The 109,416-nt window shown below is 62.2% G+C and carries 115 protein-coding genes, 1 tRNA gene, 1 other RNA gene and 3 pseudogenes (1 of these 120 only partly in view); 56 read left to right on the top strand and 64 right to left on the bottom strand.

Features of this window, described 5'->3' with window-relative positions:
• Window positions 1-84: the final stretch of a YbaN family protein gene (locus MUU54_RS12555; RefSeq protein ID WP_247244361.1), read on the top strand. Its footprint begins 279 nt before the window's first position; only the last 84 of its 363 coding nucleotides appear in the window; the start codon falls outside the window, past its left edge; the stop codon is at window positions 82-84.
• Here the strand turns inward: MUU54_RS12555 and MUU54_RS12550 are convergent, their stop codons facing one another.
• Genes MUU54_RS12550 through MUU54_RS12540 form a run of 3 tightly spaced genes read right to left on the bottom strand, consistent with a single transcriptional unit; the run spans window position 85 to window position 2,833 of the window.
• Window positions 85-867 (bottom strand): heme ABC transporter ATP-binding protein, encoded by a 783-nt coding sequence (locus tag MUU54_RS12550; protein WP_247244360.1) that lies wholly within the window; start codon window positions 865-867, stop codon window positions 85-87.
• The gene (locus MUU54_RS12545; RefSeq protein WP_247244359.1) at window positions 864-1,949 is read right to left on the bottom strand and encodes a FecCD family ABC transporter permease; all 1,086 of its coding nucleotides are present in this window, start codon (window positions 1,947-1,949) and stop codon (window positions 864-866) included. The genes MUU54_RS12550 and MUU54_RS12545 overlap by 4 nt, the downstream gene beginning before the upstream one ends.
• The gene (locus MUU54_RS12540; RefSeq protein WP_247244358.1) at window positions 1,946-2,833 is read right to left on the bottom strand and encodes a heme/hemin ABC transporter substrate-binding protein; all 888 of its coding nucleotides are present in this window, start codon (window positions 2,831-2,833) and stop codon (window positions 1,946-1,948) included. The genes MUU54_RS12545 and MUU54_RS12540 overlap by 4 nt, the downstream gene beginning before the upstream one ends.
• A gap of 130 nt (window positions 2,834-2,963) precedes the next feature.
• Here MUU54_RS12540 and hmuQ point away from each other — a divergent pair, with 130 nt between their 5' ends.
• A complete protein-coding gene (hmuQ, locus tag MUU54_RS12535) occupies window positions 2,964-3,311 on the top strand; it encodes a heme-degrading protein HmuQ (RefSeq protein WP_247244357.1) in 348 nt (115 codons plus the stop codon).
• A gap of 10 nt (window positions 3,312-3,321) precedes the next feature.
• Window positions 3,322-3,840: a heme utilization cystosolic carrier protein HutX gene (hutX, locus tag MUU54_RS12530; protein WP_247244356.1), complete on the top strand. Its 519-nt coding sequence runs from the start codon at window positions 3,322-3,324 to the stop codon at window positions 3,838-3,840.
• 52 nt (window positions 3,841-3,892) lie between these two features.
• Here hutX and MUU54_RS12525 read toward each other — a convergent pair whose 3' ends face one another.
• A complete protein-coding gene (locus MUU54_RS12525) occupies window positions 3,893-4,123 on the bottom strand; it encodes a hypothetical protein (RefSeq protein WP_247244355.1) in 231 nt (76 codons plus the stop codon).
• Window positions 4,124-4,295: 172 nt separating this feature from the next.
• Window positions 4,296-4,481 carry a DUF3008 family protein gene (locus tag MUU54_RS12520; RefSeq protein ID WP_247244354.1) on the bottom strand — a complete coding sequence of 62 codons (186 nt, stop codon included), beginning with the start codon at window positions 4,479-4,481 and terminating at the stop codon, window positions 4,296-4,298.
• A 125-nt stretch (window positions 4,482-4,606) separates the two neighbouring features.
• Here MUU54_RS12520 and MUU54_RS12515 point away from each other — a divergent pair, with 125 nt between their 5' ends.
• The 9 genes from MUU54_RS12515 (at window position 4,607) to MUU54_RS12475 (ending at window position 14,632) form a co-directional block, all read left to right on the top strand.
• Window positions 4,607-4,867, top strand: coding sequence for a hypothetical protein (locus tag MUU54_RS12515; protein ID WP_247244353.1), 261 nt, complete (start codon window positions 4,607-4,609; stop codon window positions 4,865-4,867).
• Between the two features lie 177 nt (window positions 4,868-5,044).
• Window positions 5,045-5,851, top strand: coding sequence for a nucleotidyltransferase family protein (locus MUU54_RS12510; protein WP_247244486.1), 807 nt, complete (start codon window positions 5,045-5,047; stop codon window positions 5,849-5,851).
• A 56-nt stretch (window positions 5,852-5,907) separates the two neighbouring features.
• A complete protein-coding gene (locus MUU54_RS12505; RefSeq protein WP_247244485.1) occupies window positions 5,908-6,594 on the top strand; it encodes a metallophosphoesterase family protein in 687 nt (228 codons plus the stop codon).
• A 54-nt stretch (window positions 6,595-6,648) separates the two neighbouring features.
• Entirely contained in the window at window positions 6,649-6,792 is a 144-nt protein-coding gene (locus MUU54_RS12500; RefSeq protein ID WP_247244352.1) for a hypothetical protein, read from the top strand.
• A gap of 198 nt (window positions 6,793-6,990) precedes the next feature.
• Window positions 6,991-8,817 (top strand): malto-oligosyltrehalose trehalohydrolase, encoded by a 1,827-nt coding sequence (treZ, locus tag MUU54_RS12495; protein ID WP_247244351.1) that lies wholly within the window; start codon window positions 6,991-6,993, stop codon window positions 8,815-8,817.
• Entirely contained in the window at window positions 8,814-11,348 is a 2,535-nt protein-coding gene (gene treY, locus MUU54_RS12490; protein ID WP_247244350.1) for a malto-oligosyltrehalose synthase, read from the top strand. Before treZ ends, treY begins: the two co-directional genes overlap by 4 nt.
• A gap of 402 nt (window positions 11,349-11,750) precedes the next feature.
• On the top strand, window positions 11,751-13,073 hold the full coding sequence (locus tag MUU54_RS12485; protein ID WP_247244349.1) for an NAD(P)/FAD-dependent oxidoreductase: 1,323 nt from the start codon (window positions 11,751-11,753) through the stop codon (window positions 13,071-13,073).
• Window positions 13,070-13,354, top strand: a complete 285-nt coding sequence (locus MUU54_RS12480) for a hypothetical protein (protein ID WP_247244348.1) — start codon at window positions 13,070-13,072, stop codon at window positions 13,352-13,354. Before MUU54_RS12485 ends, MUU54_RS12480 begins: the two co-directional genes overlap by 4 nt.
• Before the next feature lie 9 nt (window positions 13,355-13,363).
• Complete coding sequence (locus MUU54_RS12475) at window positions 13,364-14,632, top strand: cytochrome P450 (RefSeq protein WP_247244347.1); 1,269 nt, start codon at window positions 13,364-13,366, stop codon at window positions 14,630-14,632.
• A 20-nt stretch (window positions 14,633-14,652) separates the two neighbouring features.
• On the opposite strand, the gene MUU54_RS12470 is transcribed toward MUU54_RS12475, so the two are convergent.
• On the bottom strand, window positions 14,653-15,510 hold the full coding sequence (locus MUU54_RS12470; RefSeq protein WP_247244346.1) for an SDR family oxidoreductase: 858 nt from the start codon (window positions 15,508-15,510) through the stop codon (window positions 14,653-14,655).
• A gap of 222 nt (window positions 15,511-15,732) precedes the next feature.
• Here MUU54_RS12470 and MUU54_RS12465 point away from each other — a divergent pair, with 222 nt between their 5' ends.
• Window positions 15,733-17,112: a UDP-glucose dehydrogenase family protein gene (locus tag MUU54_RS12465; RefSeq protein ID WP_247244345.1), complete on the top strand. Its 1,380-nt coding sequence runs from the start codon at window positions 15,733-15,735 to the stop codon at window positions 17,110-17,112.
• A gap of 70 nt (window positions 17,113-17,182) precedes the next feature.
• Here the strand turns inward: MUU54_RS12465 and MUU54_RS12460 are convergent, their stop codons facing one another.
• Both MUU54_RS12460 and MUU54_RS12455 read right to left on the bottom strand, forming a co-directional pair.
• Complete coding sequence (locus tag MUU54_RS12460; protein WP_247244344.1) at window positions 17,183-17,434, bottom strand: hypothetical protein; 252 nt, start codon at window positions 17,432-17,434, stop codon at window positions 17,183-17,185.
• Between the two features lie 54 nt (window positions 17,435-17,488).
• A complete protein-coding gene (locus MUU54_RS12455) occupies window positions 17,489-17,923 on the bottom strand; it encodes a DUF983 domain-containing protein (RefSeq protein WP_247244343.1) in 435 nt (144 codons plus the stop codon).
• A gap of 191 nt (window positions 17,924-18,114) precedes the next feature.
• Here MUU54_RS12455 and MUU54_RS12450 point away from each other — a divergent pair, with 191 nt between their 5' ends.
• Window positions 18,115-18,918, top strand: a complete 804-nt coding sequence (locus MUU54_RS12450) for an SDR family NAD(P)-dependent oxidoreductase (RefSeq protein WP_247244342.1) — start codon at window positions 18,115-18,117, stop codon at window positions 18,916-18,918.
• Between the two features lie 46 nt (window positions 18,919-18,964).
• Here MUU54_RS12450 and MUU54_RS12445 read toward each other — a convergent pair whose 3' ends face one another.
• The 4 genes from MUU54_RS12445 to MUU54_RS12430 all read right to left on the bottom strand — a co-directional run bounded on the left by MUU54_RS12445 (window position 18,965) and on the right by MUU54_RS12430 (window position 21,191).
• Entirely contained in the window at window positions 18,965-19,249 is a 285-nt protein-coding gene (locus MUU54_RS12445) for a hypothetical protein (protein WP_247244341.1), read from the bottom strand.
• Window positions 19,250-19,312: 63 nt separating this feature from the next.
• A complete protein-coding gene (locus tag MUU54_RS12440; RefSeq protein WP_247244340.1) occupies window positions 19,313-20,254 on the bottom strand; it encodes an NAD(P)/FAD-dependent oxidoreductase in 942 nt (313 codons plus the stop codon).
• Between the two features lie 107 nt (window positions 20,255-20,361).
• Entirely contained in the window at window positions 20,362-20,781 is a 420-nt protein-coding gene (locus MUU54_RS12435) for a universal stress protein (protein ID WP_247244339.1), read from the bottom strand.
• Between the two features lie 44 nt (window positions 20,782-20,825).
• Window positions 20,826-21,191 (bottom strand): universal stress protein, encoded by a 366-nt coding sequence (locus MUU54_RS12430; protein WP_247244338.1) that lies wholly within the window; start codon window positions 21,189-21,191, stop codon window positions 20,826-20,828.
• Window positions 21,192-21,372: 181 nt separating this feature from the next.
• Between MUU54_RS12430 and MUU54_RS12425 the strand changes: the two genes are divergently transcribed.
• The 4 genes from MUU54_RS12425 to MUU54_RS12410 all read left to right on the top strand — a co-directional run bounded on the left by MUU54_RS12425 (window position 21,373) and on the right by MUU54_RS12410 (window position 24,200).
• On the top strand, window positions 21,373-21,846 hold the full coding sequence (locus MUU54_RS12425; protein WP_247244337.1) for an NUDIX hydrolase: 474 nt from the start codon (window positions 21,373-21,375) through the stop codon (window positions 21,844-21,846).
• Window positions 21,847-21,966: 120 nt separating this feature from the next.
• Window positions 21,967-23,142 (top strand): HPP family protein, encoded by a 1,176-nt coding sequence (locus tag MUU54_RS12420; protein WP_247244336.1) that lies wholly within the window; start codon window positions 21,967-21,969, stop codon window positions 23,140-23,142.
• Window positions 23,143-23,279: 137 nt separating this feature from the next.
• Complete coding sequence (locus MUU54_RS12415; protein ID WP_247244335.1) at window positions 23,280-23,489, top strand: hypothetical protein; 210 nt, start codon at window positions 23,280-23,282, stop codon at window positions 23,487-23,489.
• A gap of 225 nt (window positions 23,490-23,714) precedes the next feature.
• Window positions 23,715-24,200 carry a DUF421 domain-containing protein gene (locus MUU54_RS12410; protein ID WP_281433315.1) on the top strand — a complete coding sequence of 162 codons (486 nt, stop codon included), beginning with the start codon at window positions 23,715-23,717 and terminating at the stop codon, window positions 24,198-24,200.
• Window positions 24,201-24,242: 42 nt separating this feature from the next.
• Here MUU54_RS12410 and MUU54_RS12405 read toward each other — a convergent pair.
• The 3 genes from MUU54_RS12405 to MUU54_RS12395 all read right to left on the bottom strand — a co-directional run bounded on the left by MUU54_RS12405 (window position 24,243) and on the right by MUU54_RS12395 (window position 26,911).
• Window positions 24,243-24,319, bottom strand: a tRNA-Met gene (locus MUU54_RS12405).
• Between the two features lie 136 nt (window positions 24,320-24,455).
• Complete coding sequence (gene mnmA / locus MUU54_RS12400) at window positions 24,456-25,652, bottom strand: tRNA 2-thiouridine(34) synthase MnmA (protein WP_247244334.1); 1,197 nt, start codon at window positions 25,650-25,652, stop codon at window positions 24,456-24,458.
• Between the two features lie 131 nt (window positions 25,653-25,783).
• Window positions 25,784-26,911 (bottom strand): mechanosensitive ion channel family protein, encoded by a 1,128-nt coding sequence (locus MUU54_RS12395; RefSeq protein ID WP_247244333.1) that lies wholly within the window; start codon window positions 26,909-26,911, stop codon window positions 25,784-25,786.
• A 103-nt stretch (window positions 26,912-27,014) separates the two neighbouring features.
• Between MUU54_RS12395 and MUU54_RS12390 the strand changes: the two genes are divergently transcribed.
• Complete coding sequence (locus MUU54_RS12390; protein WP_247244332.1) at window positions 27,015-27,446, top strand: DUF1810 domain-containing protein; 432 nt, start codon at window positions 27,015-27,017, stop codon at window positions 27,444-27,446.
• Here MUU54_RS12390 and MUU54_RS12385 read toward each other — a convergent pair.
• The 14 genes from MUU54_RS12385 to ybgC form a co-directional block, all read right to left on the bottom strand.
• A complete protein-coding gene (locus tag MUU54_RS12385) occupies window positions 27,443-28,441 on the bottom strand; it encodes a TIM44-like domain-containing protein (protein ID WP_247244331.1) in 999 nt (332 codons plus the stop codon). The two genes, MUU54_RS12390 and MUU54_RS12385, sit on opposite strands and share 4 nt — an antisense overlap.
• 206 nt (window positions 28,442-28,647) lie before the next feature.
• Window positions 28,648-30,243: a phosphoglycerate dehydrogenase gene (gene serA, locus MUU54_RS12380; protein ID WP_247244330.1), complete on the bottom strand. Its 1,596-nt coding sequence runs from the start codon at window positions 30,241-30,243 to the stop codon at window positions 28,648-28,650.
• Window positions 30,244-30,330: 87 nt separating this feature from the next.
• Window positions 30,331-31,509, bottom strand: coding sequence for a phosphoserine transaminase (locus tag MUU54_RS12375; protein ID WP_247244329.1), 1,179 nt, complete (start codon window positions 31,507-31,509; stop codon window positions 30,331-30,333).
• Window positions 31,510-31,688: 179 nt separating this feature from the next.
• On the bottom strand, window positions 31,689-32,528 hold the full coding sequence (locus MUU54_RS12370; RefSeq protein ID WP_247244328.1) for an outer membrane protein: 840 nt from the start codon (window positions 32,526-32,528) through the stop codon (window positions 31,689-31,691).
• A 170-nt stretch (window positions 32,529-32,698) separates the two neighbouring features.
• Window positions 32,699-34,051, bottom strand: coding sequence for a phosphoglucosamine mutase (glmM, locus tag MUU54_RS12365; protein ID WP_247244327.1), 1,353 nt, complete (start codon window positions 34,049-34,051; stop codon window positions 32,699-32,701).
• Window positions 34,052-34,260: 209 nt separating this feature from the next.
• Window positions 34,261-36,192: an ATP-dependent zinc metalloprotease FtsH gene (gene ftsH, locus MUU54_RS12360; protein ID WP_247244326.1), complete on the bottom strand. Its 1,932-nt coding sequence runs from the start codon at window positions 36,190-36,192 to the stop codon at window positions 34,261-34,263.
• Between the two features lie 98 nt (window positions 36,193-36,290).
• The gene (tilS, locus tag MUU54_RS12355; protein ID WP_247244325.1) at window positions 36,291-37,613 is read right to left on the bottom strand and encodes a tRNA lysidine(34) synthetase TilS; all 1,323 of its coding nucleotides are present in this window, start codon (window positions 37,611-37,613) and stop codon (window positions 36,291-36,293) included.
• A gap of 13 nt (window positions 37,614-37,626) precedes the next feature.
• Complete coding sequence (gene ybgF / locus MUU54_RS12350; RefSeq protein ID WP_247244324.1) at window positions 37,627-38,619, bottom strand: tol-pal system protein YbgF; 993 nt, start codon at window positions 38,617-38,619, stop codon at window positions 37,627-37,629.
• Between the two features lie 175 nt (window positions 38,620-38,794).
• Entirely contained in the window at window positions 38,795-39,334 is a 540-nt protein-coding gene (pal, locus tag MUU54_RS12345) for a peptidoglycan-associated lipoprotein Pal (protein ID WP_247244323.1), read from the bottom strand.
• A gap of 175 nt (window positions 39,335-39,509) precedes the next feature.
• Window positions 39,510-40,814: a Tol-Pal system beta propeller repeat protein TolB gene (gene tolB / locus MUU54_RS12340; RefSeq protein WP_247244322.1), complete on the bottom strand. Its 1,305-nt coding sequence runs from the start codon at window positions 40,812-40,814 to the stop codon at window positions 39,510-39,512.
• 20 nt (window positions 40,815-40,834) lie between these two features.
• Complete coding sequence (tolA, locus tag MUU54_RS12335; protein WP_247244321.1) at window positions 40,835-41,956, bottom strand: cell envelope integrity protein TolA; 1,122 nt, start codon at window positions 41,954-41,956, stop codon at window positions 40,835-40,837.
• A 10-nt stretch (window positions 41,957-41,966) separates the two neighbouring features.
• Window positions 41,967-42,416 (bottom strand): protein TolR, encoded by a 450-nt coding sequence (tolR, locus tag MUU54_RS12330; RefSeq protein WP_247244320.1) that lies wholly within the window; start codon window positions 42,414-42,416, stop codon window positions 41,967-41,969.
• A 24-nt stretch (window positions 42,417-42,440) separates the two neighbouring features.
• Window positions 42,441-43,160 (bottom strand): protein TolQ, encoded by a 720-nt coding sequence (gene tolQ, locus MUU54_RS12325; protein WP_247244319.1) that lies wholly within the window; start codon window positions 43,158-43,160, stop codon window positions 42,441-42,443.
• 660 nt (window positions 43,161-43,820) lie between these two features.
• Complete coding sequence (ybgC, locus tag MUU54_RS12320; protein WP_247244318.1) at window positions 43,821-44,279, bottom strand: tol-pal system-associated acyl-CoA thioesterase; 459 nt, start codon at window positions 44,277-44,279, stop codon at window positions 43,821-43,823.
• Window positions 44,280-44,401: 122 nt separating this feature from the next.
• Here ybgC and MUU54_RS12315 point away from each other — a divergent pair, with 122 nt between their 5' ends.
• From MUU54_RS12315 to MUU54_RS12305, 3 genes are read left to right on the top strand one after another with little or no spacing between them, the layout of a single operon-like run.
• A complete protein-coding gene (locus tag MUU54_RS12315; protein ID WP_247244317.1) occupies window positions 44,402-45,622 on the top strand; it encodes an NAD-dependent epimerase/dehydratase family protein in 1,221 nt (406 codons plus the stop codon).
• Window positions 45,622-46,476: a glycosyltransferase gene (locus MUU54_RS12310; protein WP_247244316.1), complete on the top strand. Its 855-nt coding sequence runs from the start codon at window positions 45,622-45,624 to the stop codon at window positions 46,474-46,476. Before MUU54_RS12315 ends, MUU54_RS12310 begins: the two co-directional genes overlap by 1 nt.
• 3 nt (window positions 46,477-46,479) lie before the next feature.
• Complete coding sequence (locus tag MUU54_RS12305; RefSeq protein ID WP_247244315.1) at window positions 46,480-47,364, top strand: NAD-dependent epimerase/dehydratase family protein; 885 nt, start codon at window positions 46,480-46,482, stop codon at window positions 47,362-47,364.
• Window positions 47,365-47,381: 17 nt separating this feature from the next.
• Here the strand turns inward: MUU54_RS12305 and MUU54_RS12300 are convergent, their stop codons facing one another.
• The 8 genes and pseudogenes from MUU54_RS12300 to ruvC all read right to left on the bottom strand — a co-directional run bounded on the left by MUU54_RS12300 (window position 47,382) and on the right by ruvC (window position 50,882).
• Complete coding sequence (locus tag MUU54_RS12300) at window positions 47,382-47,690, bottom strand: hypothetical protein (RefSeq protein WP_247244314.1); 309 nt, start codon at window positions 47,688-47,690, stop codon at window positions 47,382-47,384.
• Complete coding sequence (locus MUU54_RS25000; RefSeq protein ID WP_376742091.1) at window positions 47,680-47,748, bottom strand: hypothetical protein; 69 nt, start codon at window positions 47,746-47,748, stop codon at window positions 47,680-47,682. The genes MUU54_RS12300 and MUU54_RS25000 overlap by 11 nt, the downstream gene beginning before the upstream one ends.
• Before the next feature lie 82 nt (window positions 47,749-47,830).
• A pseudogene (locus MUU54_RS24995) lies at window positions 47,831-47,950 on the bottom strand (hypothetical protein); the annotation flags it as partial.
• Window positions 47,907-48,947, bottom strand: a complete 1,041-nt coding sequence (gene ruvB / locus MUU54_RS12295) for a Holliday junction branch migration DNA helicase RuvB (RefSeq protein WP_247244313.1) — start codon at window positions 48,945-48,947, stop codon at window positions 47,907-47,909. The pseudogene MUU54_RS24995 and the gene ruvB, both read right to left, overlap by 44 nt.
• 72 nt (window positions 48,948-49,019) lie before the next feature.
• Complete coding sequence (gene ruvA, locus MUU54_RS12290; RefSeq protein WP_247244312.1) at window positions 49,020-49,637, bottom strand: Holliday junction branch migration protein RuvA; 618 nt, start codon at window positions 49,635-49,637, stop codon at window positions 49,020-49,022.
• Window positions 49,634-50,062, bottom strand: a complete 429-nt coding sequence (locus MUU54_RS12285; protein ID WP_247244311.1) for a type II toxin-antitoxin system VapC family toxin — start codon at window positions 50,060-50,062, stop codon at window positions 49,634-49,636. The genes ruvA and MUU54_RS12285 overlap by 4 nt, the downstream gene beginning before the upstream one ends.
• A gap of 1 nt (window position 50,063) precedes the next feature.
• Window positions 50,064-50,315, bottom strand: a complete 252-nt coding sequence (locus MUU54_RS12280) for an AbrB/MazE/SpoVT family DNA-binding domain-containing protein (RefSeq protein ID WP_247244310.1) — start codon at window positions 50,313-50,315, stop codon at window positions 50,064-50,066.
• 54 nt (window positions 50,316-50,369) lie between these two features.
• Window positions 50,370-50,882 carry a crossover junction endodeoxyribonuclease RuvC gene (ruvC, locus tag MUU54_RS12275; protein ID WP_247244309.1) on the bottom strand — a complete coding sequence of 171 codons (513 nt, stop codon included), beginning with the start codon at window positions 50,880-50,882 and terminating at the stop codon, window positions 50,370-50,372.
• 201 nt (window positions 50,883-51,083) lie between these two features.
• Between ruvC and MUU54_RS12270 the strand changes: the two genes are divergently transcribed.
• Window positions 51,084-52,103, top strand: coding sequence for a methyl-accepting chemotaxis protein (locus MUU54_RS12270; protein ID WP_247244308.1), 1,020 nt, complete (start codon window positions 51,084-51,086; stop codon window positions 52,101-52,103).
• 107 nt (window positions 52,104-52,210) lie between these two features.
• A complete protein-coding gene (locus MUU54_RS12265) occupies window positions 52,211-53,209 on the top strand; it encodes an LLM class flavin-dependent oxidoreductase (RefSeq protein ID WP_247244483.1) in 999 nt (332 codons plus the stop codon).
• 20 nt (window positions 53,210-53,229) lie between these two features.
• On the opposite strand, the gene MUU54_RS12260 is transcribed toward MUU54_RS12265, so the two are convergent.
• The 11 genes from MUU54_RS12260 to MUU54_RS12210 all read right to left on the bottom strand — a co-directional run bounded on the left by MUU54_RS12260 (window position 53,230) and on the right by MUU54_RS12210 (window position 62,256).
• Window positions 53,230-53,976 carry a YebC/PmpR family DNA-binding transcriptional regulator gene (locus tag MUU54_RS12260; RefSeq protein ID WP_247244307.1) on the bottom strand — a complete coding sequence of 249 codons (747 nt, stop codon included), beginning with the start codon at window positions 53,974-53,976 and terminating at the stop codon, window positions 53,230-53,232.
• A gap of 114 nt (window positions 53,977-54,090) precedes the next feature.
• On the bottom strand, window positions 54,091-54,942 hold the full coding sequence (locus MUU54_RS12255; RefSeq protein WP_247244306.1) for an MBL fold metallo-hydrolase: 852 nt from the start codon (window positions 54,940-54,942) through the stop codon (window positions 54,091-54,093).
• A 106-nt stretch (window positions 54,943-55,048) separates the two neighbouring features.
• The gene (locus tag MUU54_RS12250) at window positions 55,049-55,873 is read right to left on the bottom strand and encodes a TIGR00282 family metallophosphoesterase (protein WP_247244305.1); all 825 of its coding nucleotides are present in this window, start codon (window positions 55,871-55,873) and stop codon (window positions 55,049-55,051) included.
• Window positions 55,851-56,465: a 5-formyltetrahydrofolate cyclo-ligase gene (locus MUU54_RS12245; RefSeq protein ID WP_247244304.1), complete on the bottom strand. Its 615-nt coding sequence runs from the start codon at window positions 56,463-56,465 to the stop codon at window positions 55,851-55,853. The genes MUU54_RS12250 and MUU54_RS12245 overlap by 23 nt, the downstream gene beginning before the upstream one ends.
• Window positions 56,465-57,754, bottom strand: coding sequence for a hemolysin family protein (locus MUU54_RS12240; RefSeq protein ID WP_247244303.1), 1,290 nt, complete (start codon window positions 57,752-57,754; stop codon window positions 56,465-56,467). Before MUU54_RS12240 ends, MUU54_RS12245 begins: the two co-directional genes overlap by 1 nt.
• A 200-nt stretch (window positions 57,755-57,954) precedes the next feature.
• Window positions 57,955-58,989 carry a sensor histidine kinase gene (locus MUU54_RS12235; protein ID WP_247244302.1) on the bottom strand — a complete coding sequence of 345 codons (1,035 nt, stop codon included), beginning with the start codon at window positions 58,987-58,989 and terminating at the stop codon, window positions 57,955-57,957.
• A gap of 9 nt (window positions 58,990-58,998) precedes the next feature.
• The gene (locus MUU54_RS12230; RefSeq protein ID WP_239996784.1) at window positions 58,999-59,442 is read right to left on the bottom strand and encodes a response regulator; all 444 of its coding nucleotides are present in this window, start codon (window positions 59,440-59,442) and stop codon (window positions 58,999-59,001) included.
• Window positions 59,439-60,938 carry a sensor histidine kinase gene (locus MUU54_RS12225; protein WP_247244301.1) on the bottom strand — a complete coding sequence of 500 codons (1,500 nt, stop codon included), beginning with the start codon at window positions 60,936-60,938 and terminating at the stop codon, window positions 59,439-59,441. Before MUU54_RS12225 ends, MUU54_RS12230 begins: the two co-directional genes overlap by 4 nt.
• A gap of 440 nt (window positions 60,939-61,378) precedes the next feature.
• A non-coding RNA gene (gene ssrS / locus MUU54_RS12220) (6S RNA) lies at window positions 61,379-61,536 on the bottom strand.
• 54 nt (window positions 61,537-61,590) lie between these two features.
• The gene (locus MUU54_RS12215) at window positions 61,591-61,965 is read right to left on the bottom strand and encodes a cell division protein ZapA (RefSeq protein WP_247244300.1); all 375 of its coding nucleotides are present in this window, start codon (window positions 61,963-61,965) and stop codon (window positions 61,591-61,593) included.
• 18 nt (window positions 61,966-61,983) lie between these two features.
• Window positions 61,984-62,256 carry a DUF4164 domain-containing protein gene (locus MUU54_RS12210; protein ID WP_247244299.1) on the bottom strand — a complete coding sequence of 91 codons (273 nt, stop codon included), beginning with the start codon at window positions 62,254-62,256 and terminating at the stop codon, window positions 61,984-61,986.
• 304 nt (window positions 62,257-62,560) lie between these two features.
• On the opposite strand from MUU54_RS12210, the gene tkt reads away from it, so the two are divergent.
• The 5 genes from tkt (at window position 62,561) to MUU54_RS12185 (ending at window position 70,090) form a co-directional block, all read left to right on the top strand.
• Window positions 62,561-64,543 (top strand): transketolase, encoded by a 1,983-nt coding sequence (gene tkt / locus MUU54_RS12205; RefSeq protein ID WP_247244298.1) that lies wholly within the window; start codon window positions 62,561-62,563, stop codon window positions 64,541-64,543.
• Window positions 64,544-64,606: 63 nt separating this feature from the next.
• Complete coding sequence (gap, locus tag MUU54_RS12200) at window positions 64,607-65,608, top strand: type I glyceraldehyde-3-phosphate dehydrogenase (RefSeq protein WP_247244297.1); 1,002 nt, start codon at window positions 64,607-64,609, stop codon at window positions 65,606-65,608.
• Between the two features lie 236 nt (window positions 65,609-65,844).
• Window positions 65,845-67,686, top strand: a complete 1,842-nt coding sequence (locus MUU54_RS12195; protein WP_247244482.1) for a potassium/proton antiporter — start codon at window positions 65,845-65,847, stop codon at window positions 67,684-67,686.
• Between the two features lie 93 nt (window positions 67,687-67,779).
• On the top strand, window positions 67,780-68,976 hold the full coding sequence (locus tag MUU54_RS12190; protein WP_247244296.1) for a phosphoglycerate kinase: 1,197 nt from the start codon (window positions 67,780-67,782) through the stop codon (window positions 68,974-68,976).
• Between the two features lie 217 nt (window positions 68,977-69,193).
• On the top strand, window positions 69,194-70,090 hold the full coding sequence (locus MUU54_RS12185; RefSeq protein ID WP_247244295.1) for a fructose bisphosphate aldolase: 897 nt from the start codon (window positions 69,194-69,196) through the stop codon (window positions 70,088-70,090).
• 80 nt (window positions 70,091-70,170) lie between these two features.
• On the opposite strand, the gene MUU54_RS12180 is transcribed toward MUU54_RS12185, so the two are convergent.
• Window positions 70,171-70,332, bottom strand: coding sequence for a hypothetical protein (locus MUU54_RS12180; RefSeq protein WP_247244294.1), 162 nt, complete (start codon window positions 70,330-70,332; stop codon window positions 70,171-70,173).
• Between the two features lie 191 nt (window positions 70,333-70,523).
• Here MUU54_RS12180 and MUU54_RS12175 point away from each other — a divergent pair, with 191 nt between their 5' ends.
• The 3 genes from MUU54_RS12175 to rcdA all read left to right on the top strand — a co-directional run bounded on the left by MUU54_RS12175 (window position 70,524) and on the right by rcdA (window position 72,835).
• Window positions 70,524-71,798 carry an MFS transporter gene (locus MUU54_RS12175; protein WP_247244293.1) on the top strand — a complete coding sequence of 425 codons (1,275 nt, stop codon included), beginning with the start codon at window positions 70,524-70,526 and terminating at the stop codon, window positions 71,796-71,798.
• Window positions 71,795-71,986, top strand: a complete 192-nt coding sequence (locus MUU54_RS12170) for a DUF1192 domain-containing protein (RefSeq protein ID WP_247244292.1) — start codon at window positions 71,795-71,797, stop codon at window positions 71,984-71,986. The genes MUU54_RS12175 and MUU54_RS12170 overlap by 4 nt, the downstream gene beginning before the upstream one ends.
• Before the next feature lie 336 nt (window positions 71,987-72,322).
• The gene (rcdA, locus tag MUU54_RS12165; protein ID WP_247244291.1) at window positions 72,323-72,835 is read left to right on the top strand and encodes a protease adaptor protein RcdA; all 513 of its coding nucleotides are present in this window, start codon (window positions 72,323-72,325) and stop codon (window positions 72,833-72,835) included.
• A gap of 132 nt (window positions 72,836-72,967) precedes the next feature.
• Here the strand turns inward: rcdA and rpmE are convergent, their stop codons facing one another.
• Entirely contained in the window at window positions 72,968-73,189 is a 222-nt protein-coding gene (rpmE, locus tag MUU54_RS12160) for a 50S ribosomal protein L31 (protein ID WP_247244290.1), read from the bottom strand.
• Between the two features lie 182 nt (window positions 73,190-73,371).
• Here rpmE and MUU54_RS12155 point away from each other — a divergent pair, with 182 nt between their 5' ends.
• Window positions 73,372-75,168: an ABC transporter transmembrane domain-containing protein gene (locus MUU54_RS12155; RefSeq protein WP_247244289.1), complete on the top strand. Its 1,797-nt coding sequence runs from the start codon at window positions 73,372-73,374 to the stop codon at window positions 75,166-75,168.
• On the opposite strand, the gene MUU54_RS12150 is transcribed toward MUU54_RS12155, so the two are convergent.
• The 3 genes from MUU54_RS12150 to MUU54_RS12140 all read right to left on the bottom strand — a co-directional run bounded on the left by MUU54_RS12150 (window position 75,155) and on the right by MUU54_RS12140 (window position 78,148).
• The gene (locus MUU54_RS12150) at window positions 75,155-76,186 is read right to left on the bottom strand and encodes a peptidoglycan -binding protein (protein WP_247244288.1); all 1,032 of its coding nucleotides are present in this window, start codon (window positions 76,184-76,186) and stop codon (window positions 75,155-75,157) included. The genes MUU54_RS12155 and MUU54_RS12150 overlap by 14 nt on opposite strands.
• Before the next feature lie 3 nt (window positions 76,187-76,189).
• Window positions 76,190-77,239: a flagellar motor protein MotA gene (locus tag MUU54_RS12145; RefSeq protein WP_247244287.1), complete on the bottom strand. Its 1,050-nt coding sequence runs from the start codon at window positions 77,237-77,239 to the stop codon at window positions 76,190-76,192.
• A 108-nt stretch (window positions 77,240-77,347) separates the two neighbouring features.
• A complete protein-coding gene (locus MUU54_RS12140) occupies window positions 77,348-78,148 on the bottom strand; it encodes an inositol monophosphatase family protein (protein ID WP_247244286.1) in 801 nt (266 codons plus the stop codon).
• A gap of 26 nt (window positions 78,149-78,174) precedes the next feature.
• On the opposite strand from MUU54_RS12140, the gene MUU54_RS12135 reads away from it, so the two are divergent.
• Window positions 78,175-78,678, top strand: coding sequence for a DUF1648 domain-containing protein (locus MUU54_RS12135; protein ID WP_247244285.1), 504 nt, complete (start codon window positions 78,175-78,177; stop codon window positions 78,676-78,678).
• On the opposite strand, the gene MUU54_RS12130 is transcribed toward MUU54_RS12135, so the two are convergent.
• Window positions 78,679-79,800, bottom strand: a complete 1,122-nt coding sequence (locus MUU54_RS12130; RefSeq protein ID WP_247244284.1) for a tetratricopeptide repeat protein — start codon at window positions 79,798-79,800, stop codon at window positions 78,679-78,681.
• Window positions 79,800-80,453, bottom strand: a complete 654-nt coding sequence (locus tag MUU54_RS12125; RefSeq protein WP_247244283.1) for a thiamine phosphate synthase — start codon at window positions 80,451-80,453, stop codon at window positions 79,800-79,802. The genes MUU54_RS12130 and MUU54_RS12125 overlap by 1 nt, the downstream gene beginning before the upstream one ends.
• A 93-nt stretch (window positions 80,454-80,546) precedes the next feature.
• On the opposite strand from MUU54_RS12125, the gene MUU54_RS12120 reads away from it, so the two are divergent.
• On the top strand, window positions 80,547-81,308 hold the full coding sequence (locus tag MUU54_RS12120; RefSeq protein ID WP_247244481.1) for a sulfite exporter TauE/SafE family protein: 762 nt from the start codon (window positions 80,547-80,549) through the stop codon (window positions 81,306-81,308).
• Between the two features lie 77 nt (window positions 81,309-81,385).
• Window positions 81,386-81,646 (top strand): ArsR/SmtB family transcription factor, encoded by a 261-nt coding sequence (locus MUU54_RS12115; protein WP_247244282.1) that lies wholly within the window; start codon window positions 81,386-81,388, stop codon window positions 81,644-81,646.
• Between the two features lie 98 nt (window positions 81,647-81,744).
• On the opposite strand, the gene MUU54_RS12110 is transcribed toward MUU54_RS12115, so the two are convergent.
• A complete protein-coding gene (locus tag MUU54_RS12110; RefSeq protein WP_247244281.1) occupies window positions 81,745-81,921 on the bottom strand; it encodes a YdcH family protein in 177 nt (58 codons plus the stop codon).
• A 230-nt stretch (window positions 81,922-82,151) separates the two neighbouring features.
• Here MUU54_RS12110 and MUU54_RS12105 point away from each other — a divergent pair, with 230 nt between their 5' ends.
• From MUU54_RS12105 to MUU54_RS12080, 6 genes are all read left to right on the top strand, one after another.
• A complete protein-coding gene (locus MUU54_RS12105; RefSeq protein ID WP_247244280.1) occupies window positions 82,152-82,355 on the top strand; it encodes a YdcH family protein in 204 nt (67 codons plus the stop codon).
• A gap of 10 nt (window positions 82,356-82,365) precedes the next feature.
• On the top strand, window positions 82,366-82,869 hold the full coding sequence (gene purE, locus MUU54_RS12100) for a 5-(carboxyamino)imidazole ribonucleotide mutase (RefSeq protein ID WP_247244279.1): 504 nt from the start codon (window positions 82,366-82,368) through the stop codon (window positions 82,867-82,869).
• Window positions 82,866-83,939: a 5-(carboxyamino)imidazole ribonucleotide synthase gene (locus MUU54_RS12095; RefSeq protein WP_247244278.1), complete on the top strand. Its 1,074-nt coding sequence runs from the start codon at window positions 82,866-82,868 to the stop codon at window positions 83,937-83,939. Before purE ends, MUU54_RS12095 begins: the two co-directional genes overlap by 4 nt.
• Window positions 83,940-84,075: 136 nt before the next feature.
• Entirely contained in the window at window positions 84,076-84,201 is a 126-nt protein-coding gene (ykgO, locus tag MUU54_RS12090; RefSeq protein ID WP_003497670.1) for a type B 50S ribosomal protein L36, read from the top strand.
• Between the two features lie 92 nt (window positions 84,202-84,293).
• The gene (locus MUU54_RS12085) at window positions 84,294-84,896 is read left to right on the top strand and encodes a tetratricopeptide repeat protein (protein WP_376742090.1); all 603 of its coding nucleotides are present in this window, start codon (window positions 84,294-84,296) and stop codon (window positions 84,894-84,896) included.
• A 2-nt stretch (window positions 84,897-84,898) separates the two neighbouring features.
• Window positions 84,899-85,948: an alpha/beta fold hydrolase gene (locus MUU54_RS12080; protein ID WP_247244276.1), complete on the top strand. Its 1,050-nt coding sequence runs from the start codon at window positions 84,899-84,901 to the stop codon at window positions 85,946-85,948.
• Here the strand turns inward: MUU54_RS12080 and pyk are convergent.
• A complete protein-coding gene (gene pyk, locus MUU54_RS12075; protein ID WP_247244275.1) occupies window positions 85,945-87,384 on the bottom strand; it encodes a pyruvate kinase in 1,440 nt (479 codons plus the stop codon). The two genes, MUU54_RS12080 and pyk, sit on opposite strands and share 4 nt — an antisense overlap.
• Window positions 87,384-87,767, bottom strand: a pseudogene (locus MUU54_RS12070) (DUF1036 domain-containing protein); the annotation flags it as partial. The pseudogene MUU54_RS12070 and the gene pyk, both read right to left, overlap by 1 nt.
• A gap of 278 nt (window positions 87,768-88,045) precedes the next feature.
• Here MUU54_RS12070 and MUU54_RS12065 point away from each other — a divergent pair.
• The 3 genes from MUU54_RS12065 (at window position 88,046) to MUU54_RS12055 (ending at window position 89,528) form a co-directional block, all read left to right on the top strand.
• Window positions 88,046-88,837 carry an N-formylglutamate amidohydrolase gene (locus MUU54_RS12065; protein ID WP_247244274.1) on the top strand — a complete coding sequence of 264 codons (792 nt, stop codon included), beginning with the start codon at window positions 88,046-88,048 and terminating at the stop codon, window positions 88,835-88,837.
• Window positions 88,838-88,858: 21 nt separating this feature from the next.
• The gene (locus MUU54_RS12060; RefSeq protein WP_247244273.1) at window positions 88,859-89,167 is read left to right on the top strand and encodes a DUF1244 domain-containing protein; all 309 of its coding nucleotides are present in this window, start codon (window positions 88,859-88,861) and stop codon (window positions 89,165-89,167) included.
• 88 nt (window positions 89,168-89,255) lie between these two features.
• On the top strand, window positions 89,256-89,528 hold the full coding sequence (locus MUU54_RS12055; RefSeq protein WP_247244272.1) for a DUF2312 domain-containing protein: 273 nt from the start codon (window positions 89,256-89,258) through the stop codon (window positions 89,526-89,528).
• Window positions 89,529-89,748: 220 nt separating this feature from the next.
• Here the strand turns inward: MUU54_RS12055 and mepK are convergent, their stop codons facing one another.
• Window positions 89,749-91,572: a peptidoglycan L,D-endopeptidase MepK gene (gene mepK / locus MUU54_RS12050; RefSeq protein WP_247244271.1), complete on the bottom strand. Its 1,824-nt coding sequence runs from the start codon at window positions 91,570-91,572 to the stop codon at window positions 89,749-89,751.
• Window positions 91,573-91,760: 188 nt separating this feature from the next.
• Window positions 91,761-93,326, bottom strand: a complete 1,566-nt coding sequence (locus MUU54_RS12045) for a sigma-54-dependent transcriptional regulator (protein ID WP_247244270.1) — start codon at window positions 93,324-93,326, stop codon at window positions 91,761-91,763.
• Window positions 93,327-93,492: 166 nt separating this feature from the next.
• Here MUU54_RS12045 and MUU54_RS12040 point away from each other — a divergent pair, with 166 nt between their 5' ends.
• The 3 genes from MUU54_RS12040 (at window position 93,493) to MUU54_RS12030 (ending at window position 97,230) form a co-directional block, all read left to right on the top strand.
• Window positions 93,493-95,346, top strand: a complete 1,854-nt coding sequence (locus tag MUU54_RS12040; RefSeq protein ID WP_247244269.1) for a M3 family oligoendopeptidase — start codon at window positions 93,493-93,495, stop codon at window positions 95,344-95,346.
• 112 nt (window positions 95,347-95,458) lie between these two features.
• The gene (locus tag MUU54_RS12035; protein WP_247244268.1) at window positions 95,459-96,619 is read left to right on the top strand and encodes an aminodeoxychorismate synthase component I; all 1,161 of its coding nucleotides are present in this window, start codon (window positions 95,459-95,461) and stop codon (window positions 96,617-96,619) included.
• Window positions 96,568-97,230 carry an aminotransferase class IV family protein gene (locus tag MUU54_RS12030; RefSeq protein ID WP_247244267.1) on the top strand — a complete coding sequence of 221 codons (663 nt, stop codon included), beginning with the start codon at window positions 96,568-96,570 and terminating at the stop codon, window positions 97,228-97,230. Before MUU54_RS12035 ends, MUU54_RS12030 begins: the two co-directional genes overlap by 52 nt.
• Here MUU54_RS12030 and MUU54_RS12025 read toward each other — a convergent pair.
• Together MUU54_RS12025 and MUU54_RS12020 are read right to left on the bottom strand one after the other, a co-directional pair.
• Window positions 97,227-97,565, bottom strand: a complete 339-nt coding sequence (locus tag MUU54_RS12025) for an Atu4866 domain-containing protein (RefSeq protein ID WP_247244266.1) — start codon at window positions 97,563-97,565, stop codon at window positions 97,227-97,229. The genes MUU54_RS12030 and MUU54_RS12025 overlap by 4 nt on opposite strands.
• Before the next feature lie 10 nt (window positions 97,566-97,575).
• Window positions 97,576-98,298, bottom strand: coding sequence for an SDR family oxidoreductase (locus MUU54_RS12020; RefSeq protein ID WP_247244265.1), 723 nt, complete (start codon window positions 98,296-98,298; stop codon window positions 97,576-97,578).
• A gap of 108 nt (window positions 98,299-98,406) precedes the next feature.
• Between MUU54_RS12020 and MUU54_RS12015 the strand changes: the two genes are divergently transcribed.
• The 7 genes from MUU54_RS12015 to MUU54_RS11985 all read left to right on the top strand — a co-directional run bounded on the left by MUU54_RS12015 (window position 98,407) and on the right by MUU54_RS11985 (window position 106,538).
• A complete protein-coding gene (locus tag MUU54_RS12015) occupies window positions 98,407-99,303 on the top strand; it encodes a LysR family transcriptional regulator (RefSeq protein ID WP_247244264.1) in 897 nt (298 codons plus the stop codon).
• 237 nt (window positions 99,304-99,540) lie between these two features.
• Window positions 99,541-100,989, top strand: a complete 1,449-nt coding sequence (locus MUU54_RS12010) for a homospermidine synthase (protein WP_247244263.1) — start codon at window positions 99,541-99,543, stop codon at window positions 100,987-100,989.
• A gap of 151 nt (window positions 100,990-101,140) precedes the next feature.
• Window positions 101,141-101,506 carry an outer membrane lipoprotein Omp10 gene (omp10, locus tag MUU54_RS12005; RefSeq protein ID WP_247244262.1) on the top strand — a complete coding sequence of 122 codons (366 nt, stop codon included), beginning with the start codon at window positions 101,141-101,143 and terminating at the stop codon, window positions 101,504-101,506.
• Window positions 101,507-101,715: 209 nt separating this feature from the next.
• Entirely contained in the window at window positions 101,716-103,800 is a 2,085-nt protein-coding gene (locus MUU54_RS12000) for a 5'-nucleotidase C-terminal domain-containing protein (RefSeq protein WP_247244261.1), read from the top strand.
• A 121-nt stretch (window positions 103,801-103,921) separates the two neighbouring features.
• Window positions 103,922-104,956: a ferrochelatase gene (gene hemH, locus MUU54_RS11995; RefSeq protein ID WP_247244260.1), complete on the top strand. Its 1,035-nt coding sequence runs from the start codon at window positions 103,922-103,924 to the stop codon at window positions 104,954-104,956.
• Between the two features lie 69 nt (window positions 104,957-105,025).
• The gene (locus tag MUU54_RS11990; protein WP_247244259.1) at window positions 105,026-106,078 is read left to right on the top strand and encodes an SPFH domain-containing protein; all 1,053 of its coding nucleotides are present in this window, start codon (window positions 105,026-105,028) and stop codon (window positions 106,076-106,078) included.
• A 4-nt stretch (window positions 106,079-106,082) separates the two neighbouring features.
• Window positions 106,083-106,538 carry an NfeD family protein gene (locus MUU54_RS11985; protein ID WP_247244258.1) on the top strand — a complete coding sequence of 152 codons (456 nt, stop codon included), beginning with the start codon at window positions 106,083-106,085 and terminating at the stop codon, window positions 106,536-106,538.
• Here MUU54_RS11985 and MUU54_RS11980 read toward each other — a convergent pair whose 3' ends face one another.
• Window positions 106,539-107,534, bottom strand: coding sequence for a KpsF/GutQ family sugar-phosphate isomerase (locus tag MUU54_RS11980; protein WP_247244479.1), 996 nt, complete (start codon window positions 107,532-107,534; stop codon window positions 106,539-106,541). It abuts the gene before it with no gap.
• Window positions 107,535-107,665: 131 nt separating this feature from the next.
• Between MUU54_RS11980 and MUU54_RS11975 the strand changes: the two genes are divergently transcribed.
• A complete protein-coding gene (locus MUU54_RS11975) occupies window positions 107,666-109,255 on the top strand; it encodes an outer membrane beta-barrel protein (protein WP_247244257.1) in 1,590 nt (529 codons plus the stop codon).
• Window positions 109,256-109,305: 50 nt separating this feature from the next.
• Here the strand turns inward: MUU54_RS11975 and MUU54_RS11970 are convergent.
• Window positions 109,306-109,416, bottom strand: a pseudogene (locus MUU54_RS11970) (UTP--glucose-1-phosphate uridylyltransferase); the annotation flags it as partial.

Below are 109,416 nucleotides of genomic sequence, written 5' to 3'. Positions count from 1 at the left end.
CCGTTCTGGCGCGCGGTCTTGGTCGCAGCCGTCATGATCGCTCCGGCAATCTTCGTGGTGACAAGGCCTGAGCCTAGCACCTGATCAACGATATCGCGACTGCGGCAGCACAAACGGGATGTGTGCGGCCGGTAGCCGCCCCACCGCTCCGGAAATGCCGTAGACGCCGCCGATGGTCCTGTCGCTGACGGTCTCGACGCAGGCTCCCTCGTCCACCACCCTGCCCTGATCCAGCACGACAAGATGATCGGCAAATTCGGCGGCAAGGTTCAGGTCGTGCAGGATCGCAAGGACGATCCCACCGGCATCAGCGAACTCCCGCGCCACCTCGAGGACCGAGATCTGGTGGCCGATGTCGAGGCTCGCCGTCGGCTCGTCGAGCAAAAGCGCCCGCGGCATCCCCTCCACCACCGGTTCCGGGACCTGGGCCAGAGCGCGGGCGAACTGCACCCGCTGCTGCTCGCCTCCCGAGAGGGAGGGATAGGGTCGCGCCTCGAAGCCAAGTAAGCCTACGCGCGTTAGCGCCTTGCGCGCCTGCTCCGTCGGCTGCAGCGACCCCTGTGCCACGGAACCCATCCGCACGATCTCGAGCGCCGTGAAGGGGAAGGCGAGCTGCACCGCCTGTGGCAGAACGGCACGCCGCCGCGCCAATTCCTCCGGCGAGTGCAGATGAGCGGCGGCACCGAAATAGGTGACCTCGCCTTCGTTCGCCAACATTTCACCGGACATGACTTTCAACAGCGTCGACTTGCCGGCACCGTTGGGACCGATCACGATGGTGAATCGCCCAGGCAGAAGCTGGATGTCCACCGCATTGAGCAGCTTCCTGCCGGAGCGAGCGACGGTGACATCCTTTGCCGAAATCATGGCATGTCCCTCATCAGAATACCGCCCTTGCCGAGCAGCAGGAACAGGAAGACCGGCGCGCCGAAGAGTGCCGTGACCACACCAATCGGGAGCTCGGCAGGCGCAGCGACGGTGCGCGCAACGCTGTCGGCAATGAGCAGCAGCGCACCGCCACCAACCGCAGAACCGATCAGCAGGAAGCGATGCGATGGCCCCATGACGAGCCGCAACAGATGCGGCACGATGATGCCGACGAAGCCGATCGAGCCCGCGACGGCAACGGTTGACCCACATGCCGCCGCCACGGCAACGATCGCCACCTTCTTCAACCGCTGCACCGGAACCCCCATGTGAAATGCCGCCGCATCGCCGAGGATCAGCGCGTCGAGCCCGCGGGCGACAAACGGGATGACGAGGATGACGCCTGCGACGAAGGGCAAGATCGAGAGGACGCGTCCGAAGGTGGCGCCGCCGAGCGAGCCGAGGCTCCAGAAGGTGATGTCGCGCAATTGGCGATCGTCGGCGAGGAAGATCAGCAGCCCCATGACGGCTGCGCTCAAGGCACCGATGGCGATACCGGAAAGGATCAGCGCTGTCGTGGAGGTGCGCCCATCCTGCGTCGCAATCAGGTAAAGCACCCAGGTGTTCACCAGCGCGCCGCAAAACGCCATCAGCGGCAGGAACTGGTTGCCAAGGATCATCGTCAGGGGTGCAAGAAGCGTCGGACCGAGAACGATTGCAACGACAGCGGCCAATGCCGCACCGGAGGTGACGCCGACAATGCCGGGATCGGCCAGCGGGTTTCGAAACAGACCCTGCATCATTGCACCCGATACGGCGAGGCCGGCGCCGACGACGATTCCGAGCGCCGTCCGCGGCAAACGCACGGCCTCCAGCACGACCAGATCCTGTGCAGGAAGGCTGGCGGCATTGCCGGTCGCATAAAGCCAGAGCTCGCCGAGACCAACGCCTGTCGGGCCGCTGCTGAGCGAGACGAGCGTAGCGGCAAACAGCAAGACGACAAGTCCGGCAACGACGATGATCCCACGCGATGAGCGATCTCCGTCAGCCTCTGTGCGAAACGGCAAAGCGAGCGACCTCATCCGCCGATCCCGCCCGGGTAGAGCTGCGTCGCAAGTGCACGGACAGCCTCCGGAGTCCGCGGACCGAAGCCCAGCAGGAACAGGCCGTCCATGCTGATCAGCGAGTGGTCAGCGGCAGCAGGACTTCCCTGCAGCGCGGGAACGGCGAAAACCTGTTCCGGCGTCAGCTTGTGGTCTCCGCGCGCCATGGCGAGGATCACATCCGGCTTGGCGGCGATCACCGCCTCATCCGTCAACGGCTTGTAGCCGGAGACGCCGGATGCGGCGTTGATGCCACCGGCCATATCGATGATGGCGGCAGCCTCTGTGCCAGTTCCGCTTGCTATGATGCGGCCATTCGACAGCGACAGCACGAAGAGCACGCGCTTCTTGGCTACATCCAGCTTAGCGACCTCTTCCGTGATCCGCTCAAGATCCGCACCCGTCTTCGCCGCCAAGGCCTCGGCTTCCTTAGCCAGCCCTACAGCGTCGCCGACGTTACGGATCTTGTCTTGGATGCCCTCGGCCGTCGCAGGGGTCGGCACGAGCACCATTGGCACGCCGCTGGCGCGCAGGATGTCCAGCACCGGCGGCGGGCCAGAGCCATCTTCGGCGAGAATAAGGTCCGGCTTCTGTGCTAGAATGCCTTCTGCGGAAAGCTGACGCATATATCCTACATCCGGCTTCGACGTCGCCTCTGAAGGATAGAAGCTAGTAGAATCCACGGCCACCAGGCGGTCATGAGCGCCGAGCGCGTAGAGAATTTCGGTGATGGTGCCACCGACGGAGACGATGCGCTGTGCGGCAGGATTGCCAGCCTCGGAAGCCCCGGCGGGCGCAGCGGCGAAGGCTGCAGCCGTTAGTGTGAAAGCGACGACGATGCGAGGAAATATGGATCTGAACATGAGGCCCCTACCATTCTCCGCCTTCAACAGCGGCTATAACTTGAGTTGACTAGACAAGTTTTTTCGGCTTTTCAAGGCAGGCCGATGGATATCTTGAGCGGCAACGGAAACTTTTGAGAGGGATGCAAAAATGTACATTGCGATGAACCGCTTCCGCGTGGTGCCGGGCTACGAAGAAGCCTTCGAGGCCATGTGGCGAGGCCGCGAAGGCCGCCTCGCCGAAATGCCCGGCTATGTGGAATTCCACATGCTGAAGGGGGCCAAGGCGGAGGACCACACCCTTTATGCTTCTCACACGGTCTGGGAGAGCTTCGAGCACTTCCAGGCGTGGACCAAGTCGGAGCAGTTCCGGGCAGCGCACGCCAAGGCCGGAGAGAACCGCGGCAAGGTCGAATATCTTTCAGGCCCGCATTTCGAAGGGTTCGAGGTCATCATCCACGAAGACCGCAACGGGGCGCGCAAGGCCGATGCAGCGTGAGGCGACGGACATGAGTGCCTTGGCTCAAGCATCGGATGATCGACGGCAGCGGGCTCTGGCCGCTCTGGCCGAAAAGCCCGATGGAGTGGTGGAAGCGCTGGCCGCCAAGGCCGAGGTGACGCCGGCCGAAATCCTGCAGGTCCTGCCCGCGGGCGCAGCGGTGATCGCAGCGAAGGACGCGTTCGCCAATATCTGGTCCGACATGACGGGCTGGGGTGACGTCCTCTTCATCGTCCACACGGACGATATCGTGCTCGAGGCGGAAGGCAGCCTGCCGGAGGGCTCCGAAGGCCACGGGTGGTTCAACATTCACGGCGACAGCCCGATCGGCGGTCACATCCGCAAGGAGAACTGCGCCTCGATCACCTTCGTCGACCGCCAGTTCCATGGCCGCCGCTCCTGCTCCGTCTGGTTCATGAACGAGAAGGGCGCAGCCATGTTCAAGGTCTTCGTCCGCCGTGACGAGCAACGCGAACTGAACGCCGAGCAACTCAGTCGCTTCGAAGCCTTGCGTAGCCGCTACGCATGAGGCTTGCCGAGGCGCGGCAGCTAGACCTGAAGGCCCAAAATGGGTGCTGGCGTCAGATTGCCGGCACCCATTTCCAGAACACGCCTTCCTGGCGCTCTGGGTAATACTTGAACTCGCATTCGAAGCGGCGCCCGTAGGCTTCGGCCGCGTCCAGCGCTTCCCGGCTCACCGGGTTCATGCCCGTCCCCGGCGCGAACCAATCTTCCAGCAGGTCATCCGGAACATAGGTCCCCACCCGAAGCGGCATGGCAGCAAGTGTCTTGTCGAGTTCTTCGGGCGGCATGATCGTCCTCCGGTGAAGTGGCGGCCTAATGGTTCAGGCTAAGCCGGCGAGGCAACTCGGATAAGAGATTACCAGCCGGCAGCGGTATAAAGCTTAGAATAGCAACGGCAGGCGTTGAAAGCCACGCGGCCACGTGAGTGGCAGCCGTCGCCGCCGACGGCGCCGCAGCGGGTTACTGCGACGCGTGCTCCGGCTTGCCCTTGCGTTTCGTGGACGCCATGTCGTGCAGATCTTTCTCACTCATGGATTTCTCCATGCTCTTGGAGGCGCCCTTCAGGTCGCTTTTCTTCATGTCACCGCGCTTGGCGGCCAATGCTGCGCCTGCCGCCTTCTGCTGCGACTTCGATTTGGCTGGCATCGTCTTGCTCCTTGGTTTCGTTCCGTCAATCCAACCGGTTACCGGTTCGTTGGTTCCCGCGGCGATCGGGAACCAAGTCGCGGCCATGCGGTTGGACAGCCAGACATGAACGAAAGGACATCATCATGGATGCCAAGGACAAGGTCGCGGATAATTCGAACGCCTCCGCCCGCTTTGAACGCGAAGGCCGAGAGCGCTCCGAGGATGCGCTGCACGCCCAGACCGACATGACGAATCAGGACGCGGTGAAGGAAGCTTCGCGCCTCGGCGGCGGAGATACGTATCTGGTGAAGCCTGATCTCGAAGACGTGGATGAGCGCGAAGACGTCGAGAACAACGACGGCAGCATCAGCGCGCTGGCCAATGCGGACAATCCGGAGCGCTGAACGCCGCCTTCCCTCGGCACCTGATCGGCTCCCGCCCCCGGGGGCCGATCATCGTTTTGGCGGAACCCGCGGAAGGCCGGAGGTGTTCACCCGCCTATACTGGAGACACATATGGAAGCCGAGTTCTTACCGCCTGCCGAAAAGCCTGCGCGCGATCAGATGGAAATGATGCCGCAGATGGAAGCCAAGGCATCACCTACGCTGGTCGATGCCGAAGCCGAAGCCTTCGTGCAGGAGGCGCTGGATGAACTAGCCGCCTGCGGCATCCCCTTCCTGCTGGCCGGCACCTATGCGGTCAGCGCCTATACCGGCATCACGCGGCCGACCAAGGATCTCGACATCTTCTGCCGCGCCGGCGACTATGCCCGCATTCTCGCCCACTTCAAGCAGCGCGGCTACCAGATCGCGGTGGAGGATGATCGCTGGCTTGGCAAGGTCATCCGCGGCAACCATTTCTTTGACGTCATCTTTGCTGGCTCCAACGGCACCATGCCGATCGGCGACGCCTGGTTCGACAACGCGCGCCAGATGCCGCTGAACGGCCATCCGGTTCGCATCATTGCGCCCACTGAGCTGATCTGGTCGAAATGCTTCGTCCAGTTGCGCCATCGCTATGACGGCGGCGACGTCGTCCACGTGATCCTGCGCGCACATGACCAGATCGACTGGCAGCGCCTGCTCAACCACATGGAAGTGCACTGGGAGGTGCTGCTGATCCACCTCCTTAACTTCCGCTGGATCTACCCAACCGAGCGCGACAAGGTCCCCGACTGGCTGCTCGACGAACTCCTCGACCGGCTGCAGGCGCAGCGCCAGTTGCCGCTTCCGCAGATGAAGATCTGCCGCGGACGCATGTTCAGCCGTGTCGACTTCGAGATCGACGTGAAGGAATGGGGCTTCGCCGATGTCGGAGGCGAAGGCGAACTCCGTGAAAGAGAGGAAACAGCAGAAGGAGGCTCGGCTTGGGCAAATCCGCATCCGTGAAAGGCAACGCCAAGAGCGAAACGAAGAAGCCCAAGGGCCTGCAGCGGGTCGCGGCCATGGGCGACCTGCATGTGAAGGAAACAGGGTCAGCGTCCTACAAGGATCTCTTCGCCGAAATCTCGCAGGAGGCCGACATCCTCGTGCTCACCGGCGATCTGACCGACCTCGGCAAGCCGAAGGAAGCGGAATTGCTGGCCGACGATCTCAGGTCCTGCTCCATCCCCGTGGTCGCCGTCCTTGGCAACCACGACTATGAATGCGGCCATGTCGATGAGGTCAAGGACATCGTCAAGGGCGCGGGCGTCCAGATCCTGGAAGGTCAGGCGGTCGAGATCAACGGCGTCGGCTTTGCAGGGGTAAAAGGGTTTGCCGGCGGTTTCGGACGCTACATGCTGGGCTCCTTCGGCGAACCTGCGATCAAGGCGATGGTCGCCGAAAGCGTTGAGGAGACGATGCGGCTGGAAAACGCGCTTCGGCAGGTTCGCTCCGAGCGGGCAATGGTCGTGCTCCATTACGCGCCGATCGTTGAGACCGTCGCAGGCGAACCTCCAGAGATCTTTCCCTTCCTTGGCTCGTCCCGCCTGGCAGAAACGATCGACCGCTTTCCAGTAACCGCCGTGGTTCATGGTCACGCCCATCGCGGCACCTATGAAGGCCGCACACCGGGCGGCGCGCCCGTCTACAATGTCGCATCCCATATCGAAAAGCCGACGGGCAAGCCCTACGCCTTGCTCGACCTGTAACTGAGGAACCTATCCGTCCCGTCGCGGTTCGATCTTTGAGCAAGGAGAAAGTACATGACGCAGAACGGATCGCATCTCGAACAGGAACCGGCCGAAGGCTCGCGCGATGTCGTCGAGCACGAGCTTGCCCGCGACGACAAGAAGGCCAAGGAAAATGGCCGGGAGGTCAAGGACAAGAAGGACGATGCGGGCCGCTGAGGCTTCCATACCTATTTGCGATATCGGCCGCGCCAGACCTGGTGCGGCCGCTTTGTTATTGAACAGAGCCTTGAGGCGAAACTGCAATCCTGCGGCTGACCTCGATCGGCGGCGTTACCCTTTAGAGCTGGCCAATCAGGCTCTGGAACAAGCTTCAGCTTCGTCCGTTTGACCGTCTCCGCATCAGGGGGTAGATCCATGACATCAGAAATTGACGCAAACACCGAATTCCGCGCCTTCCCCAAGACATGGGGCGCCGAATTCGTCGCTGTTGGCGAGGTGCGCTTCCGCGTCTGGGCGCCAGGGCAGGAAGAGGTGATCCTCCGCCTCGACACCAGCGAAACCCCCATGAGCCGCAGCAATGACGGCTGGTTCGAGCTGCTGGCGACGGGCGTCACCGCCGCCACCGAATACGCCTTCGTGCTGGCCGATGGCACGCCCATCCCGGATCCCGCCTCTCGGGGACAGAAGGACGAGGTGAATGGTCCTTCGCTCGTCATCGACCCGACCAACTACGAGTGGCAGAACGCTGCGTGGAAAGGCCGTCCATGGGAGGAGGCGGTCATCTATGAGATGCATGTCGGCACCTTCACCGAAGACGGCACCTTCCGGGCGGCAATCGACAAGCTGCCGCATCTGGTCGAGCTCGGCATCACGGCGGTAGAGATCATGCCGGTGGCGCAGTTCGGCGGCGATCGCGGCTGGGGTTACGACGGCGTGCTGCTCTACGCACCACACAGCGCCTACGGAACGCCCGAGGACATGAAGGCTTTCATCGACGCGGCCCACGGCCACGGCCTGATGGTGCTCCTCGACGTCGTCTACAATCACTTTGGTCCGGAAGGGAATTACCTTCCTCTCCTCGCACCGAACTTCTTCCATCCGGAAAAGCATACGCCTTGGGGCGACGCCATCGCCTACGAGACGGACGCCGTGCGCCGCTTCTTCATCGAGAACGCGCTCTACTGGTTGGACGAATTCAATCTCGACGGTCTGCGCTTCGATGCGATCGATCAGATCGCTGACGAAGAATCGGAAAAGCACATCCTCGTGGAGATCGCCGAGCGCATCCGTGCCGAATTCCCCGAGCGCCGCATCCACCTGACCACGGAGGATGCCCGCAACGTGACATTCCTGCACGAGCGGACCGCAGACGGTGGCATTCCCCTGTTCACTGCCGAATGGAACGACGACCTGCACAATGCCATCCACGTCTACGCCACCGGGGAAACCGACGGCTACTACATAGACTTCGTGGAGAAGACCGAGCACCTCGTTGCGCGAACGCTCGCTGAAGGCTTTGCTTATCAGGGCGAAAAGTCGAAGCTGAACGGCGAAAAGCGCGGCGTCGACAGCCGCAAGCAGCCCCCCGTCGCCTTCATCGACTTCATCCAGAACCACGACCAGATCGGCAACCGCGCCTTTGGTGATCGCCTAATCACCTTGGCAGGCGAGGCAAAGGTCAAGGCACTGCTCTCGGCGCTGCTCCTGTCGCCGCACATCCCCCTGCTCTTCATGGGCGAAGAGTTCGGCGAGACCCGGCCGTTCCTGTTCTTCACCGATTTTCAAGGCGAGCTTGCCAAGGCGGTGCGCGATGGGCGCCGGCGGGAATTCGAAGGCCATGCCGGCCACGGGGATGAGGACGAGGTCATTCCGGACCCCAACCTGAAGAGCACCTTCACCGACTGCAAGCTCGACTGGCAGAAGCCGGAGACAGAAGATGGGCGCGGCTGGATGAAGCTGACGAAGCAGCTCCTGCAGCTTCGTCGAGAAAAGATCGTGCCCCTGATCCGCAATGCGAAAGAAGCAGGTGGCTCCATACTAGAAGCCGGCGACGGCGTCGTCGCCGTCCGCTGGACGTTCCCGGATGGTGAGCTTGGCTTGGCGATCAACCTCGGCGACGGTGGCCGGCCACTACCGAACCTCCCAGGGGAGCCCATCTTCCGTTATCCGGCGCAAGCGTCGGGTTCATCCCTTGCGTCCAATTCCGTCGTCGTCACCGCCACTGCGCGAGGCCAAGCGTGATCATCCCCTCCTCCACCTATCGCATTCAGTTCCGCAACGGCATGACCTTCGACGGGGCAGCAGCCCTCGTTCCCTATCTGAAGCGGCTCGGAATCAGCCACCTCTACGCCTCGCCGATCTTCACGGCGACGAGCGGCTCCACCCATGGCTACGACGTCACCGATGCAAATGAACTGGACCCGACGCTGGGCGGCCGCGAAGGGTTCGACCGGCTGTCGCGCGCATTGCAGGAGAATGAGCTGGGCCTGATCCTCGATATCGTGCCGAACCACATGGCGGCGTCGCTCGAAAACCCCTGGTGGTATGACGTCGTCGAGCATGGCGAGGAAAGCCGGTTCGCCCACTACTTCGACATCGACTGGAGCCGCCGCCTCACTCTGCCCTTTCTCGGCGACACCTTCGACACGGTTCTCTCCAACGGCGAACTCTCGATCCAACGGGATCCGAAGACGGGCAAGCCATCCCTTACCTACTACGAGACCGACTACCCGCTCAAACCCTCTAGCTACGAGGGACGAGAGGAAGAGGTGCTCTCTCTCAGAAAGCCGGAAGAGATTGCCGACCTTCACGACCGCCAGCCTTGGCGGCTGATGTCGTGGCGCGATGCTCCGCGCGAACTCAGCTACCGCCGTTTTTTCGAGATCACGGGCCTCGTCGGCCTGCGCGTCGAAGATCCGGAGGTGTTCGACGCCGCGCACCGGACGGTCCTAGAGCTCGTACGGGACGGACGGGTGGATGGGCTGCGGATCGATCACGTGGATGGGCTGGCCGATCCGAAGGACTATCTCGACCGGCTTCGCAAGGAGGTTGGGCCCGAGACCTATATCGTCGTGGAGAAGATCCTCGGTGAGGGCGAGCAGATCCCCGCCGACTGGCCGATCTCCGGCACCACCGGCTATGAGTTCATCGGCGCCCTCAGCGACGCCCTAGTCGACGGCAGCAAGTCGGATGCGTTGACGGATGCCTATGAGGCTGTCACGGGACAACCGGGCCGCCCGCTGGAGGAACTGCGTCAGGCGAAGCTCCTGATGGCGAATAACAACTTCGAAGGCGAGGTTGCCGCCCTGAGAAAGCTGGCAGTCCGACTGCGCGATGCAGGAGAGGCATCAGACTCGATATCGGATCATGACCTGCACAACGCACTACGCGAACTTCTTGTCGCCTTCCCCGTCTACCGCACCTACGGCACGGCTGACGGCATGCCGAACGAAGGCCGCGAGCGGCTGGCCGAAGTGGTTCGGTCGGTGGAGCAAGGACCGCACGCGCCTGGTCGGGAAGCGCTCCAGTTCATTCAGCGAATCTTGCTTGGGGAGGTGGCGACCGAACAAGCAGACGTGGCATCGCTTTTCCGGATGCGCTTCCAGCAGCTCACCGGCCCGCTGATGGCCAAGTCGCTGGAGGACACGCTCTTCTTCCGCCACCACCGCTTCATCGCCCTGAACGAAGTCGGCAGCGAGGCGGAGCCGCACCCGGCGTCATTGGAGCATTTCCACCAGGAAATGCAGACGCGTCTGCAGCGTCAGCCGCATGCTTTGTCGGGCACATCGACGCATGACACCAAGCGGGGAGAAGATGCGCGGGCTCGCCTCTACACCCTGAGCGAGGCGCCGGATGTCTGGGCCGAGGCGGTAACCCGCTGGCGCGCGATGAACCGCGCCAACGTCGCTTTGCTCGCCGATGGACCCGCACCCGAGCCGGCGGTGGAATGGATGCTCTACCAGGCTCTCCTCGGTGCCTGGCCGGCGGATCTGGCAGCCGAGGATGCGGCTGGGCTGAAGGCACTGGAAGAGCGGTTTCTCGCCTTCGTCGAAAAGGCTCTCCGCGAGGCAAAACAGCGGACGAGCTGGAACGACACAAATGAGGAATACGAAGGCGCGGTGAAGGCCTATGCCGCCGCACTTCTCGCCCCCGACAACAGGGAGTTCCTCTCCGACTTCACCAACACCATCACCCCGTTTGTCCGTACCGGGCTGGTCAACGGCATAACGCAGACCTTGATCAAGCTCACGGCACCGGGTGTACCCGACATCTACCAGGGCAGCGAGCGTCTCGATCTCAGTCTGGTCGATCCCGACAACCGCCGCCCGCCCGACTTCGCGCTTCTGGGGAAGGGGCTGGCTGACGGGCCGCAGCTGCCATCGGAAGAAGCGGACTGGCATAGCGGCCGCCTAAAGCAGAACGTCATCTCGAAGGTCTTGAACCTGCGCCAAAAGGAGCCCGCGTTATTCTCCGCCGGCAACTACCTTCCCTTGGACATCAAAGGAAAGCGGGCACCCAATATCATCAGCTGTGCAAGGCAGAGCGGGGACAACGCAATGATCCTGATCGCGCCCCGGCTCGTCTTCGGCGCATTCCGGCACGGGCACTACACCTCCATACATTGGGCGGAGACAGACATCGACCTGCCGGACACGCTGGCTGGACGAAGCTACAAAGACATCTTCACGGGCCGGGAATACCAGCCGAAGGGCAGCCTGTCGGTGAACTGGTGCTTTGCGGGTCATCCTTTTGCTCTGCTGGTCTCTCAGTGAGAGAACGATAAAGAAGAAGGCCGCTCATCATCATGATCAGCGGCCTTTCTTAATCCCTTGAGGGATGCGTGTCTTCTCAGCCGAGGCCGAGAAAAGACAGAATGGCAAGAACGATAACAACCGCTCCGACGAGCCATATGATGCTGTTCATATTCCTCTCCTTTGTCTGAGGACCAAAGATGACGATCAAGCAATGCCGATAAGGTTCAGGATGGCGATCACGATGACGATTGCGCCGACCAACCAGACGATGCTGTACATGCTTCTCTCCTGTGTTTCTCGGCAAGTTGAACGGGGCCACCGCAAAAAGGTTCCAGGCTCTGACGGCGATGGAACATTTGCCCAAAGCTCGTGTTGAACTGTCGCTGTCGCCGGTGAATGGCCGCAGAAGCGCGGGGAGACATGGTCGAAGAAGGAACGACAACAACTGGATCACTGGCTGGTCGTCCGCACGTCGTGATCGTCGGCGCGGGCTTTGCCGGCCTCGCCTGTGCCAGAGAGCTCGGCAACACCGAAATTGACGTCACCGTCGTTGACCGGCGCAACCACAACCTCTTCCAGCCGCTCCTTTACCAGGTTGCCACCGCCGCCCTTTCACCTGCAGATATCTCGGAACCGATCAGGCGCACCCTCGGTCGCTACCGCAACATAAAGGTGGCGCTTGCCGAGGTGGTCGGCGTCGATCCGGCTGCCAAGGTGGTGCATCTTTCCGAAGGCGAGCCCATTGCCTACAACAAGCTCGTCATCGCCACGGGATCGGAATACAACTACTTCGGCCATGACGACTGGCGCGCTCATGCACCGGGCTTGAAGACGATCCACGAAGCGCGCCTGATCCGCCAGCGCCTGCTGCTCGCGTTCGAGAAAGCTGAACAGACGCGGGATCCGGAAGAGAAGCGGGCGCTGCTGACCAGCATCGTCATCGGCGGTGGCCCCACAGGCGTCGAGATGGCGGGCGCGATCGCCGAGCTCGGCCACTTCATGATCACCCGTGACTTCCGCGATTTGGCGCCCGAACATTTCCGGGTCATTCTCATCGAAGCCGCGCCACGCATTCTCGCGGCCTTCCCCGACGATCTGGCGCAGTATGCCGAGCGCTCGCTGGAGAAGGCGGGCGTGCAGGTTCTGACCAACACTCCGGTCGAGAAGATCTCAAAGGAAGAGGTGATTGCGGGCGGCCAGACGTTTCGCACCGGATGCATCATTTGGGGCGCGGGCGTGAAAGCCTCACCGGCCGCCAGTTGGCTGGGGATCGAAGGCAAAGCCGGTGGCCGCATTCCAGTCGATCCCGATCTCGCCGTCACCGGGATGAGCAATATCTATGCTGTTGGCGATACGGCGCTTGGCATGGGCGAGGAGGGAAAACCGCTCGCCGCGCTCGCCCAGGTCGCAAAGCAGCAGGGCGAGTATCTTGGAGCAGCGCTGAGGACAAAGCTTCTGGAGGGACGCCAACCGCAGCCTTTCCGCTTCCACGACCGCGGAAACACCGCCGTGATCGGCCGCAACGCGGCGATCTTCGATTTCGGCACGTGGAAGATGAAGGGCCGGCTCGCCTGGTTCCTATGGGCGATCGTGCACGTCTATCTGCTCGTGAACTTCGAAAAACGCCTGCTCGTCAGCATCCAGTGGATCTGGCGCTACGCCACTCGCCAGCGGGGCGCCCGCCTGATCGACGAGAATGCGGGGATCGAGGTGCCGGCATCGACCGAGAGGAGAGAAACATGAATACCGCAAACCCACAACTGGAAGGCCTCTACCTCGCCTTGGCCGCCATCAACCGCCTGCTCGTCAGCAAGGGGGTCGTGACCAGCTCGGAACTGCAGACGGTGTTGCAGGAAGCGGAGCAGACGGTTTTGGATGACAGCCAGCCGCTTGCCGTTTCGCAGTCGCACCAGAAGGCCGTCGCCTTCCCGATCCGCATCCTGCTCCTGGCAAACGAAGCCTCCGAACGTGGAGAGGCCTTCGACTTCGAAGACCTTGCCCGCGAGGTCGGCCGGCGCACCTGACGAGGCGACATGTCCGAGAATGCTTCATCTTCACCCGCCATTCCCAGTGACGGCGCCTGGGACGCGACGCTTTCGCTGCTGCGCGAGGGCTACCACTTCATTCCCAATCGTTGCCGGCGCCTCGGCACGGACATCTTCCGGACCCGGCTCACGCTGACCGACGTGATCTGCATGCAGGGACCGCAGGCGGCCGAACTCTTCTATGGCCAGGCGCCGCTCACGCGCCAGCAGTCCATGCCGCAGACCGTCCTGCGGCTGTTGCAGGACAAGGGGAGCGTTCAGCAGCTGGATGGGGACCAGCATCGCCATCGCAAGGGCCTCTTCATCTCCATCCTCATGGCGCCAGGCCAGGTGGAGCGGCTTGCAAACATCTTTCGCGAGGAGTGGCTCGCCCGTCTGGCGTCCTGGGAAGCGCAGGAGCGGGTCGTTCTGATCGACGAGGTCAACCTGATCCTGACGCGGGCTGTCTGCCGATGGACGGGTGTGCCGGTCCGCGATGATGCAGAGATGACAACTGAACTGGCCGGGATGGTGGAGCACGCCGGACATTTCCGTCCCGCGACTGTGGCCGCGCTTTGGCGGCGAAGGCGTACCGAACGGTGGTCCCGGGAGCTGGTTCAACAGGTCCGTTCGGGCGCCCTCCCGCTGGAGCCCGAAATTCCTCTGCACCGTGTTGCAACCTTCGTCGACATGGATGGCAAGCCTCTGACGGTGGAGGAAGCGGCCGTCGAGCTTATCAACATACTCCGGCCGGTGGTCGCAGTGGGGCGCTTCATCGTCTTTGCCGCTCTGCAATTGCACGAGCAACCGGAGCAGACAGCAGACCTAAAAGACGACCAGCAATTGGAAGCCTTCGCCGAAGAGGTTCGGCGCAAGAGCCCCTTCTTTCCGTTCGTCGGCGCAAGAGTGAAAGAAGAGATTAGCTGGCACGGTCACCTGCTGCCGAAGGGACAGTGGCTCCTCCTAGACCTCTACGGCACGACGCACGCCCCCGACCTGTTTCCAGAGCCGGACCGCTTCCGTACCGACCGCGCCATATCCTGGCGCGACCAGGACTATGAGTTCATTCCGCAGGGTGCGGGACAGGCAGCCGTCACCCACCGCTGCCCCGGCGAAACGATCACCGTCGAACTGCTGAAGCAATCAGTCAGGCTGCTGATGGAGAGCATGCACTATACCGTGCCGCCACAGGATCTATCGGTGGAGATGAACCGCGTCCCCGCCCTCCCCGACAGCGGCTTCGTGATTGAAGAGATAAAGGCGCGGCCTGATCATTAAGCCGCGCCTTCAGCAGAGCGTTAGAGGATGGGCTTGCCGCCGGTGACGGCGATCGTCGCGCCCGACACGTAACTCGACTGCGGGTCGGCCAGCATGACATACGCCGTCGCCAGTTCCGCCGGCTGTCCCGGACGCTGCATAGGCACCTGCTTGCCGAACTGCGTCAGACGGTCCCCCTTCATCGTCGAAGGGATGAGCGGCGTCCAGATCGGACCGGGCGCAACGGCATTCGCGCGGATCTCCTGCTCGGCCAGCAATTGAGCGAGACCCGCGGTGAAGTTCTGGATCGCGCCCTTCGTGGTCGCATAGGCCAGCAAGCTCGGGCTCGGCGAATCCGAATTGATGGATGCTGTGTTGATGATCGAGCTGTTCGGCTTCATGTGCGGCACGGCAGCCTTGGTCAGATAGAACATCGCGTGGATGTTGACGCGGAAGGTCAGCTCCCACTCCTCATCGGAGATGTCGCCGATCGAGGAGAAGGTCGCCTGGTGGGCCGCGTTGTTGACAAGAATGTCGATGCCACCCAACTCGCTCACTGCGGTATCAATGATCTTGCGGCAGTGCTCCGCCGACTGAATGTCGCCACGCACCAGGACAGCCTTGCGGCCTGCCTCTTCGACGTGCCGCTTCGTTTCCTGCGCGTCCTCGTCTTCCTCCAGATAGGCAATCAGAACGTCCGCGCCTTCGCGGGCATAGGCAATGGCAACCGCGCGCCCAATGCCGCTGTCGCCGCCGGTAATCACGGCCTTCAGGCCGTTCAACCGGCCAGACCCACGATAGCTCTTTTCGCCGTGATCGGGGATCGGCTCCATGTCTTTGGTCCGGCCGGGCATCGGTAACGTCTTTTCAGGGAAAGGCGGCGTGGGGTAATGGCTCATGGCATCCTCGTTTCAGGTGGGAACTGGATCGCCCTTCCCAACCCCATCCCTCGCGCTAGGTTCCATCGTGAACTCAATCGCGTAGCGCTGCCCGCGCATCTTCATCAATAACTTCAACAACAATGACTTCTTCCGGAACTCTCGACCTCCGGCGGTGTTTCATGTGCATCTGCAGCTGCTGGAACCGCGGCTTGCGAATGTACAATGCCAGGGAGAGACAGCATGGATGTTGTGATGATCGGAGCAGGCTATGTGGGATTGACCACGGGCGCCTGCCTCGCAGAGCTTGGGCACCGGGTCACCTGCGTCGACAATGATGCACTGAAGGTTGCGCGACTGAGGCGAGCCGAAATCCCGATCTATGAGCCGGGGCTTTCCGAACTGATCAGCAAGCATGTCGAGTCTGGCCGACTTTCGTTTTCGGATGAACCAGCGCTGGCGGCCTCCAAGGCAGACGCCGTCTTCATCGCAGTGGGCACGCCGTCAGGTCCAGATGGTGACATAGAACTCTCCTATGTGAAGAATGCCGCAACCTCCCTGGCACCGCTTCTGAAGCCCGAAGCCGTGGTCGTCATCAAGTCGACGGTTGTGGCGGGCACTGCTCAGATGGTTCGTCGCCTGGTCCACGAGGCCCGCGGCCGCAGCGATGTCTACGTCGCCTCCAATCCGGAGTTCCTCCGCGAAGGATCTGCGATCCGCGACTTCCTGGAAGCAGACCGCATCGTCGCGGGAGCAGACGATGCGCGGGCAGCCAAAGTGCTTGAACAGCTCTACGCGCCGCTGCGGGAAAAGGGCATACCCTATATCGCGACCAACACCACCAATGCCGAGATGATCAAATACGCCGCCAACGCCTTCCTGGCGCTCAAGATCGGCTTCATCAACGAAGTGGCGGATTTGTGCGAAGCCGCAGGCGGTGACGTGGCGGCGGTTGCAGACGGCATTGGCCTCGACCGGCGGATCGGCCGGGCGTTCCTGAACCCGGGGCCGGGTTTTGGCGGTTCCTGCTTCCCGAAGGATACCCGCGCTTTTGCCGCCATTGGCCGCCGCTTCGGCCAGCCGCAGGCGATCGTGGAGACGCTGATCGACCGCAACGAGGTGCGAAAGTCTGCCCTCGCCAAACGCATCCTGTCCGAGCTCGGCGGCAAAGGCCGCCGGGTGGCGATCCTCGGGACGGCCTTCAAGGCCAATACCGACGACGTGCGCGATTCCGCAGCGCTGACGATCATGCCGCTCCTGCTGAAGGCTGGCGCCAAGGTGACCGCCCATGATCCAAAGGCCCGTCATGAAACGGAACGTCACGTCTCCGGCGCTGCCTGGGCGGATTGCCCCTATGAAGCGGCCCGTGATGCGGATGTGGTCGTGATCCTGACGGAATGGGACGAATACGCGGGTATGGACCTCGACCGGCTCGCCAAGTCCATGTCGGGGCGCGTCGTGATCGACTGCCGCAATCTCTTTGAGCCTGAGGCCGTCGCGGCACGTGGCCTGAAATATGTCAGCATCGGTCGCAAGGCGGCTGCTCCCGTAGAGCGTATCAAGGCCCGCCGCACCGGCGCCGGAACCGGCAACTGGAGTGAGATTGCGGCGGCACCTGCCTGACCTCTCTGTCTGTCCTCCCAAACAACAAAGGGCGCGGTGATCGCGCCCTTTGTTGTTTTGACTATGTTTGTCACGCGCCCGGCGTTGCCATCCCGTCTCCCCCACGCAGGCGCCGCAGCTGCTCGACGATGCGCAGGGAGCTCGAGGCACGGGCGGCGGAGAAATCACTGCTCTTCGACAGTATCCGTAGCATGTCTTCGGCTTCGTCCGCCGAGATCGTGCCGCGTGCGGCCAAGCCATCAATCAGAAGGAGGAGAACGCCCTCCACGGCAAGCGCTCGGCGATGGCTCTCTCGGTCGGTGTCTTTTTCTACGTCAAGCATGTCGGGCTCCCTGCTGGCTACCTGACGAATTACTTGGCGGGAGAAAAGTTCCGACTATTCCTCAGGTTGAGGCTGAACTTGTCTGGTGGCCGGTGGAGAGCTTGCAGGATCGCTCTGATCCCACTTTCCCTGCTCCGCCTTATAGAAATACTGGCTCGCCACAAGCCAACCCTTCAGCGGCCGCAGTGGCGGGATGCAGGTCAGCAGCATGAAGGGAAGCGAAGTCAGCAGGTGAACCCAGAACGGCGGCTGGAAGACCACCTCGATCCAGACCGCAAGGGCGACACTGGGCACGCAGGCGAAGCAGATGACGAAGAAGGCCGGCCCATCCGCCGGATCGGCGAAGGAGTAATCGAGGCCGCAGACTTCGCAATTCGGCCGCAGCTTCAGGAATCCGTCGAACAGGTGTCCTTGCCCGCATCGCGGGCAGCGGCCCCTCAGCCCGGTGCTGTAGGGGGACAAGGGAGCCCAATGCGCATCAGATGTCATGTCTGGTCCTTCCGAAACTTCTCCTGCCATATTGCCGAACCTGCTCTCTCAGCAAGGGTTTCCGTTCACGGCGCGTCAATCTGCCCCGACACGAGCCGTCGCAGCGGAATAGGAACCTTTCATCCGGCCTCTGGTTCTGTCCGGCAACAAGACTGGCGCCGGAGCGTCGTCCTAGCTACAAGGAGAACCCCATGAACCCGGTGGAAACAGGCAAGGGCCTGGCGGTCATAACCGGAGCCTCAACCGGCATCGGCTATGAACTGGCCAAATGCGCCGCCCAGGAAGGTTACGACCTGGCAATCGCGGCAAACGAGCCGCGCATCCAGGAAGCCGCGATGAAACTGAAGGAATTCGGCATTCAGGTCGAGGCGATGCAGGTGGACCTTGCCACACGAGACGGCGTGCACCGGTTCGTCGACGGCATCTCCTCCCTGGGCCGCCCCGTCGATCTTCTAATGGCCAATGCCGGCGTTGGCCTCGGTCACGGTTTTCTCGACGAGAATCCGGAAGATGCCCAGCGTGTGGTGGACACCAACATCACCGGAACCATCCATCTGGCCCATGCGATCGGTAACCGCATGCGCACCCGCGGGTCAGGCCGTATCCTTTTCACCGGCTCGATTGCCGGCTTCATGCCCGGCGCATTTCAGGCCGTCTACAACGGCACCAAAGCCTTCATCAACAGCTTCTCGCTCGCCCTTCGGGATGAACTGAAGGACACGGGCATCACCGTCACCTGCCTTATGCCAGGGCCGACGGACACGGAATTCTTCGAACGGGCCGATCTGATGGATACGGCGATTGGACAAGGAAAGAAGGATGATCCGGCCTATGTCGCCAAAGTCGGCTTCAAGGCCATGATGGACGGTGAAGGCGATGTTGTTGCCGGCTGGAAGAACAAAATCATGTCGGCGGCCGCCAATGTGACGCCGGCGGGCATGCTGGCCGGACAGCACCGCAAGATGGCCGAACCCGGCAGCGGCAAGGCCAACTGAATGAAGAAGCCCCGTGACGGCGGGGCTTCTTCTCCTGCGAAGACGCTCAGTCGTCGCCGAACGGCCAGCCACGATAGACGTGTCGCGAGACCAGCTTCAGGCTGCGGTCGGGCTGGATGATGTAGAGCTCTTCCACCCGCTGCCCGAACTCGTTGCGGAACTGATGATGCACCGGACTGCCGATCGGAGCCTTGGTCAGCCGCGTGCGGGGCTGCCCTCCATAGGTGATGCTGCCTGGGATGGGCTCAAGGCCCGGCGACGTGGATGCAACGGTCGTGGTGCAGGCGCTAAGCGCCACCACCAGTGCGGAAATGATCGCGATATGTCTCATGAGCCACCTTGCCTTTCCTTCGCGCAACCCAACCGATCGGTCCCCTTCCGAGTTCCGCAGCGGTCAGCCGGTTCCGTTGCGCAACCGATTATGTATGGCGACGGCAGCGACCTCGCCATGCGCCATCGCAACGCCCAGTTGGTTCAAGCCCGTCACGACATCGCCTGCGGCGAAGCAGCCGTCAACATTCGTTTCCTGGTGCGGCCCCGTCGTGATGCGCCCGTCCTCCTCGAGACGGACGCCGATCTGCTGCGCAATCCGCGATCTCGGGCGAACGCCGAGCGCCGTGTAGAGCACGACGCCGTTCATCCGGCTCCCGTCCTCAAACAGCAGGTCGAGCTCACCGGTCTCGGTTCTGGAAAGCGTCAATAGCTCCTGCTCGACGACAGCGATGCCCTCGTCTCGCAACTCGGCATCCGTGGCCTCGTCCCAGCCAGGGACCTCGCCCAGCGTCACGATGGCGATGGAGGTGGTGAAGGTCTTCAGGAAACGGGCTTCAGCGACCGCCCGCAAGGTCGAGCCGATCACCGCAACCGGCCGGCCAGCGATCTCGTAACCGTCGCAGATAGGACAGATCCGCAGGTAACCCGACGAAACGAGATCCGCTGCATCTTCGAACGGCGGGAGGTTGTCCTCGAGGCCCGTCGCGAAGATGACGTTCTGGCCAAAGACAGGCCGACCGTCGATGTCCATCTGGAAGAAGCCGTCCGTCGTCTTTTCCAAGCCCGTGACGTCTCCGTCCACGACGGACACGCCGAGCTCTGCCATCTGCTCGCGCATACGGCCAAGCAGATCCCGCCCTTTTACTCCGCCGGGAAAGCCTGGATGGTTATAGGATCGCGGGATGAGCCTCGCGCGGCTGCATCCGCCGTCGATGAGGAGAGCCTTGCGGTTCATCCGCGCCAGATAGATCGCCGCCGTCATGCCGCCCGGACCGCCACCGAGTACGAGGCAATCAAAGGGGACTTTCGTGGCTACTTGTTCCGCCGGATTGCTGGCAGGCATGCGTTCCCTCCGGAGTTGATCAAGGGCAAACGCGCCTAACTCCTGCAGGCGACCGCGGTTCCGGACAAAGACTTTATTGCCAGTCGCGTTTTTCCGGGCGTATCCAGCTAGCGGGCAATCAGCGTCGGAAGCTGCACCTGGCGGAGCACCGAACTCGTCACACCGCCGAAGACGCGCTGGCGCAGCCGCGAATGGCCATAGGCGCCGAGCACGATCATATCGGCCGACACATCGGCCGCGTGAGCACTGATCACCTCCGCGACATCACCTCCACCACTTGGCAGCTGATCGACGGAAACATTGACATCGTGGCGGGAAAGGTAGGTCGCGATTTCCGCCCCCGGTTCCCCATCGTTGTCGCCATAGGGGCTCTGCGGATCAACCATCACCACATGCACCGTTTCGGCACCCTTGAGGAGATCGAGCGACTCCCGGATTGCTCGCGCAGCCTCGACCCTGTCGTTCCACCCCACCACGATCCGCTTTGGCTGCAGCGTCGGCGCCTTGTCCTGCGGGAGCAGAACCACCGGACGCATTGCGTCGAAGAGCGCGCCGTTAACGGTGACCCGTGTCAGATCCTCGTTCTCTCTCGCCCCGCTTCCCAGAACAACCAGGTCGGCGTAGAGGGCACGTCGGAAAGCTCCTCCGTCAGGAAGAGCGGCTCATCGTAAAAGGTCGAGAAGTCGAAAGATGCTCCGCTCGCCGCGCAACGGTCCTTCTCAGCCTCTGCAGCTGCCTTGAAAGTCTCATGATGCGCCCGGCGATGATCGAGCCAGTCCGTATCCACCGGATAATCGCTCAGCGTCGGCGCCATCGCCACCTGCAGCGCCACGACCGAAAGATGCGCGTCAATTTCCAAGGCCAGCTCCAGCGCGCGCTGCATGTGCTTGCTCATGTCGTCGCCGCCGAGAACGGCCAGGATGGTCTTGAAGGGCATCTGCTAACCTCCTCTGCAAACGGCAGAATTTTCGAACCATGTACGTCTACCGCGGACGACCCACATTGATCTTTGTCAAGTGCGGACATACCGGCGGCGGCAGGTCCTTGAGCGATGAAAGATATCGCGTCATAGGCTCGCATTGGTGCGTTTCGCGTCCAGACGAACAAAGGAAACTGGCATGGTGAAACAAAGCGCTGGACTGGCGATATTCCGCCGTGGGGGCGATGGGATCGAGGTTCTGCTGTGCCATCCGGGCGGTCCCTTCTGGTCCCGCAAGGATGCCGGTGCCTGGACCATTCCCAAGGGTCTGGTTGACGCGGGCGAGGATCCGCTTCTCGCCGCCCGTCGCGAAGCGCACGAGGAGCTCGGCACAGACGTCTCCGGCGACTTCCACTGGCTTGGAGAATACCGGCAGCCGGGAGGCAAGCTGGTGCTTGTCTGGGCGGTGGAGCCGCAACAGCCGATCGACGCCTCCGCCATCGTCAGCAACACATTCGAACTGGAATGGCCACCCCGTTCCGGACGCAAGCAGAGCTTCCCTGAAATCGATCAAGCGGAATGGTTTGCCCTGGAGCAGGCTCGAACCAAAATCCTCAAGGGTCAAGTGCCCATGCTTGTGGATCTTGAGGCGCTTGCGGCGGACGAGTTGTGACGTCAATGGCCGCACATCGCAGACGGATTTTCCAAGGCGATGGCGCATCTTAGGGCGATCTGCCTATTCCAGTGGCACAGGCTCTGGTATCAGAGGCTCCTCTGCCACGGGTGCCCCTTCATGTCCCTCCTCCGACGTCTCAACCCGTCCATCGTCCCCGTCAGCCCGGCTGAACGGATCCGCGCATCGTCCGGTGCCCTTGTCGGCATCCTGCTGACGGGACTGTTGAGCCGCATGGCGCTGGGAGATGGTGGGAGCTTCCCGCTGCTGATTGCGCCGATGGGAGCTTCCGCAGTACTGCTGTTTGCCGCGCCGAGCAGCCCCCTGGCTCAGCCGTGGTCGATCCTCGGCGGAAATCTTGTCTCGGCAACGGTGGGTATCACGTGTGCGCTGCTGCTCCAGGATCCGGTCATGGCGGCAAGCGCTGCCATTGCCATCTCGATTGGCTTGATGTTGCTCCTGAACTGCCTTCATCCCCCAAGTGGCGCCGTCGCTTTAACGGCCGTTCTTAGCGGTAACGCGATCCATGACTGGGGGTACTGGTTCGTTCTGTCGCCGGTCGGTATCAACACTTTGCTGCTGCTTGCCAGCGCCTATGTGTTCAACAATGCGACCGGCCGTCCCTACCCGCATCTGGCACCCGCTGCAGGACATGGCGCGAAGGCTGAGACCGCACTGCCTGCCCAACAAATCGGTGTTGTGCCGGAGGATCTGCGTGCCGTGCTCGAACAGTATGGCGAGGTGGTCAACATCAGCCCGGAGGAACTGGACGCTCTGCTGCATCAGGCCCAGATCCGCGCGTATGAGCGACGCTCCGGCGAAGTCACCTGCGGGGAAATCATGTCTGGCGACATCGAGACCGTCTCGCCGCAGACGAGCCTGCGCGTCTGCTGGAAATTGCTGGCACAGGGCCCGCTCAAGGCTCTTCCCGTCGTCGACGAAAAATCCGAGCTCGTCGGCATCGTCACCCAGACCGACTTCATGCGGATGTCCGTGCTCAACGATCGCGGCACCTTGAGCCTGCGCGTGAGGGCAGGACGGATCCTGCCGTCCGGCGGCGGCCCCAAGCGTGTCGGCGAGATCATGACGAGACGTGTCCAATCCGCCTTGCCGGAAACGAAGATTGCCAAGCTGGTGCCGCCCATGGCCGACATGGGGCTTCACCATATGCCGATCGTCGACGACAACAATCACGTCGTGGGCATGGTGACGCAGTCGGATCTCATCGCGGCGCTCTTCCGCAACTCTCGCGCGGCGCTGCTCGGAGTTCAAAAGGAACCGGCCGCCGCTGTTTAAGCCAAGGGGCTAATCCTAAGGCATATTGTCTAGCCAAACTACTCCAAAGGTCGATTGAACGGCACACAGCATAGGTTCACAATGAAACTTCTGCGTAGGTGGTACGCATTATCAACTACGCGAGTTGAGGGGGCACCATGCCGAAAAGACTTGCGACCATGGCGAGCACGCTTGCTCAGGATATTTCCGTCGACAGTGACGAGATCGTCGCTGCAATCGATTACATGGACATGAAGCTAAGGGGCGCCGAGGCGGACAACAAACCGGTGCCGTTCGTGGCCTTCAGGACGAGAACGATCCTGACGGCGGCGCTGAAGCTGCGGCGTGAAGCTGAGATCTCCATGTAAGAGGAAATGCTGCCTTCGAGCATCGTGCCCGCCTCATCGCACTCCGTCTGCAGACCCCGATCTGCAGCGATGGACTACTATCATGTCGTCGCACCCTGGCACCCTTGAAGGGTTTCCGCCTCGGGAGGACTGCCAGCTCTCCCGCATCTCCAACTGTGCTCGTGGGATCCCGCTTCGGAACTTTCCGGGCGTTCCTGCAGTTCCCGATCAGCAATGGAGGTGGTCTTGAACTGGAGCGAGATGTTTTATCAAGACTGGACGAGCATCGTCCGGACCGCCATCGTCGGCGGGCTGGCCTATGTCGTGCTGGTTCTTTTCGTCAGAATCTCGGGCAAACGGACGCTAGGGAAGCTGAACGCCTTCGACCTCGTCGTGACCGTCGCGCTCGGCTCGACGCTCTCCTCCATCCTGCTCCAGAAGTCTATTGCGCTTGCCGAGGGGGCGGTCGCGCTGGGGCTGCTGATCGGCCTTCAGTATCTCTTGACCTTCATCTCCGTGCGCTCCCACGGTTTTGCGAAGATGGTCAGGTCACAGCCGACTCTAGTCGCCCGCAACGGCGCATTCTGCAGCCAGACCCTACTCGACCAGCGATTGACCGAGGATGAGGTGCTCTCCTCGATCCGGTCGCAGGGGCTTCAGGGCATCGAAGATGTGGATGCGGTGATCCTCGAGAGCGACGGCTCGATCAGTGTTATTCCGCGCAAGAGCTGACGGCCTGGCACTTAGCCATGTTCGGATGAAATCGAGAAAGAGTGGTAGCGGGAGAGGGACTTGAACCCCCGACACGCGGATTATGATTCCGCTGCTCTAACCACCTGAGCTACCCCGCCACAAGACCTGCGCCGTCTGAAACCTGAGCGACCGATCCGTTTGGATGTGCGGCTTATAAAGCTGGCTTCGCCGCAGTGTCAAGCACGCTTTCTGCACTTTCGCTTGGAAAAGCAGTGCACTGAAGACCGGCTTGCCTCAAGCCGCGGCGGGGGACGAAAGCAGCGCCTTCAGCGATGCTTCGGCCTCTGCAGCGCGTTCCGAGCGTTCGATGAAGCCACCGCCCCAGACGCGGGAATCCGGTCCTTCGGCGGAGTACAGGACACAGGCCTGGCCGGGCGCAACACCCGCTTCCCCGACCGCGAGGTCGACGTAGATGCCCTTGTCGTCACAGTGCAGCGTGACGGGCGTGGGCGGGCGCGTGGAGCGAACCTTGGCAAAGCAGGAGAAGCCGTCCCGGGCGTCTTCTAAAAGCGGCCGGTCTCCCAGCCAGTTCACGTCGCGCAGGTAGACCCGGCGCGTGTCGAGCGCTTCCTTTGGCCCCACGATGACCCGGCGCCCGCGTGCATCGAGATAAACGACATAAAGCGGCTCGCCGGTTGCCACCCCGATGCCGCGGCGCTGGCCGATCGTGTAGTGCAGGATGCCATCGTGCTGCCCAAGGACGCGCCCGTCAATATGGACAATGTCGCCTCCGAGTGCTGCGTTCGGCTTCACCTTGTTGATGATGTCCGTGTAGCGGCCCTGCGGCACGAAGCAGATGTCCTGGCTGTCGGCCTTCTTGGCAACTACCAGCCCCATCTCCTCCGCAAGCGCCCTCACCTCGGCCTTCGACATGCCGCCGAGCGGAAAGCGCAGATAGTCGATCTGCTCTTGCGTGGTGGCAAACAGGAACCAGCTCTGGTCGCGTTCGCTGTCGACCGGCCGATAGAGCGCGCGGCGATTGAGGTTGTCCGCGGACGGGTTCGGTCGCGAACGGATGTAGTGCCCGGTCGCCAGAGCATCCGCGCCAAGTTCCTTGGCCGTCGCCAGAAGATCGGCGAACTTGACCGTCTGGTTGCAGGCAACGCAGGGGACCGGCGTCTCCCCCATGGCATAGGCTTCGGCGAACGGGTTGATCACCGCGTCGCGAAACCGCTTCTCGTAGTCGAGCACGTAATGCGGAATGCCCACCGTTTCGGAGACGCGGCGCGCATCATCGATATCCTGCCCGGCACAGCAGGAGCCGGCACGGTGGGCCGCTGCACCATGATCGTAGAGCTGCAGCGTAATGCCCAGCACGTCGTAGCCCTGGCGCTTCAAGAGCCCGGCGACAACGGACGAATCCACGCCGCCCGACATGGCAACGACCACGCGCGTGTCTTCCGGCCTCTTGTTAAAATCCAGCGTATTCAAAGGAACTCTCATCGCTTGGCCGTCAATTTAGATCGAAGCGGCGCATCCAAGCTCCAGCGGGGTCGGCCGCAAGAGGGTTTCCGGGCGGATATAGAAAGGATTGCGCAGCCATGCAAGGCGGCGGCCAAAGCTCATGATTGCAGCGGCGTGCTCTGGGAGGCTTCGGCGGCCGTCGCCCGGCCAGCGGCATCGGAGGTGCCCTCCGCACGAACCTTCGGCAGGCTCGACGGATAATTGGCCTGAATGAAGTCGATCAGCTTCTCGCGGACCTCGCAGCGCAAGTCGAAGGCTCGCCCGGCATTGGATGCAGAGACGAGAATACGCACCTCCATGACACTCTCCTTGAAATCCGTCACGGCGACATTGACCACATCCCGATCCCAGAGCGGCGACGCTGCCGCGATCTCCTCCACCTTGCGACGGATAACGCTCACCGGCACGCTGTAGTCGAGATAGATGATTACCGTCCCGATCAGCGCAGCGCCTTCGCGCGTCCAGTTCTGGAACGGCTTCTCGATGAAATAGCCGAGCGGCAGGATCAGGCGGCGCCAGTCCCACAGCTTGACGACGACATAGGTGGAGGTGATTTCTTCGACCTTTCCCCATTCTCCCTCCACCAGCAGCGCGTCATCGATGCGGATGGGTTGGGTGATGGCAAGCTGGATCCCCGCAAACAGGTTCTTGAGGACGGGCTGAAGCGCGAGACCGAGGACGATACCGGCGACCCCGGCAGAGGCGAGCAGCGAAACACCGTACTGGCGCACGCCCGGAAAGGTCATGAGGGCCGCTGATATGGTCACGGCGATGATGGCGGTGGCCGCGACGCGTTCCATGATGCGCGACTGCGTGACGTGCTTGCGCGCCAACAGGTTGTCCTCTGCATCGAGCTTGAAGCGGCGCAGGTAAACCGTCGTCCAGATGTGCAGAGCCGTCCGCGCCATCCAGCCGAGCAGGACGATGAAACAGAGCAGCAGAATGTGGCGGAGAACACTTTCCTGCTCGCTGTTCAACGGCGCGATCACGACTCCGAGCGACAAGACCCAGGTGAGGATCGCAAGCCTCAAGGGCCGCCGCGTCCGCTGGACGAGAGACCGCCAGAAGAGATCGCGGTTCTCCGTCACCCGTGTCAGGATTCGGTAGACGATCTTGTGAATGATGAGGCCCAAACCAAAAGCCAAGAGCAGGATCAGAATGCTCTCAATAGGATCGGGGACCCAGCGGATGAACTCGTGGATATATTGTTCCAGGCGCGCTTCCATGCCTCATATGGTAGGGTGCGACGCAGCATCGGAAAGACCCTGCGCAACAAAATCCACCGCTGAGGCTTCTCCGTCCGGGAGCTGACAAAAGCAGGAGTTCCTCATGGCCACCCCAAAGACATTCGACCTCCAGCGGTTCGTGGACGCTCAAGATCCGGTTTACGAACACGTCCTCGCCGAACTGGAAGCAGGCGCGAAGCGGAGCCATTGGATGTGGTTTGTCTTTCCGCAGATGAAGGGGCTTGGGTTCTCGTCCATGGCAAAGCGCTTTGCCATCTCCTCACAGGATGAAGCAAATGCCTATCTCGACCATCCGCTGCTGGGGGAGAGATTGATCGAATGCACGGCGCTGATGCTTCAGCACATGGGTAAGACTGCTTACGAGATCCTGGGCTCACCGGACGACATGAAGTTCAGGAGCTGCATGACGCTCTTTGCCGCCGTCAGCGAAAGGGGCTCGCCTTTCGAGCGAGCCCTTGATTCGTTCTATCATGGCGAGCGCGACCGCAAGACGATCGCGCTGCTCCGCCCTTAGGCGTTCTGAATCGCCGAGAGCTTCCACTCCTGCGCAGGCTTGCGCACGAAGGTCCAGACTTCGACGGTCTCCGTCGCGTGATCCGGATCGCCCTGGACGACGGCCCCTGTGTCGCGGTTGCGCATGAAATCGACGCTGGAATAACGCATTGCAACGGTCGCGTATTCCTGGCCGTTCTCCCGCCATGCTTCAGACAGGTCGCCCTGCAGCAGCGTCACGTCGCGGACCTCGTTCTTCAGGCCGTTCGAAGCATTCTCGCCCAGTTCTTCCGCGAGATAGGACATGGCCTCCGGCGTCGTGATTGCGCGCAGAGCTGCGTAATCTTCATCGGCATAGGCCGCCTGCAGCTGAGCAAGCAGCTTCTCGAACTGATCGAGGTCGCGGTTGGTGATGCCGATCTCGTCGGTCGCGTCGGACGCATGGCGCACAGGCTGCGCGGCGCCTGTCGTAGATCCGGCCGCCATTCCGCCGATCTTCGGAATCTGGAACGACCGCTCCTGCTGCTGCGGCCGCTCATAGGCGTAGCCGTTGCCGTGTCCGGCAGCACCGCCTACCGGCTGTTGGCGCCGGCCGAACATCCGCATCAGGAACATCGCAAGTCCTGCGATCAGCGCCACCTGCAGCAACATGCCGAGGAAGCCGAAGCCGCCGCCGAACCCGGTGCCCATCAACATGCCGAACAGGCCGCCAAGGAACAACCCGCCGAGCAAGCCACCGGCGAGGCCGCCGAACAGGCCACGGTTCTGCGTCGCGGGACGCGCTGCGTTCGGTGTTGCGGCATTCTGCTGGGGACGCGGCGTCATGCTGCGCTCGACCGGCGCGGCCGGATTAGGTGCAGTCCGGGTGATAGCGGGGCTGCTGAAGGTACGGCTCCCGCGGCTGCCAAAGCCGCCGCCGCGCCGAGCTTCTGCGAAATCGACAGCCGTCAGAGAAACAGCCATGGCGATCGCGGCGATCGCAAAGACGTTTCTGAAGCGGCGGATGGATGACAACATTCTTTTCTCCTCAAAATCCGCCTGTCGCGGACCAGCAGTCTATATAGCGATGGATGCCTGATTATTTAAGAGCGAGCGTCGCTACCTCACAGGCTTCACTGGCGCGGCCACAACCATTGACATCGGTGGCTGTTCCAACAGCGAGAACAGAAAAAGCCCGGCGCGGCGTTACGCGCGCACCGGGCTTTTTGAGACGTCATCCGAAGTCAGTCGACGTTGAAGGTCAGCGGCTTTGCCTGCCGAATGGCCGGATGCGCCGTGAGCTTGTCCAGCACCTCCTGCTTTACCGGCTCGTCGACGTAGAGAAGCGCGATCGCATCGCCCCCCTGCTTGTCGCGGCCGAGCTGGAAGTTGGCGATGTTGACCCCGCCCTCACCCAAAGTCGTTCCCATGAAGCCGATCATGCCCGGAACGTCGGTGTTCGAGATGTAGACCATGTTGGCGCCGACATCGGCGTCCATGTTGATGCCCTTGATCTGGATGAAGCGCGGCTTTCCGTCGGAGAAGACGGTGCCGGCGATCGAGCGCGTCTGGTTTTCCGTCGTCACGGTCAGCTTGATGTAGCCGTCGTAGACGCCGGTCTTGTCGCGCTTGACCTCGGACAGGACGATGCCCTTCTCCTTCACCATGATCGGCGCCGACACCATGTTGACGTCCTGCACCTGGTTGCGGATCAGACCGGCAAGAAGTGCGCTGGTAAGCGCCCGCGTGTTCATGTCAGCGGTGGAGCCGTCGTAAAGGATCTCGATTTCCTTGATCGGGCTCTCCGTTACCTGGCCGGCAAAGGCGCCAAGCACGTCTGCGAGTCGGATGAAGGGCTTCAGGATCGGCGCTTCTTCTGCAGTGATCGAGGGCATGTTGATGGCGTTGGAGACGGCACCCTTCACGAGGTAGTCGGACATCTGCTCGGCCACCTGCAGCGCAACATTCTCCTGCGCTTCCGTGGTCGAGGCGCCAAGATGGGGTGTGCAAACGACGTTCGGCAGGCCGAACAGCGGGCTTTCGGTGGCAGGTTCGACCTCGAAGACGTCGAAGCCTGCACCGGCGACGTGGCCGGACTTGATGGCTTCGGCAAGGGCCGCCTCATCGACCAGGCCCCCGCGGGCACAGTTGATGATGCGCACGCCCTTCTTCGTCTTCGCAAGCGCTTCCTTGCCCAAGATGCCGCGCGTTTTGTCGGTCATCGGGACATGGAGCGTGATGAAGTCGGCCTTTGCCAAGAGCTCGTCGAGCTCGACCTTGGTCACGCCCATCTCCTGCGCCCGCTCGGCAGACAGGAAGGGATCATAGGCCAGGACATGCATGCCAAGCCCCAGCGCCTTCTTGCAGACGATGCCGCCGATATTTCCGGCACCAATGACGCCGAGCGTCTTGCCGGTAATCTCGACGCCCATGAACTTAGACTTCTCCCACTTTCCGGCTTGCGTCGAGGCATCGGCTGCCGGAAGCTGGCGAGCGACGGCGAACATCAAAGCGATCGCATGCTCGGCCGTGGTGATCGAATTGCCGAAAGGTGTGTTCATCACGATGATGCCGCGCTTAGACGCGGCGGGGATGTCCACATTGTCGACGCCGATTCCGGCGCGGCCGATCACCTTGAGGTTGGTTGCGACGGCAATCAGCTTCTCGGTCGCCTTGGTGGCGGAACGGATGGCGAGGCCGTCATAGTTGCCGATGATCTCGGCAAGCTTTTCCTTGTCCTTGCCGAGCTTCGGCAGGAAATCAACTTCTACGCCGCGGTCGCGGAAGATCTGGACGGCGGTTTCCGAAAGTTCGTCGGATACGAGAACGCGAGGTGCCATGGTCTGGGCTCCTTGAAAGAGGTTCAGTCTCTGGAATGAAATGAGGCGGTCCCGCCAACCAGTTCGGAGTGCGGGACCGGGATCAGGTCAGGCAGCAGTCTTGGCGAGGGCAGCTTTCTGCGTCTCGAACGCCCAGGAAAGCCAGGGCGTCAAGGCTTGCATATCCGCCTTCTCGATCGTGGCACCGGCCCAGATCCGCAAGCCCGACGGGGCATCGCGATAGGCGCCGATGTCGAGGGCAACCCCTTCCTTCTCCAGCATGGAGACCATTCCCTTGGCGAAGGCCGCCTGCGCATCGGCATCGAGAGCCGTGACCGTGGGGTCGACGATCTTCAGGCACACCGACGTGTTGGAGCGGGTGTCGTCCTTGACGGCAAGATTCGCAATCCAGTCATTCTTCCCGACAAAGTCGAAGATGACCTTCGCATTCGCATCGGCCCGGGCGATCAGCGCCTTCAGGCCACCGATGGACTTCGCCCAGTTGAGCGCATCGAGATAGTCTTCGACGCAAAGCATTGACGGCGTGTTGATGGTCTCCCCGGTGAAGATGCCCTCGATCAGCTTGCCGCCCTTGGTCATGCGGAAGATCTTCGGCAGCGGCCAGGCGGGAACATAGCTTTCCAGGCGCTCGACAGCGCGCGGGGAAAGGATCAGCATGCCGTGGCCGCCCTCACCGCCCAGCACCTTCTGCCAGGAGAACGTGACGACGTCGAGCTTGGAGATGTCCATGTCCTGGGCAAATGCGGCCGAGGTGGCGTCGCAGATCGTCAGGCCCTTGCGGTCGGCGGGGATAAAGTCTGCATTTGCGACGCGGACGCCCGAGGTCGTGCCATTCCAGGTGAAGACGACGTCGCGGTCGAAATCGACCTCGACGAGGTTCGGCAGCAGGCCGTAATCTGCCTCGAACTTGCGCACGTCCTTCAGCTTCAGCTGCTTGACGACATCGGTCACCCAGCCTGCACCGAAGCTCTCCCAGGAGAGCATGTCGACGCCGCGCTCGCCGAGCAGCGACCACATGGCCATCTCGACGGCACCGGTATCAGAAGCCGGCACGATGCCGATGCGGTAATCCGCCGGCACGTTCAGGATTTCACGGGTGAGGTCTATGGCCTGCTTCAGCTTCGCCTTGCCGATCTTGGCGCGGTGCGAACGACCGAGCGGTGCATCGGAGAGAGCTTCCAGCGTCCAGCCGGGGCGCTTCGAGCAAGGGCCAGAAGAGAAATGGGAATTGTTCGGACGGGTGTCCGGCTTTGCGAGATCGCTCATATGGCTATCCTTCCAGATAGAAAGCTCCTCGTTGGGGAGGAGTGTCCCGCCGCCGTGGTTATTCCTCGCGCCTGTCTTAGTCAAGCGGCAAATGACGCAGGCGCACTTGCAAGCGGCATCCCGGACGAACAAAAAAGCCGCCGGATTGCTCCAGCGGCTTTATGCGAAGTTCGAGAAGCCTACTTATAGACGATCGGCTCGATCGGCGGCTCATAGCTGACGGGCGTATCGCAACCGCCGAAGACATAGCGTGCGCCGACGCGAGCTTCGTGGCTGTAGAAGCCCTTGTCGTACCCGGGACCGCCGTTTTCGGCGAAGCCAAACATGTCTCCTCCGTCGACGTGACGGAAGCGGTATCCGACGTCCGCCTTGAGTGCGCATGTGATGTCCACAGTCGCACCTGCCATAAGCGCATAGGTGAAGCGCCAGCTGCCGCGACCGCGGTGTTCAACCGTATCGTCGCAACCGCTGCCGTCATCGGCACAAGACGTATTCCGAAGGTTCTTCCAGTTCACGTAAGTGCCGCCGATACCAGCGCCGACGTAGGGCGTGACATAACCATAGGTGCCGAGATCCACATATGCGTTCGCCAGCAGAGAGTAAGCGCGCATTGTAGAACGGTCAGTTGATGTGCAAGGTCCGATGCAGGCACCGAAACTCGCGCCGCTGCCCGAAGTCGACCCTTCGAAATCGGACTCCATGTAGTCGAAGGTTAAATCCGTGCGGAGGTAGTTGTTGATCTGGTAGCCGACACCAGCACCGACGAGGAAGCTATCCTTCAGCGAGGCCGTGTCGAAGTCAGACAGCAGGGCATTGGAGCCCTGGAAGTATTCCACGCCGCGGCTCTTGTTGAAGCTGTAGCCGATATCGCCACGCAGGTACCAGCCGCTGGCTTCCTGCACGGTGATTTCAGGCGCGTCCATGATCGATGGCAGCGGTTCAGGTTGATAGATATCGGCAGAATGGGCGGCACCGGCCAACAGCACCAGTGCGGCAGCGCCCAGTAGGCTCTTTCTCATGGCTTCATCTCCAAGGTCGTCGTCATTGGCCAGCGAGCACGTGCCAACTGGTTGATCCGCCATGGATAATGAACAAGAAAAGTAAAGGTGGGCTTAACTATACTAATTTACCACAATAGGAAGAAAAAAACCGACTCAAGAGCCGGCATTTCTGAGTTACTGCGCCTCGTTCAGGCTGCGGTACGAACGCCCGAAATCACGCCGATCAGATCGTTGACGATCCGCTCGATCTGCCGTTCGTCGTCACCTTCGGCCATCACGCGAATGAGTGGCTCGGTTCCCGACGGGCGGATGACCAGACGGCCCTTGCCGGCCAGTTCCGCTTCGGCATCGGCAATTGCCTGCCGCACGATGATGTCCTCGAGAGGCTTTCCGCCAGAGAATCGCACGTTCTTCAAAAGCTGTGGCACCGGTTCGAAACGGCGGCACAGCTCGCTGACCGGAACCTCGAGGCGCTTCGCGCGCGCAAGGATCTGCAAGGCGGCAACCAGCCCGTCGCCTGTCGTGCCAAAGTCGGACATCACGATGTGCCCCGACTGCTCGCCACCGAGGTTAAAATCATGGTTGCGCATGTGTTCCACCACGTAGCGGTCGCCGACCTTAGTACGGGCAAGTTCCAGCCCCTTGTCAGCGAGGAAGCGCTCCAGCCCGAGGTTCGACATGACGGTGGCGACAATGCCGCCGCCGCGCAGCTTCTCTTCCGCCACCCAGCTTTCGGCGATGACCGCCATCAGCTGGTCACCGTCGATGACGGCACCCGTCTCGTCGACAATGATGACGCGATCCGCGTCGCCATCGAGCGCGATACCGACATCCGCCCTCACCTCGTGCACCTTCTTTTGCAGTGCGCCGGGGCTGGTCGAGCCGCAGTCTAGGTTGATGTTGCGCCCGTTCGGCTCGTTGCCGATCGTCACCACGTCCGCGCCGAGCTCCCACAGGGCGGTCGGCGCGACCTTGTAAGCGGCACCGTTGGCACAGTCGACGACGACGCGGAGCCCCTGCAGGGTCACATCGCGGGGCAGGCTCCGCTTGGCGTGCTCCACATACCGGTCGTCGATCCCGTCGATACGCTTGGCCCGGCCGATATCAGCCGACTTCGCCAACTGTGTCGAAAGATCCTTCTCGATCAAATCCTCGATCTGCATCTCTATTTCGTCCGACAGCTTGTAGCCGTCGGGGCCGAAGAGCTTGATGCCGTTGTCCTGGTAAGGGTTGTGCGAGGCGGAAATCATCACGCCGACGTCGGCGCGCAGCGAACGCGTCAGCATTGCAACCGCGGGAGTCGGAATGGGACCTAGAATAAAGGCGTCAAGGCCGGCGGCGGTGAAACCCGCAACCATGGCATTCTCCAGCATGTAGCCGGAAAGACGCGTATCCTTGCCAATTACCACTCGATGGCGATGGTTGCCGTTGCGGAAGATCGTGCCCACTGCAATCCCCACCCGCATGGCGAGATCCGGCGTCATCGGGAATACATTGGAATGGCCACGGATACCGTCGGTGCCAAAATATCGACGTGTCATGCATGCTCCTTCGTCACCGCACCTCATGGCGCGTCATCGCGGCACGCGCCGCGGTCGAGCGGTTGCCCGCCCCGTCAGGGGCTGCGGTCATGCCACATTAATAAGGGCCTGGCACGTAAAATAGCGTCAAAAGTGATTACATCTCGTTACCGACGAAAAAGGCCACCCGCAACGGCGGGTGGCCTTCCTTTTCGAAAGAAGCCGATGCTTCAGTGCGGCTGGGGCTCCAATCCACCTTCTGCCTCACCACCGCGCGGCTCATCCTTCTTGGCCCCTGTGGTGGGTACGGCAGAGCCTCGCGTCGGAGGTGCGTCGTCGGCGTCGCGGGAGGGCTTCTGCCCCTTGATCAGAGCCTTGATCTCTTCGCCAGTCAGCGTCTCGTATTCCAGCAGGCCTTCAGCGATCGCGACGAACTCGTCGTGATGCTCGGTAAGGATACGGCGCGCTTCCGAATAGGCGTCATCAATCAAACGGCGAACTTCAGTGTCGATCTTCTGTGCCGTCGCTTCCGACACATTCTTCGACTGCGAAACCGAGTGACCAAGGAAGACCTCCTGCTGGTTCTCGCCGTAGGAGACCTGGCCCAGCACATCAGAGAAGCCCCACTGGGTCACCATGGCACGGGCAAGCTTGGTGGCCTGCTCGATGTCGGAGGAAGCACCCGACGTGATGTTCTCCTTGCCGAAGGTCAGTTCTTCCGCCACGCGGCCACCCATCATGATGACGAGACGCGAGACCATCCACTTATAGCTCATCGAATAGCGGTCGCCTTCGGGCAGCTGCATAACCATGCCGAGCGCGCGCCCGCGGGGAATGATCGTCGCCTTGTGCAGCGGATCGGCAACCGCGACCTTGAGCGCCGTGATGGCGTGGCCTGCCTCGTGATAGGCAGTGAGCTTCTTTTCCGCCTCGGTCATTGCAGACGAGCGGCGTTCCGCGCCCATCATGATCTTGTCCTTGGCGTCTTCGAATTCCTGCATGGTGACGAGGCGCTTGTTGCGCCGCGCAGCCATCAGGGCCGCCTCGTTGACGAGGTTCATCAGGTCAGCGCCGGAGAAGCCGGGCGTACCACGGGCAAGAACCTTGAGGTCCACATTCGGCGCCAGCGGCACGTTGCGCGCGTGAACCTTGAGGATCCGCTCACGGCCGACGATATCCGGGTTTGGCACGACGACCTGACGGTCGAAGCGGCCCGGACGCAGCAGCGCCGGGTCGAGGACGTCGGGGCGGTTTGTCGCAGCGATCAGGATGACACCTTCGTTCGCTTCGAAGCCGTCCATTTCGACGAGCAGCTGGTTCAGCGTCTGCTCGCGCTCGTCGTTGCCGCCGCCGAGGCCGGCGCCACGATGGCGTCCGACCGCATCGATTTCGTCGATGAAGATGATGCAGGGCGCGTTCTTCTTCGCCTGCTCGAACATGTCGCGTACACGGGATGCACCGACACCGACGAACATTTCGACGAAGTCGGAACCGGAGATGGTGAAGAAGGGCACGTTCGCTTCGCCGGCAACCGACCGCGCAAGCAGCGTCTTACCGGTACCCGGAGGGCCGACGAGCAGCACACCGCGCGGAATACGGCCACCGAGGCGCTGGAACTTCTGCGGGTCGCGCAGGAATTCTACGATTTCTTCCAAGTCCTGCTTGGCTTCGTCGACGCCCGCGACGTCCTCAAACGTCACGCGCCCATGCGCCTCGGTAAGCAGTTTGGCCTTGGACTTGCCGAAGCCCATCGCGCCGCGCGAACCACCTTGCATCTGGCGCATGAAGAAAAGCCAGACACCGAGGATGAGCAGCATCGGGAGCAGCGTGCCAAGATAGCTCAGGAAGCCGGACGAACCGTCGGTTTCCGGCCGGGCGACGATCGTCACGTCCTTCGACTGCAGGCGCTCGATGAGCGAGTCGTCGATAACGGGCGAATAGGTCTGAAAGCCCGAGCCGTTCTCCTGGTAAGTTCCCATCACGCGGTTGCCGGTGACGACCACCTCGCGAACACGGCCCGAGTCAACATCGCTCAGAAACTGCGAATAGGGTATCTCCCGAGAGCCCGATTGCGACGGCGCAGTCTGGAACATGCTGAACAGCGCAATCAGCAGCAGCGCAATGATCGCCCAGAGGGCAAAATTTCGAAAGTTTGGGTTCATCGAACTCCCCGGAACTGTATGGCAGCCCGAGAGCCGCCTTGCTTGCCGCTAACATAGGGTTCCGCCCTCTGCTTGCCAAGGCGAACCGGACAGACTGGTTACCTTTTAAGTTCGCAATCGCGGAACGGAAGCGGGGGAAAATTGTCGCATCCGAAAAGCTTCCCCAGAACGCCCGCGAGTTTGTAGTCGAACAGCGGCAAGAAGCGGTCATAGGGAGCAAGCATGGCCTCGATCTTTACGCTCCCCCCTGATACAGCAGCGACATGCGGCAATGCCCGTCTGGCTCTCATCGCCACCGAGGCAGACACATCAGAGAAGAGCGCGGCGGCTTGTTGCCGATCTTCCTCCTCCAAACCTACTTTTGCGGCTTCGGTTCCAGCGTTCGTGATGCGGTAGCGCCCGTCCCAGATCAGGGTCTGTCCTGCAGGAACAACCGCATCGGCCAGCCCTCGTCTTTCCCGGCAGAGAAAGAGACCGCCGCGGCGCAGATCGAAGATCACTCTGCCAGCCGTCAGCCGGAAAGGTTGCTGGTCGCGCACCGCCGCCATCACGCGTTCAACGCTCTGTGACGCAAGCGCTTGCTCCCGACCACCGAGAACTGCGGCGGAGATCGCCAGCGCGTATCTTAGAGCGTGCGAACCATTGAGAAGAGCTGGCGGCGCAAGATGCATCAGCACCCCGTGCTGCACAGTCGCATGTGTGGCGAGGAGATCGGCTGCCGCTTCGGAAAGAGCCGTCCGCTCTGTGGCCGCAGCCTCCAACGGCTCCAACCGCTCCGGCTGACTCCCGCCGGCTTCGTTCCGGATCCGCGCACGTTCAAATCGGGGATCAACATTGGATGGGTCGTCGATCCAGCCGAAGTCCCTTTGTGTCAGATAGTGTCGGATGTAAGTCCGCCGCGTTCGCAGAAACGGTCGCAACAGCCAGCACCGGCGCTGCAGCAATACTGCTTCCGCCATGCCGGCGAGACCGGGAGCATCCGCGCCTCCCCCACGCGCAGATCGCATGGCAATGGTTTCGAATTGATCGTCGCGCGTATGCCCGGTCAGAATGGCATCGGCATCCGCCTCTTCCGCAGCCTTCGCAAGCAGCGCATAGCGCGCTTCGCGTGCTGCGGCCGGAAGTCCGGCTTTCGGCTTCTCGCCCTGCCAGACGAGCACGTGGTGCGGCACACCAAGTCGGGCACAGAGCGCGGCGACATCTGCCGCCTCAGCCGCCGATTCTGGGCGGAGCCGATGATCGACGGTGGCAGCGACGAGCTCCACCTGAGGGTCAGTTTTCTGGCAGAGCGCCGCGAGCAGGCCTACCGAGTCGCTGCCGCCGGAGACTGCAACGAGCAGCCGACAAGGGCTCGGCATCTTTTTCAAAAGTCGCTCGATCGCCTCTTGCGGCGAGAGCGAAGAATGATCGGCGGTCGTCAACACCGGCGGCCGATCAGCAGCCGAGGCGCTTCTGCTCGGAGGAGGTTTTCGCAAGCACCGGACGCGGCGCTTCAGGATAACGCTTCGGCACTTCCTTCAAAGTGGCGCAGGCCGTCTCCGTGTTGTCGAGAGCGGCAAGTGACATGCCAAGCTTCAGGAGCATTTCCGGCGCCTTCGCCGACTTGTTGTAGGTCTGGTGGGCGTTGAGGAAGGTCTTCGCCGCCTCGTTGTACTTGCCCTGCGAGTACTGGGCCTCGCCGAGCCAGAAGCTCGCATCCGCGGCCCGCTCCCCTTCCGGAAACTCGGTCAGGTACTGCGTAAAGCCCTGCTCTGCCAGCGCATAATCGCCGGACAGCACGTGATTGTAGGACACCTGGTAGGTGTCGTTCTCGTTGCCCAGCGATGCCGTCTGCTGCGCGTCGGTCGACTGACCCGGGGAGGGCACGCCCGAACCTGTGTCGACACCTGGAAGCCCGGACGAGTTGTTGGCATTCTCGTTGCGCGTGACATCGCGCGGATTGCCGTTCTGGTCGAAGTCGATGGAGCCGAGAACGGTTTCCGGCGCGCCGGCACCGCTGCCGGTGCTGGGAGCGGCAGGCGGCGGCGTGTCGATGACGCGCGCAACGTCGTCGGCCGGGGCCTCAGGCGCTGCCGGCTGCTCCGTCGAAGCGGTAGCGGCCGGTGACCCGGCCGCTCCGTTATCGCTCTTTTCAAGCTCCTGGAAGCGGAACTCGTTGTCTTCCTGGGTCTTGCGCATCTGCTCCTGCATCTGCAGAAGCTGGAAACTCATTTCCTCGATGCGCCCGTTGAGCTGGCGGATTTCCTCCTCGAGCTGCTGGATACGGGCTGGATCACTGGTTTGCGCCAGGACCACCGGCGCTTCTGATGCTCGCGGTGCCTGCGATGCTTGGCCGTTGCGCTGGAGAAGCTCCGGCAACGAGAACGCCCCGGCGGGGCCGCCAGCCACTATCAGCCCCAGCATTGCTGCCAAGACAATTTTCTTCATGTTGTCCGTCCTGCCTTGATCTGCGCCGATTTGGCGTGACTGCAGATTTTGTCAATCCACGCCAAAAAGCAACTGAGCTCGGCGCCTAAAATCAACGCAAGTTCGGCCAAACTATGGAAAACGAAAAGGCGGCTCTGAAGAACCGCCTTCACGCTTGCGTCCGTTTCAACGCCGATTACATGCCGGCGCCACCGAGAACCGTGACAGCGCGACGGTTCTGCGACCAGCAGGAAATATCGTCGCAGACCGCGACTGGCTTTTCCTTGCCGTAGGAGATGGTGCGGATCCGGTTAGCCGGAACGCCGCGTGCCGCCAGATATTCCTTCGTCGCGGCCGCACGACGCGCACCGAGAGCAAGATTGTACTCGCGAGTACCGCGTTCGTCAGCATGGCCTTCGACGGTAATGGCGTAGTTCGGGTAGCGGGACAGCCACTGTGCCTGGCGGTCAAGCGTCTGCTGGGCGTCAGCGCGGATCGTGGTCGAGTCCGTGTCGAAGAAGATGCGGTCGCCGACATTGACGGTGAAGTCCTGAGTGGAGCCAGGTGTCGCAGCACCCGCACCTGCGCCGCCGAGGCCGAGATCGCCGGCATTGTTCGGCAGGTTCTTCTTGTTGGCGCAGCCAGCAAGTGCCAGCGTCAGCGCCAATGCGACGACGGCCGGGTTGCGAGCGAGTGTCTGCATGCGGCTCATTGCCGAAGTATCAGTGCGGCCCATAGCCGGTCTCTCCTTAGATCAACGTAAATAGAGTTGCCAGACTCTAACCGAGCTCGGTTAAATCCCATGAAACACATATGGTTAACAAACCGATTCGATGTCCCTTCCCCGCTCCTTTTTCAGGAGAATAGGGCGGCAAAGAGGCGGGTGCAGCCTCTTCGTCCGGTTGTTGCCACTATTCGAGGAGAGGCGACCAGGCCGGGTCGGACGCGAAGGCCGGCGTCTTGATCAGCTGTTCGTTGTAGCCGGTCAGATCGATCGAGTAGAGCTGCGGCCCGCCAGCGCCTGCATTTTGCCGGAAGAACATCAGCACACGGCCGTTAGGCGCCCAGGTCGGGCCTTCATTGTGGAAGCCGGTGGTGAGAATCCGCTCGCCCGAACCGTCCGGCTTCATCACGCCGATCGAGAACTTGCCGCCCGACTGCTTTGTGAAGGCGATCAGGTCTCCACGTGGGGACCAGACCGGGGTCGAATAGGAACCATCGCCGAAGGAGATGCGGGTCTGGCCCGAGCCGTCCGCACCCATGACGTAAAGCTGCTGACGCCCGCCGCGGTCACTTTCAAAAACGATGCGCGTGCCATCCGGCGAATAGGACGGCGAGGTGTCGATCGCGGCCGTATTGGTGAGCCGCGTCGTCGTGCGCGAACGCAGGTCCATCGTGTAGATGTTGGAGTTGCCTTCCTGCTGAAGGCTCATGATCACCTTCTGCCCGTCCGGCGAGAAGCGCGGGGCAAAGGTCATGCCAGGGAAGTTCCCGACAACCTCACGCTGCCCGGTTTCCAGCTGCAGCAGGTAGACGCGAGGCTGATCGCCTTCGAACGACATGTAGGTGATTTCCTGACGGTTCGGCGAGAACCGCGGCGTCAGCACGATGTCGTTGCTGTTGGTCAGCTGGCGAACGTTGAAGCCGTCCTGGTCCATGATGGCGAGCTGGCGCTGCCGGGCGGTCTTCGGGCCGCTTTCGGAAACGAAGACGACGCGCGTGTCGAAATAGCCCTTCTCGCCCGTGACGCGCTCGTAGATGGCGTCCGCGATGATGTGCGCGACGCGGCGCCAATTCTCCGGCTGGGTGAAGAACTGCTGGCCGGTCATCTGCTGGCCGGCAAAAGTATCCCACAGGCGGAACTCGGCGCGCAGGCGGCCGTCGCTTTCGCGTGTCACCCGGCCGGTCACCAGCGCCTGGGCGTTAATGACCTTCCAGTCCTCGAAGCGGGGCTGCTGGTCGGGGTTGGAAATCTTCTCGATGAAGGCGGCCTTGTTGACCGGCGCAAACAGCCCCGAGCGCTGCAGGTCAGCTGCGATGACCTGGCTGATCTGCGCGCCGAGCTCGTTGCCAGACTGGAAGTCGGTAACGGCGATCGGCAGCGGCTCGACATTGCCCTTGTTGATGTTGATCTCCACCAGCGCGTAAGCCGGGGCAAAGGACATCGCCATGCCGGCAAACGCGATCATCAGGCGGATGAATGTGCGTTTCATCATTATGTTCAGCCTTTCAGCTTTTACAGCATTTCGCTGGGATCGAAATTCACGACGACCTCGCTCCAGGCATCGTATTTTTCGACAGGGAGGTTCTTGAAGGGCGCCGAGCGCATCACGGCGCGAAGTGCACTGCCTTCCAGGGTGCGGCGGGCGGTGTCCGACCCACCGGTTGCGGAGACTTCCGGCCGGCCAATGATGGCGCCGGTCTCGTCCAGCTTCATGGAAACGGTGATGATCACGCCTTCCGCACCTTCGATGCCGGCGATGATCGACCAGTTATTCTGGATCTGCCCGCGCAGGGCGTCCATCTCGCTCTGACTCAGCGTCGAGCCGGCGGTTGTCTTCTTGCCACCGAGAGCTGCGGTTTCGGCCGAGCGCTTCGCGCCACCGCCGGCAGCCTCCTGCTTGTTGAGGAGGGCGGCGATCTCGTCGGCATTGAAGTCGCTGTCCTTCGAGGAGGTCGACTTTGCGCTTTCCTGCTTCTTCTCGGCCACCTTCTTGTCCGTCGGCTTTTCGGCAGCCTTCGGTGTCTCCGGCTTCTTCTCCGCAGGCTTCTCGACAGGCTTGGCCTGCTCCTTCGGCGGCTCAGGCTTCGGGCGCGCGGCCGGAACCGGTACGGAATCCGGGAGCGGCAGTTCTTCCGCGGTTGTTTCTTCTGGCGCCGGCTCCGGAATCGGTTCGGGCGTGGGCTGCGGTGTGGTCTCGGGCTTCGCCTCCGGCAGCGCCGCAACGTCTGTCGGCTTCGGTGCGGTTTCTTCCGGAACGATGTCCTTGATGTCGTTCGTCTCGGTCGTGGGATCCGGAAGCGGCTTTTCCGTCTTTTCCGGCGCGGCCGCGACCTCCGTCTCGACCGGGCGCTTGACCGGGGTCGGCGGAGACTTCAGGTCGACCTCATTGTCGCCGACATTTTCGGCGTTCTCGACGATATTAGGCTTGGTGGTCGGGACAGGGGCGGCCTTCTCGGCGAGCGGCGCCTTCTTGTCGCCCTGCTGGATCTGCGTGATCGACTCTACCGGGATGATATCGACCGGCAGCGCTTCCACTTCGGCCACGTCGAAAGACGCAGGCGCGCTGAGCGAAACAAGCGCCCAGCCAAGCACCATGGTGTGCAAAACCAGAGATGTCCCCAGACTTCCCTTCATCGCGAACCGATCACTGCTCCTGTTCCTGCAGCGTGACAAGACCGATGTTCTTGAAACCGGCTGCGGAAATGCGCGCCATTACCTTCATCACCACGCCATAGGCGGCAGTGGTGTCACCACGGACATAGATGCGTTCGTTGTAGCCGGTGGTGGCGATCGCCTCGAGCTTCGGCACCACCTCGTCAATCCCGATCGCCGTTTCCTGCAGGTAGATCTCGCCAGCCGGGTTGACCGAGACTGTGATCGGCTGCGTATCGGCATTCATCGCCTTCGCCTGCGTTTCCGGCAGGTCAATGGGCACGCCGACGGTCATCATCGGCGCTGCCACCATGAAGATGATCAGGAGCACCAGCATGACGTCGACGAGCGGCGTGACGTTGATTTCGCTGACCGGACCGTGCTTGCGCCCGCGCCGTCTGCGCCCACCGCCAGAACCCTTCGCACCGACTAACATACCCATGAGACTGGCTCCTTCCCGGCTGCGTTACTGCGCAGCCTGGCGCGGCTGCAGTTTCTCGTCGATCTGCCGCGAGAGGATGGCGGAGAATTCGTCGGCGAAGCCTTCCATGCGGGCCGACAGCTTGCCGGCATCGGCGGAGAACTTGTTGTAGGCGATAACTGCCGGGATAGCGGCAACCAGGCCGATCGCTGTTGCCAGAAGCGCCTCGGCAATACCGGGCGCAACAACCGCAAGGTTGGTCGACTTGGAACCCGCGATCGCCTGGAACGAGGTCATGATACCGACGACCGTTCCGAAAAGACCGATGAAGGGAGCGGCCGAGCCAATGGTCGCCAGCGACCCGAGGCGGGCTTCGTAGCTTTCGCTCTCGCGCGCCATGGTGACGTCCATTGCCCGATCGATGCGCATCTGCAGGCCGATCGGCGAGCGCGCACCGCGCTCGAAGCTCTTCTTCCATTCACGCATGGCGGCGACGAAGATGGCTGAGAGACCCCCGTTCTGGCGCTCGGCCAGCGTGCGGTAAAGCTCCTCGAGCGACTGGCCGGACCAGAACACCTGCTCGAACTGGTCGAACTGACGCTTGGCCTTGCCGAAGCTCACATACTTGTCGATGACGATGGCCCAGGTCCAGACCGATGCTCCGATCAGACCTAGCATGACCAACTTGACGACGAAACCAGCCTGCATGAACAGCGCCCAGAGACTGACGTCATGGGTCGCCGCAGCCAAACCTACCTCTTCCATCTACCTATTTCCCCGAATCCAAACGCCCGGCACAGGACCGGGCGGGTTCAAAAGCGCTCTCGCGAGATGTGCATGGCCGCCGGATGCGCTCTTCTACCCCAAGGTGCCCTGAGCTTTCAGCATTGGCTTCTCGCTTTCAAATTTGGTCAAAGGAAGGCGTGCATTGCACAAATTCCTTGGGCTTCAACAAGACATCATTATGGTTAAGAAAGTGTGATCAAGGTATCGCTGGCGTTGCGCAAGACGCTGGCGCAGTTGTTCTTATGGAATGAAGATCGTGAAGCTTACCGCATGGCCAGTCGCGTTACACCTGCTCGCAAGCCTCTCCCAAGGAACTGCTTATGCGCAGCAAAATCAGTCCCTGCCCCGGCAACCAAGAGAATGCGTCACCATCACATCACCGACATTCACCCACGAATGGGTGAGAAAGCCAGTGACGACCCGAACCTTCATGTCGGGCACCGTCGTCGAATACGCCACGGCGGGCGACAGGTCTCCTACGAACGAGAAGAAGCACTTCCTAGATCCAAAATGGGAGACGAGGTCGAGACCTGCCTAGGCTTTCCGCAGATGATTTGCCCGCCAGAAGATCAGCGGGCGCGATCACTGGGTCATGAACAAGCGCACCGGAGAAAGCTGGGAGCTGCCTGACTCGCCCCACTATCGCGGCGGCGCTTGAACCCCCAGGAACTTCTGGGCGATCGCCTCCGGCAAGCGCCGCGGCCGGCCTTGCCGATTGATGACAGCAATCACGACTTTGGCCGCAATCAGCAGTGTCTCGCCCCGGCGGATCTCCTGGTTTATCAACATCTTTGCGCCGCCTGCCTTCTCGGTCGCTGTCAGGATCGTCAGCACGTCGTCCATCCTGGCCGGTACCTTGAAATCGATCTCCATTCGGTGGACGACGAAGACCAGCCCCTCCTCGTCCGCCGCTAGAAGGTCGCTCTGCTGGCAACCGAGACAGCGCAGGTAATCGGTGCGTCCGCGCTCGAGGAAGTGCAGGTAGCGGGCGTGGTAGACGAGGCCGGAAAAGTCTGTATCTTCATAATAGACGCGCTGGACCAGCCGGTGGCCTGCATCGCTAAACTGCCCGGAAAGCAAAAAATTCTCGTCTGTCATCGTCATGCCTTAGTGGACGGTCGTCATCAGCGGGTGGCGGGATGGTTGCCATGCGGTATTGTGCTTCTGTCACAAAACCTCCCTATCAGGAAGTTCGGTCCGATAAACAGCGGAGTTATCTCATGAAGATTGCAGTCCTTGGCGGCGATGGTTTCGTCGGATGGCCCACCTCCCTCCATCTGTCCGATGCCGGTCATGAGGTGCATATCCTCGACAATCTCTCCCGCCGCTGGATCGACACCGAACTCGGCGTCCAGTCGCTGACGCCGATGGACTCGATCCAGGAGAGGACCCGCGTCTGGCATGCCGAAACCGGCCGGCGCATCCACTTCCACCTGATCGATCTCGCGAAGGATTACGAGCTCCTGAAGGGCTGGCTCGCCAAGCACCGGCCTGACGCCATCATCCATTTCGCTGAGCAGCGTGCGGCGCCCTACTCGATGAAGAGCGACCGGCACAAGAACTACACGGTCAACAACAACGTCAATGCGACGCACAACCTGCTGAACGCGATGGTGGAGCTCGATCTCGATGCCCATCTCGTCCACCTCGGCACCATGGGCGTCTACGGCTATTCCACGGTGGGTGCCGCTATTCCCGAAGGCTATCTGCCCGTCGGGATCGAGACGATGGATGGCCGCACCGTCAGCCAGGAAATCCTCTATCCAGCCAATCCTGGCTCGATCTACCACATGACAAAGTGCCTGGATCAGCAGCTCTTTGCCTTCTACGCTAAAAACGATGGCCTTCGGATCACCGACCTGCATCAGGGCATTGTCTGGGGCACCCATACCGAGCAGACCCGTCGACACCAGCAGCTTGTCAACCGCTTCGACTACGACGGCGACTACGGCACTGTTCTGAACCGCTTCTTGATCCAGGCGGCGATCGGCTATCCGCTGACGGTCCATGGCACGGGCGGGCAGACTCGCGCCTTCATCCACATCCAGGATTCGGTCCGCTGCATCGAGATCGCGCTGAAGAACCCGCCGCAGCGGGGCGGACGCGTGGAGATCTTCAACCAGATGACGGAAACGCACCGCGTGCGCAATCTCGCCGAGCTGGTAGCGAAGATGACAGGGGCCGAGATCGCTTGGCTGCCGAACCCGCGCAAGGAAGCGCCGGAGAACGACCTGGTCGTCAAGAACGAGAAGTTCCTCGGGCTTGGCCTGCAACCAACGACGCTCGGCGAAGGCCTGCTGGAGGAGATCGTCGACGTGGCGAAAAAATTCGCCTACCGCGTCGACCGCTCGCGCGTTCCGGCCGTCTCCGCCTGGACGAAAGACATCGCCGCCACTGTGGAACACGATCCTGAAGGCAAGCGGCTGAAGTCGGTCTCCTGATGCCGGCCGATTTCGGTACCCAGGGCCTTCGCCCCGCCTCCCCTGCCGGCAGCGACCGCGCTTTCGTCACCCTGGTTACCAATGCAGACTACGCCAAGGGCGCCACCGCATTAGCCAAGTCATTGCGACATACCCGCACCACGGCTGACATCGTCGTGCTTCACACCGGAGCAGTAGAGACGGCGGATCTCGGGCGCCTCGCCAATATTGGCTGCCGGCTCGTCGAGGTCGACCACCTGCCGCTTTCGGAGGCCTTCAACGAGCGCCACGCCCGCAAGAACATCCACGGTGCCGCCCCGTTCACGAAGGGGCGGAAGCCTGACTTCCACACACCGTTGGACAATTTCTGCAAGCTGCGGCTCTGGCAGCTGACCGAGTACCTTAGCTGCGTTTTCATCGACGCCGATGCAGTCGTGCTTAGGAACGTCGACAAGCTGTTCGGCTACCCGGAATTCTCCGCCGCCCCGAACGTCTACGAGAGCCTCGCCGACTTCCATCGGCTCAACTCCGGCGTCTTCGTTGCGCGACCGTCGGCGGATACCTTCAACCGGATGCTGCAGCGCCTGGATCAGCCCGGAGCCTTCTGGCGGCGCACCGATCAGACCTTTCTGGGAAGTTTCTTCCCCGATTGGCACGGCCTGCCGGTGTTCATGAACATGCTGCAATACGTCTGGTTCAACATGCCGGCCCTGTGGGACTGGCGAAGCGTCGCCATCCTGCACTACCAGTATGAGAAGCCTTGGGAGGAAGACCATCCAAAGGCGGACCAGCTTCGCCCTCTGATCGATCTCTGGCGCGATTTCCACGAAGGGCGGGTCCCGGACCCTACACAACTACCAAACCCGCGGAGCTAGGCCATGCGGGTGCTCGTTGCCGGCGGATCCGGGCTGGTCGGCCGATACATCGTCAACGGACTGCTGGAAGCGGGCTACGATGTCACCGTCGGCGGACGGACACCGCCGCCGGAGGGCTGGTTCGTCGGCCAAGCCCGCTTCGTGCCTCTGACGTTGGACCCGACTGCGGCTCAGGCACATGCCTTCGACGGTGCCGATGCCTTCGTTCACGCAGCCTTGGATCACCTTCCAGGAAAATATCGCGGTGGCGAAGGAGCTGATCCTGGCCGGTTCCGGAGCCTGAATGTCGACGGCACGATCCGCGTTTTTGAAAAAGCCAAGGCTGCCGGCGTCCGCCGCTGCATCTTTCTCTCCAGCCGCGCCGTCTATGATGGACTTGCCGATGGCTTGCCGCTGATCGAAACCGCTGATCTCGCACCGAACTCGCTCTACGGACAGGCGAAACTTGAGGCTGAGGCGGCGCTGGCGCGGTTGTCAGCGCCCAACTTCAGGACCGCCAGCCTTCGTCTCACCGGCGTGTACGGCGATCTCCGCCCGAATAAGTGGGACCCGCTGTTTCTCGATTATCTCGCTGGTAATCCCATTCCCTCTCGTGCAGGGACAGAGGTCCATGGCGGGGACGTTGCAGCGGTAGTGCGGCTGATGCTGCAGAATGATGAGGCACAGGGGAGCTTCAACGTCAGCGACGTCGTCACAGACACCGCCACGATCCTGGCGCCGCTGAAGGCCCTGTCGCGCTGCCCACATCCCCTCCCGCGGCAAGCCGATACAGGAGCCGTACGGGAGATGATCACGAGCGCAATTCACGTTCTTGGTTGGGTTCCGGGTGGAGAGGCTTTGCTCCTCCGTTCGCTGGAACGGCTGGCTATCGCTTACCAGTTGCCATAGCCATCACTGCGAGCTCTCTAGGCCGATTTCTGCTCCTCGGCCCATGCGCTGCCGGCATCACCGCTCCCAAACAGCCAGGCAATATAGCCAGCAGAAGGATCCCCGTTGTTGCCGAAGTTCTTACCGCGCTTGTCGACCTTGTGCCGCGCAAGATAGCTCACCATCCGCGTGTCGTCGGAAAGCTTGCGTCGGTTCTTCAGGTCACGCGCTCGGGCAACGCCGACCTGGGTACCGCCACGGTGAAAATACCGGCGCAGTTCGAGCCCCTTCTCAGCAGCCGCCGCGACATCGGCAGGCGGCATGAAGTCGTTCGCCTCACTTGCCATTTTTCTTCTTCAGCTCCGACTGGCTCTTCAGCACCCTGTCGCCGTCCTCCTGCTTGATGAGGTAGGCTGGCTCGTTCCTTGTCAGCTTTACGCTTTACCTTGGTGCCCTTGATGGTCCGCTCCACATCGTTGGTGAAGCGATCCTTGGCCGTGCCTTCGGCCCTGTTGGCACCCCACTTCCACTCGACCTTGTCGCAATCACATTGTTGAGGCGGCCTAGTCCTGGTCGAGGCTGAGGCGGAACTGCGCTGCCTCCAGATCCTTCGGCGGCTGCAAGCCGAGATGCTTCCAGGCGGTGGCCGTCAGAATGCGTCCGCGCGGCGTCCTCTGGATGAAGCCCTGCTGGATCATGTAGGGCTCGATGATGTCCTCGATCGCATCACGCGGCTCCGAAAGGCCGGCCGCGATCGTCTCGATTCCGACCGGCCCGCCGCCGAAATTTGCGGCGATCATCGACAGATAGCGCATGTCGAGCTGGTCGAGACCCATGTTATCGACGTTGAGCCGCGTCAGTGCCTCGTCGGCAATCTCCCGCGTGACAGCCTCGGCACGTGCCACTTCGGCGAAATCACGCACCCGGCGCAAGAGCCGCCCGGCGATGCGCGGCGTGCCGCGGGCGCGCCTGGCGATCTCGCGGGCGCCGTCGTCGGTCATTCCAAGCCCCATCAGGCGAGCGCCGCGGCGCACGATGCCTTCCAGTTCCTCGACCGTATAAAAGGAGAGGCGCACCGGAATGCCGAAGCGGTCGCGCAGCGGAGTCGTCAGGAGCCCCAGCCGCGTCGTCGCCGCAACCAGCGTGAACTTCGACAGGTCGATCTTCACCGAACGCGCCGCCGGGCCCTCGCCGATGATCAGATCGAGCTGGAAATCCTCCATCGCGGGATAGAGGATTTCCTCGACCGCCGGATTGAGCCTGTGGATCTCGTCGATGAAGAGCACGTCGCGCTCTTCGAGATTGGTGAGCAGAGCGGCAAGGTCGCCAGCCTTGGCGATCACCGGCCCGGAGGTGGAGCGGAAATTGACGCCGAGCTCCTTCGCCATGATCTGCGCCAGCGTCGTCTTGCCAAGCCCCGGAGGCCCGACGAACAGCACATGATCCAGCGCCTCGCCGCGGTTCTTCGCCGCCTCGATGAAGACCTTGAGGTTCGCGCGCGCCTCTGCCTGGCCGGTGAATTCGTCAAGCGTCTGCGGGCGCAGCGTGACGTCCAGGTCTTCGCCTCGCTTCTCCGCGGATATCAGGCGGTCTTCATCACTCATCAGGGCATGTTCCGTTCAGTCTTCACAGCGTTCGTTACACGAAGGCGACGTCAATGGACACCGTGGCACGGGCTATCGTGCCAGTTCCTTCAGCCCCAGCCGGATCAGCTTCGCGCTGTCGGCCCCATCGCCCGCCGTTTTCATCGCTGCAGCGACGGCATTGGCAGCCTGGTCGCGCGAATAGCCGAGATTGGTCAACGCCGAGACGGCATCCGACACCGGTGCCGAGGCGACACCCTCACCCAGTTCCTGCTTCAGCCCGATACCGGCCGTCGCCTCGCCGGCAAAGGCCGGCGCCTTGTTCTTCAGTTCGGTGACGATCCGCACCGCCACCTTCGGCCCGACGCCCGGCGCACGCGATACGGCCGTCTTGTCCTGCAGCGCGATCGCATTGGCAAGCTCGGAGGGCGTTAGCGTTGAAAGCACTGCGAGCGCCACCTTGGCCCCTACCCCCTGGACGCTCTGCAGCAGGTTGAACCATTCCCGCTCCAGCGCCGAAAGGAAGCCGAAGAGCTTCAGTTGGTCCTCGCGCACATAGGTTTCGATGAACAGCACCACTGCCTCGCCGACCGACCCCATGCGAGACAGGCTGCGCGCCGAGCAGAAGGCCTCGTAGCAGACGCCGTGCACATCAACGAGCACATAGTCTTCGCCGATCTCGTCAATGGTGCCCTTGAGCTTGCCGATCATGAATTGCGTCCGTTGGGGTGGGTTTCGGGAGTGATGAGAGGAACGTCCGGGAAGTAACGACGATAGCCTTTCGGATCACGCGTGATGATGGAATAGCCGCGGATCAGAGCATGTGCCCCGATCAGGAAGTCCGGCAGCACGCGCTCGCGCGCCCCGCCGGCCTGGCGATACATGCTGAAAGCCGCACCGGCTGCAAAAGCGGCAGCCCAGGGAAGACCTTCGCGTCGGAATTCCTCCGCCGGCAGCAGAGCCTCAACCTCATTCATATCGCGGTAGCGCACGGAAAATTCGGCATAGATGATCGGGTTAATCATCAGCGGCACGCGCGCAGCAAGCTTTGCAAGCGCTCCGCGTGACCACGCGAGCCAGACCGGGTCGCGCACGGCGATATCGACAAGGATACTGGTATCAACGAGTACGGCCATCTTAGCGGTCTCGCGTCAAGCCCATCAGGGCATCCGCATCGATCGACGGGTCACCGGTTCCTTCCAGACGCCGCAGCGTCTCCACGAATACCTCTAGCCGCTGCTTTTCCTGCTCTTGCAACGGATCGTTCTTCGGTGCGACAGTCAGCTTGCCGTTCTCGATCGTGAAGACGACTTCCGAGTTCGGCTCGATACCGACCAGTTCCCGCAGATCCCGCGGTATGGTCACCTGGCCCTTCGACGTAACACGCATGACGATCTCCTTCGGTAATAAATATTATTACCGAAAGAACAAGTCAAGAACACCTCACACCGTCGCCAGCACCTTCCGCATTCGATCGCCGCCGCGATTGTGCGCGTGACAGATGGCGATCGCCAGCGCATCGGCAGCGTCATTGCCCACGAAGGCTGCCTTTGGCATCAGGATCTTCAGCATCATGTGGATCTGCTGCTTTTCGCCGTGCCCGACGCCGATTACCGCCTTCTTCACCGCGTTCGGCGCATATTCCGAAACCCGCAGGCCTGCGCGTGCCGGCACCAGCATCACCACACCGCGTGCTTGACCAAGCTTCAAGGTGGCGACGGCATCCTTGTTGACGAAGGTCTGTTCGACGGCCGCCTCCTGCGGCTGGTAGGCATGCACCACATCAGCCAGCCCGTCATGCAGTTGGCAAAGCCGCGACGCGAGATCCAGGTCGCCGTCCGACGTCACCGTTCCCGATGCAACAAAGCGCAGGCTGTTGCCGAGCGTCTCGATGATGCCCCAGCCGGTCCGGCGCAGGCCGGGATCGATGCCGATGATGCGAATCGTGTCTATCATGTCGTCACTCTAGCTTCCGCAGCCCATCACTGCCATGAAGAATGTGAACAAAAGAGAAACGCCCGTCCGTCGAGATGGTTAAGCTTCATTAACCTTATCCGCCAAGTCCCGTGCAAAAGGGCGGCTTCCGCCGCAACGGCCTCCCGATTGGCGCGTTGGCCGTCCAGATACAAAAGCATCCGGAATCATGAGGAGACCGTTATGCAGGATCGAGATAAGCTCGAGAGTGAACTGCTGGAACTGCGCACCGTCGTGGATGCACTCGACGGCAGCCTGCGCCGCCTGGCGATGGGAGACGTCTACCAGCAGATCGACCACCCTTTCCCGCGTGGCTATGACGGCCTTCGCAAGGATTTCAACCGCGGTCTGGCATCCGTCAGCGCGACGATCGATGCCATCATCACGCGCACGAAGAACGTGCGGCTGGAATCGAGCGAGCTTAGACTGACCCTGAAGCAGAAGGCTGAAGAGGAATCTGAGCGTGATGCAGCCCTCTCGGCTCTCGTTGCCGAGGCCGGCAGTATTGCCGACACGGCCCGCAGTCAGGCGGCCCATGTCGAGCATGTCTCGACGATCCTACACAATGCACGGCTCGACATGCGTCGCCCGAAGGAAGCGGCTGCTCGTTCTGTCGAAAGAACGGAAATGACGTGCCGCTCGCTTGCCCATCTCAAGCGCCTAACGGATGAGGTGAAGGCGCTGCTGCGTGAGGCCTCGCTGCTTGCCCTGAACGGCGGCATTAATGCCGCTCACACAGGACCTGAGGGCGAAGAGGCACTTGATGCCGCCAAATCGCTGCATTCGCTGACGCGTCAGGTGGGGTCCACCATCGAAGCCCTGGGAGAGGCTGCCGATTGCGCTCTCGCGGACGCTCACGCTGCGGCAGAGGCCGGCACTCAGGTCACGCGCGAGTTCGATGCCATGGATCTCTACACCGAGGCGCTGGATGCACAAATTGGTTCGCTGAGCGACAGCACTCAACAGCATGCCACGGATGCTGAATCCATCCGGGGCGGCCTCAACGAATTGGCGCGGGCAAGGCGTCCACTCGACCCGGCACAGCCTTCGCCGGAATTCCAGCTGAGCAATATCGACAGGGCGCTGGCTGTGATCGAGCACCAGACCAGCCGTTTCACGCCGGTCCGCACGATCCTTCCCCCGCCGCCTGCTCCCACCACTGGGACGGGCGGCCGCTCGCACCTCCGTCTGGTCAAATCCTAGGATCACTGTTCGGATAAACGCGGCAGCTTGTGCCATCATTCCGGCCTCGTAACCGTGGCCGGAATACCTACATGGGCGTGACACATCCTCCGTCCAGGACCCGCATGATGATCCCATTCTCCATTCTCGATCTTTCACCCGTTCCCGAAGGCCTGACCGTCAGCGATGCCTTGGAGCAGTCCCGCCAGATGGCGATCAAGGCGGAGGAATGCGGCTACCAGCGCCTGTGGCTCGCCGAGCATCACGGCATGCCAGGGATCGCCAGCGCAGCGACCTCGATCGTCATCGGACACGTCGCATCGGCAACAAAGCGTATCCGGGTAGGCTCCGGTGGCGTGATGCTGCCAAACCATTCTCCCCTGGTGATCGCCGAGCAGTTCGGAACCCTCGCCGCGCTTTTCCCCGGCCGGATCGACCTTGGCCTCGGCCGGGCGCCGGGGACGGACATGCGCACCGCCCGGGCACTCCGCCGAAATCTCGAAGCGGGGGCCGAGAACTTCCCGCACGATATCGTGGAGCTGCAGCGGCTGCTGGGCGAACCGACCGAGGACCAGGCGATCCTGGCGGTCCCGGGCTCGAACTCGAACGTGCCGCTCTGGCTGCTCGGCTCGAGCATCTACAGCGCCCATCTCGCAGCGGCGCTTGGGCTTCCCTACGCCTTCGCCTCGCATTTTGCACCGGACATGCTGATGGACGCGATTGCCATTTACCGCGACCGTTTCCAGCCATCAGAAACGCTGGCAAAGCCGTACGTAATGGTGGGCGTCATGGGCGTCGCCGCGGATACGGACGAGGAAGCCGCACGGCTCTTCACTTCATCGCAGCAGCAGTTCGTCAATCTGCGCAAGAACATCCGCACGCAGTTCCCACGTCCCGTGGCGAGCATGGACGGCCTCTGGAGCGAGATGGAGCGGATGAGCGTGGAGCATACCTTGCGCTTTGCAACCGTCGGATCGCCGGCGACCATCGAAGCAAAGCTTGGTGAGTTCTTGAAGGAAACGCAGGCAGACGAACTGATCGTCTCGATGCCGATCCACGATATCAACGCACGGCTGAAGTCGGTTGAGCTTTTTGCCGGCCTGCCGCTGATGGAGAAGGCGCCCTAGCGCCTCCTCCACATTTCAGGTCAGGCCGAGAGCTTGGCCATGACCTCGTCCGAGACTTCGAAGTTCGAATAGACGTTCTGCACGTCGTCATCGTCTTCCAGCGTGTCGATGAGCTTCATCAGCGACTGCGCCTTTTCCTCGTCGACCGGGATCGTATTTTGCGGTCTCCAGACGGCCTTGACGGACTCGGCTTCCCCGAGCGCAGCTTCGAGCGCCTTGGACACTTCATTCATGTCTTCGAACGCGCAGTAGATCGTGTGGCCATCCTCGTCGGATACGACGTCTTCGGCACCAGCCTCGATCGCTGCTTCCATCACCGTGTCCGCATCGCCGACGGAAGCTTTGTAGGTGATCTCGCCTACATGGTCGAAGGAAAAGGATACCGAACCGGTTTCGCCAAGCGCGCCGCCGGCCTTGGAGAAGGTCGAGCGAACGGAGGATGCGGTGCGGTTGCGGTTGTCGGTCAGCGTCTCCACGATGACGGCAACGCCGCCGGGACCGTATCCCTCGTAGCGAATCGCATCATAGGTCTCGGCATCAGCGCCGGACGCCTTTTTGATGGCGCGCTCGATGTTGTCCTTCGGCATCGACTGCGCCTTGGCATTTTGCACCGCGAGGCGCAATGCCGCATTCATCGCAGGGTCGGGCAAACCGGTCTTTGCGGCAACCGTGATTTCGCGTGCAAGCTTGGAAAACATCTTGGAACGGATGCCGTCCTGCTTTCCCTTGCGGTGCATGATGTTTTTGAACTGTGAATGGCCGGCCATGGCACCCCTGATCACGTCTATTTTGCGGAATGCCGGGGGTTATAGTTTCCAAGCGGCGCCGGTTCAAGCCACCGGGACCGTTTCCTTGGCAGCGACACTGCCGCCGTCGCCAAGCTACATGCCCTGCGGCACCAGGATCGTCGGCCGCTTGGGGAGGGTCCGGATGGAGACCCGGATCGTCGGCTCCGACGCATAGGAGACATCGACCGTGCCGGCCAGCATGCCGATGAAGCTGGTGAGCCCGCCCGGGCGATGCATCGGCAGGATGATGGACGAGCGCAGCCGCTCGACAACGCGGCTCATGCTGTCCGCACCAAGCGTCAGCCCACCGTCCACGGGCACCATCAGGACATCAAGCCTGCCAATTTCAGTATAATGGCTTTCCGTCAGCTCATGGTGCAGATGGCCGAGATGGCCGATGCACAAGCCGGCGATCTCGAAGATGAAGATCGAATTGCCGTCTTTCTCGAAGTCACCGCCCCAGGATCGGATATCGGTGGTGACGTTGCGGATATAGGCGTCGCCTACCACCACGTTGTGGCGGATCTTCTCACCCGGCACGTCGCTCCAGCCCTGCAGTACCTCTTCGATGCCAGCGTCAGGCGAGAGCGTGAAATGCGTGGAATGGGCCTTGTTCATAGTCACGACGTCGGGCAGCCGCGAAGGTCGGTGGACGCCGCTGTAATCGGTGGCGATGCCGACGCCGCCGGGGCTCTCGATGAAGTAGGTGGAGTGGCCGACATAGGTGATCCGCACCTCCTCGCGCGCAGCCAGGTCCGCTTGATCGGTGCCTTGGGCAAGCACGATCGGCGCAGGCGCCGATGGGATGTAGCTGGCAAAGGTGGCGCCCGGGACCGCCCTTGCGATCGCCTGGCACTGGCTGACCGCCATCGGCGCATCCTGCGCCTGCACAGGGGTGAGACCGAGAAGGCCGAAGAGGATGAAAACGACAGTCCGCAGCATCATGCCACTCCCTGATCGGTTGCGAGCGGGAGGATGCGGCAAGGCAGCAGGCCGGTCCAGCGCATTGCGCGCCGGCCGATCTCACTTTTCTGTCATTCGAAGGCGAACCTCAGGCCCAGAAGGCGGGGATCGTTTCCGCCAGACGCGGCCCGATCCGCAGCGGCGCGATCTTCTCGGCCAATCCTGTGGAATCGGAGATCTCGATCCCGAGACCGCAGATGGTCGCCGGGCCGCTCGCTGCCTCGAATCGCCCCTTCGGCATCTTCGAGATGAAGCGGTTCAACGGCTCCTCCTTCTCCATGCCGAGCGAAGAGTCATAGTCGCCGCACATGCCGGCATCCGACATATAGCCGGTACCGCCGTTGAGAATCTGGCAGTCGGCTGTCGGGACATGGGTGTGGGTGCCGACGACGAGGCTTGCGCGACCGTCGACGAAGTGGCCGAAGCACTGCTTTTCGCTCGTCGCTTCCGCGTGGAAGTCGAACACGATCGCATCCGCCTGCTCCTTCAGGGGACAGGCCGCAAGGATGGCCTCCGCCGTCTTGAAGGGGTCGTCGAGTTCTGGATGCATGAAGACGCGCCCCATGACGTTAGCGACGAGGACGCGGGCACCGTTCCTGGCATAATAGACGCTCGAGCCGCGCCCTGGCGTTCCGGCCGGATAGTTGGCGGGCCGCAGGAACTGATCGTGCCGGCCGGCGAAGACGATGGCGTCCTTCTGGTCCCATACATGGTTGCCGGTGGTCACCACGTCGGCGCCGGCATTGATCGTTTCCAGGAAGATGTCTTCGGTGATGCCGAAGCCGCCGGCCGCGTTCTCGCCATTGACGATGACGAAGTCGAGCTTGAGGTCGGAGACGAGGCCGGGCAACCTTTCCCATACCGCCGTGCGGCCAGTCTTGCCCACCATGTCACCTAAAAAGAGAAGTCTCATTCCTGTCCAATCTAGTATCGAAGCTGTGCAGGCCGCTCTCGGTCAGCACCGCCTGCAGTCTGATGTCATGGGGTTCTGCGGGCACTGATGCCACTTCCTGGCGGTCGAACGCAATCCCGATCAGCCTCGGGTCCCGCCCCTGGTCGTGCAGGCGCGCAATCGCTCGGTCATAATAGCCGCCGCCGTAACCGATCCGGTGGCCGCTCCGGTCGAAGGCCGCAAGTGGCACCAGCATGATGTCAGGGTAGAGTACCCTCGCCTCGAGCCCCGGAGCGGACGTCCCGAAGCCGCAGTCGATCAGCTTCGTGTCCGGCAGGAGCTCGCGGAACTCGATCCGCTCCTTGTCCAGGATCACCGGCACGCAGATGCGTGCCCCGCGTCCCCTGAGCCCCGCCATCAGAGGTCGCAAGTCCACCTCGGACCGGATCGGCAGGAAGCCGGAGACGACGGTGCCGGGCGACAACTCGATCGCAGCCAGACCATGGTCCGCCAGTTGAAGGCTCTTCTCGATCCGCTCGACAGCGGACATGGCGTCACGGGCGGCCAGCCGGCCGGCACGCAGCTCCGCCTTGAGCGCAGATATCTCCGCCATCAGACGGGCGTCTCCTCGACGCGGCGCACGAGCAGCTTGTCGATGCGCCGGCCGTCCAGATCGATGACTTCAAATAGCCAGCCCTGGCGCTCGAAGGTTTCTCCCAGTTCCGGCAGCCGCTTGATCTCGTCAAGCACGAAGCCCGCCACCGTCTCGTAATCCGGATCCTCGTCGACCCTTAGGCCCATCTCGTGGGAAAACTCGTCGATCGGCATCCAGCCGGCGACAAGGAAGGACCCGTCATTGCGCGAAACGATCGCCGGCTCGTCGGTCTCGTCTTCCTGGAATACGCCGGTGATGGCCTCCAGCACATCGCCCGACGTGATGATCCCCTCGAAGTGGCCATACTCGTCATAGACGAGCACCATATGCGCCGGTGTGCGCCGCAGCGCCTGGATCACGTCGAGTGCGCCGGTCAGGTCGGACACTACCGGCGCCTCGCGCATCAGGTCGCGAACGCCCGGTCCCTTGCCCGACGCGATGAACTCGAAGGCGTCCTTGACGAAGAGCACGCCTAGGATCTCGTCGGAACTGCCGTTGCGAACCGGGAGCCTTGAGCGCTGCGTAGTGCGAAGCTGCTCCCTTATGTCTGCAAGCTCGTCCTCGATGTCGACCACCTCGACATCGCGCCGCGGCGTCATGAGGCCGCGCGCGGTCCGGTCGGCAAGACGCATGACGCCGGAGATCATCGCTGACTCTTCCGTCTCGATCACGCCGGCGCTGTGCGCCTCCGCCAGAACCGTCCGGATCTCCTCGTCCGTCACGCGATCGCCTGTCTCCTCCTTCTGCCCGAGAAGGCTCAAGACGAGCCGCCCCGAGATATCGAGGAGCCAGACAAGCGGCGCGCCGATCTTTGCGACTAGTGTCATGGCCGGCGCGACGCGGGCAGCTACCTTTTCGGGCGACCGCAAAGCGATCTGCTTCGGAACGAGCTCGCCGACGATCAGCGACAGATAGGTGATCGCAACGACAACGGATCCCACGCCAAGAGCATCCGACCAGTTGTCGGGTAGGCCCTGCATTTCCAGCCAGGTTGCGAACCGCGCCCCGAGCGTCGCGCCGGAGAAGGCACCCGACAGGATGCCAACAAGCGTGATGCCAATCTGCACCGAAGACAGGAAGCGGCCGGGATCATCCGCCAGCTGCATAGCCAGCTTTGCGCCGCGGTTTCCCTGCTCGCTCATCACCTTCAGTCGCACAGGACGCGCCGAGACGACGGCAAGCTCGGACATGGCAAGGACGCCGTTGAGGACGGTGAGGGCCACGACGATGAGAATTTCGACTAACAAGAGGAGCTCTCAGTTGGGACGGAAACGACCGGCATTATTGTGCGTCGAGCCTGCATTCCCTACGAACCCGGCTTTATAACCGTCCTGAGGTTTGATGCCACCGTTGCACCTCTGTGCTTCGGAAGCCGCCTGTTCCAGGCGGGAGGAATGATAGGGCTCCTCTGCCCGCTAGGCAATGGCTGCTGCGCTGGCCTTGCCGGCTACGATTGCAGCATCAGGAGAAGCTCGGCCCGTGTGCCATTTTTCTTCGACGTGTATTCGACAGCCGATCCGAGGGTGGCGGCCATCGACTTGACGATCCGGCTGCCCAGGCCCGTACCCTTGGGCGTATCCCCTTCGCTCCAGCCGATGCCGTCGTCCTCAACGACGAGCAGCGCCTGCTCCGGCGATCGCGCCGTAAACGCAACGCGGACTTCGCCTTCCCCACCCTCAGGATAGGCATACTTGATGGCGTTCGTCAGAAGCTCGGTGACGATCATGCCGACGGAGACGGCGCGGTCGGAGGTGAGCGAGACCGGATCCGCCTTGAGCTGGATGATCGGCCCCTGCTGGTCCATGTTGACGGAGTTCTGAACTTCCTTGACCAGCGTGCCGAGGTACTTGTCCATCTCCACGTGCCGGACGTCATCGGAGGTGTAGAGGCTGCGGTGCATGCCGGCGATGGCGGTGATGCGGGCCTGCGTTTCCGCCAGCGCCTCCTTCACCTCGTCGCTCTTGCTGTTGGAGACCTGCAGGCGAATGAGGGCTGCGACGAGGGCGAGACTGTTGGCGACGCGGTGATTTACTTCGGCAAGCAGGACCTCCGCACGTTCTTTGCCGATGCGGATTTCCTGCTCTGCCTTTTCCTTGGCCTTGCGCAGCTCGGCATTTGCCATGGCCTGGCGCAGCGCGCTCTCCATCAGCGGCCAGAATTCCTCGCCGACAGTCTTGATCACGTAGTCGGAAGCGCCGCTCTTCAGTGCCTCGATCGCAATCGTCGCTTCGCTTGAGCCGGTGACATAGATCACCGGCAGGACGATCTGCCGCTCCTTGAGCATGGAGAGGATCTGCAGACCCGTCTCCGCCCGCAGGTAATGGTCGAGGACGATCGCCCCGAATGTACCACCGTCCAGCGCCGCGAGAGCCGACCCGGAATCCGCCGCGTGCACGACCTCATAGCCGGCACGACCTAGATGCCTCTGCGCCAGGCGTGCCAGCGCGAGATCGTCATCAACATAAAGAACGGTTTGCGGCATCTGCTTCCGTTATTGCCCCGGCACTTGCATCACAGAGAAAAACAGGCCGAGCTGACGGATGGCGTTGGCGAAGCTGTCATAGTCGACGGGCTTCGTGATGTAGACGTTTGCGCCAAGGTCGTAGCAACGCTGAATTTCCCGCTCGTCGTCCGTGGTGGTCAGGATGACAACCGGCAGGCGCTTCGCATGTGGGTTGGACTTCACCTTTTCGAGGATGTCAATGCCTGACATGTCGGGCAGGTTGAGATCGAGAAGGATCAACAGATGGCGATCCTGGGTGCTGGCGCCCGTGCGGTCGCTGCCGAGAATGAAGTCGAGGGCCGAATTGCCGTCGGTAAAGGGCACGATCTCGTTGTTGACGCCGGCACGCCGGACGTTCTTCTCGATGAGGCGCGCATGTCCCTCATCGTCTTCGACCATGACGATGGTGACTTCTTTTGCTGCAGCTTTCATGACCCGCTACTCCTGACAAACTGGGACAGATCCGAAGGCAGGCGGATAATAAAGGTGGAACCGCCCCCCAAGGTTGAGGTCACGGTAATCTCGCCACCTAAATTTCTGACTAACGATCGGACGTGGGCAAGGCCTATACCCTCTCCCGCCTTGTCTTGCACCCCTGATCTTCGGAAAAGCTCGAAAACCCGCTCGTGGTCCTCCGGCGCAATGCCGCGTCCGTTGTCTTCCACCTCGATGCGGATAGAGTTGCGACGTGCCGGCATGGCACGCACCGCCAGATGCAGAGGCCGGTCAGGATGACGGTATTTCACGGCGTTGTCGAACAGGTTGCCAAAGATCTGCTCCAGCGAAAAGCGGTCCGAAACCATCCCGCGGGCACCGCCGACAGCGATCCGGATCTCGCCGCCCGCCTCGTCCACCTGATGATAGATGCTGGCAGCGGTGTTCTCCAAAAGTTGCGACAGGTCAACCGGCTCGGGCTTCAGCTCCCGCCGGCCGTCGCGCGAAATCTTCAGGATCGCATTAATCAGCCCGTCCATCTTCTTGGTCGAGGACCGAATGAAGCCGATCGCCTCCGGCAGATCCTCCTCCACCGCAAGGCGGGCCTCGCGGATCTGGTCCTCCGTCGGCGTGCCTCCATCCGCCAGCACATAGCTTTTCACGGCGGCCAGGGTGGCATCGAGCTCGCTGGTGAAACCCATGATGTTGACGAGCGGCGCGCGCAGATCATGCGAGACGATGTAGGCATAACGCTGAATTTCGCGGTTCGCCTGCATCAGGTCTTCGGTGCGCTCCTCGACGCGCTCTTCAAGGCTTGCGTTCAGTTCCTCCACGGCGCTGCGCGCCCGGGAAAGCTCGCGCACATGCTGGCTTACGATGATGATCGCACCGCCCACCACGGCAATAATGACGATGCCGCCGCCAATCGCGAACCACTGCATCGACTTCGAGGCATCCGTCAGTTCGGCAAGCCCCTCGTTCAAGCGGGTATCGAGAGACTGGATCAGGCTGAGCAGAAGCTCCCGCAGTTCTTCCATCACCTCTCGACCATACTCGTTCCGGACGATCTCGATCGCCCGCGCGCTATCTCCCGCCTGCGCCAGTGCGACAGTGTCGCGCAGTTCCGTCAGCTTTTCCTCCACGAGGAAGCGAATCCGCGGAATGGTTTCAGAGTAGGTCTGCTCTTGGCGAAGAGCGCCGTCCAGCCTCTCCAGGCTTTCAATCACCTGCTCCATTGAGCGTTCGTAGGGATCGAGGAAGTTGTCGTTCTGGGTCAGAAGATAACCGCGCTGTCCGGTCTCCGCAGCCTGCACGAGAGCAAACAGGTTGGACGCCGACGTGCGTGCGTTGCGGAGCTCGATCACCTCGTCCGAATAGGACTGGGTCATTCGCGCCTGAAATAGCGACGACAGCACGATCCCGATAAGAATGGCGGCCCCGACCAGAAGCATGAGGATCGACGAACGGGCGAAGGTATTGGTGGTGAGCGGCATGGGATCCCGGGAAGCTGAAAGGCCGGGGGAAACTCGGTCGTCCAGGGGATAAAGTCAAGAATACGACCTTCGTATAAGGTATCCTTTAGTCAATGCTAATTTTCGCACTATCCCACGCCTGAAAACCCGTTATCGTCCCAGTCTGGAACGGGGCAACTGCGATGCAAAGTGACGGTGTCGTCTTCGTCGAAACGGATAGCGGACGCTTTAAGGTAAGCGTCGTCGAAAACGGCACTTTGACCGAACGCCAGTTCAGGATAGAGGCCTTTGCTATGTCATGGGCTATAGGACAGAGCCTAAGGCTGGGAGTGTCGGTGGCGCGCGAAACCACAGTCCCTGCAGGGGCCGCTACTCCCTGTTCTGACACAAGAGTGCGCGCCAGGCCGGTCTGATTTTTACTGCGACCAAGCCCGGATTTTGAATGCCGTACGGTTACGAGAGTGCGATCCACGCAACCGATGGAGAGTTACGATCCTGGGTGCCTACAAACGTAGGTGGGCGCCATATGTCCAAGCCCACGGGCCTGGTCAGGGACAGCTCCCTTTGGATCGAGTATGGCCCCAGGGATTGTGGTTCCTGTCGTGAGGCGCAGACCGCATCCAAGATATAATCCCGAATCCAGCCCTTAACCAGAGGTCGCCTTCGCTTTTGCTCAATTGACCGGCGTTGCGCGCCCGGTCAGCTTTCCGGTCAGCACTTCGATGCGCCCTGCAATCTCGCTGAGGCTCGAGGCAATCATCTGCTCATTACTCTGCTGGTGCTCCGTTTCGCCGTCCAGAGCAGATTTCAGCGAAGCGATCTCCGCCTCCCGTGCCGAGAGCTTGCGCTGCACTTCCGACAACTCGTCCATGACCATGATGCCTGCCATCACCGTCAGCCGCAGATCGCCGATCTCACCGAACTGGCTCTTGAGGTGACCGACATACTGGTCGAAGCGTGATGCAAGATCGGTCAAGTGACCTTCCTGCCCCTCCTCGCAGGCCATTCGGTAGGTCTTGCCGTCGATTGTGACCGTCACCTGAGCCATTGAGTATCCTTCAAATGATCAACGGTCGAGAACCGCCCGGATCGTCTCCATTGCCGTAACGAGACGGCGAGAGACCTCGCGGTTCACTTCCTCCAGCCGATTGGCGCGAAACTGTGACTGGTCCAGTTCTTGCGCCAACCGTGCCCGATCCTCGTGCACCCGGCGCACTTCGCTCTCGGCATCGGCAGCCTGGCGCTGATGCTCGAGACGCATGTCGACGGCATTCTCGAGGCCGCCGATGGCAGCCTTGAGTTCTGCAAGCGCCTGATCCAACGACTTTTCCGCCGGCATTAACGTCTTCCGTCTGAAGTGGCGAATCGGCTTTCGCGCCGATGCGACTGAAGCAACACAGTATTCCGGCACCGGAGTCGGGTCAACAAAACCGCGCCGCCGACTTGTTCTAACTTGTGAATCAGCAAAATCGCGGGCCCGTGACCTCTGCCTTCGGAGGAGGCAAAGCTCACAGCCGTGCCTAAAGCCGCGCCGTCCGCAGGGCACTTTTGTTGACTTGCGCGTTGCACCTGCTAAGGATCAGCCGCTTTCACGCGGTCCGTCCGAAGACCGTGAACGACACCCGGAAAACAGCGGAACAGTCATGATCTCTCGCGAAAAACACAACCGGATGGCCAATGCGATCCGCTTCCTCTCCATGGATGCCGTGGAGAAGGCCAATTCCGGTCACCCCGGTCTTCCGATGGGTGCGGCCGACGTCGCGACGGTTCTTTTTACCCGCTTCATGAACTTTGACCCGAAGAACCCGCTGTGGCCCGACCGCGACCGCTTCGTCCTGTCGGCCGGCCATGGGTCGATGCTGCTCTATTCGCTGCTCTTCCTAACGGGCTACGACGACATCACGATCGACGACATCAAGCAGTTCCGCCAGCTCGGGTCCAAGACGGCCGGCCATCCGGAATACGGACACATCTCCGGCATCGAGACCACTACCGGCCCGCTGGGCCAGGGTATTGCCAATGCCGTCGGCATGGCGATCGCCGAGCGCAAGCTGTCGGAGGAGTTCGGCAGTGAGCTGCAGAACCACCACACCTACGTCCTTGCCGGCGACGGATGCCTGATGGAAGGCATCAGCCAGGAGGCAATAGCGCTTGCGGGCCACCTGAAGCTCAACAAGCTGATCGTCTTCTGGGACAACAATTCCATCACCATCGATGGCGCCGTCTCGCTATCGGACTCCACCGACCAGATCGCCCGCTTCAAGTCGGTGAACTGGAACACGATTTCGGTCGACGGCCATGATCCGGATGCGATCGCCGCCGCCATCGAGGCGGCCCATGTTTCCGACAAGCCGACGCTAATCGCCTGCAAGACCGTCATCGGCTTCGGTGCTCCGAACAAGCAGGGCACCCACAAGGTGCATGGCAGCCCGCTGGGTGCCGAAGAGATCGCCGCGGCCCGCAAGTCGCTCGAATGGGATGCGGAAGCCTTCAGTGTTCCGGCTGATGTTCTTGATGCCTGGCGCCTCGCCGGCCTCCGTTCGGCCAAGGCCCGCAAGGAATGGGAAGATCGCCTGGCCGAAACGCCGAACGAGAAGCGCGCAGAATTCGTGCGCCGCTTCGCCGGCGAATTGCCGGGCGGCTTCGACAGCGCGATCGACGCTTTCAAGAAGAAGGTCGCCACCAACAACCCGACGGTCGCCACCCGCAAGGCCTCCGAGGATGTGCTCGAAGTCATCAACGGTCTGCTGCCGGAGATGATTGGCGGCTCCGCCGACTTGACGCCGTCGAACAATACCAAAACGAGCCAAATGACGTCGATCACGCCGACCGACTTCTCCGGCCGCTATATCCATTACGGCATTCGCGAACATGCCACGGCCGCAGCTTTGAACGGCATCGCGCTGCATGGCGGCCTCATCCCTTATTCGGGCGGCTTCCTGATCTTCTCCGATTACTGCCGCCCGTCCGTCCGCCTTGCAGCACTGATGGGCATCCGCGTCGTCCATGTCTGGACGCATGATTCCATCGGCGTTGGCGAAGACGGTCCGACGCACCAGCCGGTTGAGCATCTCGCGGCCCTGCGCGCCATCCCGAACCTCCTGCTCTTCCGTCCGGCCGACGAGACCGAAACGGCGGAATGCTGGCAGCTGGCTCTGAAGGAAAAGCATCGTCCCTCGGGCCTCGCGCTGACCCGTCAGAACCTGACGCCCGCACGCACCGAATACGAAGAGAAGAACCTCTGCGCATATGGCGCCTACGACCTGGTTTCCGCCAGCGACGCCAAGGTGACGATCTTCGCCTCCGGCTCAGAAGTCGAAGTCGCCCTGAAGGCACACGGCATGCTGGAGCAGAAGGGCATCACCGCCCGTGTCGTCTCCGTACCCTGCGTGGAGCTCTTCATGGACCAGCCGGAGGATTACCGCGAGGCAATCATCGGCACCTCGCCCGTCAAGGTCGCCGTCGAGGCAGCCGTTCGCGAAGGTTGGGATGCCATCATCGGCTCCGACGGCATCTTCGTCGGGATGAAATCCTTCGGCGCCTCGGGTCCGGCCAAGGACCTCTACAAGCACTTCGGCATCACGGCGGAAGCCGTGGTGGAAGCGGCAGAGAAGCGACTTTCCTGAAAAGCCGCTCCCTCTTCAGCACTTTGAATCGTACGTTGCGAAAGACTAGCGGGAGTATTTGATATGACAGTGAAAGTGGGCATCAACGGCTTCGGCCGTATCGGACGTAACGTTCTGCGCGCGATCGTGGAATCCGGGCGCACCGACATCGAGGTCGTTGCGATCAACGATCTCGGCCCGGTCGAGACCAACGCCCACCTGATCCGATACGATTCCGTGCACGGCAAATTCCCCGGCACGGTCACCGTCTCCGGCGACACGATCGATGTCGGCCGCGGCCCGATCAAGGTAACGGCAGTCAAGGATCCCAAGGAGCTGCCTTGGGGCGACGTCGACATCGCACTGGAATGCACCGGCATCTTTACCTCCAAGGAAAAGGCCTCGGCGCATCTTTCCAACGGCTCCAAGCGCGTTCTCGTCTCGGCCCCGTCGGACGGCGCCGACAAGACGATCGTCTACGGCGTCAACCACGCCAGCCTGACGAAGGACGATCTGGTCGTGTCCAACGCCTCCTGCACCACGAACTGCCTGGCGCCGGTTGCCTACATCCTGCACAGGACCTTCGGCATCCAGAAGGGCTATATGACGACGATTCACTCCTACACGGGTGACCAGCCGACCCTGGACACGATGCACAAGGACCTGCACCGCGCCCGCGCCGCAGCGCTGTCGATGATCCCGACCTCGACCGGTGCGGCCAAGGCCGTCGGGCTCGTTCTGCCGGAACTGAAGGGCAAGCTGGACGGGTCTTCGATCCGCGTTCCGACGCCGAATGTGTCCGTGGTCGACTTCAAGTTCGTGGCCTCCCGCGACGTGATCAAAGACGAGATCAACGCTGCCATGAAGGAAGCCGCTGAAGGCGAACTGAAGGGCGTGCTCGGCTACACGGAAGAGCCGCTGGTTTCGATCGACTTCAACCACGACAGCCATTCGTCGACCTTCTCCGGCGACCAGACGAAGGTTCTGGAAGGCAACCTCGTGCGCATCCTTTCCTGGTACGACAACGAGTGGGGCTTCTCCAATCGCATGGCCGACACCGCGGTCGCCCTCGGTAAGCTGATCTAAGGAATTGCAGCCTTGAGCTGATGAGAATGGCGGGCCGAATAATTCGGCCCGCCATTCTTTTTTGTGACCTGCCCTTCTGTTGCCGGATTTGTTCCCGCCTCTACTATTCCTCGTGTCGAATCGTCCGTCGTGCGGACTTCCAGGATTGATCGGGTCCAGCGGGCCGCGGCGTATCGCCGTTGGCAAGGGGATGATGTGATCAGTCCCCTGGGGAAAGGTAGGGTAAGACCGCAATGGTGGAGGCGTTTTACATATTCTTGCTGGTCGGCACGGTGCTCGTGCTGGCAGCCGCCTTCTCCAGCCTCATCGCTTTCCGCTTCGGCGCGCCCTTGCTTCTCGTTTTCCTTTCGATCGGCCTCATCGCTGGCGTCGACGGGTTGGGCATCTCGTTCGAGAATTTCCCGCTGGCCTACATGGTCGGTTCGCTGGCGCTGGCGATCATCCTGTTCGATTCGGGCTTCGGCACCTCGACCCACTCCTTCCGGGTGGCTGCCTGGCCTGCCCTCACCCTCGCCTCGATCGGTGTGCTGGTAACAGCGTCCATCTTCGCCTTCGCGGCCATGCTGCTCCTTGACTTCTCGTGGCTCGAAGGACTGCTGCTCGGTTCCATCGTTGGCTCGACCGATGCCGCGGCCGTGTTCTTCCTGTTGCGCATCGGCGGCATCAACATCCGCGATCAGGTCCGTTCGACGCTCGAGGTGGAATCGGGGACCAACGATCCGATGGCGATCTTCCTGACGATTGCGCTCGTCGAGGTGATCGCCAGCGGCGAAGGCTTTCAGGGATTGGACGCCCAGTTCCTCATGCTCTTCGTCGAGCAGATGGCGCTCGGCGTCGTCTTCGGCCTGCTCGGCGGGATGATGATCGTCTGGGTGCTGAACCGCTTCACCAGGGACCGGAGCCTTGCCCCAATCTTCGTCCTGGCGCTTGCTTTGCTGGTCTTCGCCTTCACCGGCGCCATCGGCGGCAGCGGCTTCCTCGCCGTCTACGTGGCCGGCATCTATTCCGGCAACCGCAAGATGTTCGCCCGCGAATCCATCGCCCGCTTCCAAGCCGGGATGACATGGCTCGCGCAGATCATCATGTTCATCGTCCTCGGCCTGCTTGCTACCCCCTCGCAGTTTCCGTCAATCATCCTGCCGGCGATCGGCCTGGCGCTCTTTCTCGTCTTCGTCGCCCGCCCGCTTGCCGTCTGGCTCAGTCTTCTGCCGTTCCAGATGACGCAGCAGGAAACCGGCTTCGTCGCCTGGGTCGGCCTGCGCGGCGCAGTCTCCATCCTGCTTGCGATCATGCCGATGATCGGCGGCCTGGAGAACGGCCTCCTCTACTTTAACACTGCCTTCATCGTGGTGCTCGTCTCGCTGTTGCTGCAGGGCTGGACGATCAAGCCGATGGCGCAGAAGCTGGGCCTCATCATCCCGCCAAGGCTGGGAGAAATCGACAAGATCGAGCTCGATCTGCCCGGCAAGTCGACGCACGAGCTCCTGTCCTACCGCGTCATGAAGGACAGCCCGGTCCTTCGCGGGGAACGCGTGCCGCGCTGGGCAATGCCCTCCCTCGTCATCCGCGACGGCCGCAGCATGCGCTACCAATACGCCGGCCGGTTGCAGGAAAACGATCAGGTCTATCTCTTCGTCACGCCGACCTATATCCGGCTGCTCGACCGGCTGTTCGCCAGCCGCGTTCCAGTTGAAGACGATGACGAGGATTTCTTTGGCGCCTTCTCCGTCTCGCCCTCGCGTCCGGCCCGGGAACTTGACGCCGCCTATGGCCCCGGCCTGCTCTCGCCGACCGAGCAGAACATGACCATTGCCGACCTGATGACCCACCGTTTGGGGGGCCGCGCCGAATATGCCGACCGCGTGCGCTTCGGCTCTGTCGTCCTCATCGTCCGTGATCTCGACGAACACGATGCGATCGCAGCCGTCGGCGTTTCGCTTGAACCGGTGGAGCCGGCAACGACCCTGCCGGTCTTCATCAACATGCGCGAGATTGCCCACCGGGTACGCGATCAGCTGCGCCGCTACCGGGGCAAGGCCGTCAAGAAGAAGACGCCGGACCACCCGCCGCAGGAATAGGTCGGGCAGGAGCAAATCGCCGCTCCGCCTTGCGCCGCACATCAGGAATAGTATGGTCCGCTTCGCATTTCAAAGCCGACGAGGATCCATCTCATGCCTGCGTTCAAGACACTCGACGACCTCAACCACATCGCCGGAAAGCGCGTTCTGGTGCGCGTCGATCTCAACGTTCCCGTCTCCGAAGGCCGCGTGACGGACGCGACCCGCATCGAGCGCGTTGCTTCGACGATCCGCGAACTCTCCGACAAGGGCGCCAAGGTGATCCTGCTGGCCCATTTCGGCCGTCCGAAGGGCCAGCCGGTCGGTGACATGTCCCTGTCGCTGATTGCGTCTGCGGTGGAGGACGTGCTGGACCGCGCGGTCTTCTTCGCCACCGACTGCATCGGTGCCCCCGCCGAGGACGCCATCGCCAGGATGAACAACGGCGATATCCTGCTCCTGGAGAACACCCGCTTCCACAAGGGAGAGGAAAAGAACGAGGCGGATTTCACCGCCGCCTTGGCCAGGAATGGCGACATCTACGTCAACGATGCCTTCTCCGCCGCCCACCGGGCCCATGCGTCGACGGAAGGCCTTGCTCACCACCTGCCCGCCTATGCGGGCCGCACCATGCAGGCGGAACTGGAAGCGCTGGAAAAAGGCCTCGGCAATCCTTCCCGCCCGGTCGTCGCGATCGTCGGCGGCGCAAAGGTGTCCACCAAGATCGACCTCCTGATGAACCTCGTGAAGAAGGTGGACGCCCTGGTGATCGGTGGCGGCATGGCCAACACTTTCCTTGCGGCACAGGGGATCGATGTCGGCAAATCGCTCTGCGAGCACGACCTTGCGGACACCGCCCGCAAGATCATGGCCGAGGCCGAAGGCGCCGGGTGCTCGATCATACTGCCGGTGGACGGGGTCGTGGCACGCGAGTTCAAGGCCGGCGCGGCCAACGAGACGGTCGCCATCGACGTCATCCCGTCCGATGCCATGGTGCTGGATGTCGGGCCAAGGTCGGTGGAAAAGGTCAACGACTGGATCACCAAGGCCCAGACGCTTGTGTGGAACGGTCCGCTTGGCGCCTTCGAGATCGAGCCCTTCGATGCCGCGACCGTCTCTGCCGCGCGCCATGCTGCCGAACGGACCCGTTCAGGCCAGCTGGTCTCGGTGGCCGGTGGCGGTGACACGGTCTCTGCACTGCACCATGCCGGTGTCGCAGAAGACTTCACTTACATTTCCACCGCCGGTGGCGCATTCCTGGAATGGATGGAAGGCAAAGAACTGCCGGGCGTTGCAGTCCTGAGCAAATGACGATGCGCCTGACGAAGGCGCGGAAGATAGGCTGGTCCACACCATCGTCAACAACGTCTAAAATATTTAGCCGTTTGAAACGATTGAATTGAATTCAATCGTTTCAACGACTTACTCCAGGATTTACTTCCGCCCTACATCTGTTATCGGCCAGTTATAGCCTCGGAATACAATGTCGTGAGCGCGGTTCGCGCCGGTTAGGAATAGGGAGTGGGAAATGGTGGACGCGAAGATGTTGAACAAGATGAGCTCTGCGCCGGGCTTCATTGCCGCGCTGGACCAGAGCGGCGGTTCGACACCCAAAGCGTTGCGCCTCTACGGCGTTTCCGAGTCCGACTATCAGGGCGATGAGGAAATGTTCCGCCTGATGCACGCAATGCGCGTCCGCATCATGAGCGCGCCCGCCTTCACCGGTGACAAGGTCATCGGTGCAATCCTGTTCGAGCGAACCATGGACGGCGATGTCGAGGGCCAGGAAGTCCCCTCCTATCTTTGGGAAAAGCGCGGCGTCGTCCCCTTCCTGAAGGTCGACAAGGGTCTCCTCGACGAGGAGAATGGCGTCCAGATGATGAAGCCCATGCCGGACCTCGACGCGCTCCTGTCGCGCGGCGTCAAGAAGGGCATCTTCGGCACCAAGATGCGTTCGGTCATCGCGCAGGCCGACAAGGCCGGCATTGCCGCGGTCGTAAAGCAGCAGTTCGAGGTTGCCCGCCAGATCATCGGCCACGGTCTGGTGCCGATCATCGAGCCGGAGGTCTCCATCAAGAGCCCGACGAAGGAAGAGGCCGAAAACATTCTCCAGGACGAGATCGCCCAGCAGCTCGACAAGCTGCCGGCCGGCGAGGACGTGATGCTGAAGCTGACAATCCCGACGGTCGCCGGCTTCTACTCCCCGTTGATGGCCCACAATTCGGTAATCCGGGTGGTCGCCCTTTCCGGCGGCTACAGCACCGTCGAGGCCTGCGAGAAGCTCAGCCGCAACCCCGGTATGATCGCAAGCTTCTCGCGTGCGCTGACGGAAAAGCTGCGGGTTTCGATGAGCGACGAAGAGTTCAACGCGAGCCTCGCCGAAACGATCGATCAGATTTGCGACGCCAGCGTCAACAAGGTCTGATGCGGCCCTTCAGGCCGTTCTTAACAAAGGCTGCGCCGGAAACGGGGCAGCCTTTTTCTTTGCCGAACGCGATAGACGCTCTAGGTGAAGTCCCGCGCCAAGAGAACGAGCGCCCAGATGGCAAACGCGGCGACGGCGACTTTCCAGAAGTCGGCCCGCCGTTTCAGGCCCGGGAGACCGAGAGGACGGATGATATGCACCAGCATGGCAAGGAGCAGCAGAATGCCGATCACCTTCGACATGATATTCTCCTTGAGCCCGCCCTGTCACAGGCTGGACATCTTTGCTGGCCACCAATGCCGGCGCAGCGAATCGGGCTGGAACGTTCTCGCCACCGGTCGTTAATCCGCAATTGACGGTAGTGGCAACATATTCCGCGTAAGGTCCCCGCTGCGGGCACCTCCTTCGAGTGATTGAAGACTGGTCATAGATAATGCGACGTAACCTGCTGCCGGTTCTGGCACTCCTGACGAGCACGCTCTTCCTGTTTCTTGGAAACGGCCTGCAGGGCCTCCTCCTGCCAGTGCGCGGCTCAATGGAAGGCTACTCGAACGAGATCCTCGGTCTGATCGGTACGACCTGGGCGACGGGCTTCGTCGTCGGCTGCTTCGTCGCTCCCAATCTCGTGCGTCGCATAGGCCATGTCAGGGCGTTCGCCGGCTTCGGCGCCCTCATCTGCCTCAACGTGCTTTTGACCGGCATCCTCGTTGACCAGACCGCTTGGCTGATCCTGCGTGCCGTGACCGGCCTCTGCACGGCAGGGACGTCGATGATCATCGAAAGTTGGCTGAACGAGCGGGCTACCAATGAAAGCCGCGGCGCGATCTTCTCCTTCTATATTTCGATCAGCCTGTTCGGCGTGGTCGGCGGCCAGATGATGGTTCCGTTCGCGGACATCTCGACGCCCATCCTGTTCATGATCTGCGGCATCCTCTATTGCCTTGCAATCATTCCGACCGCCGTCTCCAGAGCCGCCTCGCCCCAGCCGCTGAAGCGGGTCCGCCTCGACCTCAAGGGCCTCTACCAGAACTCTCCCGTCTCCTTCATCGCCATCCTTCTGGTGGGGACGGCAAACGGCGCCTACGGGACGCTGGTTGCGGTCTTCGGCGCTCGCGCAGGGCTGCCGCAGGACACGATTGCCATCATGGTCAGCGTCACCATCCTCGCCGGTGCGATAGCGCAGTTCCCGGCCGGCCGCCTCTCCGACCGTATGGACCGCCGCTTCGTGCTGGCAGCGCTCGCGGGCGCCGGCGCCGTCGCAGGGCTTGGACTGAGCCTGTTTCAGCCGGGCAGCGTCTACATCATCCTGGTGCTCGTGGCGCTCTACGGCGCCGCCTCTAACGCGCTTTACCCGATTGCCGTGGCACATGCGAACGACCACGCGGCGCCGGAGGATTTCGTCAAGGTCTCCGGCGGCCTGCTTCTCCTCTACGGTATCGGGACGATCATCGGCCCGACGCTGGGCGGCCCGGTCATGACCTGGCTCGGGCCCTATGCTCTCTTCGCCGTGACGGCCATCAGCCACATCCTGGTCACAGCCTATGCGATCTTCCGCAGCCGCAGGCGCGCACCGGTTCCGATCGAGGAACGCGACAGCTATGCTGGCTCGCCGGCTCTCGCCCCCTCCTTGACGACACCGGAAAGCCTGCTGCTTAATCCGAGAGCCGCCGAGGGCACCGATGAGCTACAGGAAAGGCAGTCCGCATGAGCTTTGCCGACGACGACAGACCCATCAAGCGGCCAGTCTCCCATGAGATCGGCAGTGATCTCAGTTCACTTTCGGTTGAAGATCTGGAGCACCGGATCGCCTTGCTGCAGAGCGAAGTTGCGCGCCTTCAGGCGGATAAGAAAAGAAAGGCGGCGGGGCGACGTGCAGCGGACAGTTTTTTCCGCTGACGCGCCTTAGATCCGAGATTCGAGGTAAACCAATTCTAATTTTAATAGTATGTTAAGCAAAAGGGAGCATGATCCCAGACATCCGGGCTTCCCGGACTCAGACGGTTTCACCAAGTGGCGAAGAGGTCTGACTTTCTCCCTGTTTTACCTTGAGAGCCGCTTTTGCGGCTCTTCTTTTTTGTTCGCCTCTTCAAAAGTGTGGGTATTAACCCTTCCTTAAGAAACGGCTTGCCGATTGCCGCTATAAACATCATCTTAACTTCGACAAGAGGCGAGAGCGGAACTTTATTCTCTGCTCGTCATTGCCTGAGAGTGATGCGTTAGCAAGGTGAATTCATGTCGGAACAGGGACTGAACACGGTCAACTTCGCGGGTCGCGCTGCCGCCTCATCGCACTTCAAAGCACTCTATGCCGAGGGCATGAGCTTGGTCGAGGAAACCGCAGCCTATCTTGATGGCCCCGGCCGGGCCGCTTCCAAGGTGCTGCCGCGCGTGGCGTCGGTGCTTTATGCTGCGGAATCCATGCGCCTGACGACCCGCCTCATGCAGATGGCCTCCTGGCTTCTCCTGCAGCGCGCCGTCAACAACGGCGAGATGAGCCGCGATCAGGTCCTGGTCGAGAAGAACAAGGTGCGCCTCGACGGTTTCAACGTCGACAAGAACGCGCCTGGCTGGCTGGATCTGCCGGAAGGCTTCCGCGACCTCGTGGAGCGCTCGCTGCGCCTGCAGAACCGCGTCGCCATCCTCGACCGCGAAATCTATCGCCCGAGCGATCCGGTGGTAACGCCGGACAACGAGAACGGCGTGCGCGCCCAGCTCAATCTCCTGCAGACCGCCTTCAGCGCCTAGATCACGATCAATGACGATCCACCGAAAAGAGCAGGCTTCGGCCTGCTTTTTTTTCGGTGCCACTCTTGATTAGAGACAACAAAAAACCCGGCCAATGACCGGGTTTTCTCAACTCGCTATGTCGATCGGCGATTAGAGGCCGAGACCACCGAAGCGCTTGTTGAACTTCGAAACGCGGCCGCCGCGGTCCATCAGCTGCTGGTTGCCGCCGGTCCATGCCGGATGCGACTTCGGGTCGATTTCAAGGTTCATGGTCGCGCCTTCCGAACCCCAGGTCGAGCGGGTTTCGTACTCGGTGCCGTCGGTCATGACGACCTTGATCGTGTGGTATTCCGGATGAATGTCAGTCTTCATGGCCCTATTCCTGCTGTCCGGGGTCCATATGTCGCATTTGCGATCGCAGACCCTCTTCAATAAATGAAGCCGCAGACCGGACGGCCACGGCTTCCCAATTCGATGCGGAGCCTATACAGGAAGGGCGCCGGAAGCACAAGGCCCGTCGGCCTCAGAAAGATGCCGTCGAGTATGAGGGTAAAGTGGCATACGACGAAGACAAAAAGCCGAGAGGCAAAGCAATCGGGCCGCTGGCGCGGCTTCTTCCCTACCTTTCGCGTTATCGTGGACTTGTCGTCGGAGCCCTCTTCGCACTGATCCTTTCGGCGGCGACGACACTGGCGCTTCCGCTCGCCGTTCGCCGCATGATCGACCACGGCTTTGCCGCCGCAGACGGCACCTTCATCAACAACTACTTCGGCATGCTGTTTGCGCTCGCCATCCTGCTCGCTGTGGCAAGCGCCTTGCGCTACTACTTCGTCATTACCGTCGGAGAACGCGTCGTAGCCGACCTTCGGCGTGACGTCTTCGCGCGGATCACGACGCTCTCGCCCGCCTTCTTCGACGTCAACCAGTCGGGCGAGATTGTGTCCCGCCTTACCGCCGACACGACGCAGATCAAGTCCGCCTTCGGGTCGGCAGCGTCACAGGCGCTGCGCAACACCATCCTCTGTCTTGGTGCCATGGGCATGATGATCTACACCAGCCCGAAATTGTCCGGGCTTGCGCTGGGGGCAATCCCGATCATCGTCTTCCCGCTCGTCGCCTTCGGCCGGTCCGTGCGTCGCCGTTCGCGTGCGGCACAGGATACGCTAGCGCGCACCTCCGCCTTCGCCGCCGAAACCATCGGTGCGGCCCGCACCGTGCAGGCCTTCAACGGCGAGGCCGCCGCCACCCAGCGCTATGGCCGCACGGTGGAGGATGCCTTCGAGGCCGCACGCGCGGCAATCCGCTCACGGGCGCTCCTCACGGGGTTCGCCATCCTGATGGTCTTCGGCAGCATCGTCGGTGTGCTCTGGTACGGCGCCCAGAACGTGCTTTCCGGCGCCATGACGGCGGGCACGCTGGGACAGTTCGTTCTCTACTCTGTCATCGGTGCCAGCGCCCTTGGACAGCTTTCGGAAGTCTGGGGCGAGCTTTCCCAAGCAGGCGGTGCCGCCGAGCGACTGACCGAACTCCTGCACGAGCAGCCGTCGGTCCAGGATCCCGCGGACCCGGCTGCACTCCCCTCCCCGCCCCGCGGCGACGTCGCCTTCGAGTCGGTGTCCTTCGCCTACCCCAGGCGCGAAAACAGCATCACCCTCAACGGCCTCTCCTTCCAAGTCCGCCCGGGAGAAACGGTGGCGTTCGTCGGCCCGTCGGGTGCCGGCAAGAGCACGATCTTCTCGCTGCTCCTGCGCTTCTACGATCCGAAGTCCGGGGCAATCCGCCTCGATGGGGTCGACCTGCGGGCAACCACGCTCGAGCAGTTGCGCGACCGCCTCGCCATCGTGCCGCAGGATGTTACCATTTTCGCCGCCTCCATCCACGACAACATCGCCTTCTGCGCACCTGAGGCAAGCCGCGAAGCCGTTCAAGCGGCGGCGGTCGCCGCCCAGGCCGACGAATTCATCTCCAGGCTCGACGAAGGCTACGACACGCTCGTCGGCGAACGCGGCATCACGCTCTCCGGCGGCCAGCGGCAGCGCATCGCGATCGCTCGCGCTATTCTCCGAAATGCGCCGGTTCTGCTGCTGGATGAAGCGACATCAGCACTGGACGCCGAGAGCGAGACGCTGGTCCAGAAGGCGCTCGACGGGCTGATGAAGGACCGCACAACCCTCGTCATCGCGCACCGGCTGGCAACGGTCCTGAAAGCGGACCGCATCCTCGTGATGGACAATGGCCGTATCGTCGAGGGAGGCACCCACCAGAGCCTCATCGCCAAGGGCGGCCTCTATGCCCGCCTCGCCCGCCTGCAGTTCAACGACGGCATCCGCGAAAAGATCAGCGCTCCGTGAGCTTCAGCTCGATGCGCCGGTTCTGCGAGCGCACTTCCGGCGTATTGCCCTCGGCGATTGGCTGATATTCGCCAAATCCGGCGGCGACCAGGCGATTGGCAGGAACGCCCTGCGAGATCAGGTATTTGACGACGGAGGTCGCGCGCGCTGTGGAAAGCTCCCAGTTGTCCTGGTAGCGCCCCGTCCCCGTGAGCGGCGAATTGTCCGTATGACCGTCCACGCGCAGCACCCAGTTGATCTCCTGCGGGATCTCCTCCGCAAGTTCCAGAAGCGCGTTCGCAAGCTTGTCCATTTCCGCACGTCCGGCCTGATCGAGCTCCGCACCGCCGACGGGGAAGAGCACCTCCGACTGGAAGACGAAACGGTCGCCCACGATGCGGATGTTCTCGCGGTCGGAGAGGATCTCTCGCAAGCGGCCGAAGAAGTCGGACCGGTAGCGGTTTAGTTCCTGGACCCGCTGCGCCAGTGCCACGTTCAACCGACGGCCGAGATCGGCGATCTGCGCCTGCGCTGACTGGTCCTTCGCCTCCGACGCCTGCAGCGCTTCCTCAACGGCTGCGATCTGCGCCCGAAGGGCGGCGATCTGCTGGTTGAGCAGCTCAATCTGGTTCATCGCCCGCGCACTGACCTGCTGCTCTTCGTTAAGCTGGTCCGTCAGTTGCCCAATCCGGCTGTTGGCGGCGTCGCTTCTGCCCGCACCCTGGTCGAGCAGGGCCTGCAGGCGCGAACGTTCCGTTTCCGAGGATGCGAGAGAAGAGCGCAGGTTGGCGAGCGTGTCCTCGAGATCCTGGGAATTCCCCTTCTCGAGCGCCAGCAGTTCGGTGAGTTCCGCAATCTGGCTGTTCAGCCGGTTCAGCACCTCGTCACGACCGGTGATCTCGCGGCTCAGGATGAACTGCGCCAGCACGAAGACCGTGAGCAGGAACATGATGGCCAGAAGCAGCGTGGAGAGCGCATCCACGAAGCCCGGCCAATAGTCGACGCCGCGCTCCCTGCGGCGGTTCTTGACGAGCGCCATTCGCTATTTGCTCCCGATCTTCTCGGAAAGCCGGTCGAGCGTGCGCCGCATCGCCTTTGATTCTTCCTGCTGCGCCTCGATCCAGTCGCGCAGCATCTGCTGCTCGTTGCGCATGTTCTTGACAAGCCCCTGAATGCCTTCGGCAAGATTGGCCATGGCTGAGAGCGATTTCTCGCTCTGACCGCCGCCTTCACCCCTCGCCTGTGCTGCCGTCAGCTTGCGCAGTTGGTCGGTCAGCGCCTTCAGGTCTTCCGAAGACCCGGCAGCCGTTGCAGCACCGCCGGCGGGGGCAAGGTCGAAACCGACATCGGTGACGGAAGACAGCCAGTTTTCAAGCTCGGTGTAGAAGCGGTTCTGTGCACGTCCCGCCTGGATGTCGAGGAAGCCCAGGATGAGCGAGCCGGAAAGGCCGAGGAGCGAGGAGGAAAAAGCCGTCCCCATGCCGGCAAGCGGCGCGGTCAAGCCGCTCTTCAAGGCTGCCAGCACATCATTGGTATCGCCACCGCTCGGGTCTAGCGTCTGGATGACGGTGCTGATCGAGCCGATCGTGCCGATCAGCCCCCAGAAGGTGCCGAGCAGCCCGAGGAACACAAGCAGGCCGATCAGGTAGCGCGAGATCTCGCGCGACTCGTCAAGCCGGGTGCCAATCGAATCGAGAATCGAGCGCTGAGACGACGGAGAGAGCGACATGGTCTGCCGCCGCCCGATGAGCGCCCGCATCGGCGCCAGGAGCCGCGGCTCGCGCCCGACCTTGTCGGCGCTTCCGGCCGCCCGGTAGGAGTTGAACCAGCGCACCTCGGGAATGAGGCTGATCACCTGATTGAACACCAGCACGATGCCAATGATCAGGACGCCGAGGATGAAGCCATTCAGCCCCGGGTTGGTCATGAATGCGTTGTGCGCCTGACGATACAGGATGGCTACGATGAACCCGACAAGGATCAGGAAGATCAGCATCGTCCACAGAAAGGGGACGGGGTTGGAGAGTTTGTGGCTGTAGCCGCCGCGGCCCGTTTCCGACTCGTCCAGATCGTCCACTCTCGCATCCACCATATTGTGACTCGGCCTCCGGTACTGTTTGGCCGGAGGCTAGTGGAAAAATGCGACGAATTGAAGTGCCGAAGCGTCAGCGGCACTTGCAGGTTGCAGGCCGCCTTGGCCTCAGCGGGTCGGCACCGGCCGGTTGGTCACTTCCAGCAGAGCCTTCTGGACATACTCGTTACCGGCAACGATGCTGCCGCTGTCGAAAATGTCGCTGGAGCCCTTCATGTCGCTGACGAAGCCGCCCGCCTCGCGGATCAGCACCATGCCCGCAGCCATGTCCCAAGGCGACAGATCCGTCTCCCAGAAACCGTCGAAGCGGCCGGCCGCCACATAGGCCAGATCGAGTGCCGCCGCACCGAGGCGGCGAACGCCGGCGACTTCGCCCATCACGTGGCGGAGTTCGACAAGGAACTTGCCGTGGTTGCCGCGCCCGAGATGCGGTACGCCGGATCCGACCACGCAATCGGAAAGCACGCGACGCACTGCAACCCGCAGGCGGCGATCGTTGAGGAAGGCGCCGCCGCCACGCTCCGCCGTGAAGAGTTCGTCGGTCGCCGGATTGAAGACCACGCCCGCAACCACTTCCCCATTGCGCTCGAGCGCGATTGACACCGCAAACTGAGGGATGCCGTGCAGGAAGTTTGTCGTGCCGTCCAGCGGATCCACGATCCAGCGGTGCGCGCCATCCGTACCCTGAATCTCTTCGCTTTCCTCGCCGAGGAAGCCATAGGTCGGCCGCGCCTTCAGAAGCTCCTCGCGTACGATCTTCTCCGCCTTGAGATCCGCCTGCGAGACGAAATCGCTCGGTCCCTTGACCGAGACCTGCAGGTTCTGCACCTCGCCGAAATCGCGCGAAAGCGACTTGCCGGCCTTGAGGGCAGCCTGGACCATGACGTTGAGAAGGGCGGAACGAGCCATGCAGGGAGATCCTTAAGTGCGGAAGCTTGCCCCGCATCGTCTTCGGCGGGACGGATATCATTGCCAATGTAGTGATGGGCGGCTTCAAGACCACAAAAAGCCGGCAAGTTCAAGTGTCCCGCTGCCGCCGCCTCTTGTCAGCCGCCTGGCGCGTCGGCAATCTCGCCATCCATGGCAACTTAGGGACGCCCGTCTTGAAGCTCGCGCTGCCCATAACCTTCAGTTCCGCTCTAATCGCGGCGATGGTTGCCGCTACCCTGGCGGCATGGGAGGCCATCCCTTCCGATCTCCCTATTGCCATCCATTTCGGCATCGACGGCACGCCGAACGGCTACGCCTCAAAACCAATTGCGCTATGGACGATGCCTGTAGCAGCTCTTCTTTCCGCCTCGCTGTTTGTCTTGAGCGCAAAGCGCGACCCTAAGGCCGCTGCGTCGCGAAGCTTCATTTCGCTGTGGCTGCTTATCTCCACTGTGCTGGCCACAGGGCATGGGGTGATTGTGCTCCATGCGATGGCACATGCAGGTTGATCACCTGCTGCGCTGAAAGCGGTTTGCCGCCTCGATTGCCTTCTTCTGCTGCTCCTCGTCGATGCCGAGGTAGAAGTCTTCGAGCTCGTAGTCGCTAAGGCCGGCCCGCCGCGAAAGCACGTACCACTTGGCAGCCTCGACCGGATCAGGTCGGGTACCAAGCGCATTGATGTAAAGATGCGAAAGCTTGTTCTGCGCCACCACGTTGCCGCGCAGAGCAGCAACCCGCATCCATTGGAAACCGTCCTCGTAATTGCGTTCGCCACCGACACCGTTCACCAACCACAGTCCCATGTCGAGCTGCGCGGTGTCGAAGCCGGCCCGCGCGGCTCTCTCAAGCCAGAGGCGCGCCTTCTCCTTCTTTTCCTTCGGCAGGTTGTCCACGGCGAGGTAGAGCTGGGCAACGGCATATTGTGCATCCGCAAGCCCCTGTGCCGCCGCCTTCTCGTAGAATGGAAGCGCAAGCTTCAGGCCTTTCTCGCCAGGGTTGTCGGACACAAGGATCTGGGCCCAATTGAACTGAGCCGACGCATTGCCAGCCTCTGCGGCCTTGCGCATGTATTCGTCAGCTTTCGCCTTGTCCCGCGCGACGTTGCGCCCGGACATGAGCAGCAGCGCATACTGGAACATGGCGGCCGGATCGCCCCGCTCCGCCGCTTGCCCATACCAGAAGGCGGCAGCCTTTGGGTCGCGCTTGATGCCGAGCCCCTTGGTCATCATCTCGGCGACCAGCGTCTGTGCGGCCGAATCGCCTTGTTCGGCTCGCGGCAGCGCCTTGGCGAGCGCCGTGACGTAGAGCCCCCGCTGATAGGCGCCATAAGCCTCGTCCACCGGCCCCTCATAGGGCTTTTCCGGCGGCACCGGCGGGAGGGTGGCTCCCATGCGCTGGTAGAGCTGGACACCGCCTGAGGGAACGATGGCATTGGGCTGGGCCTGCCCCGCCTCACCGCCCTCGACCCGGCCCTTCTTTATCGGCTGCGCATCCCGTTCGACGGGCCGCGTCACGGCACGTTGAGACTGTTGCGCAAGGACCGGCAAAGGCGAGACGGCGCTGGCAACCGCAGTCGCAAGAAGCATCGTGCCAAGAGTGCGGGTAGAAGAGATAGACCACATGTGGGCCATCAAGCCTCAAACCGTGGCGCTTTTTCGTCCAAGAGAGCGTTCGCCATCGCAACAGCCGCAGCCGGGCCTTCCGAATGGTCAAAGACGGCGGTCCGGAGGGCCACGAACTCGGCACCCGTTTCCGATACAGCGACCACTGAGGAGACGTCATTGCCGCCCATCACGATGCAGGGGATTTCGACCATCGAGGCCCACCACTCGCCAAGCCCGAGGTTCTTCGGATGCGGCTCCGACTTGATGTCGCCGTCGAGCTTGCCGAAGAAGATGTAATCGGGCTGCGCCTCGCCGATTTCCAGCGCCCGGTGGCGCTCCGACGCGCCGCCCGCGCCGACGATCATTTTTGGCGTGTATTTTGCCAGAGCGTCGTGCAGTTCCTCGTTGCTGCCTTCGAAATGAAGCCCGTCCGCCTTGGCGCGGCCGGCAACGCGGCTGTCCCCGGCAACCAGCGCCGCAGCACCATACGCCTGGGTGATCGGCACCAGGCGCTCGGCGACCGACTGGAACTGCTGATCGTTGCGCACGTACTGCGGCAGGATCACCGTCGCCACGTCTCCGGCGGACAGCGCCTCCTCCAGCTGCTTCGCCTGCTGCTCCAGGTCATCATTGGGCGGCAGGATCAAAACGAGGCGGCAGCGGTTGTCGGGATCGCTCATGGTGTTTCCTGTTCGGCATTTTTATGAGACGAGTACCGGTCGTCCCTCCTCCCATTCGATAGACCGGACCGATATTTGGATCAACTGCCCGTCATGCATCTGGATTTTCTGTTCTTCGCCGCGGCCATCCCGGCGGTCCTTCTCGTCGGTCTGTCGAAGGGAGGGCTGGGCGGCGCTTTCGCGCTAATGGGCGTGCCGTTGCTCGCCCTGGTGGTCGATCCCCTGCAGGCGGCAGCGATCTTCCTCCCGATCCTGATCGTCATGGACATCGTCGCGCTCTGGGCCTGGCGAAACTACAACGACCGGAAAACCCTGCTGATGATCCTGCCGGGCGGGATCTTCGGCATCGCGCTCGGCTGGGCGACATCGGCCATGGTACCGCCGGACGTGCTGCGGTTTCTGATCGCCGTGACGACCATCGTCTTTGCCAGCCGCTATTTCTACCAGACATACTGGCCCCACGGCCTTGGCGCGCAAGCACCGCTCCCCCAGCGCCCGATCGCGGCAACCTTCTGGGGATCCCTCGCCGGCTATGCCAGTTTCGTCGCCCATGCCGGCGGACCTCCGTTTCAGATTTACACGCTGCCGCTGAAGCTTGACCCCAAGGACTACACCGGCGCCAGCGTCCGCTTCTTCGCCCTCGTCAACGCCATCAAGCTCATTCCCTATTTTGCCCTTGGCGCACTGGATGCGGAAAATCTAACCGCTTCGGCGACGCTCTTGCCAGTGGCACTGGTCGCAACAATGCTGGGTGCGGCGGTCGTCCGCCACCTCAAGACCGAGGTTTTCTACCCGCTCACTTACGGCCTTGCCCTCGTTGCCGGGCTAAAGCTTCTGTGGGATTCATTCTTCTAGCGCGCCATTACTGCATGGACAGCCGAGAGTTGTGACCATTGCTTGCCCGAAGGCAGTCTTTCCATTAGCCTGAACCCATGACAGGGGCAGATCCATTTGCAGCGATCGCGGATCCGAACCGGCGTTATTTGCTGGAAGAGCTTCGTCGTGCGCCGAAGACCGTAAACGAACTGGCGCACGGCCTTCCGATCAGCAGGCCCGCGGTCTCTCAGCACCTCAAGGCGCTTCTTGATTGTAATCTCGTGACCGTCAGCAGCAGCGGGACGCGGAGGATCTACTCTATCAACTCCAAGGGATTCGACAGGCTGAACCTCTGGCTGGATCAGTTCTGGTCGTGACCGGAGCCACGACCAGAATATGCTTGGGTGGATCTATCAGCCGCCATTTCTCCAGTCTCCTTTATGGACTGGTTGGCGGCAGGAGGTTTCCCACGGGCTCAGTGGCGCGTGGAGGCCTTCAGACGCTCCAACTCGTCCTTGAGTCGGAGTTTGCGACGCTTGATATCGGCGATCTCGCGATCATCGGAAGAGGGAGACGACAGGATGTTCTGCAGCTCGTCCTCCAGAGCACCGTGCTTCTTTTCAAGCGATGCAATATGGGCCTGAATGGTCATGCGGCATGTCCTCCTTAAGGTAACCTACCCCGGCCATCCCTGTGGCCGAAGCTTCAGGTTTGCGAAGGAAGTGTGACACGATCCTCACCGTTTGTCGAAGGTGAAATCGTGGTTTGTCCGGGGCAAATTGATGACCCTGCATAACTTCCAGTTAAGGGTGATTGGTGCTAGGAGCTTGCGCACATTGCCGGCAATCGGGCAGAGGTTTGATTGGAATGGGGACAGCAATCATGGCGGACCAGGAACAGGCGGATATTCGGCTGGCGCTGGCAAGACTCCGACAGGAGCATGAGGATTACGACGCCGCGATAAACGCCATGATCCAGGTCGGATCCGAAGCCCTCCGGATCCAGCGGATGAAGAAAAAGAAGCTGGTCATCAAGGACAGGATCACCCAGCTCGAAGACCAGATCCTTCCCGACATCATTGCGTGAGGACGAGCCGATGACGACCTCCGATCGCCCCTTAGTCGCCATCATCATGGGGAGCCAGTCCGACTGGGAAACCATGAAGAACGCCGCCGATACGCTCGACCAGCTGGACGTCGACTACGAGGCGAGAATCATCTCGGCCCATCGCACGCCGGACCGGCTGGTAAGCTTTGCCAAGGGTGCCCGCGATGAGGGCTTCAAGGTCATCATTGCCGGGGCAGGCGGCGCGGCCCATCTGCCCGGGATGGCAGCTTCCATGACCCCTCTCCCGGTCTTCGGCGTGCCCGTCCAGTCAAAGGCGCTGTCTGGCCAGGATAGCCTTCTCTCAATCGTCCAGATGCCGGCCGGCATCCCCGTCGGAACGCTGGCGATCGGCAAGGCCGGCGCGGTGAATGCAGCTCTTCTGGCAGCCGCCGTTCTTGCCCTTAGCGACGAAGATCTGGCCGACCGCCTGGATGAATGGCGCGCGGCGCAGAGCGCTGCCGTCGCGGAATATCCCATGGACCAGGAAGCATGAGCGTCACCACGATCGGAATCATCGGCGGCGGCCAGCTGGGGCGCATGCTGGCGATGGCGGCCGCACGGCTCAGCCTGCGCACGATCATTCTCGAGCCGCAGTCCGACTGTCCAGCAGCGCAGGTGGCGAGTGAACAGATCGTTGCCGCTTACGACGACCCTGACGCGCTTGATGCGCTGGCGCGCGCCTGCGACGTCGTTACCTATGAATTCGAGAACGTGCCAGTTTCCGCCGCGGAGCGCCTGCAGAATGCCGTTGCCGTCTACCCGCCGCCGAAAGCGCTCGATGCGGCGCAGGACCGGCTGACAGAGAAACGCTTCCTCAACGGCTGCGGCATCCTGACGGCCGATTTCCGTGCCATCGACCGCCAGCAGGATCTCGTCGCCGCTCTGAAGGACTTCGGCGGACAAGGCGTCCTGAAGACGCGTCGGCTCGGCTATGACGGCAAGGGCCAACGCGTCTTCCGTGCCGCCTCCGACGACCCTGCCGGCGCCTTCGATGCGCTGGGCGGCGTGCCGCTGATTCTGGAAAGCTTGGTATCGTTCGACCGGGAGATCTCCATCATTGCCGCGCGCAATCAGGATGGTGCGGTCCTGGCCTACGATCCGGCAGAGAACGTCCACCGCAACGGCATTCTGCATACCTCCGTCGTACCGGCCAGCATCGGCGAATCGACGGCGGCGACGGCACGGGATGCAGCAGGACGGCTGCTCGACGCGCTCGGCTATGTCGGCGTTATCGGCATCGAATTTTTCGTCATGCCGGACGGGGCTCTGATCGCCAACGAGATCGCGCCGCGCGTTCACAACACGGGGCACTGGACCGAGGCCGCCTGCGTCATCTCGCAGTTCGAGCAGCATGTCCGCGCGGTTGCCGGCCTGCCGCTCGGGGATCCGCGCCGCCATTCCGACTGCCGCATGACCAATCTGATCGGCGACGAAGTCAACGAGCTTTCGGACTGGCTGAAGCGCCCGGACGTGCTCGTTCACCTCTACGGCAAGACCGAAGCCCGCCCCGGCCGAAAAATGGGCCATGTCACCGAGCTGACGAGGCCGAAAGCCGCGTCATAAGGTTGACATGCGCCATGGCGTGGGTTATCAGCACGCCCAACCTCAGAGCGCGCCCCTCTTCCTCTGAAAAGCGGCGCGCTTTTCAATGTAAAAGACAATCGGGCCACGGCGCTCGTAAACTTTGCGGACGAGAACAATGAAGATCAAGAATTCGCTGAAAGCGCTGAAGGCCCGCCACCGCGACAACCGCCTGGTTCGCCGCAAGGGTCGCGTTTACATCATCAACAAGCAGAACCCCCGCTTCAAGGCTCGCCAGGGCTGATCTGCGGCGAGCGGCATTCTTGCCGTTCACTTTGTCGCAACTCGCGGAATTTACGGTTTGACCTTCGGCGCATGCAGATTACCTATATCTGCATGCGCCGAACTCGTTTGATCCCTGCCCTTCTCTCAGCAGCTTTCATGGCTGCCACGCCCGCCTTGTCGCAACCCTCTCCGGCGGCACCAGAAAACCCGTCCGCACCGAAGGCGACCACAGAGGATGAGAAGCTCGCCTCTCTCTTTGAGGCGTTGAGGCGCGAGCGCAACCCCGACAAGGCGCGAGGCATCGCGCAGGAGATCATGGCGGACTTGAACGAGTCGGGCAGCGCCACCGTGGATCTTCTGATGCAATGGGCGGCGACCGCCATTGGCGAGAAGCGCAACGCCGCGGCACTTGATTTTCTTGACCAAGTCACGCTGCTGCAGCCCGATTTCGCCGAAGCGTGGAACCGGCGCGCCGGCCTGCATTACGCAATGGGCGATACCCGCAAATCCATGGCGGACATCAATCAGGTCCTGCAGCGGGAGCCGCGCCACTTCGGCGCCATCGCCGGCATGGCAGCCATTCTTGCCGACGCCGGACAGGACGAGCTCGCGCTGAAAGCCTGGCAGCGGTACCTCGAGATCTATCCTGCCGACCGCGATGCACAGGAAGCCGCAATCAAGCTCTCCGAAAAAGTTGCCGGCAGCCGCACCTGATCATGCTTCATTTTGTCATTGCCGTACCCGTCGTCATTGCCGGAGTGATCGCCGCAGCTATGGGCTTTTCCGCCTGGAAGGCGCATGCGATCGAAGAGGAGTTCCCCAACCGCGGCGAACTGATCGACCTTGGCGAGTTCCAGATGAACTCCCTCCACATCCCGGCGGGCCCCGACGCCGATCTGCCGCCGATCGTATTCATCCATGGTGCGGGCGGCAACCTGCGCGACCAGGAAGCCGCCTTTCGTCCATCGCTGGAAGGCCGTGCCGAGCTGCTGTTCGTCGATCGTCCGGGGCACGGCTATTCCGAGCGTGGCGGCGAGGAGAATGCGTGGCCAGATGGCCAGGCAGCAGCCATTGCCAGCCTGATGGAGGCCCGCGGCATCGACAAGGCCATCATCGTCGGCCACTCCTTCGGCGGCGCCGTTGCAGCGAGCTTCGGTCTCTATCAGCCGCAAAAGACGATAGGGCTGGTGTTGCTCGCGCCGGCGACGCATCCCTGGCCGGGCGGCGTTGACTGGTACTATGAACTTGCAGCCAAGCCCTATATCGGCTGGCTCTTCACCCGCACCGTGCTCATTCCGGCGGGCCTGATGCGGCTCGGCCAAGCAACGAAGAGCGTGTTCGACCCCAATCCACGCCCGGAGGAGTACATGCAGCATGGCGCCCCCGCACTGGCGGTTCGTCCTCGGAACTTCCGCAACAACGCGATCGACGTCGTCAACCTCAACGACTATGCCCGCCGCGTGGCGCCGACCTACCACAACATTGAGGCGCCGACGGTCATCATCAGCGGCAACCGTGATGGTGTCGTGGCCGAGGAGATCCACTCGGCCGGCCTCAAGCTCGACATCGATGACTCGGAACTGGTTTGGGTGGACAAGTGCGGCCACAAGCCCGATTACATGGCGACCGAAGTTGCCGTCGCGGCGATCGAGAAGCTCGCCGGCCGCAAGCGCGACCTGCAGACGATTGCAAGCCGCCTTGATGTCCCGGTCACGCGGCCTGACGGCGTCGCGGCGCAGGCGCCCGGAGCACCGCTCGAGCCCTAGATCCCGCTCTGGCCGTCGGCGCCGATATAGGCGATGCGCAGCATGTTGGTGGCGCCGGGCGTACCAAGCGGAACACCTGCCGAGATGATGATGCGATCTCCCGCCTTGCCGAACCCTTCCGACACGACGATGCGGCAGGCACGGTTGACCATGTCGTCCAGATCCTCGGCGTCCTTAGCGACCACGCAATGCAGGCCCCAGCAGACCGAAAGGCGGCGTGCCGTCTGCACGATCGGCGAAAGCGCAATGATCGGCACCTGCGGCCGCTCGCGTGAGGCACGTAGGCCCGTCGTTCCCGAAGAGGTGTAGGTGACGATGGCCGACAGTCTCAGCGTTTCAGCGATCTGCCGTGCTGCAAGGGAGATCGCATCGGCGCCGGTGGCTTCCGGGGTCGGGCGCTGGGCGTAGATGATGTTGGAGTAATAGGGGTCGCGCTCAACGGTGCTGGCAACGGAGGCCATGGTGGCGATCGCCTCGACCGGGTATTCGCCCGAGGCGGATTCGGCCGAAAGCATGATGGCGTCGGCGCCTTCGAAGACGGCGGTCGCGACGTCGGACACTTCGGCGCGGGTCGGCACCGGCGAGGTGATCATCGATTCCAGCATCTGGGTTGCGACGACCACCGGCTTGCCGGCCCGACGACAGGCGCGCGTCAGCTGCTTCTGCAGCCCGGGAACCGCCTCGAGCGGCATCTCTACCCCAAGGTCGCCACGCGCAACCATCAGGGCGTCGGAAAGCTCGATGATCTCCTCGATCCGCTCGATTGCCTGCGGCTTCTCGATCTTCGACATCAGGCCGACCCGACCACGGGCGATCTTGCGGACTTCGGCAAGATCTTCCGGGCGCTGTACGAAGGACAGCGCCACCCAGTCGATCTCGTTGGTTGCCAGCGCCGCATCCAGATCGGCCCGGTCTTTCGGGGTTAGAACACCCACTGGCAGAAGCGTGTCCGGAAGGCTTATGCCCTTGCGATCCGAGATCTTGTTGCCGGACACGACGGTACAGACGATCTTCGTACCGTCGGTCTTCTCGGCCCGCAGCAGGAGCTTGCCGTCATCGATCAGCAGCCGATGGCCCGGCTTCACCGCTTCCAAGATTTCTGGATGCGGCAGGAAGACGCGTGTGGAATCACCCGGTTCGTCACGATTGTCGAGCGTGAAGGTCTGGCCGGGCTCCAGTGATACCTTCGTTTCGGCAAACTTCCCGACGCGCAGCTTCGGCCCTTGAAGGTCGGCAAGAATGCCGATCGGGCGGCCGCAACGCTCTTCGACAGAACGGATGCGCTGAATCAGTGTACGCATCATCTCGTGGCTGGCATGGCTCATGTTGATGCGGAACAGATCAGCACCTGCCTCGTGCAGTTTCTGGATCATGTCCTCTTCGGAAGAGGCCGGGCCGAGCGTGGCGAGGATCTTCACTTTGCGGTTACGCTTCATCAATTCTGGCCTTCCTGCGTGCTTGGTGCGTCCGAGAGCTGCACCATCCAGCTGCCCTGGCGCCCGGTATCGTATTCCTTGAAGCCCATGCGCTGATGGCCCCGCGCGAAGCAGTCCTCCACACCAACGATCTTGAACTCGTTCTCGGCGACGCACATGTTGACATCACCGGTCCAGCGGCCGCCGCGTGCGGCGTCCTCCGCATAGAGATAGTAGTAGCGGGATTGCAGCTCGCCCTCGATCAGCGTAGCGCATGTGGAGGCGGGAACCTGCCACCAGCCCTCGGTCGTCCAGCCTTCCTGGGCGCGATAGCCGATCGCCACACCGACGAGGTTCTGCGTGCCGTTGCAGACGCGGAAGTCCGCATGCGCTGCGCCGGCGGCCAGAAGCGGCACGCCGAGCGACACGGCAAATGCCAGTGCCGGCACCATGCTGAGCGGGCGGATAAGAGAAAAGCGGATTGATTTGGACACGGCTTCCGATGGGACCCCATGGTTATTCGCGAAGCACTTTCTCGCCCGGCAGGGGTGGAAAGTCAACGCAAGTCTAATCGATTATACCGGCGGCGAACCGGCAGGAATGGAAGCAAGCTTGCGCCTTTGACCGCCGCATGCGATCAACCCCACACTCATCAAACTCATGTCAGGATCAGCTCTTCCCCATGCAGGATTTGGTACCCTTCGAGATCATAGAAGGCGATTATGACGGCGGCATGGTCCTGCTCGCCGACCACGCGATGAACCGGCTGCCGCAGGGATATGGCAGCCTCGGCCTGCCCGACAGCGCATTCAGCCGGCACATTGCCTATGACATCGGTATCGAAGGCCTCACGCGGAGGCTCGCCGCACGGCTGAACGTTCCTGCGGTGCTCGGCTGCTTCTCTCGGCTGCTGATCGATCCCAACCGCGGTGAGGACGATCCGACGCTGATCATGAAGATCTCCGACGGCGCGATCATTCCCGGGAACTATCCGATCTCGGAGGAGGAGTGGGACCGGCGGCTGGAGATCTACCACCGCCCCTATCACCGCGCCGTGGAGCGAACACTTGCCAAGGCAGGTGCGTCAGGGCGGGCGCCGCTCGTCCTCTCGCTCCACTCGTTCACGCCCACATGGAAAGGCGTTCCCCGCCCGTGGCATGCCGCAGTCCTGTGGGACACGGACTACCGCGCCGTCCACCCCCTTCTCTCGATGCTGCGCGAGGATCAAAGTCTGGTGATTGGCGACAACGAACCGTATGATGGGGCACTGCGCGGCGACACCATGTATCGCCACTGCATGACGTCCGGCACCCCCCATGCGCTGCTGGAAGTGCGCCAGGACCTGATCGGAGATGAAGCGGGCATCAACGAATGGGCGGATCGCCTCGCGCCGGTTTTCGCTCGATTGAACGAGGACCCGCTTCTTCATCACTATGAGGTCTTTGCCTCCCGCACGGGCCCCTACCCCACCTGAACTAAGGATCGGAGCAAGGCCATGATCGAACTGAGCGACCAGCAGAAGACGGAACTAGAGGCTGCGGCATTCCGCCGTCTCCTGCAGCACCTGCGCGAACGGGCGGACGTGCAGAACATCGACTTGATGAACCTTGCAGGCTTCTGCCGCAACTGCCTCTCGAACTGGTACCTCGACGCCGCAACGGAGGCCGGCCTGGACATCACCAAGGACCAGTCTCGCGAAATTGTCTATGGCATGCCGTATGAGGAATGGAAGAAACGCCACCAGAACGAAGCGACTGGCGATCAAAAAGCCGCATTCGAACGAAACAAGCCCGTTGATCACTGAGGCCACGGTCGATTCGGCTTGACCTTCGGCGCCCTTCGCGGCAGGTGACACAACAATCTCAAAACCCCGCACCAAGAGGAGACCCTCGATGTCTGATGCTCATGGCGTCGCTCGCGACCAACTCCGCGCATTTGTCGAGCGCATCGAAAGACTGGAAGAAGAAAAGAAGACAATCGCCGACGACATCAAGGACGTCTACGGCGAAGCCAAGTCCATGGGCTTCGACACCAAGATCCTCAAGAAGGTGATCGCGCTGCGCAAGAAGGACGATCAGGAGCGCATGGAAGAGGACCTGATCCTCGACACCTACCTGCAGGCACTCGGCATGATCGAGGGCGCTCCGGAGCAGGACGCGGCTTAACTAGCAGCACGCAGTACAGACGAAAAAACCCGCCTTCGAGGCGGGTTCAGACTGCTGACAAAGTCCTCTTTGCCTTTGCTGGCGCTACTTCGACTCCGATCCGTTCGCTTTTCGATTCAGAGACGTTCCGTGAATCTGGGTCCTTGAGAAGGTGGGGCGGGGGTTTGTCATCAAGCTGAACCCGCCTTCGAGGCGGGTTTTTTGTGTATGCTGACCGACCTCAGCGGGTCGCCGGTGCAGAACTGAAGCGGTTGAGATCGATCACTGCGGCTCGCGTCACCGGCTTGAATGCACCTGCCGCGTAGGCGGCGGAATACTCGCTGTTCAAGGTGCGGGTGACAACGCGGGGCGCCTTGACCGAGGCCACCTCTGCGACACGATTGTTGCTGAGGGCCCACTTCGTCAGAAGATCGCCAGTCAGTGCCGGAACGGCCTCCTGCTTGGCGCTGGCTGCAGAGCGGCCACCCTTCATCGGTGCGGTCACCTCGGCTGCCGGCGCGGGCGCGTCGAACCCGTCGCCGAAGCGCATCGCCTCAACAGAGTTCGAAGCCTGAGGAATGGACGCAACTTCGACCGGCTTCTGCGCAGGCTCCGGCGTCTGTGGGGCGGCGATGGCAGAGCGGGCATAGGCGCCGCTCTCGGCCAGAGCCGCAACGACGGCAGGCGTCAGTTCCTGCTGTTCGTCGAGCTCGGCCTCAGCTTCGACATCAGCCGTCACCAACGCCAGCAGCGGTTCGGCAACGGAAGGCCGTGCGGCCGGCAGCGGGATCGACGCCAGAACCTCTTCCGGCAGCTCGCCGGTGGCCGAGGCCGCCATCACGCCGCCCTCGCTGTCGCCCTTCATACCGCGGGCACTAAGCAGCGTCGGAACGGGAATGGCGTACTGCTGCAGATCGGCAAATGCTTCGCCTTCGGGAGCGGCCAGTCCTTCTGCCGGACGTGGCGTCGGCGGAAGCGCTGCCTGCAGGGCCTCCTGCGCCGCATTGCGAGCAGGCGAATAAAGCGCGGTTGCAAGGCCGCCGGGTCCACCGTCCTGGCGGAAGGCGGGACGTGACTGGGGCACAGGTGCAGAAATCGTCTCGACGCCCGGCAAGCCCTGCGGCTCGGCCGCGGCGACCATAACCGGCGCCTGCGGCTGCGGCTGTACAGGAGCGACCTGCGTCGGGCGTTCTTCTACCGCCGGGGCGGCGATCGCATCGGCATCCTCATCCTCGTCGCCACCGCCGAAGAGCACGGCGAACAGGTTCGGGCGCTTCTTTTCCTGCGAGCGGCTGCTGCCGCCGGCGGTGCTGGCGATCTCGATGCTGCTGCCGCTGATGCGCTTCTTGTAGTCCGCCAGCGCCTGCTGGTAGCCCGGAAGAGGCTTGCCGTCCGCCGGCAGATGAAGCGTGTTCCCATTCGGGAAGATGCTGACAAGCTCCTGCCGGCTCATCCGCGGCCAGGCGCGCACGCCGCCGACATCAAGGTGTACGAAGGGCGAGCCGGATGTCGGGTAGTAGCCGACGCCGCCGACCTGCATCTGCATCGCCAACCTGCGCAGCGTCGCAAGCTTCACTCCCGGAATGTAGAAGTCCATCGCCTTGCCCAGCATGTGCTGGCTATTCTTTGCGACCCCCTTGCTGCGCGAACGCAACATCCCGTTGGTGGCCGGCGAGCGGTATGCCGACACGACGTGGATATAGTCCCGCGCACCGCTGCGCTGGTAGACTTCCCATACGAGATCAAACAGCCGCGGGTCCATTTTCGTCGGCTCGTTGCGGCGCCAGTCGCGCAGGAACTGGTTGATCTGCTGGAGACCGCGCTGATCATATCGTCCATTGCGCTTGAAGACGATTTCGGCGCGTTCTTTCGTGTGGATGAAGTAGAGCTTGAGGCTGCGCGTCTCGGCGGACGCCTCCGTGGCGGAGGCAGCGAGCAGCGGCAGCGCAAGACAGGCTGCCGCAAGACAGGAAACGATGCCTGCAGACAGGGACCTCAGAAGACCGCCTTTGCGTAGCCGTTTGCTTACGCCCGCAGGCGCCTTCTGTACATTCAGATCCGGCAAGGCGATCCCCGTCCTGTCGACAACATCCCTCGTTGCCGTAAATGACCGTCAATTAAGGTGAGACGATGGCAAATTTGCCACACAATCACAACTATCCTCGGCAGAGTCAACAATTCGCTACCGAGCGATTGACAGAAGCTGGCAGAACATCCTTGCGTGAAAGTTAACGCTCGCTAATACGCCTCTGCTCAAGCAGCCTCCTTCACCGGATCGTCAGGATCGATACCGTAATCCTTGAGCTTGCGGTAAAGCGTCGATCGGCCGATCCCGAGCTTGCGCGCCACCTGGCTCATCTGCCCCCGGTAGAACTTCAGCGCAAACCGGATAAGTTCTTCTTCCACTTCGGCAAGTTTGCGCACCTCGCCCGTGGGGTCGACAGTCGGAATGGCATTTTCGGAGATGCTCGCTGCGGGGTAAGCGGCAGCCAGAAGCGCACGCGGATCCGGGCGGGCCGGACGGGGAGGCATCGTCCGGAAGGCGTCCGGCGAAAGGCGCGACAGAGGCGACGATCCGCGGCCATCGGGAGCAGATTGCCCCTGGCGCAACGCTGTCTCCAACGACGCACTTGCGACCCAGTCACCCCCGCCGTGAAACTGTGGCAGCTGTGCGGCGATTTGTGGGAAGTCGTGCTCCACCAGTTCCTCGCCCTGAGCAAGCACGACAGCTCGGAACATCGCGTTTTCCAGCTCCCGCACATTGCCCGGCCAGTCATGTGCCGTCAGCAGCGCCATGGCCGCCGAGCCAACCTTGACCGGACGCGGCAGTTTCTGTTCCACGGAAAAGCGTTCGGCGAAAACGCGGGCAAGATGCGGGATATCCTCCCTGCGCCGGCGGAGCGCCGTGATCGTGATGGGGAAGACGTTCAGGCGGTAATAAAGGTCTTCACGGAACCGGCCTTCCCTGACTTCCTCGATGAGGTCCCTGCCCGTTGCTGAGATCACCCTTACATCGACGGCTACGACGTTTGAAGAGTCGACCGGCTGAACCACTCCGTCTTGAACCGCACGCAGCAGCTTTACCTGCACATCCGACGGGAAGTCGGCAATCTCGTCGAGGAACAGGGTACCGCCATCGGCTTCGGCAAACTTGCCGGCCTGCCGGTCGCTTCCAAAGAGCACCGGTTCCAGGAGCTCCGCCGGCACTGCGCCGCAATTGACGGCAATGAAAGGCTTCGTGGCGCGGTCGCTGGCGGTGTGGATGGCGCGCGCGACAAGTTCCTTGCCGACACCCGGCTCGCCTTCAAGCACGACAGGGATGGAGGATTGGGCCGCGCGACGCGAAAGATCGAGCACGCGCAGCATGTCTTCGCTGGCCGAAACAATATCGTCGAGTGCAACTGCCCCACCGCGGGATCTGCGGGTCGTCCTGCCACGGCCGTTCTTCCGCCCAAGCTTCAGGGCATTTGCAACCGAGGCTGAGATCCGCTCCGGAGAGACCGGCCGATTGACGAAATCGAATGCGCCAGCACGCATCGCCTGCACAACCGCATCACTGCCTGCATGGCTCGTCTGCACGATAACGGGGGTGCTGAAACCCGCCTCGTGAATTTCCGCGAGAAGTCTCTCGCCGTCCGCGGGAGTGGTCGTCACGTCAGCCACGATCACGTCGATCTGATTGCCGTGACGGCGCAGGAACTCCAGCCCTGCACCTCCGTTCTCGGCAAGGTGCACGACATACTCATGCGTTTCGAGCGCACCCTTGAGAAGGCGACGCTGGATAGGATCTTCATCTATCACGAGGATTTGGGCGATCATGCTCGGCTCCCGACATCAATCATAATGTCCCAGGTGGGGGTACGGAATGATGCCGGTTGTGTCAGAAAGGCTTGAAGATCGTCTTTTGAGAAACGCTTGCATTTTAACGGCTGTCACGGAAAACAGGACCGGTGAGAGCGACCGCGATGAGAAGGAAGAAGGTAGAATGACACGTCCCGAGATCACCGCGCCGGTGAAGCAGGCATCTGCGGAACAGGCAGCATCAACGGCCACCTCTTTGGGCGAGCTGCCGATCTGGAAGCTGTCGGACCTTTATCCTTCCCGCGACTCCGCCGAGTTTAAGACGGACATGGAAAAGGCCGCAGACCTCTCCAAGGCATTCGAAGCGCGCTGGAAGGGCCGCCTCACGGACGCCGCCGCCAATACGGGCGCAGATGGCCTTGGCCAGGCGCTCAAGGATTATGAGATCCTGGAAGATCTGCTTGGCAAGCTTGGCTCCTTTGCCGGCCTCACCTACTTCTCCGACACGTCCAATCCTGCGAATGGGAAGTTCTATGGCGACGTTCAGTCGAAGCTGACGGACCTCGCCTCTCACCTCCTGTTCTTCGCCCTGGAGCTCAACCGCATCGATGACGCGACCATGGACACCGCACTCGATCGCGACCCGCAGGCGGCGCACTACCGCCCCTGGGTCATCGATCTGCGCAAGGACAAGCCCTTCCAGCTCGACGACAAGCTGGAGCAGCTCTTCCTCGAAAAGTCGATGACCAGTGCCGCTGCCTTCAACCGGCTGTTCGACGAGACGATGGCGGAGCTACGCTTCGAGGTCGACGGCGAGAAGCTCCCGCTGGAGATCACGCTGAACATGCTGCAGGAGCCGGAAGAGCCGGTTCGCCACAAGGCGGCGGAAGCGCTGTCGAAGACCTTCCAGCAAAACATCCGCGTCTTCACGCTGATCACCAACACGCTCGCCAAGGACAAGGAAATCTCCGACCGCTGGCGCGGCTTTGACGACATTGCCGACAGCCGCCACCTCGCCAATCGGGTGGAGCGCGAGGTCGTCGACGCCTTGGCTGTTGCCGTTCGGGAAGCCTATCCGCGCTTGTCGCATCGCTACTACGCCATGAAGGCGAAGTGGCTCGGCATGGAGCAAATGAACTTCTGGGATCGTAACGCGCCGCTCCCTGAGACGCCGAAGGCGCTGATTTCCTGGCCGGATGCGAAGGAAACGGTGCTCTCCGCTTATGCCGGCTTTGCCCCGCAGATGGCGGACATTGCCCGCCGCTTCTTCGACGAGGAGTGGATCGATGCGCCGGTGCGCCCCGGCAAGGCGCCCGGCGCCTTCGCCCATCCGACCGTGCCCTCTGCGCACCCTTATGTGCTCGTCAACTATATGGGGAAGCCGCGCGATGTGATGACGCTTGCCCACGAGCTCGGCCACGGCGTGCATCAGGTGCTGGCCGGCGAACAGGGCGCACTGATGGCGCAGACGCCGCTGACGCTGGCTGAAACCGCCTCCGTCTTCGGCGAGATGCTGACCTTCCGCGCACTCCTGGAGAAGACCAAGGATAAACGCGAGCGCAAGGCCATGCTCGCCCAGAAGGTCGAGGACATGATCAATACGGTCGTGCGCCAGATCGCCTTCTACGAGTTCGAGCGCAAGCTCCACACCGCCCGCAAGGACGGCGAGCTGACGTCGGAACAGATCGGCGAGCTGTGGCTGTCCGTTCAGGAGGAAAGCTTCGGTCCGGCAATCCGCATCTCGGAAGGCTATGAGACGTGGTGGGCCTATATCCCCCACTTCATCCATTCGCCCTTCTATGTCTACGCCTATGCCTTCGGCGACTGCCTGGTAAACTCGCTCTACGCCGTCTACCAGAACGCCGAGCCGGGCTTCCAGCAGAAGTATTTCGAGCTGCTGAAGGCCGGTGGCACCAAGCATCATCCGGAACTGCTGAAGCCATTCGGCCTCGACGCCACCGACCCCTCCTTCTGGTCCAAGGGCCTGTCGATGATCGAGGGCCTGATCGACGAACTAGAAGCGCTGGACAGGGGCTGAGCCCGTCCGGCGGCCACTTGCTTTCCGTCTCGTTTCAATGCTCAGACAAAACGCAAACATCCTCTGCTTCCCCGGCGGAGGATGTCTTCAGGCATCCGGTGGATAAGCGGGCATGGAAAAGCACCAGCCTTACATCCTCTTTCGCGACGACAAGCGCGGCGAGAGCATCGTCTTCGACAACCCGCGGGAAATCGTCACCGCCCGAACGGCCGACGAGGTGCTGCCGGCGCTGGCGCGGCTGGAAAAGGCGCGCCGCGGCGGCTTCTGGCTAGCAGGCTACCTCTCCTACGAGGCCGGCTATGTCTTCGAGGAGAAACTCCGGCCGCTTGTCGTCGACCACCGCGAGACGCCGCTGCTGACGTTCGGCGTTTTCGACGAACCGGCACCGGCCGATCATCGCCTCGCCGCACCGCCCGACGCTGCCGTGGAAGAGTCGTTCCTGAGTAGGCCGCACACCGCTTGGGATCTTGCGGCCTATCGCACCCGCTTCGAGCACCTGCACGAGCACCTACGGCGCGGCGACTGCTACCAGGCAAACCTGACGATGCCGATCACCGCCCGCTGGAGCGGCGATCCGCCCACCGCCTTCTGGTCGCTCACCGCCCGCCAACCCGTCCACTATGGTGCCCTCGTCGATCTCGGCGGACCCGTTATCCTCTCGCGCTCACCTGAACTGTTCTTCAAGGTCGATAGGGACGGGTGGATCGAGGCTCATCCGATGAAGGGCACCGCACCACGCGGCTCCACGCCGCAGGAGGACGCGACCATCGTCGCGGCATTGCTGGCGGACGAAAAGACACAGGCCGAAAACCGGATGATCGTCGACCTCCTGCGCAACGATATCTCGATCATCAGCGACGTCGGCACGCTCTCCGTCACCAAGCTCTTCGCCGTCGAGACCTATCCGACCGTGCACCAGTTGGTGAGCCATGTGCGGGCGAAGCTGCGCTCCGAGATCGGCCTGCCGGACGTCCTCACCGCCCTCTTTCCCTGCGGATCCATCACCGGCGCGCCGAAGATGTGGGCAATGCGGATCCTCGCCGAGCTGGAGGTTGGTCCGCGGGATGTCTATTGCGGCGCAATCGGCTGGTGCGATCCGGCGGGCCCCATGCGATTTTCGGTGGCAATCCGCACCTTGACCCTTTTCAACACCGGAAAGGCTGTCTTCAATGTCGGCGGCGGCATCGTGATCGATTCGAATGCCGAGGCGGAATATGACGAATGTCTTCTCAAGGCAAAGTTCGCGATAGGCAATCAGGCGATCTCGCGCTGATCGAAACCATGCGCTGGGAGCCCGGCACCGGATTCCTGCGTCTCGACCAGCATTTGCGCCGTCTGCGGCGGTCCATCGATGCCCTCGGGTTCCTTCCGCCGGTCGATCCCGCGACCGCACTTCAACTGGCAACCGGCGGCGACCAGCCACTCCGGGTGCGGCTGGCCGTTACCTATCGCGGCAAGACGGAAGTCACCACGACGCCCTTCGAACCTGAGCCGGTCGACAAGATTTGGCGCCTGCGCATCGCCAAGCAGCGTCTTTCTGCAGATGACGCCTTCCTGCGGCACAAGACCACGCGGCGAGACGCCTATGACGCGGCACGCGCCGAATTTTTACGCGAAGAGGCCGACGAGGTGCTCCTGCTCAACGAGCGGGGCGAGCTCTGCGAAGGCACCATCACCAATCTCTTTGTCGAAGGCGCCGACGGTATTTTGCTGACGCCCGGGATTTCCAGCGGGCTCCTGCCGGGAATCCTGCGAGCAGAACTGATCCGCGATGGCAAGGCGCGGGCAGAAGTGCTGAAGCCGGCGGCGCTTGCGAACCGCCGGCTCTTTGTCGGGAATTCCCTGCGGGGCCTGATCCCGGCTGAGCTTCTGGACGGAAGTTAGCGTACCTGCCGCAAGATCATGCCACCATGATGCAGCGTATCCTCGTCAACGAATTCGCCGTCGGCGGTAAAGCCGGTATCGTCCCAGTAGTCGATGTGGCTTCCGGTGACGACGTAACTGCCTTGATACGCGCTTTCGCGGTTTCCGCGCACCTCGTCATAGCGGCCGTTCGGCAGAAGCTCGTGGCGCACGCGGTTGTCGTCGGTCACCCACATGCCGACGTAAGGGTGGGTCTGTACCTCGGTTTGCTTGGTCATCTTGTCCTCCGCAGTTGCGGTGTTGCAGGCCGCAGCAGTCAAGGCCGCGGCAATCAGGATCGTGTTTCTGGTTGGCATCGTCTTCTCCTCAATTCGGCGAACGCAGCGGCCGCACGACGATCTCGTTGACGTCGACGTCCTCCGGCTGCTCGATGGCGAAGCGGACGGCACGGCCGATCGCCTCCGGCTGAAGCGCAATCGAGCGGTAGCTCTTCATCGCGTCGGCTGCGGTCGGATCGGTGATCGTAGAGGCGAGCTCGCTCTCGACCACGCCCGGGTGGATGCAGGTGACGCGAATGTCGTCATGCTCCTGCCGCAGCCCGTCGGATATAGCCCGCACAGCGAACTTCGTGGCGCAGTAGACCGCACCCGTCGGCACGACCTGGAGCGCCCCGATTGATGCGATGTTGATGATGTGGCCGGAGCCACGCTCCGTCATCTCCGGCAGAACCGCAGCGATGCCGTGCAGCACGCCCTTGATGTTGACGTCCACCATGCGGTCCCACTCGTCGACCTTCATGGAAGCCATCGGTGAAAGCGGCATGATGCCGGCATTGTTGATCATCACGTCCACACGCCCGAACTGCTGCCGGGCGGCTGCCGCGAAGGCAGCGACGTCTTCGCGATCCGTGACGTCCAGCCGCCGGACGACGACGGTCCCACCATTGCTGCGAACCTCCGCAGCCAGTTCCTCGAGCCGGTCGGTCCGTCGCGCGCCGAGCATCAGCGTCGCCCCGCCCTTCACCAGTTCGCGGGCGATTCCTGCTCCGATACCGCTTGATGCGCCGGTGATGAGTACGATCTTTTCCATCTTTCTCTCCTTCCGTGAAGCTTCATTGAGCTTGATCGGAAGGTAAGGACGCGCCATTGTCAGCGGTAGCTACCTCAACGTTTCCGGATTGGTAAGCGGATCTAACCAATGACAGTCGATCTCAATGCGTTGACTGTGTTCGTCACCGTTGCAGAACAGAAGAACTTTCGCGCCGCTGCAGACTGCCTCGGCGTCACGCGGGCGGCCGTCAGCCAGATCATGCGCAAGCTTGAGGAATCGATGGGCATCGCCCTCGTCAATCGCACGACCCGCAGCGTGTCCCTGACGGAAGCGGGCGAGCGGCTTTACGCCGATGCAGCCCCTGCCCTTGCTGGCCTGCAGGCAGCGGTGGAGGCAGCGGAAAACCTGCGGGACCGCCCGCGCGGTCAGCTGAACCTCGCCGTCTCCTCCATCGCCGAAAGCTTCCTTTCCGGCGACCTTCTGGCCTCCTTCGCCGAGGCCAATCCGGAGGTAAAGATCCATGTTACCGTCACGGATGATGAATTCGATATCGTCGCGGGAGGATACGATGCAGGCGTGCGGCTGGGGGAGGTGATCGCGCAGGACATGATTGCCCTTCCCGTTTCCGGCGACCAGCGGCAGCTTGCGGTCGCTTCCCCTGCGTACATTGAACGCCACGGTGCGCCTCAGCATCCACGCGAGCTTTCCTTACGCCGCTGCATCGGCTGGAGAACCGCCGCCGGCGTCGCCTCCTACCGCTGGGAGTTCGCAGAGGACGGAAAGGAGCTCTCCGTTGCGGTCGGCGACGAGATCACCACCACCGACATGTCCCTGATGGTCCGGCTCGCTATCGCCGGCGCCGGCATTTCCTTTGGTATGGAAGAGAGCTCCCGAGGACCGATCGATCGGGGAGAACTGGTGCCGCTTCTGGAGGATTTCTGCCCCCGCTTCCCCGGCTTCTATCTCTACTATCCGAGCCGCCGCAACATGGCGCCGAAGCTGCGGGCGCTGATGGACCACCTGCGCCGCAACCGGCAGCCGTGACAGTCTGCACCGCCGAGCGACAACTCTGAGCCAAGCAAGCACCGGAGAGGCTTTGACACCCTGCCATGACGCCCGGCAAAGCCTCATCTGCCGTTTTTCCGGCCCCCCTCTGCAACCTCTTTATTGTGACGAGGATTTATGATCTAGAGCGCGCGAATTTGCGATTGAGCGCTCTCATCCGTACCCTGTCAGCCCACGGCGCAGCGGCGTGATGCCGCGGCTCTGAAGGAGAAGCATATGAGTGAAATGACGTATCCGGTTCATGGCGAAATCACCGGCCCGATTGTGATGATCGGCTTCGGCTCCATCGGTCGCGGCACCCTGCCGCTGATCGAGCGCCACTTCAAATTCGACAAGAGCCGGATGGTTGTCATCGATCCGCGCGACGACGAGGCGGAGCTTCTCGTCAAGCACGGCGTCAAGCACATCAAGGGACATGTCACCAAGGAGAACTACAAGGATCTCCTGAAGCCTCTGCTCGACGATGGCAAGGGCGGCCAAGGCTTCTGCGTCAATCTCTCCGTCGACACCGGCTCGCTCGACCTGATGAAGCTCTGCCGCAAGATGGACGTGCTCTACATCGATACCGTCGTCGAGCCCTGGCTCGGCTTCTATTTCGACACCTCGGTCAAGAACGCCGATCGCACGAACTACGCGCTGCGCGAAACGGTGCGCCAGGAAAAGGCGAGAAACCCGGGCGGCACCACCGCCGTTTCCACCTGCGGCGCAAACCCGGGCATGGTCTCCTGGTTCGTCAAGCAGGCGCTGCTCAACATCGCCAACGACCTCGGCATCAACTACGAAGAGCCCTCGGTCGATGATCGCGAGGGCTGGGCGAAGCTGATGAAGAAGGTCGGCGTCAAGGGCATCCACATCGCCGAGCGTGATACCCAGCGCACCAAGAACCCGAAGCCACTCAACGTGTTCTGGAACACCTGGTCCGTCGAAGGCTTCATCGCCGAGGGCCTGCAGCCGGCCGAACTGGGCTGGGGCACCCATGAAGAATGGATGCCGAAGAACGCCAAGAAGCACAAGAAGGGCTGCAAGGCAGCGATCTATCTGGAGCAGCCGGGCGCGAACACCCGCGTACGCAGCTGGTGCCCCACGCCCGGCCCCCAATACGGCTTCCTCGTCACCCACAACGAGTCCATCTCGATCGCTGACTACTACACCGTCCGCGACAAGCATGACGAAGTGAGCTACCGCCCAACCTGCCACTACGCCTATCACCCGGCGAATGACGCAGTCCTTTCGCTGCACGAGATGTTCGGCAATGGCGGCCATGCGCAACCGGTCCAGCACGTGCTGGACGAGGACGAACTGGTGGACGGCGTCGACGAGCTCGGCGTCCTCCTCTACGGCCACGACAAGAATGCCTACTGGTACGGCTCGCGTCTGTCGCTGGAAGAAACGCGTCGCATCGCGCCCTACCAGAACGCGACCGGCCTGCAGGTGACCTCGGCGGTTCTGGCCGGCATGGTCTGGGCCCTGGAGAACCCGAAGGCCGGCATCGTCGAGGCCGACGAGGTCGACTACAAGCGCTGCCTGGAAGTCCAGTCGCCCTATCTCGGGCCGGTGGAAGGCCACTACACCGAGTGGACTCCGCTCGATGGCCGCCCGGGCCTCTTTCCGGAGGATATCGACACCTCCGATCCCTGGCAGTTCCGCAACATCCTCGTGCGCTGAGCACTGACGTCGTCAGCAGGGAAGGATGCCTCTCCGGCAACCTTCCATTGTTGAAAGGCGGTAAAGGAGGCTGTGCAAGCCGCCGGGCTGCGCTACATAGAAGGTCGTGTTAAAACGGCACAGGCCGGACGAATTGCGGGAGACACCGATCATGAAATTGAAAGCGAGCATCGTGCTCATTGCCGCCGCCACGCTGACTGCCTGCGTTTCCTCGCCGCCACCGTCTCGCCTTCCGCCCATACAGGCCCAGCCGCAGGGTGTCGAAGGCACCTGGGCGGATCCGAACGGCATCGTCTCGACCTTCCAGGGCGGCACCTTCAGCACCCGCTCAACCGACAGCAATACGTTGCTGGCATCCGGTACCTATACGTCGCTCTCGCCGACGCTCGTCGAGATCAACATGACGTCGCTCGTCCGCAACACGCAGTCGCGCGTCAACTGCGCGCTGGTGACGCCGAGCCAGCTGAACTGCACGCAGGACAGCGGCGCGCAGTTCTCGCTCACGCGCCGCACCTGACCCGGTGAGCAGCAGGTTCCAAAAGCCCCGCTTCGGCGGGGTTTTTCTTTGGCTGCACATGCTTAACCGGCGTCCTTGCACGGCACATTTCCCTTGATGTCGCATCTCCTTGATGGAAACATGCTAGCAGCGTTCGGCGCCCGGGCAGCTCAACTGCCACGAGAGAGCGGGCGGCGCGAGGCCCTCAGGCCCTCAACCAGGAGAGAAAGATGATGAAGACATTGAGACTGGGGCTGATGACGGTATCGGCTGTCGTTTTGTTTGCCGGCACGGCACTCGCCGATTACGAACTCAATATCCTGCACATCAACGATCTCCACGCCCGCATCGAGGCGATCAACAAGTACGACTCCACCTGCTCTGCCGAAGAAACGGAAAAGAACGAATGCTTCGGCGGCATCGCCCGCGTGAAGACCGCCATCGACAGCCGCCGCGGCGAGCTTCAGGACGCAAACGTGCTGGTGCTCGATGCCGGCGACCAGTTTCAGGGCTCGCTGTTCTACAGCATGTTCAAGAGCGGCCCGATTGCCGACTTCATGAACGGCATTGGCTTCGACGCCATGGCGATCGGCAACCACGAATTTGACGACGGGCCGGAAGAACTGTTGAAGTTCATCGATGCCGCCGAATTCCCGATCATTTCCGGCAACACGATCGCCACGCAGGACAGCATCCTCTCCGGCAAGTACGAGCCCTACGTCATCAAGGAAATGGGCGGCGAGAAGGTCGCCGTCGTTTCCGTCCTCGCAACGGACACCGACGAAACCTCTTCGCCCGGCGACAAGATTAGCTTCGAAGACGAGGTGGAATATCTGAAGAAGGCCGTCCAGGAGATCGAATCCCAGGGCGTCGACAAGATCGTGCTCCTTTCCCATGTCGGCTACGCGCGCGACAAGGAAATCGCCGCAGCCGTCGAACGGATCGACGTCATCGTCGGCGGCCACAGCCATACGCTTCTCTCGAGCACCGACGAGAAGGCCTCAGGCCCCTATCCGACTATGGTGAAGAACCCGGCCGGCGTTGAGGTGCCGATCGTGCAGGCCTATGCCTATTCCAAATACCTTGGTGACCTGAAGGTGGTCTTCAACGACGAGGGCGTCGTGACATCCGCCGAAGGCGCTCCTCAGCTGCTCGACTCCGCGGTCGTTCCCGATGCCGGTTACGCCGCCAAGGTGGAAGAGCTCGGCAAGCCCCTGCAGGAACTGAAGCAGAAGGTCGTGGGATCATCGCAGGACACAATCGTCGGCGACCGCAACATCTGCCGCGTCGAGGAGTGCTCCATGGGTAACCTGGTGGCCGATGCACAGCTCGACCGCGTCAAGGATCAGGGCATCACGATCTCGATCGCCAACAGCGGCGGCCTCCGGGCCTCGATCGATTCCGGCGACGTGACTATGGGCGAAGTGCTAACCGTGCTGCCGTTCCAGAACACGGTCGCGACCTTCCAGCTCAAGGGCTCCGACATCGTCGCCGCGCTTGAAAACGGCGTCAGCCAGATCGAAGAGATCGCCGGTCGTTTCCCGCAGGTTGCAGGGCTGAAGTATTCCTTCGACCGCTCCAAGCCGGTCGGCGAGCGGATCAGCGACGCCCAGGTCAAGGAAGGCGATGGTTTCGCGCCGATCGATCCGGAGAAGACCTATGGCGTCGTCACCAACAACTACGTCCGCGGCGGTGGGGATGGCTACAAGACCTTCGCCACCAAGGCGATCAACCCTTATGACTTCGGCCCGAACCTGGAGCAAGCTGTTGCAGATTACCTGTCGGCCAACAGCCCCTATGAACCCTATACCGATGGCCGCATCACGGACGTGACGCCAGCCGACTACACGCCGCCCGCCACGGCGGAATCTCCCGCGGCACCGGCAGCGCCTGCCGGAACGACGGCAGCACCAGCCACACCTGCCCCGACGGCGGCAGCACCGGCTGCTCCCGCTTCGTCTGAACAGGCTCCGGCGGCCGCCCAGGTACCTGCAAGTCAGGCACCGGCAGCCCAGGCACCTGCTGCACCGGAACCCGCGAGCGAAGCGCCTGCACAGCAGACGCCGGCGCCCGCGGCCCAGGCTCCTGAACCCGCCGCTGAGCCAGCACCGGCGCCCGCTGCAGACGCAGCAGCGCCGGCTGCCGCAGAGGGCGCAGCCACGACTTATGTGATCGTGCAGGGTGACTCGCTCTGGAAGATCGCGGTCCAAAGATACGGCGATGGTGCAATGTGGGCGAAGATCGCCGAGGCAAACGGCCTGCACAATCCGAACCTGCTGATCGTAGGACAGGAAGTGGAATTGCCGGCCAACTAAGACGATTTGTCCCGCAGCGACATGCGGCCCGGGGCTTTCCCGGGCCGTTTTTTCTTTCTAGATAGAACCGAACCTCTCGCCGTGCCGTAGTAGCCGGCGAAACAGCAATCGGAATAAGAAGATGGATGCGACTGTCAGCCAAATGCCGCTTGGTCACCCGCAGGTCAAGTTCGGGAAGGTTGGCGTGCTTCTCGTGAACCTCGGCACCCCCGACGGGACGGATTACTGGCCGATGCGCCGCTATCTCGCAGAATTCCTCTCCGACAAGCGCGTCATCGAGTGGTCGCGACTCTACTGGTATCCGATCCTCTACGGCATCGTCCTCAACAAGCGCCCCCAGAAGGTCGGCAAGGCTTATGAGGAGATCTGGAACAAGGAGCGCAACGAGAGCTATCTGCGCACCTACACGCGCAACCAGGGCGAGCTGATGGCCACCGCACTGCAGGATCTGCCTAACGTCGTCGTCGATTGGGCTATGCGTTATGGCAATCCGTCGATTGCCTCGAAGCTCGACGCGCTCCAGGCCGCCGGTTGTGAAAAGATCCTGCTCTTCCCACTCTATCCGCAGTACGCCGCATCAACGACGGCAACCGTCAACGACAAGGCGTTCGAGCACCTGATGAAGATGCGCTGGCAACCGGCGCTCCGCACGGTTCCGCCCTATCACGACGATCCGGACTACATCGATTCCCTCGCAATCTCCGTCGAGAAGGCACTGGCAAAGATCGATTGGGAACCGGAAATGCTGGTCGCCTCCTTCCACGGCATCCCGCAGTCTTATTTCAAGAAGGGTGATCCCTACCACTGCCATTGCCAGAAGACTGGCCGACTGCTGCGCGAGCGTCTCGGCCTGCCGAAGGAGAAGTTCATGGTCACCTTCCAGTCCCGCTTCGGGCCGGAAGAATGGTTGCAGCCCTATACGGACAAGACGATGGAAAAGCTCGGTGACGAAGGCGTCAAGCGCATCGCCGTGATCAATCCCGGCTTCGTCTCCGACTGCCTTGAAACCCTGGAAGAGATCGCCGGCGAGGCGGGCGAGATCTTCGAGCATCACGGCGGCGAGAAATTCCTGCACATCCCGTGCCTGAACGACAGTCCGGAAGGCATGCGCGTGCTGGAGAAGGTCGTCCGGCGCGAACTCCAGGGCTGGATCTGATTACCGTTATTTCCCTCCCGAGGGTAACATGATAGGCAATCTTCCACTATCATAGCTGGAGGAATGAGCATGGTTCTCGGCGGCCTCGATATCGTCGTCATCGCCATTGTCGTCTTGGTGATCCTCGTGCTGTTTGCGGGGATCAAGACGGTGCCGCAAGGCTATCGCTATACGGTGGAGCGGTTCGGCCGCTACACCCGCACGCTCGATCCCGGCCTTAACCTGATCACGCCCTTCATCGAGCGCATCGGCGCCCGGATGAACGTCATGGAGCAGGTGCTGGACATTCCGACTCAGGAGGTGATTACCAAGGACAATGCCAGCGTCTCGGCCGATGCGGTGGCCTTCTACCAAGTACTGAACCCGGCGCAGGCCGCGTACCAGATCTCGGATCTCCGCAACGCGATCCAGAACCTGACCATGACCAACATCCGCTCGGTCATGGGGTCGATGGATCTCGACGAGCTGCTGTCAAACCGCGAAATCATCAACGAGCGCCTGCTGCGGGTCGTCGACGAAGCCGTCGGGCCTTGGGGCATCAAGGTCACACGCGTCGAGATCAAGGACATTCAGCCGCCCGCCGATCTGGTGGAGGCCATGGGCCGGCAGATGAAGGCCGAGCGGGAAAAGCGCGCCCAGGTGCTGGAAGCCGAAGGTGCGCGCAACGCCCAGATCCTGCGGGCCGAGGGCGCCAAGCAGGCCGCCGTCCTGCAGGCGGAAGGTGAGCGCGAGGCAGCCTTCCGGGAGGCGGAGGCACGCGAGCGTCTGGCCGAAGCGGAAGCGAAGGCGACGCAGGCCGTCTCGCAGGCCATTGCGGTCGGCGACGTCCAGGCCATCAACTACTTCGTCGCGCAACGCTATACCGAAGCGCTGGCCGAGATCGGCAAGGCGCCTAACTCGAAGATCGTGCTGATGCCGATGGAGGCGTCGTCGCTGATCGGCTCGCTCGGCGGAATCGGCGCGATTGCCAAGGAAGTGTTCGGCGATGGTGATGGACCGACGCGTCCTCGCGCCGCCGCACCGCAACAGCCTGCCCCACCGGCACCGCCGCGCTCCACGCCTCCCGCACCCCCGGCCCCGCAACGCCCCGCGAACCCGTTCGCGCCGCGCGGCGAAAGCTGAGATCATGCTGGCGAGCCTCTTCTCAACCCTTGGCCCCTGGAGCTGGTGGATCTTCGGCATCGTGCTTCTGGCGGCCGAGCTTCTGGCACCGGGCGTCTTCCTCGTCTGGATCGGGCTGGCAGCGATCATAATCGGCGCCCTGTCACTCCTCCTCTGGGAGGCGGCCTTCTGGGCCTGGCAGCTGCAGCTGGTGCTCTTCGCGGGGCTCGCCATCGTGCTGGCCTTCGCCGGGCGGCGCTTCTATTCCGACAAGGGTGAAAGCGACCAGCCGCTGCTAAACCGGCGCGGCGAAAGCCTCGTCGGGCGCACGGCCACCCTACACGAGCCGATCCGCGAAGGCCGTGGCCGGATCCATCTGGATGACACATGGTGGCCGGTGATCGGGCCAGATCTGCCGGCGGGAACCCGCGTGCGGGTGATCTCGGCCGAAGGCCGTGACGTCAGGGTCGAAGCGGCCTGATCAGGCGACGCCGACGCGCAGTAGATCGTGGAAATGCACGATGCCGACCGGACGCTTGTCCTCGTCCGTGACGATCAATGCCGAGATGTTGTGCTGGTTGAGGATGGCCATCGCCTTGGTCGCCAGCGTCTTTTCACCGACGGTCTTCGGCGAATGGGTCATGATGTCATCGACCCGCATCGCACCGAGGTTGAGGTTCAGCCCACGCGCCAAGTCGCCATCGGTGACGATGCCGCAGAGCCGCCCATCATCGTCCAGCACGCCGACACAGCCGAACCGGCGCTCCGAAAGCACCATCACGGCATCGGGCAGAGGAGTTCCCTTCGGCACCAGCGGAACGCGATCCCCCGTATGCATGAGGTCGCCGATATGGCTGAGCATCGCGCCGAGCTTGCCGCCCGGATGGAACACGCGAAAATCGAGTGCCGTAAAGCCCCGGGCCTCCAGCAGCGCCACGGTGAGCGCATCGCCGACGGCCAGCTGCATGAGCGTCGACGTCGTCGGCGCAAGCCCATGCGGGCAAGCTTCCTGCTCTTTCGGCAGGAGCAGCACGACATCGGCCTCCCTTGCCAGCGTCGACAGCTCGCCCGCCGTCACCGCTATCAGGGGGATGGAAAAGCGGCGGCAATAGGCGACGATCGTCTGCAGTTCCGCCGTCTCGCCGCTCCAGGAGACAGCGAGTACCGCATCGTCGCGCGAAATCATGCCAAGATCACCATGTCCGGCTTCCGCGGCGTGGACGAAAGATGCCGGTGTCCCTGTCGAGGCAAGCGATGCTGCAAGCTTGGCACCGATATGGCCGCTCTTTCCAACCCCGGTTATGATCACCCGTCCCTTGAGCCCGAGGATCAGGTCGACCGCCCGCCGGAACGGATCTGCCAGCCCGTTCTGCAGCGCCAGCTCCAGCGCCGAAAGGCCGCTCTTTTCGATGTCGATCGTCCGCAGGGCGGACTGGATAACGTCAGTCTCGACGGATTTAGCTGCGCTCTTGATCATCAGCGGCATGTAATGCCTTCGCGGATTGAAGTCTAGCGGCTTGCGCGGAAGGCAATAATCCACGTCCCTCACGCTCTGTTAACCATGACGCTTTACGGTCGCGTAACAATCGGCAAGACCAGGCACCTGAGATGAGAGCAACGGACCAGCAAGGCGGGCGGCCTGCGGCGCAGCGAAATGCGCTGGCACTTTTGCTCGTCTCGTCGGCTCTCATCGCCCCTGCTCCGGCCGTCGCACAAAGCCCGTATCCTTCCCAACCGCCCGAGGAGACCACATCCAACTTCGGGATCGCAGATGCGAGTGGCGAAGGAACGTGGGCATCCGCACCTCCCGTCGGCATCGCACCGCTTCGCGGCGCTGCATCCGCCACAAGCGCCGACCGGAGTGCCTCGACCACCGGCAGCGCGATTTCAGAACCGGCGGCTTCCGCCGGAGCCGCTTCTGCGGATACGGACGTGCCCGAACTTGTCACCGGTGCGACCAGTGCCGGCAACAGCACGCCGGTCAATGATTCGCCCTATGTGGAAGACCTCAACCAGCCCTATGAGGATCTGCTCGATCCCCCGGCAGAGGACGCCGACCTTTCCGATGCACCTGCCGCGCCCGCCGATCCTACAGGGATTCGCCTCGGTACTGTGCTCCTGCGCCCATCCATCGGCCAGTCGATCAACCGCGAAACGATCCGGGACGGGTCCAACGAGACGAAACGCAACTACCTCGGCACCACAATCCGCGGGACGCTGACCTCGGACTGGTCAAGGCACGAGCTGTCCGTAAGCGGCGAAACAATCATCGAGCGCAACATCGACGACGGCAACCATCCGCGTCCGGAGGGCCAGATCGATGCCAACTTGCGGCTCGATCTGGCCGACGACACCGTCGCCAACATCTCCGCCGACTATGACTTCGAGCGGCAAGACAACAGCGATCCGAACGCCGTCGGCGGGGCTTCCACGCAGTCGACCGTCCACCAGTTCAGCAGCGGCATGACCCTGGAGCGCGATGCCGGTCTGATCCGCGGCCTGGTCGGGATGGGCGTCAATCGCGAGATCTATGGCGATGCAAAGCTACGGGACGGCTCCAGTCTCGACCTCAGCGACCGCGACCGCACCTTGGTTGATGGCCGACTGCGCCTCGGCTACGAGCTCTCCCCCGCCCTCGTTCCCTTCGTCGAGATCCGCGGCGGTCGAACGTTCTACGACGAGCGGCAGGACATTGCTGGCTACAAGCGCTCCTCCTGGACCTATGGCGGGCGCGGTGGCGTCGAGTTCGATCTTGGCGAGAAGCTGAGGGGGGAACTCGGAGCCGGCTACGAGTGGGTAGACTATGACGACGGGCGGCTGGCGACACTCGACGGGATTGCGCTGGATACCCGCGTCCTCTGGTCTCCACGCCGCGGGACGGATGTGGAGCTGGCGCTAGGCACGACGCTGCAGGACGCGACCTCGCCGGGTGCAAGCGGCTGGATTGAGTATAACGCGGCGGCGACCGTGACCCACCAGCTGCGGCACAACCTCGTCGGCCGTCTGACAGGTGGAGCAACGCAGCGTGAGTTCCCGGATGCTGCGGACGAGACGACCTGGATCACCGGCGCCGGCGTGACCTGGAGCCTGAGCCGTTATCTCGATCTGACGACCGCATTGGAATACGAGTTGACCGACCGCGTCGGCACAGACACCAAGACGCTTCGAGCCGGCCTCGGCCTTACCCTTCGCCGATAGCAAAACGCCCGGCACTTTGCCGGGCGCTCGTTCCTTTAGGTCATACCAGCTCAGCCGAGTTTGCCGACCATATCCTTCAGCGGCCCCTCGATCGCTGGGCGGATATCACCGCGCTGCAGGGCGAAAGCAAGGTTAGCGAGAATGAAGCCGTCCTTGGCGCC

It is taken from the genome of Pseudorhizobium tarimense (genome assembly GCF_022968135.1).
GTDB lineage: Bacteria > Pseudomonadota > Alphaproteobacteria > Rhizobiales > Rhizobiaceae > Neorhizobium > Neorhizobium tarimense.
The sequence above is the reverse complement of the archived record's forward strand: the minus strand, read 5'-3'. Positions and strand labels throughout refer to the sequence as shown.

Bases quoted from the DNA above. Each gene is read 5' to 3' on its own strand.
- MUU54_RS12025 (WP_247244266.1), bottom strand. From the start codon at position 97,565: ATGCCAACCAGAAACACGATCCTGATTGCCGCGGCCTTGACTGCTGCG.
- MUU54_RS12480 (WP_247244348.1), top strand. From the start codon at position 13,070: ATGAATACCGCAAACCCACAACTGGAAGGCCTCTACCTCGCCTTGGCC.
- MUU54_RS12310 (WP_247244316.1), top strand. From the start codon at position 45,622: ATGCCGGCCGATTTCGGTACCCAGGGCCTTCGCCCCGCCTCCCCTGCC.
- tkt (WP_247244298.1), top strand. From the start codon at position 62,561: ATGATCTCTCGCGAAAAACACAACCGGATGGCCAATGCGATCCGCTTC.
- MUU54_RS12110 (WP_247244281.1), bottom strand. From the start codon at position 81,921: ATGACCATTCAGGCCCATATTGCATCGCTTGAAAAGAAGCACGGTGCT.
- MUU54_RS12475 (WP_247244347.1), top strand. From the start codon at position 13,364: ATGTCCGAGAATGCTTCATCTTCACCCGCCATTCCCAGTGACGGCGCC.
- MUU54_RS12375 (WP_247244329.1), bottom strand. From the start codon at position 31,509: ATGAGCGATCTCGCAAAGCCGGACACCCGTCCGAACAATTCCCATTTC.
- tolB (WP_247244322.1), bottom strand. From the start codon at position 40,814: ATGATGAAACGCACATTCATCCGCCTGATGATCGCGTTTGCCGGCATG.
- treZ (WP_247244351.1), top strand. From the start codon at position 6,991: ATGACATCAGAAATTGACGCAAACACCGAATTCCGCGCCTTCCCCAAG.
- MUU54_RS12245 (WP_247244304.1), bottom strand. From the start codon at position 56,465: ATGGCGGAGATATCTGCGCTCAAGGCGGAGCTGCGTGCCGGCCGGCTG.
- MUU54_RS12010 (WP_247244263.1), top strand. From the start codon at position 99,541: ATGAGTGAAATGACGTATCCGGTTCATGGCGAAATCACCGGCCCGATT.
- MUU54_RS12175 (WP_247244293.1), top strand. From the start codon at position 70,524: ATGCGACGTAACCTGCTGCCGGTTCTGGCACTCCTGACGAGCACGCTC.
- MUU54_RS12520 (WP_247244354.1), bottom strand. From the start codon at position 4,481: ATGCCAGCCAAATCGAAGTCGCAGCAGAAGGCGGCAGGCGCAGCATTG.
- MUU54_RS12105 (WP_247244280.1), top strand. From the start codon at position 82,152: ATGGCGGACCAGGAACAGGCGGATATTCGGCTGGCGCTGGCAAGACTC.
- MUU54_RS12140 (WP_247244286.1), bottom strand. From the start codon at position 78,148: ATGGCTCGTTCCGCCCTTCTCAACGTCATGGTCCAGGCTGCCCTCAAG.
- ruvB (WP_247244313.1), bottom strand. From the start codon at position 48,947: ATGAGTGATGAAGACCGCCTGATATCCGCGGAGAAGCGAGGCGAAGAC.
- MUU54_RS12130 (WP_247244284.1), bottom strand. From the start codon at position 79,800: ATGGCCCACATGTGGTCTATCTCTTCTACCCGCACTCTTGGCACGATG.
- purE (WP_247244279.1), top strand. From the start codon at position 82,366: ATGACGACCTCCGATCGCCCCTTAGTCGCCATCATCATGGGGAGCCAG.
- MUU54_RS12225 (WP_247244301.1), bottom strand. From the start codon at position 60,938: ATGCCGCTCACCACCAATACCTTCGCCCGTTCGTCGATCCTCATGCTT.
- tolR (WP_247244320.1), bottom strand. From the start codon at position 42,416: ATGGGTATGTTAGTCGGTGCGAAGGGTTCTGGCGGTGGGCGCAGACGG.
- rcdA (WP_247244291.1), top strand. From the start codon at position 72,323: ATGTCGGAACAGGGACTGAACACGGTCAACTTCGCGGGTCGCGCTGCC.
- MUU54_RS12460 (WP_247244344.1), bottom strand. From the start codon at position 17,434: ATGCTTGACGTAGAAAAAGACACCGACCGAGAGAGCCATCGCCGAGCG.
- ftsH (WP_247244326.1), bottom strand. From the start codon at position 36,192: ATGAACCCAAACTTTCGAAATTTTGCCCTCTGGGCGATCATTGCGCTG.
- MUU54_RS12525 (WP_247244355.1), bottom strand. From the start codon at position 4,123: ATGCCGCCCGAAGAACTCGACAAGACACTTGCTGCCATGCCGCTTCGG.
- MUU54_RS12465 (WP_247244345.1), top strand. From the start codon at position 15,733: ATGGATGTTGTGATGATCGGAGCAGGCTATGTGGGATTGACCACGGGC.
- MUU54_RS12145 (WP_247244287.1), bottom strand. From the start codon at position 77,239: ATGGTGGATGCGAGAGTGGACGATCTGGACGAGTCGGAAACGGGCCGC.
- gap (WP_247244297.1), top strand. From the start codon at position 64,607: ATGACAGTGAAAGTGGGCATCAACGGCTTCGGCCGTATCGGACGTAAC.
- MUU54_RS12390 (WP_247244332.1), top strand. From the start codon at position 27,015: ATGGCCACCCCAAAGACATTCGACCTCCAGCGGTTCGTGGACGCTCAA.
- MUU54_RS12035 (WP_247244268.1), top strand. From the start codon at position 95,459: ATGGAAAAGCACCAGCCTTACATCCTCTTTCGCGACGACAAGCGCGGC.
- MUU54_RS12515 (WP_247244353.1), top strand. From the start codon at position 4,607: ATGGATGCCAAGGACAAGGTCGCGGATAATTCGAACGCCTCCGCCCGC.
- MUU54_RS12000 (WP_247244261.1), top strand. From the start codon at position 101,716: ATGATGAAGACATTGAGACTGGGGCTGATGACGGTATCGGCTGTCGTT.
- MUU54_RS12420 (WP_247244336.1), top strand. From the start codon at position 21,967: ATGTCCCTCCTCCGACGTCTCAACCCGTCCATCGTCCCCGTCAGCCCG.
- MUU54_RS12385 (WP_247244331.1), bottom strand. From the start codon at position 28,441: ATGTTGTCATCCATCCGCCGCTTCAGAAACGTCTTTGCGATCGCCGCG.
- MUU54_RS12030 (WP_247244267.1), top strand. From the start codon at position 96,568: ATGTCTTCTCAAGGCAAAGTTCGCGATAGGCAATCAGGCGATCTCGCG.
- ybgC (WP_247244318.1), bottom strand. From the start codon at position 44,279: ATGACAGACGAGAATTTTTTGCTTTCCGGGCAGTTTAGCGATGCAGGC.
- tolQ (WP_247244319.1), bottom strand. From the start codon at position 43,160: ATGGAAGAGGTAGGTTTGGCTGCGGCGACCCATGACGTCAGTCTCTGG.
- rpmE (WP_247244290.1), bottom strand. From the start codon at position 73,189: ATGAAGACTGACATTCATCCGGAATACCACACGATCAAGGTCGTCATG.
- serA (WP_247244330.1), bottom strand. From the start codon at position 30,243: ATGGCACCTCGCGTTCTCGTATCCGACGAACTTTCGGAAACCGCCGTC.
- MUU54_RS12440 (WP_247244340.1), bottom strand. From the start codon at position 20,254: ATGCCTGCCAGCAATCCGGCGGAACAAGTAGCCACGAAAGTCCCCTTT.
- MUU54_RS12045 (WP_247244270.1), bottom strand. From the start codon at position 93,326: ATGATCGCCCAAATCCTCGTGATAGATGAAGATCCTATCCAGCGTCGC.
- MUU54_RS12415 (WP_247244335.1), top strand. From the start codon at position 23,280: ATGCCGAAAAGACTTGCGACCATGGCGAGCACGCTTGCTCAGGATATT.
- MUU54_RS12285 (WP_247244311.1), bottom strand. From the start codon at position 50,062: ATGGCCGTACTCGTTGATACCAGTATCCTTGTCGATATCGCCGTGCGC.
- MUU54_RS12185 (WP_247244295.1), top strand. From the start codon at position 69,194: ATGGTGGACGCGAAGATGTTGAACAAGATGAGCTCTGCGCCGGGCTTC.
- MUU54_RS12060 (WP_247244273.1), top strand. From the start codon at position 88,859: ATGATCGAACTGAGCGACCAGCAGAAGACGGAACTAGAGGCTGCGGCA.
- MUU54_RS12425 (WP_247244337.1), top strand. From the start codon at position 21,373: ATGGTGAAACAAAGCGCTGGACTGGCGATATTCCGCCGTGGGGGCGAT.
- ybgF (WP_247244324.1), bottom strand. From the start codon at position 38,619: ATGAAGAAAATTGTCTTGGCAGCAATGCTGGGGCTGATAGTGGCTGGC.
- MUU54_RS11985 (WP_247244258.1), top strand. From the start codon at position 106,083: ATGCTGGCGAGCCTCTTCTCAACCCTTGGCCCCTGGAGCTGGTGGATC.
- MUU54_RS12080 (WP_247244276.1), top strand. From the start codon at position 84,899: ATGCTTCATTTTGTCATTGCCGTACCCGTCGTCATTGCCGGAGTGATC.
- MUU54_RS12095 (WP_247244278.1), top strand. From the start codon at position 82,866: ATGAGCGTCACCACGATCGGAATCATCGGCGGCGGCCAGCTGGGGCGC.
- MUU54_RS12550 (WP_247244360.1), bottom strand. From the start codon at position 867: ATGATTTCGGCAAAGGATGTCACCGTCGCTCGCTCCGGCAGGAAGCTG.
- MUU54_RS12305 (WP_247244315.1), top strand. From the start codon at position 46,480: ATGCGGGTGCTCGTTGCCGGCGGATCCGGGCTGGTCGGCCGATACATC.
- MUU54_RS12485 (WP_247244349.1), top strand. From the start codon at position 11,751: ATGGTCGAAGAAGGAACGACAACAACTGGATCACTGGCTGGTCGTCCG.
- MUU54_RS12370 (WP_247244328.1), bottom strand. From the start codon at position 32,528: ATGAGAAAGAGCCTACTGGGCGCTGCCGCACTGGTGCTGTTGGCCGGT.
- MUU54_RS12055 (WP_247244272.1), top strand. From the start codon at position 89,256: ATGTCTGATGCTCATGGCGTCGCTCGCGACCAACTCCGCGCATTTGTC.
- MUU54_RS12445 (WP_247244341.1), bottom strand. From the start codon at position 19,249: ATGAGACATATCGCGATCATTTCCGCACTGGTGGTGGCGCTTAGCGCC.
- MUU54_RS12395 (WP_247244333.1), bottom strand. From the start codon at position 26,911: ATGGAAGCGCGCCTGGAACAATATATCCACGAGTTCATCCGCTGGGTC.
- MUU54_RS12260 (WP_247244307.1), bottom strand. From the start codon at position 53,976: ATGGCCGGCCATTCACAGTTCAAAAACATCATGCACCGCAAGGGAAAG.
- MUU54_RS12450 (WP_247244342.1), top strand. From the start codon at position 18,115: ATGAACCCGGTGGAAACAGGCAAGGGCCTGGCGGTCATAACCGGAGCC.
- MUU54_RS12015 (WP_247244264.1), top strand. From the start codon at position 98,407: ATGACAGTCGATCTCAATGCGTTGACTGTGTTCGTCACCGTTGCAGAA.
- MUU54_RS12470 (WP_247244346.1), bottom strand. From the start codon at position 15,510: ATGAGCCATTACCCCACGCCGCCTTTCCCTGAAAAGACGTTACCGATG.
- MUU54_RS12545 (WP_247244359.1), bottom strand. From the start codon at position 1,949: ATGAGGTCGCTCGCTTTGCCGTTTCGCACAGAGGCTGACGGAGATCGC.
- tolA (WP_247244321.1), bottom strand. From the start codon at position 41,956: ATGAAGGGAAGTCTGGGGACATCTCTGGTTTTGCACACCATGGTGCTT.
- MUU54_RS12505 (WP_247244485.1), top strand. From the start codon at position 5,908: ATGGGCGACCTGCATGTGAAGGAAACAGGGTCAGCGTCCTACAAGGAT.
- ruvC (WP_247244309.1), bottom strand. From the start codon at position 50,882: ATGATAGACACGATTCGCATCATCGGCATCGATCCCGGCCTGCGCCGG.
- hemH (WP_247244260.1), top strand. From the start codon at position 103,922: ATGGATGCGACTGTCAGCCAAATGCCGCTTGGTCACCCGCAGGTCAAG.
- pal (WP_247244323.1), bottom strand. From the start codon at position 39,334: ATGGGCCGCACTGATACTTCGGCAATGAGCCGCATGCAGACACTCGCT.
- MUU54_RS11980 (WP_247244479.1), bottom strand. From the start codon at position 107,534: ATGATCAAGAGCGCAGCTAAATCCGTCGAGACTGACGTTATCCAGTCC.
- MUU54_RS12020 (WP_247244265.1), bottom strand. From the start codon at position 98,298: ATGGAAAAGATCGTACTCATCACCGGCGCATCAAGCGGTATCGGAGCA.
- hmuQ (WP_247244357.1), top strand. From the start codon at position 2,964: ATGTACATTGCGATGAACCGCTTCCGCGTGGTGCCGGGCTACGAAGAA.
- MUU54_RS12230 (WP_239996784.1), bottom strand. From the start codon at position 59,442: ATGAAAGCTGCAGCAAAAGAAGTCACCATCGTCATGGTCGAAGACGAT.
- MUU54_RS11990 (WP_247244259.1), top strand. From the start codon at position 105,026: ATGGTTCTCGGCGGCCTCGATATCGTCGTCATCGCCATTGTCGTCTTG.
- MUU54_RS12270 (WP_247244308.1), top strand. From the start codon at position 51,084: ATGCAGGATCGAGATAAGCTCGAGAGTGAACTGCTGGAACTGCGCACC.
- MUU54_RS12315 (WP_247244317.1), top strand. From the start codon at position 44,402: ATGAAGATTGCAGTCCTTGGCGGCGATGGTTTCGTCGGATGGCCCACC.
- MUU54_RS12120 (WP_247244481.1), top strand. From the start codon at position 80,547: ATGCATCTGGATTTTCTGTTCTTCGCCGCGGCCATCCCGGCGGTCCTT.
- MUU54_RS12190 (WP_247244296.1), top strand. From the start codon at position 67,780: ATGCCTGCGTTCAAGACACTCGACGACCTCAACCACATCGCCGGAAAG.
- pyk (WP_247244275.1), bottom strand. From the start codon at position 87,384: ATGAAGCGTAACCGCAAAGTGAAGATCCTCGCCACGCTCGGCCCGGCC.
- MUU54_RS12210 (WP_247244299.1), bottom strand. From the start codon at position 62,256: ATGCCGGCGGAAAAGTCGTTGGATCAGGCGCTTGCAGAACTCAAGGCT.
- MUU54_RS12430 (WP_247244338.1), bottom strand. From the start codon at position 21,191: ATGCCCTTCAAGACCATCCTGGCCGTTCTCGGCGGCGACGACATGAGC.
- MUU54_RS12255 (WP_247244306.1), bottom strand. From the start codon at position 54,942: ATGATGCTGCGGACTGTCGTTTTCATCCTCTTCGGCCTTCTCGGTCTC.
- MUU54_RS12150 (WP_247244288.1), bottom strand. From the start codon at position 76,186: ATGGCGCTCGTCAAGAACCGCCGCAGGGAGCGCGGCGTCGACTATTGG.
- MUU54_RS12455 (WP_247244343.1), bottom strand. From the start codon at position 17,923: ATGACATCTGATGCGCATTGGGCTCCCTTGTCCCCCTACAGCACCGGG.
- MUU54_RS12180 (WP_247244294.1), bottom strand. From the start codon at position 70,332: ATGTCGAAGGTGATCGGCATTCTGCTGCTCCTTGCCATGCTGGTGCAT.
- MUU54_RS12125 (WP_247244283.1), bottom strand. From the start codon at position 80,453: ATGAGCGATCCCGACAACCGCTGCCGCCTCGTTTTGATCCTGCCGCCC.
- MUU54_RS12235 (WP_247244302.1), bottom strand. From the start codon at position 58,989: ATGCCGCAAACCGTTCTTTATGTTGATGACGATCTCGCGCTGGCACGC.
- MUU54_RS12065 (WP_247244274.1), top strand. From the start codon at position 88,046: ATGCAGGATTTGGTACCCTTCGAGATCATAGAAGGCGATTATGACGGC.
- MUU54_RS12280 (WP_247244310.1), bottom strand. From the start codon at position 50,315: ATGCGTGTTACGTCGAAGGGCCAGGTGACCATACCGCGGGATCTGCGG.
- ykgO (WP_003497670.1), top strand. From the start codon at position 84,076: ATGAAGATCAAGAATTCGCTGAAAGCGCTGAAGGCCCGCCACCGCGAC.
- MUU54_RS11975 (WP_247244257.1), top strand. From the start codon at position 107,666: ATGAGAGCAACGGACCAGCAAGGCGGGCGGCCTGCGGCGCAGCGAAAT.
- MUU54_RS12170 (WP_247244292.1), top strand. From the start codon at position 71,795: ATGAGCTTTGCCGACGACGACAGACCCATCAAGCGGCCAGTCTCCCAT.
- MUU54_RS12265 (WP_247244483.1), top strand. From the start codon at position 52,211: ATGATCCCATTCTCCATTCTCGATCTTTCACCCGTTCCCGAAGGCCTG.
- MUU54_RS12250 (WP_247244305.1), bottom strand. From the start codon at position 55,873: ATGAGACTTCTCTTTTTAGGTGACATGGTGGGCAAGACTGGCCGCACG.
- MUU54_RS12540 (WP_247244358.1), bottom strand. From the start codon at position 2,833: ATGTTCAGATCCATATTTCCTCGCATCGTCGTCGCTTTCACACTAACG.
- MUU54_RS12115 (WP_247244282.1), top strand. From the start codon at position 81,386: ATGACAGGGGCAGATCCATTTGCAGCGATCGCGGATCCGAACCGGCGT.
- omp10 (WP_247244262.1), top strand. From the start codon at position 101,141: ATGAAATTGAAAGCGAGCATCGTGCTCATTGCCGCCGCCACGCTGACT.
- hutX (WP_247244356.1), top strand. From the start codon at position 3,322: ATGAGTGCCTTGGCTCAAGCATCGGATGATCGACGGCAGCGGGCTCTG.
- glmM (WP_247244327.1), bottom strand. From the start codon at position 34,051: ATGACACGTCGATATTTTGGCACCGACGGTATCCGTGGCCATTCCAAT.
- MUU54_RS12500 (WP_247244352.1), top strand. From the start codon at position 6,649: ATGACGCAGAACGGATCGCATCTCGAACAGGAACCGGCCGAAGGCTCG.
- MUU54_RS12300 (WP_247244314.1), bottom strand. From the start codon at position 47,690: ATGGCAAGTGAGGCGAACGACTTCATGCCGCCTGCCGATGTCGCGGCG.
- MUU54_RS12510 (WP_247244486.1), top strand. From the start codon at position 5,045: ATGGAAGCCAAGGCATCACCTACGCTGGTCGATGCCGAAGCCGAAGCC.
- ruvA (WP_247244312.1), bottom strand. From the start codon at position 49,637: ATGATCGGCAAGCTCAAGGGCACCATTGACGAGATCGGCGAAGACTAT.
- MUU54_RS12085 (WP_376742090.1), top strand. From the start codon at position 84,294: ATGCGCCGAACTCGTTTGATCCCTGCCCTTCTCTCAGCAGCTTTCATG.
- MUU54_RS12215 (WP_247244300.1), bottom strand. From the start codon at position 61,965: ATGGCTCAGGTGACGGTCACAATCGACGGCAAGACCTACCGAATGGCC.
- MUU54_RS12040 (WP_247244269.1), top strand. From the start codon at position 93,493: ATGACACGTCCCGAGATCACCGCGCCGGTGAAGCAGGCATCTGCGGAA.